This window comes from Telluria sp. ZB4P36 (assembly GCF_059685865.1).
The window spans coordinates 1-110,550 of sequence record NZ_JCASIE010000014.1 but is presented as its reverse complement, the minus strand read 5'-3'; the positions used below and the strand labels follow the sequence as shown (position 1 = coordinate 110,550).

Annotated in this window: 116 protein-coding genes and 1 other RNA gene (1 of these 117 only partly in view); 67 read left to right on the top strand and 50 right to left on the bottom strand. The window is 66.2% G+C overall.

The window, feature by feature from the left end; genetic code table 11:
• From AC56LK_RS17975 to AC56LK_RS17945, 7 genes are all read left to right on the top strand, one after another.
• Positions 1–1,419, top strand: partial view of a flagellinolysin gene (locus tag AC56LK_RS17975; protein WP_497185848.1) — the 3' portion only. Its footprint begins 252 nt before the window's first position; 1,419 of the gene's 1,671 nt are visible here — the last part of the coding sequence; the start codon falls outside the window, past its left edge; its stop codon occupies positions 1,417–1,419.
• A gap of 99 nt (positions 1,420–1,518) precedes the next feature.
• Entirely contained in the window at positions 1,519–4,128 is a 2,610-nt protein-coding gene (alaS, locus tag AC56LK_RS17970; RefSeq protein ID WP_497185847.1) for an alanine--tRNA ligase, read from the top strand.
• Between the two features lie 285 nt (positions 4,129–4,413).
• The gene (locus tag AC56LK_RS17965; protein WP_497185894.1) at positions 4,414–4,641 is read left to right on the top strand and encodes a sulfurtransferase TusA family protein; all 228 of its coding nucleotides are present in this window, start codon (positions 4,414–4,416) and stop codon (positions 4,639–4,641) included.
• A 90-nt stretch (positions 4,642–4,731) separates the two neighbouring features.
• On the top strand, positions 4,732–6,492 hold the full coding sequence (locus AC56LK_RS17960; RefSeq protein WP_497185846.1) for a hypothetical protein: 1,761 nt from the start codon (positions 4,732–4,734) through the stop codon (positions 6,490–6,492).
• 136 nt (positions 6,493–6,628) lie between these two features.
• The gene (locus AC56LK_RS17955; RefSeq protein ID WP_497185845.1) at positions 6,629–7,378 is read left to right on the top strand and encodes an electron transfer flavoprotein subunit beta/FixA family protein; all 750 of its coding nucleotides are present in this window, start codon (positions 6,629–6,631) and stop codon (positions 7,376–7,378) included.
• Positions 7,379–7,397: 19 nt separating this feature from the next.
• The gene (locus tag AC56LK_RS17950) at positions 7,398–8,327 is read left to right on the top strand and encodes an electron transfer flavoprotein subunit alpha/FixB family protein (protein ID WP_497185844.1); all 930 of its coding nucleotides are present in this window, start codon (positions 7,398–7,400) and stop codon (positions 8,325–8,327) included.
• 80 nt (positions 8,328–8,407) lie between these two features.
• Positions 8,408–10,198 carry an acyl-CoA dehydrogenase gene (locus tag AC56LK_RS17945; RefSeq protein ID WP_497185843.1) on the top strand — a complete coding sequence of 597 codons (1,791 nt, stop codon included), beginning with the start codon at positions 8,408–8,410 and terminating at the stop codon, positions 10,196–10,198.
• Positions 10,199–10,268: 70 nt separating this feature from the next.
• Here AC56LK_RS17945 and AC56LK_RS17940 read toward each other — a convergent pair whose 3' ends face one another.
• The gene (locus AC56LK_RS17940) at positions 10,269–10,682 is read right to left on the bottom strand and encodes an NINE protein (RefSeq protein WP_497185842.1); all 414 of its coding nucleotides are present in this window, start codon (positions 10,680–10,682) and stop codon (positions 10,269–10,271) included.
• Between the two features lie 87 nt (positions 10,683–10,769).
• Between AC56LK_RS17940 and AC56LK_RS17935 the strand changes: the two genes are divergently transcribed.
• The 11 genes from AC56LK_RS17935 to AC56LK_RS17885 all read left to right on the top strand — a co-directional run bounded on the left by AC56LK_RS17935 (position 10,770) and on the right by AC56LK_RS17885 (position 20,341).
• A complete protein-coding gene (locus AC56LK_RS17935; protein ID WP_497185841.1) occupies positions 10,770–11,522 on the top strand; it encodes an AAA family ATPase in 753 nt (250 codons plus the stop codon).
• A 158-nt stretch (positions 11,523–11,680) separates the two neighbouring features.
• Positions 11,681–11,929 (top strand): 30S ribosomal protein S16, encoded by a 249-nt coding sequence (gene rpsP / locus AC56LK_RS17930; RefSeq protein WP_036216003.1) that lies wholly within the window; start codon positions 11,681–11,683, stop codon positions 11,927–11,929.
• A 41-nt stretch (positions 11,930–11,970) separates the two neighbouring features.
• Positions 11,971–12,510, top strand: coding sequence for a ribosome maturation factor RimM (rimM, locus tag AC56LK_RS17925; RefSeq protein WP_497185893.1), 540 nt, complete (start codon positions 11,971–11,973; stop codon positions 12,508–12,510).
• A gap of 26 nt (positions 12,511–12,536) precedes the next feature.
• Positions 12,537–13,298 (top strand): tRNA (guanosine(37)-N1)-methyltransferase TrmD, encoded by a 762-nt coding sequence (gene trmD / locus AC56LK_RS17920; protein WP_497185840.1) that lies wholly within the window; start codon positions 12,537–12,539, stop codon positions 13,296–13,298.
• 110 nt (positions 13,299–13,408) lie between these two features.
• A complete protein-coding gene (rplS, locus tag AC56LK_RS17915) occupies positions 13,409–13,795 on the top strand; it encodes a 50S ribosomal protein L19 (protein ID WP_497185839.1) in 387 nt (128 codons plus the stop codon).
• Between the two features lie 81 nt (positions 13,796–13,876).
• Positions 13,877–14,545: a CoA pyrophosphatase gene (locus tag AC56LK_RS17910; protein WP_497185838.1), complete on the top strand. Its 669-nt coding sequence runs from the start codon at positions 13,877–13,879 to the stop codon at positions 14,543–14,545.
• A gap of 120 nt (positions 14,546–14,665) precedes the next feature.
• A complete protein-coding gene (locus AC56LK_RS17905; RefSeq protein ID WP_497185837.1) occupies positions 14,666–15,625 on the top strand; it encodes a CobD/CbiB family protein in 960 nt (319 codons plus the stop codon).
• A 115-nt stretch (positions 15,626–15,740) separates the two neighbouring features.
• Complete coding sequence (locus AC56LK_RS17900) at positions 15,741–16,091, top strand: DUF3579 domain-containing protein (RefSeq protein WP_497185836.1); 351 nt, start codon at positions 15,741–15,743, stop codon at positions 16,089–16,091.
• Positions 16,092–16,176: 85 nt separating this feature from the next.
• On the top strand, positions 16,177–16,626 hold the full coding sequence (locus AC56LK_RS17895; RefSeq protein ID WP_497185835.1) for a CBS domain-containing protein: 450 nt from the start codon (positions 16,177–16,179) through the stop codon (positions 16,624–16,626).
• 74 nt (positions 16,627–16,700) lie between these two features.
• A complete protein-coding gene (locus tag AC56LK_RS17890) occupies positions 16,701–19,454 on the top strand; it encodes a M16 family metallopeptidase (protein ID WP_497185834.1) in 2,754 nt (917 codons plus the stop codon).
• 95 nt (positions 19,455–19,549) lie between these two features.
• Complete coding sequence (locus AC56LK_RS17885) at positions 19,550–20,341, top strand: SDR family oxidoreductase (RefSeq protein ID WP_497185833.1); 792 nt, start codon at positions 19,550–19,552, stop codon at positions 20,339–20,341.
• Here the strand turns inward: AC56LK_RS17885 and AC56LK_RS17880 are convergent, their stop codons facing one another.
• The 7 genes from AC56LK_RS17880 to AC56LK_RS17850 all read right to left on the bottom strand — a co-directional run bounded on the left by AC56LK_RS17880 (position 20,342) and on the right by AC56LK_RS17850 (position 28,720).
• Positions 20,342–21,082 carry a GntR family transcriptional regulator gene (locus AC56LK_RS17880; protein ID WP_497185832.1) on the bottom strand — a complete coding sequence of 247 codons (741 nt, stop codon included), beginning with the start codon at positions 21,080–21,082 and terminating at the stop codon, positions 20,342–20,344.
• Positions 21,083–21,225: 143 nt separating this feature from the next.
• Positions 21,226–22,539 (bottom strand): tetratricopeptide repeat protein, encoded by a 1,314-nt coding sequence (locus AC56LK_RS17875; protein WP_497185831.1) that lies wholly within the window; start codon positions 22,537–22,539, stop codon positions 21,226–21,228.
• 152 nt (positions 22,540–22,691) lie between these two features.
• Positions 22,692–24,203, bottom strand: a complete 1,512-nt coding sequence (gene nagZ / locus AC56LK_RS17870; protein WP_497185830.1) for a beta-N-acetylhexosaminidase — start codon at positions 24,201–24,203, stop codon at positions 22,692–22,694.
• Positions 24,204–24,223: 20 nt separating this feature from the next.
• A complete protein-coding gene (locus tag AC56LK_RS17865; RefSeq protein ID WP_497185892.1) occupies positions 24,224–25,234 on the bottom strand; it encodes an SIS domain-containing protein in 1,011 nt (336 codons plus the stop codon).
• A 20-nt stretch (positions 25,235–25,254) separates the two neighbouring features.
• On the bottom strand, positions 25,255–26,340 hold the full coding sequence (gene nagA / locus AC56LK_RS17860) for an N-acetylglucosamine-6-phosphate deacetylase (RefSeq protein WP_497185829.1): 1,086 nt from the start codon (positions 26,338–26,340) through the stop codon (positions 25,255–25,257).
• Complete coding sequence (locus AC56LK_RS17855) at positions 26,337–27,215, bottom strand: glucosamine kinase nucleotide-binding domain-containing protein (RefSeq protein WP_497185828.1); 879 nt, start codon at positions 27,213–27,215, stop codon at positions 26,337–26,339. Before AC56LK_RS17855 ends, nagA begins: the two co-directional genes overlap by 4 nt.
• Positions 27,216–27,388: 173 nt before the next feature.
• Positions 27,389–28,720 (bottom strand): head GIN domain-containing protein, encoded by a 1,332-nt coding sequence (locus AC56LK_RS17850; RefSeq protein ID WP_497185827.1) that lies wholly within the window; start codon positions 28,718–28,720, stop codon positions 27,389–27,391.
• Between the two features lie 211 nt (positions 28,721–28,931).
• On the opposite strand from AC56LK_RS17850, the gene AC56LK_RS17845 reads away from it, so the two are divergent.
• The 9 genes from AC56LK_RS17845 to bufB all read left to right on the top strand — a co-directional run bounded on the left by AC56LK_RS17845 (position 28,932) and on the right by bufB (position 36,732).
• A complete protein-coding gene (locus tag AC56LK_RS17845; protein WP_497185826.1) occupies positions 28,932–30,935 on the top strand; it encodes a hybrid sensor histidine kinase/response regulator in 2,004 nt (667 codons plus the stop codon).
• A 100-nt stretch (positions 30,936–31,035) separates the two neighbouring features.
• Positions 31,036–31,221: a hypothetical protein gene (locus AC56LK_RS17840; protein WP_436107067.1), complete on the top strand. Its 186-nt coding sequence runs from the start codon at positions 31,036–31,038 to the stop codon at positions 31,219–31,221.
• Positions 31,222–31,226: 5 nt separating this feature from the next.
• Positions 31,227–31,703, top strand: coding sequence for a hypothetical protein (locus AC56LK_RS17835; RefSeq protein WP_497185825.1), 477 nt, complete (start codon positions 31,227–31,229; stop codon positions 31,701–31,703).
• A 19-nt stretch (positions 31,704–31,722) separates the two neighbouring features.
• Positions 31,723–33,306, top strand: a complete 1,584-nt coding sequence (locus tag AC56LK_RS17830; RefSeq protein ID WP_497185824.1) for an AAA family ATPase — start codon at positions 31,723–31,725, stop codon at positions 33,304–33,306.
• Positions 33,307–33,309: 3 nt separating this feature from the next.
• Positions 33,310–33,969: a general secretion pathway protein GspB gene (locus tag AC56LK_RS17825; RefSeq protein ID WP_497185823.1), complete on the top strand. Its 660-nt coding sequence runs from the start codon at positions 33,310–33,312 to the stop codon at positions 33,967–33,969.
• Complete coding sequence (gene mobB, locus AC56LK_RS17820; RefSeq protein ID WP_497185822.1) at positions 33,941–34,480, top strand: molybdopterin-guanine dinucleotide biosynthesis protein B; 540 nt, start codon at positions 33,941–33,943, stop codon at positions 34,478–34,480. The genes AC56LK_RS17825 and mobB overlap by 29 nt, the downstream gene beginning before the upstream one ends.
• A gap of 53 nt (positions 34,481–34,533) precedes the next feature.
• Positions 34,534–34,731 (top strand): YjfB family protein, encoded by a 198-nt coding sequence (locus AC56LK_RS17815; protein ID WP_497185821.1) that lies wholly within the window; start codon positions 34,534–34,536, stop codon positions 34,729–34,731.
• A gap of 74 nt (positions 34,732–34,805) precedes the next feature.
• The gene (locus AC56LK_RS17810; protein WP_497185820.1) at positions 34,806–35,108 is read left to right on the top strand and encodes a BufA1 family periplasmic bufferin-type metallophore; all 303 of its coding nucleotides are present in this window, start codon (positions 34,806–34,808) and stop codon (positions 35,106–35,108) included.
• Between the two features lie 4 nt (positions 35,109–35,112).
• Positions 35,113–36,732 carry an MNIO family bufferin maturase gene (gene bufB, locus AC56LK_RS17805; RefSeq protein WP_497185819.1) on the top strand — a complete coding sequence of 540 codons (1,620 nt, stop codon included), beginning with the start codon at positions 35,113–35,115 and terminating at the stop codon, positions 36,730–36,732.
• Between the two features lie 4 nt (positions 36,733–36,736).
• On the opposite strand, the gene AC56LK_RS17800 is transcribed toward bufB, so the two are convergent.
• The 3 genes from AC56LK_RS17800 to fumC all read right to left on the bottom strand — a co-directional run bounded on the left by AC56LK_RS17800 (position 36,737) and on the right by fumC (position 38,771).
• Positions 36,737–37,018 (bottom strand): DUF883 family protein, encoded by a 282-nt coding sequence (locus AC56LK_RS17800; RefSeq protein ID WP_497185818.1) that lies wholly within the window; start codon positions 37,016–37,018, stop codon positions 36,737–36,739.
• A 124-nt stretch (positions 37,019–37,142) separates the two neighbouring features.
• Positions 37,143–37,355, bottom strand: a complete 213-nt coding sequence (locus AC56LK_RS17795; protein ID WP_497185817.1) for an RNA-binding S4 domain-containing protein — start codon at positions 37,353–37,355, stop codon at positions 37,143–37,145.
• An 18-nt stretch (positions 37,356–37,373) separates the two neighbouring features.
• On the bottom strand, positions 37,374–38,771 hold the full coding sequence (fumC, locus tag AC56LK_RS17790; RefSeq protein WP_497185816.1) for a class II fumarate hydratase: 1,398 nt from the start codon (positions 38,769–38,771) through the stop codon (positions 37,374–37,376).
• Positions 38,772–38,788: 17 nt separating this feature from the next.
• Here fumC and AC56LK_RS17785 point away from each other — a divergent pair, with 17 nt between their 5' ends.
• The gene (locus AC56LK_RS17785) at positions 38,789–39,850 is read left to right on the top strand and encodes a type IV pilus assembly protein FimV (RefSeq protein ID WP_497185815.1); all 1,062 of its coding nucleotides are present in this window, start codon (positions 38,789–38,791) and stop codon (positions 39,848–39,850) included.
• Between the two features lie 303 nt (positions 39,851–40,153).
• Positions 40,154–41,119: an HDOD domain-containing protein gene (locus AC56LK_RS17780; protein ID WP_497185814.1), complete on the top strand. Its 966-nt coding sequence runs from the start codon at positions 40,154–40,156 to the stop codon at positions 41,117–41,119.
• 58 nt (positions 41,120–41,177) lie between these two features.
• On the opposite strand, the gene AC56LK_RS17775 is transcribed toward AC56LK_RS17780, so the two are convergent.
• Positions 41,178–41,459, bottom strand: a complete 282-nt coding sequence (locus tag AC56LK_RS17775; protein ID WP_497185813.1) for a flagellar protein FliT — start codon at positions 41,457–41,459, stop codon at positions 41,178–41,180.
• Positions 41,460–41,786: 327 nt separating this feature from the next.
• On the opposite strand from AC56LK_RS17775, the gene AC56LK_RS17770 reads away from it, so the two are divergent.
• The 4 genes from AC56LK_RS17770 to AC56LK_RS17755 all read left to right on the top strand — a co-directional run bounded on the left by AC56LK_RS17770 (position 41,787) and on the right by AC56LK_RS17755 (position 47,452).
• Positions 41,787–44,423 (top strand): M1 family metallopeptidase, encoded by a 2,637-nt coding sequence (locus tag AC56LK_RS17770; protein ID WP_497185812.1) that lies wholly within the window; start codon positions 41,787–41,789, stop codon positions 44,421–44,423.
• A 35-nt stretch (positions 44,424–44,458) separates the two neighbouring features.
• The gene (locus tag AC56LK_RS17765) at positions 44,459–46,519 is read left to right on the top strand and encodes a M13 family metallopeptidase (RefSeq protein WP_497185811.1); all 2,061 of its coding nucleotides are present in this window, start codon (positions 44,459–44,461) and stop codon (positions 46,517–46,519) included.
• Positions 46,520–46,585: 66 nt separating this feature from the next.
• Positions 46,586–47,203, top strand: coding sequence for a class I SAM-dependent methyltransferase (locus tag AC56LK_RS17760; protein WP_497185810.1), 618 nt, complete (start codon positions 46,586–46,588; stop codon positions 47,201–47,203).
• Between the two features lie 72 nt (positions 47,204–47,275).
• Positions 47,276–47,452, top strand: coding sequence for a CsbD family protein (locus tag AC56LK_RS17755; RefSeq protein ID WP_497185809.1), 177 nt, complete (start codon positions 47,276–47,278; stop codon positions 47,450–47,452).
• Between the two features lie 50 nt (positions 47,453–47,502).
• On the opposite strand, the gene AC56LK_RS17750 is transcribed toward AC56LK_RS17755, so the two are convergent.
• Positions 47,503–48,585 (bottom strand): AI-2E family transporter, encoded by a 1,083-nt coding sequence (locus tag AC56LK_RS17750; RefSeq protein WP_497185808.1) that lies wholly within the window; start codon positions 48,583–48,585, stop codon positions 47,503–47,505.
• Between the two features lie 180 nt (positions 48,586–48,765).
• Between AC56LK_RS17750 and AC56LK_RS17745 the strand changes: the two genes are divergently transcribed.
• Positions 48,766–48,969: a CsbD family protein gene (locus AC56LK_RS17745; RefSeq protein ID WP_497185807.1), complete on the top strand. Its 204-nt coding sequence runs from the start codon at positions 48,766–48,768 to the stop codon at positions 48,967–48,969.
• Between the two features lie 63 nt (positions 48,970–49,032).
• Here AC56LK_RS17745 and AC56LK_RS17740 read toward each other — a convergent pair whose 3' ends face one another.
• Positions 49,033–51,252, bottom strand: a complete 2,220-nt coding sequence (locus tag AC56LK_RS17740; RefSeq protein WP_497185806.1) for a S9 family peptidase — start codon at positions 51,250–51,252, stop codon at positions 49,033–49,035.
• A gap of 72 nt (positions 51,253–51,324) precedes the next feature.
• Positions 51,325–52,728, bottom strand: coding sequence for an MATE family efflux transporter (locus AC56LK_RS17735; protein WP_497185805.1), 1,404 nt, complete (start codon positions 52,726–52,728; stop codon positions 51,325–51,327).
• A gap of 130 nt (positions 52,729–52,858) precedes the next feature.
• Here AC56LK_RS17735 and tssF point away from each other — a divergent pair, with 130 nt between their 5' ends.
• From tssF to AC56LK_RS17720, 3 genes are read left to right on the top strand one after another with little or no spacing between them, the layout of a single operon-like run.
• Entirely contained in the window at positions 52,859–54,694 is a 1,836-nt protein-coding gene (tssF, locus tag AC56LK_RS17730; RefSeq protein ID WP_497185804.1) for a type VI secretion system baseplate subunit TssF, read from the top strand.
• A 4-nt stretch (positions 54,695–54,698) separates the two neighbouring features.
• Entirely contained in the window at positions 54,699–55,679 is a 981-nt protein-coding gene (gene tssG / locus AC56LK_RS17725; RefSeq protein WP_497185803.1) for a type VI secretion system baseplate subunit TssG, read from the top strand.
• Between the two features lie 58 nt (positions 55,680–55,737).
• Entirely contained in the window at positions 55,738–56,364 is a 627-nt protein-coding gene (locus AC56LK_RS17720) for a type 1 glutamine amidotransferase domain-containing protein (RefSeq protein WP_497185802.1), read from the top strand.
• On the opposite strand, the gene AC56LK_RS17715 is transcribed toward AC56LK_RS17720, so the two are convergent.
• From AC56LK_RS17715 to AC56LK_RS17695, 5 genes are read right to left on the bottom strand one after another with little or no spacing between them, the layout of a single operon-like run.
• The gene (locus AC56LK_RS17715; RefSeq protein ID WP_497185801.1) at positions 56,361–57,362 is read right to left on the bottom strand and encodes a DUF4438 domain-containing protein; all 1,002 of its coding nucleotides are present in this window, start codon (positions 57,360–57,362) and stop codon (positions 56,361–56,363) included. The genes AC56LK_RS17720 and AC56LK_RS17715 overlap by 4 nt on opposite strands.
• Positions 57,363–57,366: 4 nt before the next feature.
• Positions 57,367–58,458, bottom strand: a complete 1,092-nt coding sequence (locus AC56LK_RS17710) for a hypothetical protein (RefSeq protein WP_497185800.1) — start codon at positions 58,456–58,458, stop codon at positions 57,367–57,369.
• An 18-nt stretch (positions 58,459–58,476) separates the two neighbouring features.
• Positions 58,477–60,471 (bottom strand): hypothetical protein, encoded by a 1,995-nt coding sequence (locus tag AC56LK_RS17705; protein ID WP_497185799.1) that lies wholly within the window; start codon positions 60,469–60,471, stop codon positions 58,477–58,479.
• Positions 60,472–60,505: 34 nt separating this feature from the next.
• Complete coding sequence (locus AC56LK_RS17700; protein WP_497185798.1) at positions 60,506–61,795, bottom strand: hypothetical protein; 1,290 nt, start codon at positions 61,793–61,795, stop codon at positions 60,506–60,508.
• A 15-nt stretch (positions 61,796–61,810) separates the two neighbouring features.
• Positions 61,811–62,791, bottom strand: coding sequence for a hypothetical protein (locus tag AC56LK_RS17695; protein ID WP_497185797.1), 981 nt, complete (start codon positions 62,789–62,791; stop codon positions 61,811–61,813).
• Between the two features lie 190 nt (positions 62,792–62,981).
• Between AC56LK_RS17695 and AC56LK_RS17690 the strand changes: the two genes are divergently transcribed.
• Entirely contained in the window at positions 62,982–63,551 is a 570-nt protein-coding gene (locus tag AC56LK_RS17690) for a polymorphic toxin type 4 domain-containing protein (RefSeq protein WP_497185796.1), read from the top strand.
• Between the two features lie 128 nt (positions 63,552–63,679).
• Here the strand turns inward: AC56LK_RS17690 and AC56LK_RS17685 are convergent, their stop codons facing one another.
• From AC56LK_RS17685 to AC56LK_RS17635, 11 genes are all read right to left on the bottom strand, one after another.
• Entirely contained in the window at positions 63,680–63,970 is a 291-nt protein-coding gene (locus tag AC56LK_RS17685) for a hypothetical protein (protein WP_497185795.1), read from the bottom strand.
• Between the two features lie 160 nt (positions 63,971–64,130).
• On the bottom strand, positions 64,131–64,547 hold the full coding sequence (locus AC56LK_RS17680; RefSeq protein WP_497185794.1) for a DUF1353 domain-containing protein: 417 nt from the start codon (positions 64,545–64,547) through the stop codon (positions 64,131–64,133).
• Positions 64,547–64,789: a hypothetical protein gene (locus AC56LK_RS17675; protein ID WP_497185793.1), complete on the bottom strand. Its 243-nt coding sequence runs from the start codon at positions 64,787–64,789 to the stop codon at positions 64,547–64,549. Before AC56LK_RS17675 ends, AC56LK_RS17680 begins: the two co-directional genes overlap by 1 nt.
• On the bottom strand, positions 64,786–65,286 hold the full coding sequence (locus AC56LK_RS17670) for a hypothetical protein (protein ID WP_497185792.1): 501 nt from the start codon (positions 65,284–65,286) through the stop codon (positions 64,786–64,788). The genes AC56LK_RS17675 and AC56LK_RS17670 overlap by 4 nt, the downstream gene beginning before the upstream one ends.
• Entirely contained in the window at positions 65,283–65,516 is a 234-nt protein-coding gene (locus AC56LK_RS17665) for a phage holin family protein (RefSeq protein ID WP_497185791.1), read from the bottom strand. The genes AC56LK_RS17670 and AC56LK_RS17665 overlap by 4 nt, the downstream gene beginning before the upstream one ends.
• A gap of 56 nt (positions 65,517–65,572) precedes the next feature.
• A complete protein-coding gene (locus AC56LK_RS17660) occupies positions 65,573–67,447 on the bottom strand; it encodes a hypothetical protein (RefSeq protein ID WP_497185790.1) in 1,875 nt (624 codons plus the stop codon).
• Positions 67,448–67,459: 12 nt separating this feature from the next.
• A complete protein-coding gene (locus AC56LK_RS17655; protein ID WP_497185789.1) occupies positions 67,460–69,457 on the bottom strand; it encodes a hypothetical protein in 1,998 nt (665 codons plus the stop codon).
• Positions 69,457–70,032, bottom strand: a complete 576-nt coding sequence (locus AC56LK_RS17650; protein WP_497185788.1) for a hypothetical protein — start codon at positions 70,030–70,032, stop codon at positions 69,457–69,459. Before AC56LK_RS17650 ends, AC56LK_RS17655 begins: the two co-directional genes overlap by 1 nt.
• The gene (locus AC56LK_RS17645) at positions 69,987–70,388 is read right to left on the bottom strand and encodes a hypothetical protein (RefSeq protein ID WP_497185787.1); all 402 of its coding nucleotides are present in this window, start codon (positions 70,386–70,388) and stop codon (positions 69,987–69,989) included. Before AC56LK_RS17645 ends, AC56LK_RS17650 begins: the two co-directional genes overlap by 46 nt.
• Positions 70,389–70,481: 93 nt before the next feature.
• Positions 70,482–70,958 (bottom strand): Ntn hydrolase family protein, encoded by a 477-nt coding sequence (locus tag AC56LK_RS17640; RefSeq protein WP_497185786.1) that lies wholly within the window; start codon positions 70,956–70,958, stop codon positions 70,482–70,484.
• Complete coding sequence (locus tag AC56LK_RS17635) at positions 70,955–73,048, bottom strand: portal protein (RefSeq protein WP_497185785.1); 2,094 nt, start codon at positions 73,046–73,048, stop codon at positions 70,955–70,957. Before AC56LK_RS17635 ends, AC56LK_RS17640 begins: the two co-directional genes overlap by 4 nt.
• Positions 73,049–73,188: 140 nt before the next feature.
• Here AC56LK_RS17635 and AC56LK_RS17630 point away from each other — a divergent pair, with 140 nt between their 5' ends.
• Positions 73,189–73,419 carry a hypothetical protein gene (locus tag AC56LK_RS17630; RefSeq protein ID WP_497185784.1) on the top strand — a complete coding sequence of 77 codons (231 nt, stop codon included), beginning with the start codon at positions 73,189–73,191 and terminating at the stop codon, positions 73,417–73,419.
• A 14-nt stretch (positions 73,420–73,433) separates the two neighbouring features.
• Here AC56LK_RS17630 and terL read toward each other — a convergent pair whose 3' ends face one another.
• The 13 genes from terL to AC56LK_RS17565 form a co-directional block, all read right to left on the bottom strand.
• Positions 73,434–74,894: a phage terminase large subunit gene (gene terL, locus AC56LK_RS17625; RefSeq protein ID WP_497185783.1), complete on the bottom strand. Its 1,461-nt coding sequence runs from the start codon at positions 74,892–74,894 to the stop codon at positions 73,434–73,436.
• Positions 74,875–75,318, bottom strand: coding sequence for a terminase small subunit-like protein (locus AC56LK_RS17620; RefSeq protein WP_497185782.1), 444 nt, complete (start codon positions 75,316–75,318; stop codon positions 74,875–74,877). Before AC56LK_RS17620 ends, terL begins: the two co-directional genes overlap by 20 nt.
• Entirely contained in the window at positions 75,315–75,698 is a 384-nt protein-coding gene (locus AC56LK_RS17615; RefSeq protein WP_497185781.1) for a hypothetical protein, read from the bottom strand. Before AC56LK_RS17615 ends, AC56LK_RS17620 begins: the two co-directional genes overlap by 4 nt.
• Positions 75,695–76,180 (bottom strand): hypothetical protein, encoded by a 486-nt coding sequence (locus tag AC56LK_RS17610; RefSeq protein ID WP_497185780.1) that lies wholly within the window; start codon positions 76,178–76,180, stop codon positions 75,695–75,697. The genes AC56LK_RS17615 and AC56LK_RS17610 overlap by 4 nt, the downstream gene beginning before the upstream one ends.
• Positions 76,181–76,240: 60 nt before the next feature.
• A complete protein-coding gene (locus tag AC56LK_RS17605; RefSeq protein ID WP_497185779.1) occupies positions 76,241–76,759 on the bottom strand; it encodes a DUF2829 domain-containing protein in 519 nt (172 codons plus the stop codon).
• Positions 76,760–76,818: 59 nt separating this feature from the next.
• Positions 76,819–77,136: a hypothetical protein gene (locus AC56LK_RS17600; protein WP_497185778.1), complete on the bottom strand. Its 318-nt coding sequence runs from the start codon at positions 77,134–77,136 to the stop codon at positions 76,819–76,821.
• Positions 77,137–77,138: 2 nt separating this feature from the next.
• Positions 77,139–77,885: a replication protein P gene (locus AC56LK_RS17595; RefSeq protein WP_497185777.1), complete on the bottom strand. Its 747-nt coding sequence runs from the start codon at positions 77,883–77,885 to the stop codon at positions 77,139–77,141.
• On the bottom strand, positions 77,882–78,763 hold the full coding sequence (locus AC56LK_RS17590) for a YdaU family protein (RefSeq protein ID WP_497185776.1): 882 nt from the start codon (positions 78,761–78,763) through the stop codon (positions 77,882–77,884). The genes AC56LK_RS17595 and AC56LK_RS17590 overlap by 4 nt, the downstream gene beginning before the upstream one ends.
• Positions 78,760–79,359: a hypothetical protein gene (locus AC56LK_RS17585; RefSeq protein ID WP_497185775.1), complete on the bottom strand. Its 600-nt coding sequence runs from the start codon at positions 79,357–79,359 to the stop codon at positions 78,760–78,762. Before AC56LK_RS17585 ends, AC56LK_RS17590 begins: the two co-directional genes overlap by 4 nt.
• Positions 79,356–79,550, bottom strand: coding sequence for a hypothetical protein (locus tag AC56LK_RS17580; RefSeq protein ID WP_497185774.1), 195 nt, complete (start codon positions 79,548–79,550; stop codon positions 79,356–79,358). The genes AC56LK_RS17585 and AC56LK_RS17580 overlap by 4 nt, the downstream gene beginning before the upstream one ends.
• Positions 79,547–79,753: a hypothetical protein gene (locus AC56LK_RS17575; RefSeq protein ID WP_497185773.1), complete on the bottom strand. Its 207-nt coding sequence runs from the start codon at positions 79,751–79,753 to the stop codon at positions 79,547–79,549. Before AC56LK_RS17575 ends, AC56LK_RS17580 begins: the two co-directional genes overlap by 4 nt.
• Before the next feature lie 77 nt (positions 79,754–79,830).
• A complete protein-coding gene (locus AC56LK_RS17570; RefSeq protein ID WP_497185772.1) occupies positions 79,831–80,082 on the bottom strand; it encodes a hypothetical protein in 252 nt (83 codons plus the stop codon).
• Positions 80,083–80,133: 51 nt separating this feature from the next.
• Positions 80,134–80,391: a transcriptional regulator gene (locus AC56LK_RS17565; protein ID WP_497185771.1), complete on the bottom strand. Its 258-nt coding sequence runs from the start codon at positions 80,389–80,391 to the stop codon at positions 80,134–80,136.
• A gap of 82 nt (positions 80,392–80,473) precedes the next feature.
• Here AC56LK_RS17565 and AC56LK_RS17560 point away from each other — a divergent pair, with 82 nt between their 5' ends.
• The 14 genes from AC56LK_RS17560 (at position 80,474) to AC56LK_RS17495 (ending at position 89,731) form a co-directional block, all read left to right on the top strand.
• A complete protein-coding gene (locus AC56LK_RS17560; protein ID WP_497185770.1) occupies positions 80,474–81,193 on the top strand; it encodes a S24 family peptidase in 720 nt (239 codons plus the stop codon).
• Positions 81,193–81,459 (top strand): hypothetical protein, encoded by a 267-nt coding sequence (locus tag AC56LK_RS17555; protein ID WP_497185769.1) that lies wholly within the window; start codon positions 81,193–81,195, stop codon positions 81,457–81,459. Before AC56LK_RS17560 ends, AC56LK_RS17555 begins: the two co-directional genes overlap by 1 nt.
• Before the next feature lie 36 nt (positions 81,460–81,495).
• Positions 81,496–81,663 (top strand): hypothetical protein, encoded by a 168-nt coding sequence (locus tag AC56LK_RS17550; RefSeq protein WP_497185768.1) that lies wholly within the window; start codon positions 81,496–81,498, stop codon positions 81,661–81,663.
• Between the two features lie 715 nt (positions 81,664–82,378).
• Complete coding sequence (locus tag AC56LK_RS17545) at positions 82,379–82,675, top strand: hypothetical protein (RefSeq protein WP_497185767.1); 297 nt, start codon at positions 82,379–82,381, stop codon at positions 82,673–82,675.
• Between the two features lie 2 nt (positions 82,676–82,677).
• Entirely contained in the window at positions 82,678–82,977 is a 300-nt protein-coding gene (locus AC56LK_RS17540) for a hypothetical protein (RefSeq protein WP_497185766.1), read from the top strand.
• A gap of 150 nt (positions 82,978–83,127) precedes the next feature.
• Positions 83,128–83,418 carry a hypothetical protein gene (locus AC56LK_RS17535; RefSeq protein WP_497185765.1) on the top strand — a complete coding sequence of 97 codons (291 nt, stop codon included), beginning with the start codon at positions 83,128–83,130 and terminating at the stop codon, positions 83,416–83,418.
• Positions 83,415–83,630, top strand: coding sequence for a hypothetical protein (locus AC56LK_RS17530; RefSeq protein ID WP_497185764.1), 216 nt, complete (start codon positions 83,415–83,417; stop codon positions 83,628–83,630). The genes AC56LK_RS17535 and AC56LK_RS17530 overlap by 4 nt, the downstream gene beginning before the upstream one ends.
• Positions 83,627–83,812: a hypothetical protein gene (locus tag AC56LK_RS17525; RefSeq protein WP_497185763.1), complete on the top strand. Its 186-nt coding sequence runs from the start codon at positions 83,627–83,629 to the stop codon at positions 83,810–83,812. The genes AC56LK_RS17530 and AC56LK_RS17525 overlap by 4 nt, the downstream gene beginning before the upstream one ends.
• A gap of 12 nt (positions 83,813–83,824) precedes the next feature.
• Positions 83,825–84,808, top strand: coding sequence for a recombinase RecT (locus tag AC56LK_RS17520; protein ID WP_497185762.1), 984 nt, complete (start codon positions 83,825–83,827; stop codon positions 84,806–84,808).
• Between the two features lie 56 nt (positions 84,809–84,864).
• A complete protein-coding gene (locus AC56LK_RS17515; protein ID WP_497185761.1) occupies positions 84,865–86,589 on the top strand; it encodes a YqaJ viral recombinase family protein in 1,725 nt (574 codons plus the stop codon).
• A gap of 1 nt (position 86,590) precedes the next feature.
• On the top strand, positions 86,591–86,833 hold the full coding sequence (locus tag AC56LK_RS17510) for a hypothetical protein (RefSeq protein ID WP_497185760.1): 243 nt from the start codon (positions 86,591–86,593) through the stop codon (positions 86,831–86,833).
• Between the two features lie 3 nt (positions 86,834–86,836).
• Positions 86,837–87,571: a hypothetical protein gene (locus tag AC56LK_RS17505; RefSeq protein ID WP_497185759.1), complete on the top strand. Its 735-nt coding sequence runs from the start codon at positions 86,837–86,839 to the stop codon at positions 87,569–87,571.
• Between the two features lie 2 nt (positions 87,572–87,573).
• Complete coding sequence (locus AC56LK_RS17500; RefSeq protein ID WP_497185758.1) at positions 87,574–87,810, top strand: hypothetical protein; 237 nt, start codon at positions 87,574–87,576, stop codon at positions 87,808–87,810.
• Positions 87,800–89,731 (top strand): DNA cytosine methyltransferase, encoded by a 1,932-nt coding sequence (locus AC56LK_RS17495; protein WP_497185757.1) that lies wholly within the window; start codon positions 87,800–87,802, stop codon positions 89,729–89,731. Before AC56LK_RS17500 ends, AC56LK_RS17495 begins: the two co-directional genes overlap by 11 nt.
• A 50-nt stretch (positions 89,732–89,781) precedes the next feature.
• On the opposite strand, the gene AC56LK_RS17490 is transcribed toward AC56LK_RS17495, so the two are convergent.
• Entirely contained in the window at positions 89,782–90,399 is a 618-nt protein-coding gene (locus tag AC56LK_RS17490; RefSeq protein WP_497185756.1) for a hypothetical protein, read from the bottom strand.
• Positions 90,400–90,435: 36 nt separating this feature from the next.
• On the opposite strand from AC56LK_RS17490, the gene AC56LK_RS17485 reads away from it, so the two are divergent.
• The 3 genes from AC56LK_RS17485 (at position 90,436) to AC56LK_RS17475 (ending at position 93,132) form a co-directional block, all read left to right on the top strand.
• Complete coding sequence (locus tag AC56LK_RS17485; protein ID WP_497185755.1) at positions 90,436–91,134, top strand: hypothetical protein; 699 nt, start codon at positions 90,436–90,438, stop codon at positions 91,132–91,134.
• On the top strand, positions 91,131–91,781 hold the full coding sequence (locus AC56LK_RS17480; RefSeq protein WP_497185754.1) for a J domain-containing protein: 651 nt from the start codon (positions 91,131–91,133) through the stop codon (positions 91,779–91,781). The genes AC56LK_RS17485 and AC56LK_RS17480 overlap by 4 nt, the downstream gene beginning before the upstream one ends.
• A gap of 160 nt (positions 91,782–91,941) precedes the next feature.
• Positions 91,942–93,132 carry an Arm DNA-binding domain-containing protein gene (locus AC56LK_RS17475; RefSeq protein ID WP_497185753.1) on the top strand — a complete coding sequence of 397 codons (1,191 nt, stop codon included), beginning with the start codon at positions 91,942–91,944 and terminating at the stop codon, positions 93,130–93,132.
• A gap of 102 nt (positions 93,133–93,234) precedes the next feature.
• Here AC56LK_RS17475 and ssrA read toward each other — a convergent pair.
• Positions 93,235–93,591: a transfer-messenger RNA gene (gene ssrA, locus AC56LK_RS17470) on the bottom strand.
• A gap of 255 nt (positions 93,592–93,846) precedes the next feature.
• On the opposite strand from ssrA, the gene AC56LK_RS17465 reads away from it, so the two are divergent.
• Positions 93,847–94,614: a class I SAM-dependent methyltransferase gene (locus AC56LK_RS17465; RefSeq protein ID WP_497185752.1), complete on the top strand. Its 768-nt coding sequence runs from the start codon at positions 93,847–93,849 to the stop codon at positions 94,612–94,614.
• 33 nt (positions 94,615–94,647) lie between these two features.
• Here AC56LK_RS17465 and AC56LK_RS17460 read toward each other — a convergent pair whose 3' ends face one another.
• The 4 genes from AC56LK_RS17460 to ompA all read right to left on the bottom strand — a co-directional run bounded on the left by AC56LK_RS17460 (position 94,648) and on the right by ompA (position 97,736).
• Positions 94,648–95,310: a glycine zipper 2TM domain-containing protein gene (locus tag AC56LK_RS17460; protein ID WP_497185751.1), complete on the bottom strand. Its 663-nt coding sequence runs from the start codon at positions 95,308–95,310 to the stop codon at positions 94,648–94,650.
• A 136-nt stretch (positions 95,311–95,446) separates the two neighbouring features.
• A complete protein-coding gene (locus tag AC56LK_RS17455; protein WP_497185750.1) occupies positions 95,447–96,154 on the bottom strand; it encodes an HAD family hydrolase in 708 nt (235 codons plus the stop codon).
• 19 nt (positions 96,155–96,173) lie between these two features.
• Complete coding sequence (ubiG, locus tag AC56LK_RS17450; protein WP_497185749.1) at positions 96,174–96,875, bottom strand: bifunctional 2-polyprenyl-6-hydroxyphenol methylase/3-demethylubiquinol 3-O-methyltransferase UbiG; 702 nt, start codon at positions 96,873–96,875, stop codon at positions 96,174–96,176.
• 147 nt (positions 96,876–97,022) lie between these two features.
• Positions 97,023–97,736, bottom strand: coding sequence for an outer membrane protein OmpA (ompA, locus tag AC56LK_RS17445; protein WP_497185748.1), 714 nt, complete (start codon positions 97,734–97,736; stop codon positions 97,023–97,025).
• Between the two features lie 344 nt (positions 97,737–98,080).
• Here ompA and gyrA point away from each other — a divergent pair, with 344 nt between their 5' ends.
• The 10 genes from gyrA (at position 98,081) to AC56LK_RS17395 (ending at position 109,944) form a co-directional block, all read left to right on the top strand.
• A complete protein-coding gene (gene gyrA / locus AC56LK_RS17440; protein ID WP_497185747.1) occupies positions 98,081–100,696 on the top strand; it encodes a DNA gyrase subunit A in 2,616 nt (871 codons plus the stop codon).
• Positions 100,697–100,777: 81 nt separating this feature from the next.
• Positions 100,778–101,326 (top strand): DUF2059 domain-containing protein, encoded by a 549-nt coding sequence (locus AC56LK_RS17435; RefSeq protein ID WP_497185746.1) that lies wholly within the window; start codon positions 100,778–100,780, stop codon positions 101,324–101,326.
• A 15-nt stretch (positions 101,327–101,341) separates the two neighbouring features.
• Entirely contained in the window at positions 101,342–102,433 is a 1,092-nt protein-coding gene (gene serC, locus AC56LK_RS17430) for a 3-phosphoserine/phosphohydroxythreonine transaminase (protein ID WP_497185745.1), read from the top strand.
• A gap of 60 nt (positions 102,434–102,493) precedes the next feature.
• A complete protein-coding gene (gene pheA, locus AC56LK_RS17425) occupies positions 102,494–103,564 on the top strand; it encodes a prephenate dehydratase (RefSeq protein WP_497185744.1) in 1,071 nt (356 codons plus the stop codon).
• 27 nt (positions 103,565–103,591) lie between these two features.
• Positions 103,592–104,695 (top strand): histidinol-phosphate transaminase, encoded by a 1,104-nt coding sequence (hisC, locus tag AC56LK_RS17420; RefSeq protein ID WP_497185743.1) that lies wholly within the window; start codon positions 103,592–103,594, stop codon positions 104,693–104,695.
• Entirely contained in the window at positions 104,696–105,613 is a 918-nt protein-coding gene (locus AC56LK_RS17415; protein ID WP_497185742.1) for a prephenate dehydrogenase, read from the top strand.
• Entirely contained in the window at positions 105,610–106,941 is a 1,332-nt protein-coding gene (gene aroA / locus AC56LK_RS17410; protein WP_497185741.1) for a 3-phosphoshikimate 1-carboxyvinyltransferase, read from the top strand. Before AC56LK_RS17415 ends, aroA begins: the two co-directional genes overlap by 4 nt.
• A 12-nt stretch (positions 106,942–106,953) precedes the next feature.
• On the top strand, positions 106,954–107,616 hold the full coding sequence (cmk, locus tag AC56LK_RS17405) for a (d)CMP kinase (RefSeq protein ID WP_497185740.1): 663 nt from the start codon (positions 106,954–106,956) through the stop codon (positions 107,614–107,616).
• Positions 107,617–107,900: 284 nt separating this feature from the next.
• Positions 107,901–109,607 (top strand): 30S ribosomal protein S1, encoded by a 1,707-nt coding sequence (gene rpsA, locus AC56LK_RS17400; RefSeq protein ID WP_497185739.1) that lies wholly within the window; start codon positions 107,901–107,903, stop codon positions 109,605–109,607.
• A 31-nt stretch (positions 109,608–109,638) separates the two neighbouring features.
• On the top strand, positions 109,639–109,944 hold the full coding sequence (locus AC56LK_RS17395; protein ID WP_027864826.1) for an integration host factor subunit beta: 306 nt from the start codon (positions 109,639–109,641) through the stop codon (positions 109,942–109,944).
• Positions 109,945–110,550 lie beyond the last annotated feature (606 nt).

The following is a 110,550-nucleotide window of genomic DNA, read 5'->3' as shown; positions in this document are numbered from 1 at the left end:
GTGGCCGACAGCCTGCAGCGCCTGCGCGAACTGGCGGTCACGGCCGGTAACGGCAGCTACGGCGCCGCCGACCGCGCCACGCTGCAGCGGGAGGCGAACGAGATCCTGAACCACATCAACCAGGTCGGCGCGCAGACCGAATTCAATGGCGAGGCGATCTTCTCGCAGGACCGCGTCAGCATTGGCGGCGACGACAGGAAGCGGGCGGTGATCGACGGCCTCAAGACCGGCTGGCTGAGCGCATCCGAAAAGATGATGAAGGACCTGTTCGGGATCGAGGCCGACGGGGTCACGCTCACGGTCGACCTCGACCAGGACGCGTGGGACCCCGGCGTGCTGGCCTCGGTCAGCGGGGTTGTGGGAGGCGACGGCAAGACCAACGATATGCACCTGAACATCAACATGGCCTACTTCGGCACCGCGGCCACGCCGGACGGCGGCAGCGCCCCGATGTACAGCGACCGCATCATCGCGCACGAGATGGCGCACGCCATCATGGGACGCTCCATGAACTTCGCGGCCTTGCCGCACTGGCTGAAGGAAGGCGCGGCCGAGCTGATTCACGGCGCCGACGAGCGGGTGCGCAGCGCCATGGCGGGCGGCGCCCTGGCCGCCGACATCGTCGGCGGCATCTCGGGCGGCACCTACGAATACGAGGGCGCCTATGTCGCCGCCCGCTACCTGCACCAGCGCATGAAGGATTTCGGCGTGGAGGGCGGCATCAAGGGGGTGATGCAATACCTGAACCGGAACCAGGCGGCCGACCTCGATGACGCGCTGAATGCGCTGACTGGTGGCGACATTGTGGACGAGGCGGACTTCCGCGCCGAATTCGCTGCCCAGGGCGCCGCTTTCATCAGCGGTAAACTGAACCTGACCAATGCGGATACGGGCGCCATTGGCGGCTTCGACGCGGACGGCAAGGCCGTCATGACCGCGCGTAGCGTGGTGGCCGACAGCGGCGACAACAATGCCAGCGACGGCCTGGGCCGCTTCGTGGTGGAGTATCCCGAATTGGGCGGGTACACCGGCATGCGCCGGGTGCAGGTGCAGGCCGGCGACAGCGCGGGCGACTTGATCGACCTGCAGTTCAGCGCCATCAATACACATGCCCTCGGGCTGGCCGACCTCGACATGCAGCGCGGCGCGGTGGCGCTGCTGCACGTGGACCAGGCGCTGGAATTCGTGAACCAGCAGCGCGTGGTGGCCGGTGCCTCCGGCAACCGGCTCGACCTGGCGGCCGGCGCGCTGCAGACCAGTTCCGCCACCATGGCGGCGGCCAAGGAGCGGATCGAAGGCGTCGACTACGCCGGCGCCGCGGCTGGGCTGACGCGCGCACAGATCCTGCAGCAGGCGGCGTCGGCGATGCTGGCGCAGGCGAACAGCCAGCCGCGGGCGGTTCTGTCGCTGCTGCGTTGAGGCCTGGCCCGTAAATATCCGGCGGGCCAATAAGCGTCCGCCCAGCTAGGCTATAATCGATTTTTTATAGCGCATGCTCCCTCATTCCGCCCCTACGACATGAAATCCTCCGAAATCCGCGAAAAGTTCCTCAAGTTCTTCGAGTCCAAAGGCCACGCCATCGTCCGTTCCAGCCCCCTCGTGCCGGGCAACGATCCCACCATGTTGTTGACCAACAGCGGAATGGTGCAGTTCAAGGATGTGTTCCTCGGCCTGGATACGCGCCCGTACTCGCGCGCCACCACCGTGCAGCGCTGCGTGCGCGCCGGCGGCAAGCACAACGACCTGGAAAACGTCGGCTATACCGCGCGCCACCACACCTTCTTCGAAATGCTGGGTAACTTCAGCTTCGGCGACTACTTCAAGCGCGATGCCATCCACTACTGCTGGGAGCTGCTGACCAAGGTCTACATGCTGCCGGCCGAGAAGCTGACCGTCACCGTCTACTTCGAAGACGACGAAGCCTACGACATCTGGGCCAGTGAGGTCGGTGTACCGACCGAACGCATCATCCGCATCGGCGACAACAAGGGCGCGCGCTACGCCTCCGACAACTTCTGGCAGATGGCCGACACCGGCCCCTGCGGTCCGTGCACCGAGGTGTTCTACGACCACGGCGCCGACATCTGGGGCGGTCCTCCGGGCTCGCCTGAAGAAGACGGCGACCGCTTCATCGAGATCTGGAACCTGGTGTTCATGCAGTTCAACCGCGACGAGTCGGGCACCTTGACCCCGCTGCCGAAGCCGTCGATCGACACCGGCATGGGCATGGAGCGCCTGGCCGCCGTGCTGCAGCACGTGCACAGCAACTACGAGATCGACCTGTTCCAGGCATTGATCCGCGCCGCCGCGCGCGAAACCGGCGCGACCGACCTCGAGAACAACTCGCTCAAGGTCATCGCCGACCACATCCGCGCTGCCTCGTTCATGATCGTCGACGGCATCATCCCGAGCAGCGAAGGCCACGGCTACGTCCTGCGCCGCATCATCCGCCGCGCACTGCGCCACGGCCACAAGCTGGGCCAAACGAAACCGTTCTTCCACAAGCTGGTGGCCGACCTCGACATCGAGATGGGCACCGCCTATCCGGAACTGCACGAAGCGGCAGCGCGCGTGGCGCAAGTGCTGAAGACCGAGGAAGAACGCTTCGGCGAGACCCTGGAAAACGGCATGAAGATCCTGGAAGCGCAGCTGGCCAAGGATGCGAAGAACCTGGACGGCGCCACCGCCTTCACCCTGTACGACACCTACGGCTTCCCGCTCGACCTCACCGCCGACATCTGCCGCGAGCGTGGCATCACGCTCGACGAAGAAGGCTTCACGGCCGCGATGGAGCAGCAGAAGAAGACCGCGCGCGCCGCCGGCAAGTTCAAGATGGCCGCCAAGGTCGAGTACGCGGGCGAAAAGACCAAGTTCGTCGGTTATGAATCGCTCACCCACAACACCCACGTGCTGGCCCTGTACGCCGACGGCGTGTCGGTCCAGGAGCTGAAGGCCGGCCAGGAAGGCATCGTGGTGCTCGACACCACCCCGTTCTACGCGGAGTCGGGCGGCCAGGTGGGCGACCAGGGCGTCATCAAGGCGGGCGCCAGCCAGTTCGAAGTCGAGGACACCCTGAAGATCCAGGCGGAAGTCTTCGGCCACCACGGCGTGCTGCGCGCAGGTTCGCTGAAGGTCGGCGACACCGTCGATGCCCAGGTCGACACCGTCAAGCGTGCACGCACCATCCGCAACCACTCGGCGACCCACCTGATGCACAAGGCGCTGCGCGAAGTGCTGGGCAGCCACGTGCAGCAGAAAGGCTCGCTGGTCGACGCCGAGAAGACCCGCTTCGACTTCAGCCACGGCGCGCCGCTGACCGCCGAAGAAATCGCGAAGGTCGAGGCCATCGTCAACCGCGAGATCCTCGAGAACCACGCCACCCAGGCGCAGCACATGTCCTTCGACGACGCCGTCAAGCATGGCGCGATGGCCCTGTTCGGCGAGAAGTACGGCGACAGCGTGCGCGTGCTGGACATCGGTTCCTCGAAAGAGCTGTGCGGCGGCGTGCACGTCACCCGCACCGGCGACATCGGCCTGTTCAAGATCGTCTCGGAAGGCGGCGTCGCCGCCGGCATCCGCCGTGTCGAAGCCGTGACCGGCGAGGGCGCGCTGGCGCTGGTGCAGTCGATCAACCGCAAGCTGCAGGAAGCCGCCGGCGCCCTGAAGACCAGTCCGGACGAGCTGCCGTCGCGCATCGCCCAGGTGCAGGACCAGGTCAAGTCGCTGGAGAAGGAAGTGGCTGCGCTCAAGTCGAAGCTGGCCGCAGGGCAGGGCGACGAGCTGCTGACCAAGGCGATCGACGTGAACGGCATCAAGGTGCTGGCCGCGACCATGGAAGGCGCCGACGTCACCGCGCTGCGCGAGACCATGGACAAGCTGAAGGACAAGCTTGGCACCGCCGCCATCGTGCTGGCCAGCGTGCTCGAAGGCAAGGTCAGCCTGATCGCGGGCGTGACCAAGGATGCCACCGGCAAGGTCAAGGCCGGCGAACTGGTGAACTTCGTCGCCCAGCAGGTGGGCGGCAAGGGCGGCGGCCGTCCGGACATGGCGCAGGCCGGCGGTACCGATCCGGCGAACCTGCCGCAGGCGCTGGCCGGCGTGGCCGGCTGGGTGGGCGAGCGCGCGTAAGCGCTGCGCATCGTTCGCATGAAGACGCCGCCTGCGGGCGGCGTTTTTACGCGTTCGTCGCATCGCACAAGCACCTCTTGCACCACCCCGGCCCACCCCCACATGGAAAGTGTCACACGACAGTGCGCAAGCATGTTCTATTTCACAATTGGTTGCAACCCTGCAACAATGTGTGACTATTTTGGTGCGCTGCGTCATACTGCCGGAAAAGGAGTAGTATTTGATTTCCGAGCACCACCACTGAGCAGGCTAGCGATGAGCGTCACGACTATCGACATTGACACCATGGAATTCCAGAGAGACCTGGACGCGCGCGGACTGAATTGTCCGCTGCCGATCCTCAAAGCCAAGAAGGCACTCGCCGAGATGGAGAGTGGGCAGGTGTTGCGCATCGTTGCGACCGACACCGGCTCGGTGCGCGACTTCCAGGCTTTCGCCAAGCAGACCGGCAACGCCCTGCTGGCCCACACCGTCGAGAACGGTGAATTCACCTTCCTGATGCAGCGCAAATAAATTGCGTATTCTCGGGTCGCAGGCTGCCCGGCCTGCGCGCCCCGAGAATCCGGCCGCACCTCCGATAAAGCTGTTGACGGCAGCGGCCCTGTGGCAGAATCGACCATTCTCGATGCCACGGGCTTCCTCATGCGTCCCTCCTTCCGTTCTGCCCACCTGCGCCGCTTCGGCACGCTCACGCTATCCCTGGCCCTGGTCGGCGCCTGCACGGTGGCGCCGCCGGCGCCGGTCGAGCGCGGGGCCAAGGCGCCGCAGCTGGACGGGTATGGCGGCGCCAGCCTCGAACCCTCCCATGCCAACGGGGCCGCGCGGCGCCTGTTCGCGCAGGGGATGGAGCAGGCCTATGCCTTCAACCGGCCCGAAGCCATCCGCGCCTTCAAGGCGGCGCTGGCGCAAGACCCGGGCTGCGCGATGTGCTCCTGGGCGGTCGCCTGGCAGCTCGGACCCAACATCAACAACCCCAAACGCGGCGACCTGGCCGAGGCGATCCGCCACGTCGACCACGCCCTCAAGCAAGCGCATGGCGTCTCGGCGCGCGACCGCGCCCTGATCGAGTCGCTGGCCCTGCGCTACGGCCATGCCAGCACGCGCGGCGCCGTGCTGCCGCCCGCGGAGATTTGCCGCGCGCCCGGCGCGAATGCGCGCAGCGAACCGGCCGACCCGCGCGACATCGCCTACGCGGCGCGCCTGCGCGAGATTCTCGCGGCCCATCCGCACGATCCCGACGTGCTGGCCCTGTATGCCGAGGCCGAACTGGTGGCGACCGACCAGGAATGGTGGGCGGAAGCCGGCGGCAAACCCTCCGGCAGGGTGGGCGAGGTGGCCGACCTGCTCGAGGCGGCGCTGGCGCGCACGCCCGAGCACGTGGGGCTGAACCATTACATGATCCACGCCGTCGACGCGGTGCAGGTGGCGGCGCGCGCGGTCCCCAGCGCGGACCGGCTGGGCCGGCTGGCGCCGAAGTCGCCGCACCTGCTGCACATGCCCTCGCACACCTATGCCCACGTCGGGCGCTATGCCGACGCCACCCGCGTCAACCAGCTGGCGGTGGCGGCCGATGAAGCCCTGATGGCCGACCTGGCGCGCCAGGGCTTTTCGGTCGCCTTCGACTGGCGCGGCCACAACACGCATTTCCATTGGTTCGGCGCCCTGATGGAAGGCCGGGCCGAATTGGCGCTCGACACCGCGCGCGCCGCCGCCGGCCGCGCCAAGGGCACCCACGCCTATGCCGAATACACACGCAGCCTGCCGCTCCTGACCCTGCTGCACCTGCAGCGCTGGGACGCCCTGCTGCGCGAGCCGGTGCCGGCCGGCGACCAGGGCCTGGCGCCGGTGCTGGCCGGTGCGGCGCGCGGCATCGCCATGGTACGCAGCGGCGACCTGGCCGGTGCGCGGGCGGCGCTGGCGCGCGTCCAGCCGCAGGCCAAGGCCCTGGTGGCGAAGCATCCGGGCAAGGACTACCTGCCGCGCATGCTGCGCAGCCTGGCCGGCAGCGCCGCCAGGGAACTGGCGGCCGAACTGGCCTTTGCCGACGGCAAGGTGGATGCGGCGCTGGCCCTGCAGCGTGAAGCCGTCGAGGCCGCGCAGGACGCCGACCGCGCCGAGCCGCCGATGCTGGCCAGCGGTCCGCGCCTGCGCCTGGGCGCCATGCAGCTGCGCGCGCGCCGCTTCGCCGAGGCCGAGCACAGCTTCCGCGCCGACCTGGCGCGCCATCCCGGCGGCGGCTGGGCCTTGCAGGGCCTGTCGCGCGCCTTGGCGGGGCAGGGCAAGGAAGCGGAACTGCGCGCGGTCGAGCGGCAACTGGCGGGAAGCTGGGCCGGCGCCGACGCCGAGGTGCGCGGCGCGCCCTAGTTTGCGCATGCGCAAATTAGGAGAAAACCTCTAGCATGGAATCGCACGATCGTGCTTTAATTTCGACCTGAAGCCGAATTTCTCATATAATCTAGGCCATTTCGTCTGTCCCCATTCCATTTTCTAAAGGCACCCTATGAAAGTCCTGGTACCCGTCAAACGCGTGGTCGACTACAACGTCAAGGTCCGCGTCAAATCCGACGGCAGCGGCGTGGATATCGCCAACGTCAAAATGTCGATGAACCCGTTCGACGAGATCGCGCTGGAAGAAGCCACGCGCCTGAAGGAAGCCGGCAAGGTCACCGAAGTGGTGGCGGTGTCGGTGGGTGTGGCCCAGTGCCAGGAAACCCTGCGTACCGGTATGGCGATCGGCGCCGACCGCGGCATCCTGGTCGAGACCAGTGTCGAGACCGAGCCGCTGGCCGTGGCCAAGATCATGAAGGCGCTGGCCGACAAGGAACAGCCGCAGCTGATTATCCTGGGCAAGCAGGCGATCGACGACGATTCGAACCAGACCGGCCAGATGCTGGCTGCGCTGCTGGGCTGGCCGCAAGCCACCTTCGCATCGAAAGTGGTGCTGGAAGACGGTAAAGTGACCGTGACCCGCGAAGTGGACGGCGGCCTGGAAACCGTGGCCCTGACCCTGCCGGCCATCATCACCACCGACCTGCGCCTGAACGAGCCGCGCTACGTGACGCTGCCGAACATCATGAAGGCCAAGAAAAAGCCGCTGGAAACCGTCAAGCCGGAAGACCTGGGCGTCGATGTGAGCCCGCGCCTGAAGACCCTGAAAGTGGTCGAGCCGGCCAAGCGTTCGGCCGGCATCAAGGTGCCGGACGTGGCGACCCTGGTGCAGAAGCTGCGCCTTGAGGCCAAAGTCATCTAAATATACTTAGGAAAAGAACATGGTCGCACTCGTTATCGCTGAACACGACAATGGCTCCCTCAAGGGCGCTACCCACCACACCGTGACCGCTGCCGCCCAGTGTGGCGGCGAGGTCCACATCCTGGTCGCCGGCTCCGGCTGCGGCGCTGCCGCCGAAGCCGCCGCGCAGATCGCCGGCGTGAGCAAAGTGCTGGTCGCCGATGCGCCGCACTTCGCCGACGGCCTGGCCGAGAACGTCGCCGAGCAGATCCTGGCGATCGCAGGCGGCTACTCGCACATCCTGGCGCCGGCAACCGCCTACGGCAAGAACATCCTGCCGCGCGTGGCCGCCAAGCTGGACGTGGCCCAGATCTCGGAAATCACCAAGGTCGAATCGCCGGACACCTTCGAGCGCCCGATCTACGCCGGTAACGCCATCGCCACCGTCCAGTCGTCGGATTCGGTGAAGGTCATCACCGTGCGCGGCACTGCCTTCGACTCCGCAGCGAGCGGCGGTTCGGCAGCCGTCGAGCAGATCGCGACTGTCGGCGACGTCGGCAAGTCGGCCTTCGTCGGCCGCGAGCTGGCCAAGTCGGATCGTCCGGAACTGACCGCCGCCAAGATCATCGTGTCGGGCGGCCGCGGCATCGGCTCGGCCGAGAACTTCAAGCTGCTCGAGCCGCTGGCCGACAAGCTGGGCGCCGCCATGGGCGCTTCGCGCGCCGCGGTGGACGCGGGCTTCGTGCCGAACGACTGGCAGGTCGGCCAGACCGGCAAGATCGTCGCCCCGACCCTGTATATCGCGGTCGGCATCTCGGGCGCGATCCAGCACCTGGCCGGCATGAAGGACTCGAAGACCATCGTCGCCATCAACAAGGACCCGGAAGCGCCGATCTTCTCGGTGGCCGACTACGGCCTGGTGGGCGACCTGTTCGACGTCGTGCCGGCGCTGGTCAAGGAACTGGGCTGATCCACTCATAGCCGATTTACCGTCGCTCCCGTGTGGCCCAGGGCCACGCCGGGGCGACGTTTTCACATCAGGAGACAAAGGTGAGCTATCAAGCCCCGCTGAAAGACATGGAGTTCGTCCTGAACGAACTGGCCAACCTGGCCGAGATCAACCAGCTGCCCGGCTGCGAGGATGCGACCGCCGACACCGTCAGCGCCGTGCTCGAAGAAAGCGCGAAGTTCTGCGGCGAAGTCGTCGCCCCGCTGAACCATGCCGGCGACAAGGAGCCGAGCTTCTGGAAAGACGGCAACGTCACTACCTCGAAGGGCTTCAAGGAAGCCTTCCGCGCCTTCGCCGAAGGCGGCTGGCAGGGCATCCAGCATCCGAGCGAATTCGGCGGCCAGGGCCTGCCGAAGCTGGTCGCGACGCCATGCATCGAGATGCTGCACGCGGCCAACCTGTCCTTCGCACTGGCCCCGCTGCTGACCGACGGCGCCATCGAAGCGCTGCTCACCGCCGGATCAAGCGAGCAGAAGAAGCTGTTCCTCGAGCCGCTCATCAGCGGCAAGTGGACCGGCACCATGAACCTGACCGAGCCGCAGGCCGGTTCCGACCTGGCCGCCGTGCGCACCCGCGCCGAGCCGCAGGGCGACGGGACCTTCAAGGTCTTCGGCACCAAGATCTTCATCACCTACGGTGAGCACGACATGGCGGAGAACATCATCCACCTCGTGCTGGCGCGCACCCCGGACGCACCGGCGGGCGTGAAGGGCATCTCGCTGTTCATCGTGCCGAAATTCCTGGTCAATGCCGACGGCTCGCTGGGCGCGCGCAACGATGCGCACTGCGTCTCGATCGAACACAAGCTGGGCATCAAGGCCTCGCCGACCGCCGTGCTGCAGTTCGGCGACCACGGCGGCGCCATCGGCACCCTGGTGGGCGAAGAGAACCGCGGCCTCGAGTACATGTTCATCATGATGAACGCGGCCCGCTTCGGCGTCGGCATGCAGGGCGTCGGCCTGGCCGAACGCGCCTACCAGCAGGCGGTCGCCTTCGCCAAGGACCGCGTGCAGTCGCGCGAAGTGGCCGGCTCGCCGGGCCCGGTGGCCATCATCAACCACCCGGACGTGCGCCGCATGCTGATGTCGATGCGTTCCCAGACCGAGGCGGCGCGCGCGCTGGCCTACGTCGGAGCCAGCCTGTCGGACATCGCGCACAGCCATGCCGACGAGGCGACCCGCAGGGCCAACCTCGCCGTCTACGAATACCTGGTCCCGGTGATCAAGGGCTGGTCGACCGAGATGAGCGAGAACGTGGCGCGCGACGGCGTGCAGGTGCATGGCGGCATGGGCTTCATCGAAGAGACCGGCGCGGCCCAGCACTACCGCGACGCCAAGATCCTGACCATCTACGAAGGCACCACCGCGATCCAGGCCAACGACCTGGTCGGCCGCAAGACCGTGCGTGACGGCGGCGCCGTGGCCAAGGGCCTGGTCGCCCAGGTCTGCGCGACCGAGGCGCAACTGGGCGAGCTGCAGGGCGAAGAGTTCGCGGCCATCCGCCGCCAGCTGGCGCTGGGTTCCGCCGCGCTGGAACAGGTGGTGGACTTCGTCGTGGCCAATGCCAAGTCGGACGTGCGCGCCGTGTTCGCGGGCAGCGTGCTGTACCTGAAGCTGGCCGGCGTCGTGCTGGGCGGCTGGCAGATGGCGCGTGCCGCGATCGCGGCCCAGAAGAAGCTGGCGGCGGGCGAGGGCGATGCCTCCTTCCTGCGCGCCAAGATCGCCACCGCGCGCTTCTTCGCCGACCACGTGCTGTCGACGGCGCCGGGCCTGTGCACCGCGATTGTCGAAGGCGCGCCGGGCGTGCTGGCGCTGGAGGTGGATCAGTTCTGACGCTTCCGCCGTCGGTGAAAAAAAGGCAGCCTTCGCAAGGCTGCCTTTTTTCATTGCGCCGCGTTGGATGTCAGCCGTACGACCCACCCGTATACAGCAGGTCGAACACCCGCGCGATCGTCCCGATCAGCACGATCGCACCCACCCCCAGGATCAGCACCAGCAGCAGCGCCAGCATCCAGTTCGAGCGCGAGCTCTTGCCGCTGCCCTTGTTGTGCTGCGCATCCCAGGCCTCGTCCGCCGTGAGGCCGATGACCAGCCCCTCCACGAAGCCCGCGATATACGACACCAGCAGCGGCAGCAGCACGTAGAAGGGATGCGGCTGCACCGCGCCCCACAGGATGCCTGTCACCGGCAGGCTGCACAGGTGCAGCAGCCCGAGGCGGTCGGCGGCGCCTTTCAGGTAGAAACGGTGGACGCCGAAGCCGCCCAGCAGCAGGGCGAGCAGGGTGGCGAGGGTCTTGTTCTTGTGCCGGACAGCCATGAGCATTGCCAATAGTTCAGGAAAAAACAGGAGTATGGTGCAAAATGACAAGGAAGGCACGCCTTAAACCCATCCAGTACCCAGACGATGTTCAAGACCCGGTCCTACCTCGCCGAAATCCAGCTCAAGCCGACAGCGCCGCTGGAACCGCCGGTGTTCCCGTTTACCCTGCCGGCGATCCGTTCCCTCGCGCGCCTGCCGCTGCATCCGAACGTCACCTTCCTGGTCGGCGAGAACGGCTCGGGCAAGTCGACCCTGCTGGAAGCCATCGCGGTCGGCATGGGCTTCAATGCCGAAGGCGGCAGCCGCAACTTCAACTTCGCCACCTTCGCCTCGCATTCGGACCTGCACGAGCACCTGCGCTTCGTGCGCGGCTACGAGCGGCCGCGCGACGGCTTCTTCCTGCGCGCGGAGAGCTTCTACAACCTCAGCAGCGAGATCGAACGCCTGGACGAGGGGCCCGGCGGCCCGCCGATCATCGACTCCTTCGGCGGCAAGTCCCTGCACCAGCAGTCGCATGGGGAATCCTTCCTGACCCTGTTCATGGAACGTTTCGGCGGCCAGAGCTTCTACATGCTGGACGAGCCCGAGGCGGCCCTGTCGCCGCAGCGCCAGCTCGCATTGTTGAGCCGCCTGCACGACCTGGTCGGCCAGCGTTGCCAGTTCGTGATCGCCACCCACTCGCCCATCCTGATGGCCTACCCGAACGCGATCATCTACGAATGCGGCGCACACGGCATCCGCGAGATCGCCTACGAAGATACGGAACACTACCGCGTCACGCGCGACTTTCTTGCGAATCCGTCAAGGATGTTGCGCGTGCTGATGGGGGAGGAGTAGCCCGACGGTGGCCTTGCAGCGAAAAATCGGAGATAATGCGCAATTCGCCGAACTGCACGTTGCGTGTCCGCCGTGTTGCTATTAACGCTTGCCCCTATCTAGGCTTGCGCGCTATAATCGTCGGCTTTCTCCGTCCAATACAACTTTTTGGAATTATTATGGTCGTTATCCGTTTGGCTCGTGGCGGCGCAAAAAAGCGCCCGTTCTACAACATCGTTGCAACCGATTCGCGTAACCGTCGCGACGGCCGTTTCATCGAGCGCATCGGTTTCTACAACCCGATGGCATCGGGCGCTGAAGTCGGCCTGCGTATCGCAGCTGACCGTCTGGCTCACTGGCAAGGCGTTGGCGCACAACTGTCGCCGACCGTTGCTCGCCTGGTCGCTAACCAGCAGCCTGCAGCCTAAGTAAGGCAGGTCGGGGCTTGACCGATTCCGCAGCATCCGGGGTGCAAGTCCCCGACGACCTGGTTCAGGTCGGCTATGTGTCCGGCGCGTTCGGGATTGTGGGCGGCCTGCGTGTCACCCCGTTCTCGGTGGACGCGGACGCGCTGCTGAGCGTCAAGACCTGGTGGCTCGACAAGCCGGCCCTGCGTTCCGTCTCGGTACGCACGGCAAAGATGCATGGCGGCGACGTGGTCGCCACCCTGGTCGGCATGCGCGACCGCAACGACGCCGAAGCGCTCAAGGGCGCAGGGGTGCACGTGTCGCGCAGCGAGTTCCCGAAGCTCGAAGAAGACGAATACTACTGGTCCGATCTGATCGGGCTGGATGTGGTCAACCTGCAGGGCGAAGCCCTGGGCAAGGTGACCGACATGATGCACAACGGCGCGCAGTCGATCCTCCGGATCGCTCCCGTCGCATCCGAGAATACTGGTGCTCCCGACGCGAAAGTGTCGGAGCGCCTCGTGCCGTTTGTCGAGCAGTTCGTCAAGAACGTCGACCTGGGCGCGAAACTGATTACCCTGGACTGGGGTCTGGATTATTGACCTGTCCAATGTGAAGCGAGGTCCCGATGCAGTTTGACGTCGTGAGCTTGTTTCCGGAGATGTTTGCAGCCTTGACGCAGTCGGGCGTGACCCGGCGCGGCATCGAACAGGGGCGCTGGGGCCTGACGATCTGGAACCCGCGCGATTTCACGCAAGACCGCCACCGCACCGTGGATGACCGCCCCTACGGCGGCGGCCCCGGGATGGTGATGCTGGCCAGGCCGCTCGAAGCCGCGATCGCCGCTGCGAAGCAGCGCCAGGTCGACCTGGGTTTGCCGGCGCCGCGCGTGGTGTTCATGTCGCCGCAGGGCAAGCCGCTGACGCATGAACGCGTGGTGGCGCTGAAGGACGAGCCGGGCCTGGTCGTGCTGTGCGGCCGCTACGAAGGCGTGGACCAGCGTTTGCTGGATCGCTGCATCGACGAGGAAATCTCGCTCGGCGACTTCGTGCTCTCGGGCGGCGAACTGCCGGCGATGGCCCTGATGGATGCGGTGGTGCGTTTGCTGCCGGGTGTGCTGGGCGACGAAGCCTCGGCGGTCGAAGACAGTTTCGTCAACGGCCTGCTCGATTCGCCGCACTATACGCGTCCGGAAGTCTATGAAGGCGAAGCGGTGCCGCCGGTCCTGATGGGCGGCAACCACGCCGAGATCATGAAGTGGCGCCGCCAGCGCATGCTGGAGGCGACCGCGAAGAAACGGCCGGACCAGCTGGAGCGTGCGCGTGCCGCCGGCCAGCTGACGAAGCTTGACGAAAAGTTTCTGGCAGAGCTGAACAAGCCTGCCGAGTAAGAATGCATCTTGTGTGCATGTAACGGCGGGCATGTTGTCCGCATGTTCAACCCCATCCTCTACTGGGCATCCTGTACAGCGCCAGCAAGATGGTTTTTGGAGTAATAAAAATGGATCTGATCCAACAACTCGAGCAAGAAGAAATTGCGCGCCTCGGCCGCAAGATCCCTGATTTCGCACCGGGCGACACCGTTGTCGTCAGCGTCAACGTCGTCGAAGGCAACCGCAAGCGCGCCCAGGCATACGAAGGCGTCGTCATCTCGCGTCGTAACCGCGGCCTGAACTCGAACTTCATCGTTCGCAAGATCTCGTCGGGCGAAGGCGTCGAGCGTACGTTCCAGCTGTACTCGCCGCTGATCGCTTCGATCGAAGTGAAGCGCCGTGGTGACGTGCGTCGTGCGAAGCTGTACTACCTGCGTGAGCGTTCGGGCAAGTCGGCACGTATCAAAGAAAAGCTGCCACAGCGTAAAGTTGCGGCCGCTGCTGCTGCTGAGTAATAGCGTCTGTGCTCTGAAAAAGGCATCCGCAAGGATGCCTTTTTCTTTATGCGCGCCAGTTTTTTCCTTTAGGAATGTGATTTGACCAAGCTCGTGTTCGATCCCACTGCAATGCCCGTCGAAGGCCTGGCCGGCGAAGCGCCGCTCGCGCCAGCGCTGCTGAGCGCCGAAGCGGTCCGTGCCCGCTTTGCGCGCACGTTGCCGTGGGAACCGGAAGCCTCGGACGAGGCGCTGGCCGCCCCCGCGCTGCGCCTGCGCCGCGCCGCCGTGCTGGTGCCGCTGGTGGAGCGTCCCGACGGCCTGACCGTGCTGCTGACCAAGCGCACCGACCACCTGTCCAGCCATGCCGGCCAGGTCAGCTTTCCCGGCGGCCGCGCCGAAGAGCTGGACTCCTCGCCGATCGAGACCGCCCTGCGCGAGACCGAAGAGGAGATCGGCCTGCACCGCCGCCACGTCGAGATCATCGGCGTGCTGCCCGAACACGTGACCATCAGCGCCTACCGCGTCACGCCGGTAGTGGCGATCGTGACGCCGCCCTTCGCATTGAATGCCGACCCGGGCGAGGTGGCCGAAATCTTCGAGGTGCCGCTGAGTTTCTTGATGTCCGGCGCCAACCACGAGCGCCGTTCGGTAGCGCTGCCGGAGGGGATGGGCAAGCGCCGCTTCTATGCGATGCCCTACCAGGATTACTTCATCTGGGGGGCGACGGCGGCCATGCTGCGCAATCTCTACCACTTCCTGCGGGCCTGAACCCGACCCGTGATTTTGTCCAGTGGACCAGATCACTCGATTTCCCGATTTGATTCCGGCCCGCTTCTCCGCTATCGTAGCGGGCAGCATGGTATTGCCAGAACAAAAAAGGATTCCTGAATGACATTTTTCTCCATCCTCGTCGCGCTGATCATCGAGCAGCTCAAGCCGCTGCGCGCCGACAACCAGGTCTACGGTGGCATCAAGGGTCTGGCGATGCGCATCGAAGGCTGGTTCAATGCGGGCGAGCAGAAGAATGGCCGCATGGGCTGGATCCTGATGATGCTGGCCCTGATGCTGCCGACCTGGCTGGTGTACTGGGTCTTCATGCGCTACAACCTGGTGCTGCTGGCCTTTGCCTGGAACGTGCTGATCGTCTACCTGACGCTCGGCTTCCGCCACTACAGCCATTACTTCAGCTCGATCCAGCTGGCCCTGAACCAGGGCGACGAAGCGGGTGCGCGCCAGTTGCTGGCCGAGTGGACCCGCCTCGATACGGTCGGGATGGACGGCACCGAGATCGCCCGCGTGGCCGTGGAAAAATCCCTGATCACCACCCACCGCAACGTATTCGGCGTATTCTTCTGGTTCCTGATGCCGCTCGGACCGGCCGGCGCGGTGATGTACCGCGTGTCGGAATACCTGGCGCGGGCCTGGAACGAACCCGATCACATGCGCAACGAGGCCTTCGGCCAGTTCGCAGCGAAAGCCTTCTACTGGATCGACTGGATCCCGGTGCGCCTGACGGCGGTGGCCTTTGCCGTGGTCGGTAATTTCGAGGACGCGATCTATGCCTGGCGTAATTTTGCACGCCGCTGGGCCGACGAGTCGAAGGGCATCATCCTGGCCGCGGGCGGCGGGGCGATGGGTGTCAAACTGGGCACGCCGAACGAGAACGCGCCCGAGCCGCTGCCCCTCGATGCCGCCACGGTCGACCTGAGCGACCGCGATACCGAGGTGCTGCCGGGCGAGGAACCGAATTTGCGTGCACTGCAGAGCACGGTCGGGCTGGTGTGGCGGGCACTGATCCTGTGGATGATCCTGCTGCTCCTGCTGTCGAGCGTGGTGTGGCTCGGCTGACCGCGAATTGTCCCAATCCGCACGGCAGGCCTCGTCCCTCAGTCTTCTATAAGATATAATACTGCGCTGAGGTTGTTCTCATCCACGCAGTATTCTTGTTTCAGCAAGCAGCACTATGGCCGAGTTACCGCACACCACGGAAAAAAAACTCAAGGACGAGTTTTTTATCCTGGGCATCACGAGCAAAGGCAGGCAGTTCCGTCCCAGCGACTGGGCCGAGCGCCTGTGCGGGGTCATGTCCTGCTTCGCTCCCGGCGCCGCCGGCCGCAACGCCCACCTGCAATTTTCTCCCTGGGTCCATCCGACCATGGTCAACGGCGTGAAGGCCGTGGTCGTCAGCCGCGAGCTGCAGCAGGTCGAGCCGCTGGCCTACCACTTTGTGCTGAACTTCGCCAAGGACAATGATTTGCAGCTTGCGGATGCCTGCTTCGTGCCGCCGCCGGATGAGAAGAAACCCGCGGCATAAGGCCTTTCGGATTCGGGAACTGGCGCTATGATGAAAGTCATAGCGCCAGTTTTCATTTGGTCCCGGAAAAGAGGAGGGACGCACCATGCACATCCGCGACATCTGCACCAGCGAAGCCGCCCACTGCACCCGTGACGAAACCGTGCAGGGCGTGGCCCTCATGATGCGCCGCCTGCACGTGGGCGACATCATCGTCGTCGACCAGTTCGACGGCGCCAGCGTTCCGGTCGGGATCCTGACCGACCGCGACATCGTGGTCTCCGTCATCGCCCCCGGCCTCGATCCGGCCAGCCTGCTGGTGGGCGACATCATGACCGACGACCTGCTCACCGCGCGCGAAACCGACGACGTCTACGAGACCATCGAGCACATGCGCCTGCGCGGCATCCGCCGCGTGCCCGTCATCGACGCCGGCGGCAGCCTGGCCGGCATCGTCAGTGCCGACGACCTGCTCGAATTCCTGGCCGAAGAGATGGGAGAATTGTCCCGTATTAGCCCATATCAACAAGCGCACGAGCGCCGGGCCCGCCAGTAGCACCCTCTCTGCTACCATCCTGCATTGTTCAAGAACATGCAGGATGGAAAGTCCTGCCAACATGACAGGACACCATGAACTGGATCAATTGCAAGCGCGGCCTGGCCGCGCCGTTGGTGGCGGGTAGCCTCAGCTTCCTTCTGGCCGGCGCCGCCTGGAGCGCGCCGGCACCGCAGAAGAGCGCGCCCCTGCCGCCGGGCGTGAGCCTGGGCCCCTCGGCCGAGGGCATCACCGAGTACCGCCTGGCCAACGGCCTCAAGGTGCTGCTGTTCCCCGATGCCTCGCGCCCGACCGTGACGGTGAACGTCACTTACCTGGTCGGCTCGCGCCACGAGAACTACGGCGAAACCGGCATGGCCCACCTGCTCGAACACCTGCTGTTCAAGGGAACGAAAAAGAATCCCGACATCACCGGCCAGTTCGCGCGGCGCGGCATGGACTTCAACGGCACCACCTCGCTCGACCGCACCAATTACTATGAAGTGTTCCAGGCGTCGCAGGACAACCTGGACTGGGCGCTGCAGATGGAAGCCGACCGCATGGTCAACTCGCCGGTGGCCCAGAAGGACCTGGCCTCCGAGATGACGGTCGTGCGCAACGAATTCGAGAGCGGCGAGAACTCGCCGGCCCAGGTGCTGTTCAAGCGCATGCAGAGCGTGGCCTACGACTGGCACAGCTACGGCCGCTCGACCATCGGCAACCGCAGCGACATCGAGAACGTCAGGATCGCCAACCTGCAGGCCTTCTACCGCACGTATTACCAGCCGGACAATGCGGTGCTGCTGGTGGCCGGCAAGTTCGAGCCGAATGCGACCCTGGCGACCATCAAGCGCCTGTTCGGCGCCATCCCGAAACCGCAGCGCTCCCTGCCGCAGTTCTGGACCGTCGAACCGACCCAGGACGGCGAACGCAGCTTCGCCGTGCGGCGCCAGGGCGACGTCCAGATCGTCGCGGTCGGCTACAAGATCCCGTCCGACCTGCAGGAAGAGTCCGAAGCCCTCGGCTTCGCTTCCGAGATCCTGGGCGATGCCCCGAACGGCCGCCTGCACAAGCTGCTGGTCGAGACCGGCAAGGCGAGCCAGGTCTTCAGCTTCGGCCAGACCGGCTACGCGCCCGGCCTGCAGTTCTACGGCGCCGTGGTCAAGAAGGGCGAGCCGATCGAGCCGGTGCGCGAAGTCCTGCTCGATGCCGTGGAAGGTTTCGCCAAGCGTCCGCCCACTGCGGAAGAGATGGAGCGGGTGCGCCGCTCCTGGCTCAATTCGATCGAACGCAGCCTGAACGACGCGCAGGGCTTCGGCGTGGCGCTGTCCGAGGCGATCGCGCTGGGCGACTGGCGCCTGTACTTCCTCGGCCGCGAACGCATCAAGGAGCTCAAGGGCGAGGAGGTGGCAGCCAGCGCGGGCCGCTACTTCTTGCGCAGCAACCGCGTGACCGGCACCTTCATCCCCGAGGAGGCGCCGGTGCGCGCCACGATCCCGGCGGCCCCAAACGTCGAGACCGTCATGAAGGACTACAAGCCGGCCGCATCCAGCCTGGTGTCGGAGGACTTCGACCCGAGCCAGGCCAACATCATGAAGCGCACCACGCTCACCACGGCGGGCGGGGTGAAGCTGGCCCTGCTGCCGAAGAAGAACCGCGGCGAGACCGTGACCGTCCACCTGCGCCAGCACATGGGCGACGAGAAGAACCTGTTCGGCAAGGGCATGGTATCGGCGCTGTCTTCCGCCATGCTGACGCGCGGCACCGCGAAGTACAGCCGCGCCGAACTGGCCGACGCCTTCGACAAGCTGAAGATGGCGGGCGGTCCGACCAGCTTCCAGACCACGCGCGAACACCTGCCCGAGGCGCTCAGGCTGGCGGCCCACGTGCTGAAGGTGCCGGCCTTCCCGGCGAGCGAGTTCGAGCAGCTGCGCAAGCAGATCATGGTCGGCCTGGAATCCAGCCGCGCCGAACCGCAGAGCGTGGCGGCGCGCGCGCTCTCTACCCACTTCAACCTGTATCCGCGCGGCGACGTGCGCCATGCGACCACCCTCGAGGAAGACATCGAGGACCTCAAGGCCGTGCGCCTGGAAGACGTCGCCGCCTTCCACCGCGAGTTCTACAACACCAACCCGGCCGAGATGGCAATTGTCGGCGACTTCGATCCGAAGGAAATCCTGCCCCTGGTCGACGGCCTGTTCGGCAAGTGGAAGGCGCCGGCCAATGTGGCGCCGGTGCTGCGCCGCCATGCCGAGGTGGCGCCGCTCAGCAAGACCCTGGATACGCCGGACAAGGAAAACGGCTTCTACCTGGCGCGCATGAACCTCGACCTGAACCTCGAGGACCCGGATTATCCGGCCCTGATGCTGGCCAACTACGCCTTCGGCGAGGGCGGCCTGAAGTCGCGCCTGATGGACCGCATCCGCCAGAAGGAGGGCCTGTCCTATGGCGGCGGTTCGGACCTGTCGGCGGGAGATCTCGACCGCGCCGGCAGCTTCTCGATCAGCGCCATCGCCGCCCCGCAGAACCTGCGCAAGCTGGATGCCGCCGTGCGCGACGAACTGGCGCGCGCGCTGAAGGGCGGCTTCACGGCGGCAGAACTGGCCGACGCCAAGTCGGGCCTGATGCAGCAGCGCCTGCAGAACCGCACCAACGACGGCGTGCTGGCCTCGGGCTGGACCGCCTTCCTGTACCGCGGCCGCACCTACGAATGGTCGGCCGAGCTGGAGCGCAAGCTGATGGCGGTCACGCTGCCGCAGCTGAATGCGGCTTTCCGCAAGGCGATCGACCCTGCGAAACTGTCGGTGGTGATGGCGGGCGACCAGAACAAGGCCGCCGGCTCGCCCTAGAAGCAACAGACTAGGTCCCGTTTGTGACAAGGCACCCAATGCTGCGTTAAAATGTTGCCCTTGAGAAGCATTATTTGCGGAATATCAGGAGCATCATGAAAGGGATATTAAAAGCGCACGTGCCGAACGAACTGCCGTTCGCCGGCAAGGTGGCGCTCGTGACCGGCGCGTCCAGCGGAATCGGGCGCGCCACGGCATTGGCCTTCGGCCGCGCCGGCGCCCAGGTGGTGGTGGCCGACACGGCGGTCGACGGCGGCCACGCGACCGCCGCCATGATCGTGGAATCGGGCGGCAAGGCGCTGTTCGTGCGCTGCGACATCAGCAAGGCGGTCGAGGTCGAGGCCATGGTCGAGAAGGCCATCAATTACTACGGCCGTCTCGACATCGCCATCAACAACGCCGCCATCGATGAAGAGTGCGCGACGCTGGCCGAGGGCAACGAAGAGCAGTTCGACCGCATCATGGGTGCCAACGTCAAGGGCGTGTGGCTGTGCATGAAATACCAGCTGCGCCGCATGCTCGTCCAGGGCGGCGGCGCCATCGTCAACGTGTCCTCGGTGTCGGGCCTGGTGGGCGCGCCGAACCGCGCGATCTACGCGGCCAGCAAGCATGCCGTGGTCGGCCTGACCAAGAGCGCGGCCGCCGAATACGCGCGCGAAGGCATCCGCATCAATGCCCTGTGCCCGGCGGCGGTGAAGACCCCGATGCTGGCGCGTTTCGTCGAGCGCGATCCGGCCAGCGAGAAGAAGCTCAAGGCCTCGCACCCGATGGGCCGTTTCGCGGAGACGGTCGAGATCGCGAATGCGGCGCTGTGGCTGGCGTCGGAGCAGGCTTCCTACGTCAATGGGCATGAACTGGTGGTGGATGGCGGGTTTACGGTTGTTTGATCAGCCGGCATTCAGCTCCGCCACGAAGTCATACATGTCGCCCCTGAAGTAAGAGCGGCAGAACTCCACCGCCCGTCCATCGCGGGTAAACCCCAGCCTTTCCACGCACAGTCCCGCCTCGCCTTCGCGGGTCTGCAGCAGGCGCGCCTGCTCGGCATTGAGCAGCAGCGCCGACAGCCGCTGCAGCGCCCGCACCGGGCGGTTGCCGGTGGCCTGCAGGGCCTCGTACATCGAATCGTCCACCGCATCCAGCGCGGGCAGGGCGAAGGCGGCGATGGTCGCGTATTCGAGGCACATCGGCAGCTCGTCGGCGTAGCGGATGCGGTTGAAGCGGTACACCGGCGTGCCCGGCGAGAGCCGCAGGCGCAGCGCTTCCTCGGGCGTCACCAGGCCTTCCGAGCGCTTGAGCCACTCGTTGCGCGGCACCCGTCCGCGCGCCCGCATGTCTTCGGAAAACGAGCTGAGCTTGGCGAAGTTCTTTTCGATGCGGGTGTTGATGAAGTTGCCCGCGCCCGCGCGCCGCACCAGCAGGCCTTCCTCGACCAGCGCGTCGATCGCCTTTCTCACCGTGATGCGCGAGATGCCGAGTTCCTGCGCCAGCTGGCGCTCGGCCGGCAGGGCGGAGGCCGAGCCCCAGGCGCCTTCGTCGATGGCGCGGCGCAGCGCCTGCTGCAGCTGCTGGTACAGGGGAAGCTTGCCGCCGCCCGCGGCCGATTGCATCAATTCTGCGAGTACGTTCATCCCCGCATTCTATCTTTACTTCGGGCGCGGACTCTTCAGGTCATGGCCGACGACCGCGACACGCCCGGCGCGGATCTCCGCACCTCCACTCGACCGGCAAATCGCCGGACACGCGGTCCGGCTTTCTCTACGGCTTGCGCTGCTTACTGCGCAGCGACCGCAGCACCACCCTGCTGTTGCAGCAGGATGACCCAGTACTTGGCGATGTCGGCAGCGCCGCCCTTGCCGTTGATGCCCTGGAAGGTCTGGATCGCTTCGGCCTTCTTGCCGGCGCGGGCCTGTGCCATGCCGAGGCGCAGCTTGGCTTCGTCCGGCGCCTTCAGGCCGCCCTTGGCGATACCCTGCTGGATGAAACCGATGCCCTTGTCGGCCTGGCCCATCGTGGCGTAAGCCCAGCCCAGGTTGACGAGGCCGGCGCCGGTCTTGGCCTTGGCGGCGTTCGCTTCACCCGCGGCGATGGTCTTGACGTCGTCGGCGGCCTGCTTGGTTGCCTTGCTGCGCAGCGCGGTATGGGTCTTGGCATCGCTGCCCTTGCCCAGCACGCCGGAGGCGAAGCCGGCGTCCAGCACTTCCTTGGCTTCCGCTGGGAAACCGTCGCGCAGGGCGACTTCGGCCAGGTAGGTATAGTGCTCCGGCGGCATGGCCTTCACGGCAGCCATCTCCAGGCGCAGCATGTCGGCGCCATAGGTCGGCTCATCGAAGCCGGCCTTGCGGGTGATGCCACGGCTCAGCAGGTCCATCCAGAAGTCGTCGTTCGGATAGTACTGCACCAGGTTTTCGAGCGCGAACAGGTAGCTCGCGGTGTCCTTGGCCTTGTTGGCTTCCTGGCCCAGCAGGCGCAGGTCGTTCTCGGCCGGCTTCTGGCCCGCTTTCTTGGCGTCGTTGATGTTCGCCATCAGCATTTCCTTGGCGCCGCCAAAGTTGCCGCTGTTGACCTGGGCGCGCGACAGCGCGGTGCGGACCTTGGCCGGGTCGCCGCCTTCTTTCTGGAAGCGGGTGTACCACTCGACCGCCTTGGCGTAGTTCTTGGCATTGAAGTTGGCGTCGCCCAGTGCCTGGTAATAGTTCAGCTGCTCGGCCGGGGTCAGGCGGCCCGAGTTCAGGATCGCTTCCATGGTCGGCAGCGCGACGGCGTTGTTTTCCGAACCCAGGGCCCAGGACAGCTTCATGCGGTTGATGACGTACTCCTCGTAAGGGGTACGGTTCGGCATGGCTTCGGCCTGGGCGATGCGGTTCTGCACTTCGGTGAAGTTCTTGGCGTCCATCAGCGCCTTGATGGCAGCCGGGTCGAGCAACTTGAACATGTCGGGACGGACGGTGTCCTTCGCGGCTGCCTGCGCGGCGGCAGCCGGCGCGTCGCTCTTCTGCTGCGCGTGGGCGCTGGACACCAGTGCCGGGGCGGAGACGCCGATCGCGGCGAGCATCAGGCAGAGGCGGGCAAGACGGAATTGGGCCATGAATAATCCTTCAATCAAGTCGATAATGGTGAGACATGCATACTCGGCAATATGGCGAGATTGCTATCCCGGCAAAGTGCGCATTGTCCCATAAAACTGCCCTTTTCAGGCTCGGCAATTGTGCCCTAGCGTGCGCGGGAATGCGCGTGCGGTTACATCGCGTTACCGACTTTCGTGCTGGCATCTTCAAAGCCCGGCACCGGACAATGTCCCACCGCCTCGATGTCGCCCGCCAGCCAGTCGATCACGGCATCCAGCGCAGGCGCCGCGAAGCCATAGGTCATCAGGGCGGGGGCGTCGAAGTCGAGCGCCTGGTAGGGATTCCACAGCGCCACGTGCAGGTCGGGGCGCCAGCTGGCGCGGGCTTGCGGGCCGTAGCGGCGGCGCGAGGTCGAGGCCAGGATCGTGAAGCGGCCGTCCTGCGGCAGCGCGCGCCAGTCGAAGGCCTCGGCGTCGGCGAAGGTGACCAGCTCGACCTCATACAGGCGTTCCAGCGCGGCGGCAATCGCCGCTGCCGGCACGCCGGCTTCGGACACGCCGTCGCTGACCACGTCGGCGCGCGCCACCAGGCGCACGCGGCTAGCCCGTGCGGGACGCTGCGGCTGGCCGAGCGCGCTCAGGCCGGCGCGCCAGGCGCGCGCCATCAGGGCGCGGTCGTCGTGCTCGGACAGGTAAGCCACCGGGCCGGCCGGATGCGCGTCCGCCAGTTTCTGCAGGCGTGCCAGGCGCGCCTCGACGTCCGCCAGCGGCAGCACGCCGTCGCGGATCGCCGCCGCGATCGCGTGCACGGTCTCTTCCTGGGTCTCGCGCGACCCGATCGCCATCACCATGTCGGCGCCCGCCGCCAGCGCGTTGACGGCCGCCTGGCCGGCGCTGTAGCGGTGGGCGATCGCATGCATGTCCATGCCGTCGGTGATGATCACGCCTTCATAGCCGAAGCGCTCGCGCAGGATGCCGGTCAGGATGGCGCGCGACATGGTGGCCGGATAGACCGGATCCAGCGCGGGGTAGACGATGTGGGCGGTCATGACTGCAGACGCCTTTGGCGCCGCGATGCGGAAGGGCGCGAATTCGAAGCGCTCCAGTTCCGCCAGCGGCTTGTCCACGGTCGGCAGGTCGCGGTGCGAATCGACGTGGGTGTCGCCGTGGCCGGGGAAGTGCTTGACGCAGCAGGCCACGCCTTCGCTTTCGCTGCCTTCCATCCAGGCCATCGCGATCCGCGCGGCGGTCTCGGGATCGGCGCCGAAGGAGCGCTCGGCGATCACCGGGTTGTGCGGATTGTTGTTCAGGTCCAGCACCGGCGCGAAGTTCCAGTTGAAGCCGAGCGCACGCACCGCGCGCGCCACCGCGGCGCCGACTTCGCGCGCCAGCTGCGCATCGTTGGCCGCACCCAGCGCCATCGCGCTCGGCGGCGCCGGCACCCAGGTCGAGCGCACCACGGCGCCGCCTTCCTGGTCGAGGGCGATCAGGGCCTGCGGCCCCAGCGCGTCGCGCAAGGCGCGGTTGAAGCGCGTCAGCTGGGCCGCGTCCGTCATGTTCTGGCGGAACAGGCAGGCGCCACGCACCTTGTACTGGCGCAGGAAGGCGTCGGTATCGGCATCGAGTTCGGTGCCGAACAGGCGCACCATCATCAGCTGGCCGGCGAGGTCGAGGTAGTTGGTCATCGCTTTGGGCGCTCGGTTGTTCAGTTCGTTTTCGTGACTTTGCTCAGGTGGCGCGGCTTGTCCGGATCGAGGCCGCGCGCCTCCGACAACTGCGCCGCCATCATGTAGAAGGCCTGGATCGCGGCGATCGGGTCGAGGTCGGGGATCGCGGCCGTCGGCAGGCTCAGGTCGCGGCTGGCGATGTCCTGCGGGGCGGCGAGCAGCACGCGCGCGCCGCGGCCGCGCATTTCGTCGGCCAGCGCCACCAGGCCGCTTTGTGCCGGGCCGCGGGTGGCGAAGATCAAGAGCGGATAGCCTTCCTCGATCAGGGCCATCGGGCCGTGCTTGATCTCGGCGCCCGAGAAGGCCTCGGCCTGCAGCGCCGAGGTTTCCTTGAATTTCAGGGCCGACTCCAGCGCCACCGGGAAGCTGATGCCGCGGCCGACCACCATGATGTTGCGGGCCGGGGCCAGCACCTCGATCGCCGGCGACCAGTCGGCCTGGCTGGCGGCGCGCAGCGCATCCGGCAGGGCGGCAATGCCGTCCTTCAGTTCCGGGTCGTTCTGCCATTCGCTCACCAGGCGCGCGCCGGCGACCATGCTGGCGATGAAGCTCTTGGTGGCGGCCACGCTCTGTTCCTTACCCGCGTGCAGGGGCATGGTCCATTCGGCGGCTTGCGCCAGTGGAGAGCTCGCGTCGTTCACCAGGGCCACGGTGGTGGCGCCGCCGTCGCGGAAGTAACGGATCGGCTCGACCACGTCCGGGCTCTGGCCCGACTGCGAGATCGACACCGCCAGGGTGTCGCGCGTGACCAGGGGAGACTTGTACAGGGTGATCAGCGACATCGGCAGCGAGGTCACCAGGCGGCCCATGCGCGCCATGATCAGGTAGGCCAGGTAGCTCGAGGCGTGGTCGGAGCTGCCGCGCGCGACCGTCACCGCGCTGTGGAAGTTGGTGGAGCGTAGCGCGCGGCCTAGTTCCGCATAACGCTCGGCATCCTGCGCCAGCTGTTGCGCGACGCAGTCGCCGGCGGACAGGGCTTCCTGGTACATGAGGGACGTGGGGACGGCGTTCACTGGGCTTCTCCTTCGATATAGACGGCTTTGATGTTCAGGTCGCGGTCGAGGACCACGAAGTCGGCATGGCAGCCGGGCGCCAGGCGGCCGCGCTGGGTTTCGCCGAGGTAGTCGGCGGCATTGGTGGACACGCGCAGGCTGGCTTCTCTCAGCGGCAGGCCGATCTTGACCAGGTTGCGCAGCGCCTGGTCCATGGTGAGGGTGCTGCCGGCCAGGGTGCCGTCGGCCAGGCGTACGCCGCCCATGCACTTGTGGACGACCTGGCGGCCCAGCATGTATTCGCCGTCCGGCATGCCGGCGGCGGCTGTGGAGTCGGTCACGCAGAACAGCTTCGGGATGCAGCGCAGCGCGGTCTTGATCGCGCCCGGGTGCACGTGCAGCAGGTCGGGGATGATCTCGGCGTATTCGGCATGCGCCAGCGCGGCGCCGACCATGCCGGGGTCGCGGTGGTGCAGGCCGGGCATGGCGTTGAACAGGTGGGTGAAGCCGGCCGCGCCATGCTCGAGCGCCTCCACGCCGGTTTCATACGAACCGTTGGTATGGCCGATCTGGACCCGGATGCCGGCGTCGGCGATGGCGCGCAGCAGATCCATGTGGCCGTCGATCTCGGGCGCCACCGTGATCAGGCGCATCGGGGCCTGGTCGTTGAAGCGATTGACTTCGTCGAGCGTGGCTTCGCGCGCATACGGCGGCTGGGCGCCCAGCTTGCCCGAGTTGATGTAGGGGCCTTCCAGGTGCACGCCGAGGATGCGCGCCTCGCCCTTGCCGCGTGCCTTGATCGCGGCGCCGATCGAGGCGAGCGCACGCTCGATGTCCTCGACCGGGGCGGTCATGGTGGTGGCCAGCAGGGCGGTGGTGCCGTGCTTCGCATGCAGGGCCGCGATCACGTGCGGCGCATCGCCGCCTTCCATCATGTCGCGGCCCGCGCCGCCGTGCACGTGAACGTCGATGAAGCCGGGCAGGACGTAGTCGTCGCCGTTCGCGGACGGATCGACTTCGTGGCCGTCGACGGCTTCGATGCGGGCGCCGTGGCTCAGTTCGCCGTGGATCCAGCCGCCGGGGGTGAGGATGTTGCCTTTCATTGTGCTGCTCCTTGTAGGTGGCGCTGGATCATGCGCAGTGCGCCGGCGGCCGAGTCGCCTTGCGCCGGCACGCAGCGCGCCAGCGTGTCGGCCGGCAGCCAGGCGCGCAGGGCCTCGCCCAGGCCGCCGCACAGGGCCAGCGGCAGGGTGTGGCTGCGGTCGAGCGCATCGGCGATGCTGGCCACTTCGCGTCCTGCGTGTTCGAGGATGGCGCGGGCGACCGGGTCGGTCGCGCCGTGGGCGACGACGAAACGCGCCAGGCCGGCATAGGCGGTCTGGTTGGCGCGGCCGAGCCAGACTTGCACCGCGTCGCGCGAGCCGCCACAGAAGGCGATGACGTCGCGCGCGAAGGCGCGGCCTTCGACGCGGCCGTCGAGTACCTGTTCGATGTGGTTCAGTGCGCGCAGCCCCATCCAGGCGCCGCTCGCTTCATCCCCAGCCGGGAAACCCCAGCCGCCGACTTCGACTTTGCTGCCGTCCGCCAGCATGGCTTCGCCGACGCTGCCGGTGCCGATCGCGACGATCGCGCCGGGGCGGCCGCCGTGGGCGCCCATCAGGGTGGTGAAACCGTCGGTGTCGAGGGCCAGGGCCGCGTAGCCCGGATTGGCGGCGACGAACTGGGCCGCCCATTCCTTGTTGTGCACACCGGCCAGGCCGAGGCCGATGGCGCAGGCATGCGTGGGCACGCGGTCGATGCCGAGTGTGGAGAAGGCTTCGGCGACGACGCCCTGGATGGTGGTCCAGGCATTGTCGATGCCGCGCGACAGGGCCGAGGGGCCGCCGGTCGCCTGGGCGATTTCAGTACCGTCGGGACGGGCCAGGCGCACGCGGGTGCCGGTACCGCCGCCATCGACGCCGATGAGATAGTCGGTCATGGTGTAAGTGTTCTGCCGGGGAGGTCAGCGCACTATAGGCAGGCGGTACAGCGATGTCAACAGGTATTTAACTGGTATGCAAACATCCTATGCAGGAATAGCTCAATGGCCGCGACTTATTTGCATAAGCCATTGATTTTGCAAATCCTTTATTGGTATGTGAATTGGTATGGTCACTCGGCGTGGCGGCTGCCGCTGCGGTCCACCACAAGCAGCTGGCCGTCGCCGCGGGATGCCCGAGCGGTGACGTTCACTGTCGCATTCGCCGGCCCGGTTACCGCGATGTCGGCGCGCGCGGCGTTCAGTCGCCGGCCGTCGAGGCCGCCCGAACCGCTGAGCCGGGCCTTGACCAGGTCGACCTTGCCCCCGACCCTGGCGGCGCCCGGTCCGGTGATCTTGAGCAGCAGGCGCTTGCCTTCGATATTCGCGTCCAGGCCGCCCGAGCCGTGCAGCTCGGCGTCCAGGGTGTCCGACACGGTGGCCAGTTCGATGCCGCCCGGGCCGCGCGCCTTGACGGTGGCGCGCTTCACCTCCAGGCCTCCGGCGTCCAGGTCGCCCGAGCCGCTCACTTCGGCGGTCAGCTCGCCGATGCTGCCGCTCAGGGTGGCGCTGCCGGGCCCGCCGAGGCGGACCATGGCGCTGGCTGCCTGCAGGCCGCTGGCCTGCAGCTCGCCCGAGCCCTGTACTTCGGCGTCGAATTTCCTGATGTTGCCGGCCACGCAGGCATTGCCCGGGCCGTGCTGGACCGTCGATGCCGCCTCGGCCGCGAGCGCGCAGGCTTCGAAGTCGCCCGAGCCGCTGATCTCGGCGCGCAATTCACGTGCGCTGCCCGACAGCTTCATGCCGCCGGGGCCGCTCATGCGCGCGTTCAGGCGCGCCAGGCGCAGCGCGTCGGCGTCGAGGTCGCCCGAGCCGCTCAGCGTGGCCGTCAGTTCGTTACCGACGCCGGACAGGCGCACATCGCCCGGCCCCGACATGGTCAGCTCGACATTGGCCGCCTTCAGGCGGTGCAGGTCGAGGTCGCCGCTGCCGCTGGCGCGCACCGCCAGTTCGCGCACCGCGCCGGCCGCCTGCAGGTCGCCCGGACCGTCGACGCTGAGGCTGAAGCGCTCGCCCGCCAGCTGGCTCAGGTCGACGTCGCCGCTGCCCGAGATCCTGAGGCTCTTGAGCTGGCTGGCGGTGATGGTGATGGTCGGGGTCTCGCGCTTGCCCCAGCTGAAGTGGAAGCCGTTGCGCTGCAGCGGACGCACCACCAGGGTGTCGCCGCGCACGAAGGTCTCGATCTCGTCGAGCTGCTTGCGCTCGCCCGACAGCGCGAGCGACTGGCGGCCCTGGGCGCGCACCACGACGTCGTAGGGACCCGCCAGTTCGATGGCGCTGAAGGGCTGGACGCTGCGCTGCTGCGAGACCGTGCCGGCCGGCGCTTCGGCATGGCTGGCCTGGGTGGCGAGGAAGCCGGCGGCGATGGTGGCGGCGAGGAGGGCGGGCTTGAGGACGGTGTTCATGTTCTTGTTGTCGGTAAAGGCATCGGGAGCCTGAACCATAAGCCAGGGCGCCGGACCGCGCTTGCGGAAACCGACGGAAGCACGAAAACGGGGGACGAAATGCACATCCGCAGGATGAAGCGCAGCGTCATTCCGGCCGGAACCATGTTGGCATGCGCGGCGGCTTTGGATTAGCCTGTTTGTCCCGCTATTGACACGTATAAACGGCCTGATGAGTTACAGGGAACAAGCGCAGGCATTGGCCGCCATCGGCGACCTGGTTGTGACACACGAGCTCGGCTTGCGGCCGGTCCGCACGCCCGAGCTCGCGGCTGAAAACCGGGAGCTGGCCGCGCTTGCCCTGGACCTGGCGCAGCAGCCGGACGGGGTGCCGGCACGCCTCGAGCAAGTACTGCGCACGCTGTGCCGCTGCGACGCTGCCGGCACCAGCCTGCCGGAGCCGCAGGACGGTGGCTTCGACTGGCGCGCGGCGAGCGGCAAGGCGCCCATGCTGCTGCGCGATGCGGCCCGCGCCTTTCCCTTCCTGCACAGCGATCGGCAGCAGCCGGCTGAAATGCTGCTGCTGCCCTGGAGCATCGAGGGCGAAGCCGACGGCGTGCTGTGGGTGGCCAGCCATGATCCGGCGCGCAGTTTCGACGCCGAGGATGCGCGCTTGCTGCGCAGCCTGGCCGGCTTCGCCGCCGCAGCGCAGCGCGCCGGCGCAGCCGAGGTGGCGCTGCGCGAAAGCGAGGGGCGCTTCCGGGTGCTGGCCGAAGCCTCGCCGGCGCTGACCTTCCAGCTCGACCAACAGGGCCAGGTCAGCTATGCCAACCGGCGCAGCGTCGAGAAGCTGAGACTGCAGGTGGGGACCGGGCCGGATCAGGGCTGGGGCGCGCTGCTGCATCCGGACGATGGGCCGCGCTACGTCGAACAGGTGCGGAGCGCGATCGCCAACCGCATGCCCGTCCGGCAGCGCGTGCGGGCCCGCGCCGCCGACAGCCGCTGGCACTGGTTCGAGAGCCATTTGGCGCCGCTGTTCGGCGCCGGCGGTGCCTATCGCGGCCACGTCGGCATCTCGATCGACGTCACCGGGGCGGTGCAGGCGGAGCAGGCGCTGCGCGAGGCCGACCGCCGCAAGGACGAGTTCCTGGCTACCCTGGCGCACGAGCTGCGCAACCCGCTGGCGCCGATCAGCAACGCCGTGCACCTGCTGCGCCGGCCGGACGGGCGCCGCACGGCCGACCGCATGGTCGAGATGGTGGGGCGCCAGGTGCGCCAGATGGTGCGCCTGGTGGACGACCTGATGGATGTCTCGCGCATCACCCAGGGCAAGCTGGAACTGCGCCGCGAACCCCTGTCCCTGGCCGAGGTCCTGTCGATGGCGGTCGAGACCAGCATGCCGGCGATCGAGGCCGGACGCCACGAACTGACCGTCTCGCTGCCGGAAGAAACCCTGGTGCTCGAGGCCGACAAGGTCAGGCTGACCCAGGTTTTCGGCAATATGCTCAACAACGCGGCCAGGTACACCGACCGCGGCGGCCGCATCTGGCTCGCGGCCTGGCGCGAGGGAGAGCAGGTGGTGGTGTCGGTGCGCGATTCCGGCATCGGCATCCCGGCCGCCAAGCTGCCCCACGTGTTCGAGATGTTCTCGCAAGCCCACCGCGACAGCGCGCGCGGACAGGCCGGCCTGGGCATCGGGCTGACCATGGTGCGCAGCCTGGTCGAGCTGCACGGGGGCAGCGTCGAGGCGCGCAGCGAAGGGTCGGGGCGCGGCAGCGAATTCATCGTCCGCCTGCCCCTGGCCGAGACGCCGCAGGCGCTGCCGCAACTGCCGGCCGGCGCCGCCGACGCGCCGCTGGAAGGGCGGCGCATCCTGGTGGTGGACGACAATGGCGACGCCGCCGAATCGCTGGCCCTGCTGCTGGAGTCGTCCGGCGCCGAGGTGCGTACCGCCAGGGACGGGCCCGCGGGGCTCGCGCTGGCGCGCGAATTCGTGCCGCATGCGGTCCTGCTCGACCTGGGCATGCCCGGCATGGACGGTTTCGACGTGGCGCGCCGCCTGCGCGCCGAGCCGCGCCACGCGGGGCTGGCGATCATCGCCCTGACCGGCTGGGGCCAGGAGGAAGACCGGCGCCGGACCCGGGACAGCGGCTTCGACCGGCACCTGACCAAGCCGGTGGATGTCGGGCAGCTGCTCGACATCCTGGTGCGGGTCAGGCCGCAGGCGGCCGCCTAGGCGGACCGGCTGTGGTTGAGCCGCAACAGCGGCGCTTGCCGGGCGCGTGGCCGCGCAGCGGCCTGCGGTGTCATAATGCGGGCATGGAAGGAGAACTCCCGTGATTCGCTATATGGGCACACGCAAGAACGAGGACGGCGCTGCCGTCTACGTCTTTCTCGTCAACGGCATGCAGAAGGAAGTGCGCGAGCATGCGCTCAAGCAGCATCCTGGCTGCTATGAAGCCCTGCCGGCCACGGTCAAGGCCCAGATCGCGGCCAACCGCGCCTGGCTGTCCAGGCTGTAGGCGCCGTGCGACGTTCCCGACTGGCGCCCGGCGCCGTGCTGGCTGCCGCGCTCGCGGCTCCTGGTCTGCCGGCCCAAGCCATGCCCTCGACCTTCAGCCAGGTCGTCGGCAACGCGCTGCTGTGCCGCAGCCACCTCGACAACCGTAGTTTCCACGATTACCTGAGCACGTCCTTCGGTCCGGCCTACAAGCGCGAGGGCGGGGCCTGGTGGTTCCGGGTCGAGGCCACGCTGTGGGGCGCGGAAGTGAAGGAAGTCATGGTCAGCGACGACAGCAGCGAGCTGGTCTTCATTGCCGCCGTGACCGACAGCACCCCGGAAGCGCTGGAAGGCGCGATCCGCAGCGGCGCCGGCACCGCCTTCCAGGCGGCCGACACCTCGCCCTTTCCCTTGCGCGTCTCGAAGCTGGGCAGCACGATCGCTTACGTGAATGACAAAAGCAAGATATATTGCGTAAAGTACAAATCGCAGCCGCCCCGCTAGCTCCCCGTTTTACTTGCTCATGTACAACCACTATTTCCACCTGAAGGGCGCCCCCTTCTCGATCGCGCCCGATCCGCGCTACCTGTTCATGAGCGAGCGCCACCGCGAGGCCTTGGCGCACCTGCTCTATGGTATCGGCAGCGGCGGCGGCTTCGTCCTGCTGACCGGCGAGATCGGGGCCGGCAAGACCACGGTCTGCCGCTGTTTCATCGAGCAGATTCCCGAGAATTGCCGGCTGGCCTATATCTTCAATCCGCGCCTGAGCGTCGAGGAACTGCTGCTGAGCGTGTGCGACGAGCTGCGTATCGAGTTGCCGCCGGCCGCCACCCACATCGGCCTGAAGGGCTACGTCGACGCCATCAACCGCTACCTGCTCGAATCGCACGCGCAGGGGCTGAACAACGTGCTGGTGATCGACGAGGCGCAAAACCTGTCGGCCGAGGTGCTCGAACAGCTGCGCCTGCTGACCAACCTCGAGACCAGCGAGCGCAAGCTGCTGCAGATCATCCTGATCGGCCAGCCCGAGCTGCGCGCCATGCTGGCGCGTCCGGAGCTGGAACAGCTGGCCCAGCGCGTGATCGCGCGCTACCACCTGGGACCGCTGTCGGAGGCCGAGACCGGCGCCTACGTCGCGCACCGGCTGGCGGTAGCGGGCGCCGGCGGCACACCGTTCCCGCCCGCGCTGACGCCGCTGATCCATGCGCTGACGCAGGGCGTCCCGCGCCGCATCAACCTGCTGTGCGACCGCGCGCTGCTCGGCGCCTACGTCGAGAACAGCCCGCAGGCGACGCGCGCCATCCTCAAGAAGGCGGCCGCCGAGGTCTTCGCCGGCGAGCCGTCCGCGCCGCGCCGCCTGCGCCTGCCGCTGGTGGCGGGCGGGGTGCTGGCGGCGGCCGCCGTCAGCGCGGCAGCCTGGCAGGCGCTGCCGGCGCGTTCGCCGGCGCCGCCGGTACCAGCCTCAGCACCTGCCAAGGCCGCGCCGGCCGCCGCGCTCGTCAGCCCGTCGAAGGTCCCGCCGGTGCGGGCCGATCAAGCCGATGCCTTGCGCGAACTGGCGGCCCTATGGGGACAGCCGCTGGCCGGGGAGCCTTGTGAAGCGGCGCTGCGCCTGGACCTGCGCTGCCACCAGGGCCGCGGCGGCCTGTACGAACTGCGCATGCTCGACCGTCCGGCCGTCGTCACCCTGCACGACGGCCCGCGCACCGGCTATGCCGTGCTGTCCGCGCTGGACGGCAACAGCGTCACCCTGAGCGCCGGCGCGCGCCGCGAGCAGATCGACCTGGCCAGCTTCGTGGCCCGCTTCGGCGGCGAGTTCACGACCTTCTGGCGCATGCCGCGTACTTTCCGCGACGAGCTGGCCGAGGGCGACCGCGGCCTCGATGTCGACTGGCTGGGCAGCCGCCTGGCCCAGCTGAACGGGACCGCGGCGCCGCAGGCCGGCAGCCCCTTCGACGCCCACACCCGTGAATGGCTGCGGCGTTTCCAGGCCGCGCAGAACCTGAAGGCGGACGGCCTGGCCGGTCCGCGCACCTATATGCGCCTGAACCAGCTTTCCGGCGTGCCCGAGCCGCGCCTGCTGGCGCGCGCCGCGACAGGAAAATAAGGCATGTCCTACATCCTCGAAGCCCTCAAGAAGGCACAGGCGGAGCGCCAGCTCGGCAACGCCCCGACCATCCACGCACCGGCGCCGGGCTATACGGCCGGCGTGACCCGCAGCACCCGCAATCCGCTGATGGTCGGCATCGTCGCCGGCAGCATCGTCGTGGCGCTCGGCGCGCTGTTCCTGCTGCGCCAGCCTGCACCCGCCCCCGCGCCGGCACTGCAGGTGGCGAGTGCGCCGGCGCCCGTGCCTGCACCTGCGCCGGTAGCCGCACCCGTTCCGCCGCCGGTGAAGCCGGAGCCGCCGCCGGCTCTTCCCAAACCCGCCGCCAAGCCAGCGGCGCCTGCCGTCAAGCCGGCGCCGGCGCCGCGCGCCGAACCGGTCGAGGCAGTGGCGGAGGCGCCCCTTCCCGTCGCAGCCGCGCCGGCGCCCGAGGACGGTATCGGCGCGCTGCAATCGCTGCCGGAAGCGGTGCAGCGCGAGGTTCCGAAGGTGGCCTTCGGCGGCTACATCTATTCGCCGAACCCGGCCGAGCGCCTGCTGCTGGTCGACAAGATGCTGCGCCGCGAAGGCGAGGAAGTCGCGCCGGGGCTGGTGCTGGAGCGCCTGCTGCCGAAGGCGGCGATCATGAATTTCCGTGGCTACCGCTACCGTGTCGCTTACTGAGCGCGGGCGGGTGCTGGGCGTGGTCGGCTGGTCCGGCAGCGGCAAGACTTCGCTGCTGGAAGAGCTGATCAAGCGGCTGGCGGAGCAGGGGCTGCGGGTCAACGTCGTCAAGCACAGCCACCACGACGTCGAGCTCGAACCGCCGCGCAAGGACAGCGCGCGCCTGCGCATGGCCGGCGCGGCCGAGGTGATGCTGGCCTCGCCCTACCGCGTCGCCATCCTGCGCGAACTGCGCGGGGCGGCCGAACCGTCGTTGGCGGAGCACCTGGCCCGCCTGGCGCCGGCCGACCTGACCCTGGTGGAAGGCTACAAGTGGGAGCGCATGCCCAAGCTGGAGGTGTTCCGCCCCAGCCTGGGCAAGCCGGCGCTGTATCCGGAGGATGCCGACATCCTCGCCGTGGTCTCGGACACGCTGCCGCCGGGCGGGGAGGGTGGTCCGGCATGGCTGGACCTGAATGATCCGGATCAGGTCATGGCATGGCTGGAGAAATGGATGCGCCTGGAGGCCTAAAGTTCTCGCGCGGGCTGCCGTAAAAAGGGGATACGCCTTAATGGGAGAACGACATGGATGTGTCCACCATCGCCAAGCTGTCCACCAGCATCGCCGAAACCGGTAACCGCCAGGATGTGAGCCTGGCCGTGTTCAAGAAGGCCCAGCAGATCCAGGAAGCGACCGCCACCCAGCTGCTCGAAGCCCTGCCGGCCGTGCAGTCGGCGAATTTGCCGGCGCATCTGGGGAACAAGATCAATACGACGGCCTGAGAGTCGGCCCGCGGCTTGCATCTTTCCCCCGCCTGATAAATACTGGCGCCTTCACCCAGCCAGGAGTAAGCCGCATGACCCACCGCCACGCCCTGATTGCCGCCGCCCTCGCCGGCGTCTGCGCCCACGCCGCCGCCCAGGACCAGATGGGCGTGCCGAAGGCCGACCAGGAGGCCTGCTACGGCGTGGCCAAGGCCGGCCAGAACGATTGCGGCACCGCCACCCACGGCTGCGCCGGCGTCGCCAAGGCCGACAATGACCCGAACGAGTGGAAGTTCGTCGCCAAGGGCACTTGCACCAAGCTGGGCGGTTCGCTGGAGGCCGGTAAGCCCGCCCAGGACAAGGCCGAGCCGGCCAAGACCGAAGCCAAGAAGTAAGACCATGACTGCCCCAGGCGTGGGGCTGCGCGCGCCGCACTACCGCGCCTTCCTGGAACAGCGCCCGGCGATCGGCTTCATCGAGGTCCACAGCGAAAACTACCTTGCCCGCGCCGGCTGGGACTGGCATGTCCTCGGCGAACTGCGCCGTGACTACCCGGTCAGCCTGCATGGCGTCGGGCTCGGCCTCGGCTCGGCCCGCGGCTTTTCCGATGCCCACCTGGAACGCGTGCGCGCCCTGGCCGAGGCGGTCGATCCCTTCCTCGTTTCCGAACACCTGAGCTGGGGTGCGCTGGCCGACCGCCAGCTCAACGACCTGCTGCCGCTGACCCTCGATGAAGCCGCCCTGGCGCTGCTGTGCGAACGGGTCGACCGGGTGCAGAACCTGCTGGGGCGCCGCCTGCTGGTCGAGAACGTCTCGACCTATGTGCGTTTCCGCGCCGACAGCATGAGCGAGGCCGCCTTCCTGGCCGAACTGGCGCGCCATACCGGCTGCGGCATCCTGCTCGACGTCAACAATCTCTACGTCAACCAGCACAACCACGGCGAAGACGCGCAGGCCGCGATCGCCGCGCTGCCCGTGGGCAGCGTCGGTGAGATCCATCTTGCCGGCCACCTGCACACGCCGCTGGCCCTGGTCGACCACCACGGCGCCGCGGTGGCCGAGCCGGTCTGGGCCTTGTACCGCGCCGCGCTGCAGCGCTTCGGCCGGCTGCCTTCCCTGGTCGAATGGGACGCCGACCTGCCGCCGCTCGCGGTCCTGGTGGCGGAGGCGGCGAAGGCCGGGGCGATCGCGCAGGACTATCCCGTGCCTGGCGGTGTACCGGCCATCCGGACTCCCTTGCCGCCGGCGGGATCGAGCGAGGCCCTCGCCACGCTCCAGCAGCAATTCGGCGCCGCCCTGTTCGACCGCCGGCAGGAAGCCGCCTTGCAGCCCCTGCTCGGCGCGGGTGGGGTGGAGCGGCTGGCGCTGTACCGCGGCAACCTGGCGGCCGGCTGGGAGCGCGCCCTCGGCGAAGCCTGTCCGGTCCTGCGCCAGCTGGTGGGAGAAGAGTTTTTCGCAGGCCTGGCGCGCGCCTACGGCAAGGCATCGCCCTCGCAGGACCCCGACCTGGCCGGCTTCGGCGCGCGCTTCGCCGGTTTCCTGGCCGGATTCGCACCAAGCGCGGCCTATCCCTACCTGCCCGATATGGCGCGCCTCGAGTGGGCCGTCCACCGCGCTTATCTGGCGCCGGACCAGGCGCCGCTCGGGATCGATGCGCTGGCGGGGATGGCGCCGGAAGCCCTCGATACCGCCCGTTTCACCCTGCATCCCACGGCGAGCCTGCTGCACAGCCGCTGGGCCGTGGCCGCCCTGTGGCAGGCGCACCAGCCGGGCGGCCCGGCCCTGCCGGCGAAGGTGGATGCGCCGTGCACGCTACTTGTCGTGCGGCGCGGCTGGCGGGTGGAGGTGGTGGAACTGGAAGCGCCTGAAGCGGCGGCCCTTGCGCAGCTGGTGGCGGGCGCCAGCTTTGGCGAGGCCATCGATGCCGCGCTGGAACTCGAGGCGGCGCCCGACATCGGCACCATGCTGCAGGGCTGGTTCAGGCTCGGCCTTGTCGCCGCGATTGCGGCGGACGAATAGGTTCTTAGTGGAAAGCGCGCAGGATGCGCTGTTCACCGGTCCGGTCGCAGAAACGTTCGTTGGCGGCGCGGGTAGCGGCCATCATGCGCTCGAGCTGGGCGTCTTCGAAACGCGCCAGCTCCTCGTTCGCCGCTTCCAGCGCCAGCGCCAGCTTGGCGCGGGCGTTCTGGTACAGCACACTGGTGTAATGATCGGTGTTTTTCAGCAGCTCTTCCGCGTTCTCGATGACGAGACGCAGGTCTCCGATGAGCTGCTCCTGGGATTGGGCGCGGTTCGGGGTTTCCATCGCTTCACCTTTGGCCGGTTGATTTAAGTCGACTCTGACGACTTAAAATATAAACAAGGAAGCCCCGCTCTGTTTGTTAGCGCGCAAACATAAGCCCGCTGTTTTAGCCCACCCTTTACGCCTTTTATTGCACCCGGATCTGCAGGTCGCCGAGGCTGACCGTCTGGCCGCTGCGGATTTTCGCGGTCTTGCGCAGTTCCTGCTTGCCGTCGACCGACACCACGCCGCTGGCGACCATGTTCTTGCCGGCGCCGCCGCTGTCGACCAGGCCGACCAGCTTCAGCAGCTGGTTGAGCTCGACGAATTCCGATGTCAAATCGAACACTATTTTTTGCATTTTTTCCTCTGGGTGATATTAGTCGACCGGATCCGGGCGGGTCATGTCGATCGGCACGATCCACTGGTCGAACTGCTGCTCGGTGACGAAACCGGACTGCAGCGCAGCCTGGCGCAGGGTCAGGCCCTCGTGCGACGCCGTCTTGGCGATTTGCGCGGCGCGATCATACCCGATGTGCGGGGCCAGTGCGGTCACCAGCATCAGGGATTTTTCCATCAGCTCGGCGATGCGGGCATGGTTCGGCTCGATGCCCTGGGCGCAATGCTCGTCGAAGGAGCGCATGCCGTCGGCCAGCAGGCGGGCGCTCTGCAGGAAGTTGTGGGCGATCATGGGCTTGAACACGTTCAGCTCGAAATTGCCCTGGGAGCCGCCGACCGTGATCGCGACGTCGTTGCCGAACACCTGGCAGCACAGCATCGTCAGCGCCTCGCACTGGGTCGGATTGACCTTGCCCGGCATGATCGAGCTGCCCGGTTCGTTCTCGGGAATCGTGATTTCACCCAGGCCCGAGCGCGGCCCGGACGCCATCCAGCGCACGTCGTTGGCGATCTTCATCAGGGCCGTGGCCAGGGTCTTGAAGGCGCCATGGGCGGATACCATGGCGTCGTGTCCGGCCAGCGCCATGAACTTGTTCGGAGCGCTCTTGAAGCTCAGGCCGGTGCGCGAGCCGAGCTCGGCCGCAATGCGCGGCGCGAAATCCGGATGCGCGTTCAGCCCGGTACCCACCGCGGTGCCGCCGGCGGCCAGGGCCAGCAGGCCGGGCAGGGTGGAGCGGATCGCGCTTTCCGCGAACTCCAGCTGGGCGACGTAGCCCGAGAACTCCTGGCCCAGGGTCAGGGGCGTGGCGTCCTGCAGGTGGGTGCGGCCGATCTTGACGATGGATTCGAAGTCGCGCGACTTGCGCAGCAGGGTGCCGCGCAGCTGGGCGAGTGCCGGCAGCAGGTTCTGGGCCACGGCGATGGCGGCGGCCACGTGCATGGCGGTCGGGAAGATGTCGTTCGAGGACTGGCCCATGTTGACGTGGTCGTTCGGGTGCAGCAGGCGTTTTTCGCCGCGCTCGCCACCCATCAGCTCGGAGCCGCGGTTGGCCAGCACCTCGTTCATGTTCATGTTGCTCTGGGTGCCGGAACCGGTTTGCCAGACAGCCAGCGGGAATGCGTCCGGGTGACGGCCTTCGAGCACCTCGTCGGCGGCGCGGATGATGGCATCGGCCTTGTCCGCCGGGAGCTTGCCGAGCGAACGGTTGACCGCGGCGGCGGCGCGCTTGACCTGGGCCAGGGCCGCGACCAGTTCCGGCGCCATGCGCTCGCTCGAGATGTGGAAATGGTGGAGCGAACGCTGGGTCTGGGCGCCCCACAGCTGCTGTGCGGGGACCTCGATCGGGCCGAAACTGTCCTTTTCAATCCTGTTGTCCATGGCTGTCCTGTGAATGAATGCTGACTATGGCTAAAGAGTTTAGCCGATTGTCCGATATATACGCTCTGGCTTCATTTTCGGTTCCCGCTATGGCTTGCCGCCTTCCTCTGTTATTCACTTGCGCGCTGTTGGCCGGCGCTGTTTCGGCGGCCGAGCTCGGCGAGCCGCGCGTGAGCTCCTGGCTCGGCCAGCCGCTGGTGGCCGACATCGAGCTCACCATGCTGGAAGACGCCGCCACCCCGGTCGGGGTGCGCCTGGCGCACCCGAACGTCTACCGCGGCGCCAACATCGGCATGCCGGCGGTGCTGTCCACGCTCAGGATGTCGGTGATGCGGCGCGACGGGCGCCAGTTCTTGCACATCACCTCGCCCGGACCGGTGGAGTCGGAATACCTGCACCTCTACCTGGAATTGGCCGACGGTTCGCAGCGCAGCGTGCGGCTGGCGACCCTGTGGCTGACGCCGGATCCGAATCCTGCCCCGGCGCCGGCGCCGGCCCCGGTCCTGGCCAAGGCGGCCCAGCCCGAAGCGAAGCCGGCGCCGAAGCCGGAGCCTGCGCCAAAGCCGGTCCCGGCCAGGCCGAAGCCGGTTCCCGTGCTGCGCAAGGCCGCCGAACCCGTAGCGGTGAAACCCGTTCCGGCCCCGGCCGGCGCCGCCTGCGCGCCGCAGTCCCTGAAAGAGGTCGACGCCTGCGTCGCGCTGGGTGCGAAGAACGCCGCGCTGCACGAGCAGCTGGGCCAGATCGAGGACAAGCTGAAGGTACTGCAGGCAGCGGCGGGCACTGCGCCGGCCCCGGTCGTGCAGCCCGTGAAGGTGCACAAGCCGAAGAAGAAAAAGCCGGAACCGCCGCCGGAGCCGGGCACGCCCTGGCTGCTCGTGGGCGCCGGCGCCGGCGCGCTGGCGCTGCTCGCGGGACTGGTGCTCGTGCTGCGCCGCAGGAGGGCGGCGCAGCGCAAGGACAGTCCGCGCGTCGGCCTGGGAGCGCGCCTGAAAGCACGCCTGCAGCGTAAGCCGGCCCCGGCTGTGGCGGTCGAGCCGACCCTGGAGCGGGGCGCACACGAGTCGTCTACACAAGTCTGATTTTTCCGTTATACTGGTTTCGTGGTCGCGAGATCATGAACGGCACAGAGGCCTGGCGCAGCCACCACCGATAGCGTGGCGCGGAAAGCAGGCGGACGTTGAAGAAACGCCTGTGTCCGGAAGCAGTTCGCCTGCCAACTGCGGCAGCGGACGCCGGATGCAACCGGCAAGAGGCGACGCCAGGAGATACCTGGAGGTCGCTCTCCCCGATTCCGTGGCCGAGCCTTTCGCTCGGGCACATCGAAAAGCGCCTGCGGGCGCTTTTGTCATTTCAGGCGCCGGACAGGCTACAATCCACCTTGCATGAAAAACTGGATCAATCGCTTGTTGAGCACCCCGGAACCCCAGGCGACCACGCCCGAGGCCGACGTCGCACAGCCCGGTGCCGGCGATGGGGCCGATGCTGCGATCGACACCCTGTATTACCGCTGGCTGGCCGGACCGGCCCGCTTCGACGCGCCGCCGGACACCGAACGCCAGATCCTCGAGCAGGTGGGCATGCTGGCGCAGAATCCGGCCCTCGCGGCCGAGCTGGTGCCGCGCGTCCCGGAGCTGATCCCCAAGCTGCTGCGCAGCCTGCGCGACGACAGCGTCGGCACGGGCGAGCTGGCCGCGCAGGTGGCCGAAGACGTGGTGCTGGTGGCCGAAGTGCTGCGCGAGGCGAACAGCGCCTATTACCGGCCCGCCACCCCGATCAAGACCCTGGACGCGGCGATCATGCTGATCGGCCAGAATGGCCTGCGCATGCTGCTGGCGCGCGTCGCCTTCCGGCCACTGATCAAGCTGCACGAGGCGGGCTTCGCGCGCCGCGCCGCGCCGCTGGTGTGGAACCATTCCGAAAAATGCGCGGTGGCGGCCAGCCTGATGGCTTCCGCGCTGGCCGCCGACATCTTCGAATCCTGCCTGGCCGGGCTGATGCAGGACGTCGGGCTGGTGGTGGCCTTCCGGCTGGCCGACCGCGTCTGCCAGAACGGCAAGGTCCCGGGCTCCGAAGCCTTCGGGCTGGAACTGCTGGCGCGCAGCCGGCAGCTGTCGGCGGTGATCGCCAGGCACTGGGAGTTCCCGGACCAGGTCGCCGATGCGATCGCGCAGGCGGGCAGGGCGGACGGATCGAGCCTGGCGCAGGCGCTTGTCCAGGGCGACCGCATCGCCAAGCTGCGCCTGCTGATCGATGCCGGCCTGGTGGGCGAGGATGAGGCCCTCGTGACGGAAGGCTTGAACGGCTACCAGCGGCGCTGCCTGGGCAAGCTGAGCAAGCTGGACGAATGATCGTCCGCCAAGAAAACAGGCACCCGCAGGTGCCTTGATCTCGACAATTCTCGTTACATCAGTGTGCGCACAACGCGCGGTCCAGCTGGCCCATCCAGGGCTCGGTCACGTCGCGGATGGCGCGGTCATTGGCCATCAGCTGCTTGATCAGGTCGATCTTGCGCTGGCGCTTGGCGCCGTCCAGCGCCGGAACGCCGCCGATCGCGGCACCCGCGGCCACGCTGGCCTGCACGTTCAGCTTGTCGAAACCCGTCCAGTCGCCGGCTTCGGCGGCGCCCTTCATCTGGCCGGTGATGCCGGCGAGGTTTTCGTACATCGAGAGGACGTCGTTCGAGGTCATGTTAGCACCGAGACAAGTAACCTGGCCGGATTGCCGGGTATCTAAGGGCATTTACGGATGGGCTTTCGGGAACTTTAGGGTCTTTTGAAAAAAAATCTGAAATTTTTTCGATTGGATACAAATGTTGCCAGTCATGCATGTTCAAACTGGGTCGCATGACCCAGAATGCTTTCCGCCATTCCCCGGTTTCAGCAGTCTGGCCCCGATTTTTGCAGTCTGTCGCAATCCGGGAGCAGGCGGCGCCCGGCTTTCTTACAGTGCGTGCTGGGTTCCCACGCCGTGGTGCGCGGGAATCAACAAATAAAAACAGATTCGAGAGAGAGACTTATGAGAGACATGCCAGTCGCCCGGGCTGCCACGGCCGCAGCCGCGCTTGCGTTCGCGCTGAGCGCCGGGACCGCACAGGCCGAGGCGCCGTATTCTTTCGCGGCCACGCCGGGCAAGCTGCCAAAGGATGTGGTGCCGCTGCAGTACACGGCCCACGTCATGCCGGACGTCGCCGCGAACAGCTTCCGCGGCACCCAGACGGTCGAGATCGAAGTCTTGAAAGCGACCTCGACGATCATGCTGAACGCCGACAACCTGCAGATCGACGCCGTCAGCCTCAGCGGCAATGGACTCGCCGGCAAACTGAAACTCGAGCCCATCCTCGACAAGCAACAGCAAACCCTGCGCTTCAAGCTGGCCCAGCCGCTCGCGCCCGGTAAATACGAGCTGGCCATGGCTTTCCGCGGCCAGATCAACCGCGAAGGGCGCGGCCTGTTCTACGTGAACTACAAGGCCGGCGGCGCCGATAAAAAACTGATCGCCACCACGATGGCGCCGACCGACGCGCGCCGCATGCTCCCGACCTGGGACGAGCCGGCCTTCCGCGCCCGCTTCAAGCTGACCGTCGACGTGCCGGGCAACTTCAAGGCCTATTCCAACACCCCGGTCGAAAAGCGCGAAGAGCTCGGCGGCGGCATGCAGCGCCTCAGCTTCGGCACTACCCCGAAGATGCCGAGCTACCTGGTGGTGCTGGTGGCGGGCGAGCTCGAGCGCCTGTCCGCCAAACAGGACGGCGTGGACATCGGCATCGTCACCACCGAGGGCAAGCTCGGCTCGGCCACCTTCCCGCTGGCCGCCAGCCGCGACCTGCTGCGCTACTTCAATCACTACTTCGGCATCCGCTACCCGCTGCCCAAGCTGGACCAGATCGCGATCCCGGGCGGCTTCAACGGCGCCATGGAAAACTGGGGCGCGGTGGTCTACAACGAGCCGACCCTGCTGTACGACCCGAAGAAGAGCCCCGAACGGGTCAAGAAGTTCACCTTCAACATCAATGCCCACGAGATCGCCCACCAGTGGTTCGGCAACCTGGTGACCATGGCCTGGTGGGACAACCTGTGGCTGAACGAGGGCTTCGCCTCCTGGATGGCGGCCAAGGCCACCGACCACTTCCACCCGGAATGGCGCCCTTACCTGGAGGGCATGGCCGAGCGCGAATACGTGATGAACCTGGACGCGCGCAAGACCACCCACCCGATCCAGACCCCGATCGAGACCGAGGAACAGGCCGCCGCCGCCTTCGACGCCATCACCTACCTGAAGGGCCAGGCCTTCCTGCGCATGCTCGAGGCCTACCTGGGTGAAGACGCCTTCCGCAAGGGCATGCGCGCCTACATGGCCAGGCACCAGTATTCGAATACCACCTCGAGCGACCTGTGGGCGGCGCTGGAAAAGGCTTCCGGCAAGCCGGTCGAGAAGCTGGCGTCGGACTGGACCCTGCAGCCGGGCTTCCCCTTGATCAAGGTCGAGCAGGCCTGCGAGGACGGCAAGCGCAAGGTTACCTTGTCGCAGGAACAGTACCGCCTCGACGAGCCGCCCAAGCAGCAGCGCCTGTGGAATGTGCCGCTGCAGGTCGGCACCGTCAACGGCAGGGCCTGGTACACGCTGCTGTCCGGTCCGAGCGGCACGGTGACCCAGGCCAGCTGCGAGGGCACCCTGGTGGTCGATCCGCACAGCGTCGGCTACTTCCGTATTCAGTACGACCCGGCCAGCTTCCGTGCCCTCGCCGGGCAGGCGGCGCGCCTGCCGGACAGCACGCGCCTGAAGCTGCTGTCCGACACCTGGAGCTTCGCCTCGAACGGCCGCATGGGCCTGGACGGCTACCTGGACCTGGTGCGCAAGTACGGCGACGAGCCGCGCGTGGCGGTCTGGGATGCCATCCTGTCCAACCTGCGCACCCTCGACTCGCTGGCGCGCGGCGAACCGGAGCAAGCCCTGATCCGCCGCTTCCTGATCGGCTTCGTCCGCCCGAAGTTCGACAGGCTGGGCTGGGAAGAGAAGCCGGGCGAGACCGCCGAGGACACCCAGCTGCGCGGCATGCTGGCCACCGCGCTGGCGCGCGCCGGCGAACCGCAGGCGATCGCCGAGGGCAAGGCCCGGTTCGCGCGCTACCTCAAGGATCCGGAGTCGGTGAACCCGGGCATGATCGATTTCGTCATGAGCACCGCCGGCCGCTATGCCGACCAGGCGACCTACGACGCCCTGGCGGCGCGCACCGCGAACGCCCCGACCAGCGAGGAGCGCAACCGCTTCGGCCGCGCGCTCACCAGCGCCCAGGACCCGGCGCTGGCCGCGCGCACGCTGCAGGCGCTGCTGTCGCCCCAGACCCTGCCCGACCTGGTGCCCTACATCCTCGGCGGCGTCGCCGCCGAGCACCTCGACCAGACCTGGAACTTCGCCGTCGCCAACCGCGATGCCTTGCTCGCCAATATGGAAGCCCTGGGCCGCAACAGCATGTTCGCCGCCATCGTCGCCTCGTCCGCCAACCCGGCGCATGCGGACATGATGGAAGCCTATATGCGCAAGAACTTCGGCCCGGACGGCATTGTCGAAGCCGAACGCGTCGGGAATGGCGTGCGTATCCGCGCCGACCAGAAGGCACGCCTGTTACCGCAGGTCCGCGCCGCCCTGCAATGACAGACTCAGAATCTTTATCAAGAAGAAGGGAAGCTATGAAAACCAGCTGGACTCCGATCAAGACCGCGGTCACCCTGGCGCTGTGCGTCGCCGCATTCGGCTTTGCTCCCGCGTTTGCGGCCGGGCAGGGCGCCGGCGCCGGCGTGGCGGCAACGAAGCCCGCGGGCGCCGTCGTGCTGCCGGGCGACGATTTCTATGCCTACGCCAACGGCGAGTGGATGGCCAAGACCGAGATCCCGGCCGACCGCGGCTCCTGGGGTTCGATGTACGCGCTGGCCGAAGAGACCAATGCCCGCATCGTCAAGCTGATCGAAGAAGCGGCGTCGAACAAGTCCGCCAGCGCCGAAGCGCGCAAGGCGGCCGACTTCTACACCGCCTGGATGAACGAGGCGGCGATCGAGTCCGCCGGCCTGGCTTCGCTCAAGCCGCGCCTGGCGAAGATCGAAGCGATCAAGGACCGCGCCGCGCTCTCGCGCGTGCTGGGCGAATTCCTGCGCGCCGACGTCGACCCGCTGAACGCCACCAACTTCAACACCCCGAACCTGTTCGGCGTGTGGTTCAACCAGGGTTTGACCGATCCCTCGCGCAACGTCCCTTACCTGCTGCAGGGCGGCATCGGCCTGCCGGACCGCGCCTACTACCTCGACAACAGCCCGAAGATGGCTGAGCTGCGCAGCAAGTACCAGCAGTACATTGCCGCGATGCTCAAGCTGGCCGGCTATAACAACGTCGAGGCGCGCGCCACCAAAATCTTCGCGCTGGAATCGGAACTGGCCGAGAGCCACGCTTCGCGCGAAGAGTCGGCCGACATCCTGAAGGCCAACAATACCTGGACGATGAAGGACTTCGCCGCCAAGGCCCCGGGCATGGACTGGAAGGCCTTCATGCAGGGCGCGCGCCTCGGCGGCCAGGACCGCTTCATCGCCTACCATCCCGGTGCGCTCAAGGGCGCGGCCGAGCAGGTGGCGGCCACCGAGCTGGCGACCTGGAAGGATTACCTGGCCTTCCACAGCCTGAACCAGTTCGCCAGCACCCTGCCGAAGGCCTACGCGGACCTGCGCTTCGAGTTCTACGGCAAGGGCCTGACCGGCTCGCCGCAGCAGTCGCCGCGCTGGAAGCGGGCGCTGTCGGCCACCAATTCCGCGATGGACGATGCGGTCGGCAAGATGTACGTCGCCAAATACTTCCCGGCCGAGGACAAGGCGCGCATCCAGAAGATGGTCGCCGACATCAAGACCGCCTTCGAGCGCCGCATCGACAAGCTCGACTGGATGGCGCCGTCGACCCGCGCCCAGGCCAAGGAAAAAGTGCGCACCATGTACGTGGGCGTCGGCTATCCGGATGCCTGGAAGTCGTACGCGGGCCTGCAGGTCTCGCCGACGGACGCGCTCGGCAACGTGATGCGCGCCCAGGAATTCCACTACGCCCAGCAGCTCGCCAAGCTCAAGCAGAAGCCGTCGAAGACCGAATGGCATATGCCGCCGCAGCTGGTGAATGCCGTCAACCTGCCGCTGCAGAACGCCCTGAACTTCCCGGCCGCGATCCTGCAGCCGCCGTTCTATGACCCGAAGGCGTCGGATGCGCACAACTACGGCGCGATCGGCTCGGTGATCGGCCACGAGATCAGCCACAGCTTCGACGACATGGGCGCCCAGTTCGACGCCCAGGGCCGCCTGCGCGACTGGTGGACCAAGGAAGACCTGGCCCATTTCAAGAAGGCCTCGCAGAAGCTGGTGGAACAGTACAACGCCTACAAGCCTTTCGAGGACCTGGCCCTCAATGGCCAGCTGACGCTGAGCGAGAACCTGTCCGACCTGGCCGGCCTGGCCGCCGCCTACGACGCCTTCAAGGTCTCGCCGAAGGGCAAGGGCAGCGGCGTGGACGCCGACCGCGAGTTCTTCTCCGGCTTCGCGCAGAGCTGGCGCACCAAGATGCGCGAGGCCTCGATGCGCCGCGTGGTGCTGACCGACGGCCACTCGCCGGGCCAGTACCGCACCTACACCGTGCGCAACCTGGACGCCTGGTACAAGGCCTTCGACGTGCAGCCGGGGCAGAAGCTGTACCTGGCGCCGGAGGAGCGCGTGCGCGTCTGGTAACAGGACAGGGGGGAGCGGGCCGGCAGGGCTCGCTCCCCTCCGCCGCGCTTGCGCCATAATGGGAGCATGAACGCCGACGACATCTCCCACCGCACCCTGGCTCATTACGAGCACAACGCCGAGGCCTTCTTCGCCGGCACCATCGACCACGACGTCAGCCAGAACATCGACGCCTTGCTCGGCGCCATCGAGGCCGCGGCGCCCTGGACCATCCTCGACCTCGGCTGCGGCCCCGGCCGCGACCTCAAGACTTTCACCAAACTCGGCCACAAGGCCATCGGTCTCGACGGCGGCGCCCGCTTCGCCGAGATGGCGCGCGCCTACAGCGGCTGCGAAGTCTGGCAGCAAGACTTCTTGCACCTCGCGCTACCGCCGGCCATGTTCGACGGCATCTTTGCCAATGCCTCGCTGTTCCACGTACCCAGCGCCGAGCTTCCCGGCGTGCTGTCCCGGCTCTTCGATACCTTGAAGCCCGGCGGCGTCCTGTTCAGCTCCAATCCGCGCGGCGACAACCGCGAAGGCTGGAACGGCCCGCGCTACGGCAGCTACCACGATTACCCGGCCTGGGAGCGCTACCTGACGACGGCCGGCTTTGCTCCACTGCATCACTACTACCGTCCGCCCGGCATACCGCGCGAACAGCAGCCCTGGCTGGCCAGCGTCTGGCGCAAGCCCAAGGGTTAGTTGGCGAACAGAGCGACCCGTTAATCGCGCCTATGGTGGGACCTCGCTTCACAAACACAAGAGGTGACTGAAATGAACAAGGACCAAATCAAGGGCAAGGCCAAGAATGTCGGCGGCAAGATCCAGGAGAAAGTCGGCGAAGCCGTCGGCAACCGCCAGGCCCAGCGTGAGGGCGTTTCCAATCAAGCCGAAGGCAAGGTGCAGGAGAAGGTCGGCGACGTGAAGGACATCGTCAAGGGCAATCGCTAAGCTTTTTTTGCCATAAGGTCAAAGCCGCGCATTGCGCGGCTTTGTCGTATTCAGCTTCGCCCGTGTGCCGGCCGGTCGCCCAGCACATCTTCGACGTAGAGCATCTTGACCAGCACCGCCAGCCCGGCCGCCAGCGGCGTCGCCAGCGCCACGCCGGCAAAGCCGAACAGAGTGCCGAAAATCAATTGCATCACGACGACCAGCGCCGGCGGCAGGTCCACCGCCCGCGCTTCGATCAAGGGTTGCAGCACATAGCCTTCGACCAGCTGGATGCCGACGAACAGCAGCACGGTGTACAGGGCCAGGTCCGGACTGATCGACAGCGCCAGCAGCACCGCCGGCACGCCGGCCATGATCGGGCCAAGGTAGGGGATGAAGTCGAGCAGGCCGGCGATGATGCCCAGGATCAGCGCCAGCGGCACGCCCAGCATGCTCAGACCGATCGAGGTGGCGACGCCGACGATCAGCATCGACGCGGCCTTGCCCAGCAGCCAACTTGCCAGGGTATGCCCGAGTTCCTGCTGCACTTCGCGCGCGCGCGGGCGCTTGCTTTGCGGAACCAGGCGGATGGCACCATTGGTATAGAGCTGAGGCGAGGCGGCAAAGTAGATGCCGACAAAGATGATGATGATCACATTGCCGATGGCGCCCAGCACACCGCCGAAGAACAGCCCGGCGTTCGGCACCATATTGCCCATCTGCTTGACGATCTGCTCGGGTGGCGGCATTTCGGAAGCGATGCGCTTGAGCAAGGGGTGCTGTTGAACCTCGCCCTGCAGCCGCTCGACGGCGGCCGGGATTTCCTTGGCCAGCTTGCTGGACTGCTCGGCAATCTGCGGCGCCATGGCCCAGCCGCCGAGGCCGATGATGGCGGCCAGCAAGAGCACGACGATGCCCAGCGCGAGCTTGCGCTTCATGTGGAAGCGGCGCGCCAGGATCTCGCTCAGCTTGTAGAGCAGGATGGCGCACAGGATGCAGGCGAAGACCAGCAGCAGGGCGTCGGCGGCCAGGACGATGGCCGCCGCCAGCGCCACGAAGAGGATGGCGAGGCCGTTGATCAGGCTGACGCGCTTGGCGAGGCGGCGCTGGGCTTGTGGCGGGTCGGAAGCATGTTCTTGATCTTGTTCGGTCATGGCAATTCCCCGGTGGGCGGCGCGGCCGCGTTGACAAAAGATTAGCATTCACCGCGGCAAAACGTCGCGCGCCAGCTATTGTCGTGCTGTGTGCGTACCCGAACAGAGGTGGCGGAAGGGGAAGCGTAATCTGTGTTTCATGCATGGCCATCCGGACATGTTTTCTTAAAGGAGAAGACCATGAACAAGGACCAAGTCAAAGGCACGCTCAAGGACATCGGCGGCAAGATTCAGGAAGAATTTGGCGACGCGATCGACAGCCCGGAGCAGGAAGCCAAGGGCCTGAAGAACCAGGTAGAAGGCAAGACCCAGAAGAAGCTGGGTGACGTGCGCGAAGCACTGGATGATGCAACTGACGCGAACCTGAATCGTCGTCCGCACTGATCGCACAGCGTGCAAATGGAACAGCCGCCCGAGGGCGGCTGTTTGCTTTGGTGAAACCAGCGCTTACTTCGCCGCCGTCCCGCCCAGGTTCTTCTTGAAGAAGGCCTCGATCATCCCATACACGTGACGCTGGTTGACCTTGCCCGAAATGCCGTGCTTGGCGCCCGGATAGGTCATCAGTTCGAACTGCACGTTGCGCTTCACCAGCTCGTCGATCAGGCGGGTGGTGTTGGTGAACAGCACGTTGTCGTCAGCCATGCCGTGGATCAGCAGCAGCGGCGACTTCATGCCGTCCAGGTGGGCGAACACGCCGCTGCGCTTGTAGGCTTCCGGATCCGACTTCGGCGTGCCGCCGACGTAGCGCTCGGTGTAGTGGGTGTCGTACAGCGCCCAGTCGGTCACCGGCGCCACCGACACCCCCATCGCGATCTTGTCCGACGCTGCCGCCAGCAGGCGCAGGGTCATGTAGCCGCCATAGCTCCAGCCGAACACGCCGATGCGCTTCGGATCGACGAAGCTCTGCTGTGCCAGCCAGTCGACGCCGGCCACCTGGTCTTCCACTTCGACCTTGCCGAGGTTGTTGTAGAGGGCGTCGGTGAAGGCGCGCTCGCGGCGGCCCGAGCCGCGGTTATCCAGGCGGAACACCACGAAGCCCTGCTGCGCCATGTACTGGTCAAAATAATTGCCCCAGGCGCGGGTCACGCGCTGCGAGTGCGGGCCGCCGTAGGTGAACAGGAATACCGGATAGCGCTTCTTCGGATCGAAGTTGGCGGGCTTGATGATCGAGTAATGCAGGGTCTGGCCATCCTTGGCCTTCATCGTGCCGTACTCGGTCGGCAGGTGGTCGGCGATGTGCTTGGCGTAGGGGTGGTTCGCGTTCAGCTCGTTCTTCTCGAGCCATTCCACCATCGAACCGTCGGCGCGGCGGATCGACACCTGCGGCGGGGTGGTCGGGTTCGAGTAGGTGTCGACGAAGATCTTGCCGTTGTTTGCGAAGGCAGCCTCATGCCAGCCGTCGCCGGCGGTGATGCGGTCCGGCTTGCCGGCATTGCTGCCGTCCAGCTTCAGCGCATAGGTCTGCTTGTCGATCATGGCGTCCTTGCCCGACGAGATATAGACCTTGCCGCCGGCCTCGTCGACCGCCAGGATATTGTCCACGCCCCATTCGCCTTTCGACAGCGGGTACTGCAGCTTGCCGTCCAGGCCGTACACGTAGAGGTGCTTGCGGCCGCTGCGCTCGGAAGCCCAGATGAAGGCCTTCTTGCTCTTCAGGAAGCGCAGGTCGTTGTGGATCTCGACCCAGGTCTTCGAGGTTTCGCTGAGCACCGGGCGCTGGGCCAGGGTGTCGACGTCCACGGCCACCAGGTCGAGGCGCTTCTGGTCGCGCGTCTGGCGCTGGTAGACCAGGGTCTTGGCGTCGGCGCTGAAGTCGGCGCGCACCAGGTAAATGTCCTTCTCGGCACCGAGGTCGACCTTGCGCTGCTGGCCGGTGGCCGGGTTGACGATCATCAGCTCGATCAGCACGTTCGGATCGCCGGCGGCAGGGTAGTGCTGGTCGATCACTTCGGTGCGGTCGGCGAAGATCTCGAAGCGGCGCGCCACCGGCACCGGCTTTTCGTCATAGCGGCGGTAGGCGATCGCGGAGTCGTCCGGCGCCCAGTAGTAGCCGGTGTGCTGGTCCATCTCTTCCTGCGCGACGAATTCCGCCTCGCCGTTGTGGATGGTGCCCTTGCCGTCAGTGGTCAGCTGGCGCTCGGCGCCGGTCTGCAGGTCGATCACGACCAGGTTCTGGTCGCGTACGAAGGACACGTAGCGGCCCTTCGGCGAAATCTTCGGATCGGTGACATTGCCCGAGGCGACCTTGCGCGGTGCGTCAGGCTTGGCGGCGTCGACCAGGAACAGGTCGCCGCCGATCGGCACCAGCAGCTGCTTGCCGTCCGGCGACCAGTAATAAGTGATGATGCCCGACAGGCCGGCGGTACGGGCACGCTCGCGGCGCGCCTTTTCCTCGAGCGACAGCTCTTCGTTCGGCACCAGGCGCTTGGAATCGACCAGGCGCTGGGTGCTCTTGGTCTTCATGTTGTATTCCCACAGGTCCTGCTGGTACTGGTTGTCGGCACGGCCGCGCAGGAAGGTCACGCGTTCGCCGTCCGGCGATACGCGCAGGGTCTTCACGCTGGCGCCGGCCAGGGCCGGATCGCCGTAGATACGGTCCAGCGTCAGGCGTTCGGCCGAAGCGGGAGCGGCCGCGAGAGCGGCCATAAGGAGCAGGAGAGGGCGCATGTAATGTCTCTGGTGTAAGTTAATTTGCGACAACGGCGGAACGATACCAGAGTCGGCCCTGAAAAGCTGTAATTACGCGGCAGCGCGGATGCGCTGGCGTGCCAGCTTCTCGAAGGACCAGGTCAGCAGCACCGCCGCCACCGTCAGGGCCACGACCAGGCCGATCCAGAAGCCGGTGGTCGACATCGGCGCGGCTGGCGTCCACGGGAACCACTGCGGCGCCAGTCCCAGGATGCAGCCGAGCGGCAGCGAGACGCCCCAGAAGGCCACCAGCTGGATGATCATCGGCGGGCGCGTCACCTGGTAACCGCGGATCGCCGAGGCGGTCGCCACCTGGGTGGCATCGGACAGCTGGAACAGCGCCGCGAACAGCAGCAGGTGGGCGCAGGCGGCCTGCACCGCCGGATCGGAGGTGTAGGCGGCCGCGATCTCCCAGCGGAAGACGGCGATGAACAGCGCCGACAGCGCCCCGAACACGACCGACATGCCGACGCCGACCCAGCCGACGAAGCGGGCGCGTTCCGGGTTGCCTTCGCCCATGGCCTGGCCGACCCGGGTCATCATGCCGATCGAGAAGCTGAGCGGCACCATGAACACCAGCGAAGCGAAATTCAGCGCGACCTGGTGCGAGGAGACCGCCACCACGCCGAAGCGCGCCACCAGCAGGCTGATCAGGCCAAAGGCGCTGACCTCGGCGAAATATGTGACGCCGATCGGCAGGCCGAGGCGCAACATCGTGCCGATCTCTTTCCAGTCCGGCCCTTCCCAGCCGGTGAAGGGATAGGTCAGACGGTAGGCCGGCGAATACTTGATCCAGAAAATCATGGCGCCCAGCATCAGCCACATGCCGATCGCGGTCGACACCGCGCAGCCGACCGCGCCCAGCTGGGGGAAGCCCCAGTTGCCGTACACCAGCAACCAGTTCGACAGCACATTGAACAGCAGCCCGAGAATGGCGATCCACATGATCGGCTTGGTCTGGTTGATGCTGGTGGTATAGCCATACAGGGCGCGGTAGCAGGCGAAGGCCGGCATGCCGACGCTGATCACGTGCAGGAACAGCGCGGCGCGGTCGGCCACGTGCTGGTCCAGCCCGACGTGATCGAACAGCAGGGTGCACAGGTTGGCGAACAGCATGGCGACCAGGCCCACCAGCAGGCCCTTCCACAGCGACTGGCGCACCGAGTGCGGGATCTGGTCGTAGCGCGCGGCGCCGATCTCGTGGGCGACGACAGTATTGATCGCCATCATCGTGCCCATCACGGTGACCAGCACGATCGACCACACCGAGGTGCCGAGCGACACCGCGGCCAGTTCCTCGGCGCTGACGTGGCCGGTCATGGCGACGTCGGCCACGCCCATGCCCACGGTGGCCAGCTGGCCGACCAGCATCGGCCAGGACAGGCGCCACAACGTGGCGATCTCGGTGCGCACGGGCGAAGCGGTGCCGGAAGGGGCGGAAACGGTGGCGGTCATGGCGGGCTGTGGCAGTGCTCAAAAGCCCTCCATTTTACTGACGAAGCGGCAAGTCCGCCGCATATTGACTAGTCACAAAGTCACCTGAGCAAAACTGCACGACCTTTAATGCTTGCGAGAGGAGAGCGCGATGGAAGAGCTGTTGCCTTACTACGAGCGTGAACTGGTCTACCTCAACACGGTGGGGCGCGAGCTGGCGCACCAGTATCCGCGCCTGGCGAGCGAACTGGGCCTTGGCGCCGAAGGCCTCGAGGACCCGCACATCCGCCGCCTGATCCAGGCCTGCGCGCTGCTGAATGCGCGCACGGCGCGCAAGCTCGACGACGACTACCCGGAATTCACCGAAGCCCTGCTCGGCAGCCTCTATCCCTATTTTCTGGAGGGTATTCCCTCCTGCTCGATCGCCCGCATCGGCAGCGAAACCGGCGCGCAGGCGACGGGCAAGCTCGAGCGGGTAGAGACGGTGCCGCGCGGCACCGAGATGAGCGCGCTGCACGGCAAGGGCACGGTCTGCCGCTTCCGCACCGCCAGCCCCCTGGCCCTGGCGCCGGTCGGTGTCGCCCGCGCGCGCTACGAACCGGTGGTGCATGCGCCGGCGCACGTGCGCCTGCCGGCGCGCGCGACCGGGCAGATGGCGATCACGATCGACAGCGCAGCGCCGGTGCGCCTGCTGCGCCAGCTCGGGATGCCGTGCCTGCGCCTCTACGTCGATGCCGACCCGCTGCTGGCGGCGGCCCTGATCGACACCCTGTTCATGCGGATCGGCGCCAGCTACCTGGAGATCGGCGACGGCGGCCCGTGGCGCCAGCTCGAGCGCATGCCGCTGGCCCTGGGCGGCTTCGGCGACGAGGATGCGCTGGTGCCGCTGCGCCCGAGCGAGCATGGCGCCTACCGGCTGCTGAGCGAGTACTTCGCCTTCCCCGAAAAATTCCACTTCATCGACATCGATCTGGGCAAGCTGGCGCCGATGCTGCCGGCGGCGGCGCACCGCTTTACCCTGCACCTGATCGTGAACGGCCTGCACGGCGACAGCGGGGCCGCACGCCTGCTGGGCACCCTGGGCGCCTCGCACCTGCTGCCCGGCTGCGTGCCGGTGGTCAACCTGTTCCACCAGGCCGCCATGCCGGTGCGGATCACCCACCGCACCGCCATGTACGACGTGCTGCCGGGCCGGCATGAGGAAGACGTCGAGGTCTACAGCATCGACCGGGTCGATGTGCTGCGCACGGCCGAGGGCAGGGTGCAGTCGATCGCCTACCGGCCGTATTACGGACTGCGCCATGGCGAAGGCGGCGAGCTGCGCGAGCGCTACTGGTTCGCGCGCCGCGACGACCGCGGCGTGCACCGCCAGCGCATGAAGATCGGCTTCACGGATGCCGGTTTTTCGCTGGCGCCGGACGAGCAGTGCGTGGCCTCGATCGACCTGACCTGCACCAACGGCGCGCATGCGGCCAGCACCGGCTTCGGCGCACCGGGCGGCGACCTGAGCAGCGAAACCACCACCGGCGGCCTGCCGATCCACCTGCTGCGCCGGCCGACGCTGCCGCACCGCTTTCCTTCCTCCGGCGGCGCGCACTGGCGGCTGGTGGCCCAGCTCGCGCTCAACCATCGCTCGCTGGGCGACCTCGACGCCTTCCGCGAAGTCCTGACCCTGTACGACGTGTCGCGCTCGGCGGCGACCCAGCGCCAGATCGCCGGCATCACCGCGATGGAGACGCTGCCGTCCACGGCCTGGATGCGCAACGGGATCGGCGCCACGCTGGTGCACGGCCTTGAGCTGCGCATGACCGTGGACGAGGAGGCGTTCGCGGGGAGCAGCCTGGTCGTGTTCGCGGAAGTGGTGAACCGCTTCTTCGGCCTCTACGTGCACGTCAACAGCTTCACGCGGCTGGTGCTGCGCTCGGCGCAGACCGACCGGGAACTCCTGCGCTGCGAGCCGCGCAACGGCCAGCTGACGCTGGTGTGAAGGCGTGATCGACCACCTCCTGGCCGAGCCCTGGCGCTACGAGCTGTTCCAGGCCATCCGCCTGCTGTCGCGCTGGCTGCGCCGCTGCGGCCTGGAGCCGGAATCCGCGATCCGCTTCGAGAACAGCCTGTCGCTGGCCTTCCCGGCGAGCGACATCGATGCGCTGCAGCTGGAGCAGGACCCTGGAGGCGACGGCGGCATGCGCCTGCGGGTGCGCACGGCGGTGATGGGCCTGCTCGGCGTGAACGGCGCGCTGCCCCTGCATTACACGGAGCGCATCGCCGCCTGGGAACACGCGACGCGCGACGAAGGGCCGCGCGCCTTCTACGATGCCTTCTCCAGCCGCCAGCTGGCGCTGTTCTACCGGGCCTGGCGCAAGTACCGGGTGCGCGGCGGCCCGGATGAACACAAGCGCGACCGCTTCCTTGCCCAGCTCGCCGCGCTGGGCGGGGCGGGGTGGCAAACTCCGGCGCAGGGGCAGCTTGAGGCCGGCCTCGCTTTCGAGAGCCTGGCCTATTTTGCAGCCCAACTGCGCAGCCGGGTGGTGCCGGCCGGCCTGATCGCGGGCGTGCTCGGCGAATACCTGCAGGTGCCGGTGGCGGTCGAGCAGTTCGCCGGCCGCTGGGACGCGCTCGGCCACGGCGACCGCAGCCGGCTGGGCGAGAACAACTGCGACATCGGCCGCGGCGCGACCCTGGGCGAGCGCCTGCCGCGGCCGGAACTCGGCATCCGCATCCGCGTGGGGCCGGTATCGGCCCGGATATTCGAGCGCTTCCTGCCGGGAGCGCGCGGCGCGCGCGCGCTGGCGGCGCTGCTGGACCGCTTCGCGATCGAAGTGCCGCACCGCGAGCTGCAGGTGATCCTGCGTGGCGACGAGGTCGACGGGGCCAGCCTGGACGGCAGCATCCGGCTCGGGCTGGATGGTTTCCTGTGCACCCGCCCGGACCGGCGCGACCGGGACGACGTCTGCTACCTGCTCGCCTAGTCCTTCATCCGCGCGACGCCTGCAGGATGGGCGTCCTACAATCGTTCCCGAGAACCGGATGAACCAGACAGGAGGGCATATGGGCGAAGAAGCCAATCTCGTGAGCGAACAGGACGTGCAGGGCAAGCGCGTGGCGGTCTTGATGACCGATGGCGTCGAACAGGTCGAATACACCGGGCCGCGCAGTTTCCTGGAGGGGAAGGGCGTGCGCGTGACCCTCGTGTCCCCCAAGGGCGCGGGCGAGGAAGTGCAGGGCATGAACCACGACCAGCCCGGGGACAAGTTCAAGGTGGAACTGAGCCTGTCGCAGGCGAAGGAAGCCGACTTCGATGCGCTGCTGCTGCCGGGCGGCGAGGAAAATCCGAGAAAGCTGCGCCAGATTCCGGAAGCCATCGCCTTCATCAAGGCCTTCGATGATGCCGACAAGCCGATCGCGGCGATCTGCCACGGACCGTGGCCGCTGATCGAGGCGGGCATTGCCGAGTCGAAGCACCTGACCAGCTACCCGGCGATCCAGGACGACCTGAAGGCCGCGGGCGCGGAGTGGACCGATGACGAGGTGGTGGTGGACGGCAAGCTGATCACGAGCCGCAAGCCCGACGACATTCCGGCCTTCAACGACGCGCTGATGAAGGAGTTGATGGTGATCCAGCAGGCGGGGGCGGATCCGGGGCCGACCTCCTAAAACGGCAGCAGCATGGCCGGGCGGCGGCTGGCGCCGTGCGCCAGCGTCGGGTAGGTCCGGGCCGGCGGCAGCGCCCGCAGCCGGTACACGACCGCCAGGTTCGCCTGCGGCGCCAGCACCGGTACCAGGCGCGTGGCCGGACCGCTCATGAGCGCCGCCACCCCGGGCCCGTGCCCGGCCACCGTGCTGTCGCCATGCACGACGATGCCGATCGTGATCCAGCCGGGCTGGTAGCTGGGGCCGAAGCGCCCGTCGCCGTCCACGATGGCGACCAGGTCGCCGAAGCGCAGGCTTCCGAGGCGGAAGCGGCGCACGGTGTCCGGGTCGGACAGCTGGATGTCGCAGTCGCCGCGCCAGCCGGTGTTCTTGCCCAGTCCCGAGCCCATCAGCGTCGCCGGCACCAGGTGCGTGACCGGCACGCGCAGCGCGCCGCCCCGTTCGTCGAGGCCCCAGCGGCGCAGCAGTCCGGGCGCGCAGTTGAGCACCGTGATGTCCGGGTAATCCAGCAGGCGCAGGCCCAGCCCGATGCTGTAGATCTGGATGCGGTCGCCGATGCACAGGCGGCGCAGCACGCCGGGGACGAAGTCGACCAGCACGTCGTTGATGCCGCCGTGCTTGCCGGTGACGCGGCCGAGCTTGCCGATGCAGGGGCCGCTGATCACGCGCGCCACATTGCCGACGCAGGCGTATTGCACCATGGCCGCATTGGGGCCGTCGCGCGGGCCGACCACCTCGCGCCCGTTGTTGTGGAGCGAGACGCCGGGTTCGACGTGGTCGGCGGCCAGCCCCACGCAACGGTCGCCGATACGCTGGTTGAGGGCGATGCCGCCGGTGCCCGGCAGCACCCGTGGAATGCCGTCATAGCCGATGCGGTAGGGATTCTCCCGGCCGATCGGGTGCGACACCTGCCCGGACACGCTGACCATGACCAGGTCGGGCAGGTTGATGCGCGGTCCGCCCCGCCAGTCGGGGGCGGGCGCCGCCAGCGGCGATCTCATGCCGTCAGACCGCCATCGCCGGCACCCCGATCGTGCGCCGCAAGGTCGGGGTCACGCCCTGGAAGCCGCGTCCCTCGGGCGTGGTCCGGTAGGCGGCGATCCAGGCCTCGGCATGGGCGCCCATCGGCCGCACCACCGACTGGAACAGGATCGGATCGGTGGCCGTCTTGAAGTCGTTGTCGGCGATGAACTGCAGGATGCGGCGCCCGCTTTCCGCCATCTTGGCGCGCTGCGAGGGTTCCGCGATGCCGCCGAGATAGCGCTGCGACACCGCCTCGATCACGTCCCACTTGCTGTTGGCGTCGAAGGACTTCTTGATGTCCGGCGTATCCAGCACCGCCAGCACGGTGCGCAGGTAGTGCCCGGTTTCCATGGCGAGCGAAAAGATGTTGCCGTAGGTACTGCGGTCGAGCGCATAGCGCAGGTCGAGCCCGAGGCGCTGCACCGTGGCGACGCTGCCGAAGGGCCGCTGGTCGATCAGCTGGCCGCCCCGGATCACTTCGCCGATCATCAGGTCGCGGAAGTACTGGGCCAGGGCCACCATGAAGCCGACCAGCTGCCGGTGGAAGCCGCGGTTGACGACGGCACCCGCCGGGGCCGGATAGCTGCCGTAGTTGAAGGCGCGGCGGTAGGCCAGCATGCGGTCGCGCGCCTTGTAGCGCAGCGGCTGCCATTTCTCGAGCAGGTAGAGCCCGCGTGCTCCCGGCCCGCGCTGGATGCGCATTTTGCCCATATGGAACAGGCGCAGCAGCACGTCGACGACCTGGAACACCTTCATCCGTTCGTGCTGGTAAATGAAGTAGAGTCCGGCCGCGGCATGCAACTGGGCCGGCACGGAGGTGTCGTCGAAGTCGGCCTGGATATGGGGGTAGGCGACGCTGTCGAAGTCCAGCGGGCCCTTGCCGCCGAATCCGACCATGTCGAGGAAGGCGTCGCCCGAACCGCTGCCGTCGGCCGCTTTGCCGACCAGCTCGCCAAAGCGGTCTTCGAACTGCTGCTCGAATTGCTGGCGCTGTTCGGGCGGCAGCGATCCCAGCTGGTCCTGCAGGAAGGTGTCCCACAGGCGCTGGATGGTTTCGGTTGTCTTGAACGTCATGGCCTGCTCCTGTGCTGTTTATTCCTTCTTCGACCGGCCGGCTGCCGCTGGCGGTTTGGGAACCGGGCCCGCGTCTTCCGGCATGCCGCCCAGCTGGGGCGGCGTTTCGCCGCCGGGGGCCGGGGCCGGGGGAGGATGGTCGTCGCCGAGCCTGCTGAGGTAGCCCAGGTTGACTGCCCAGTGGTTCGGCATCCGCACTTCCTCGCTGGTGTGGGCGTCCGGGTCGATCCCCAGCACCATGTCCGCCACCCTCGAGACCAGGCGCACGAAGCTGCGCGATCCCACCAGCGCGTCCAGGTTGCGGCGCGTGCCGGCCCCCATCGCCATGGTCCTCACCACGTCGATCCACTTGGCATCGAAATCGCTCTGCGCGAACAGTTCGCCATGCAGCAGCATCCTGGTGTCGGGGTCGGACAGGTCGATCCGCGAGCCCGCTTCCCAACTGCCGGCAGGCGCGGGCTGGCCTGCTGCGGCGCCGTCTTCCGTCGGCCGCGGATAGAGCAGCTCGAGGGTCTGGTCGAAATAGCCGGTGCCGGCGTTGAAGTCGCCCAGGCACAATGCGAAATACGAGCGCGTTCCCTGGTCGTCCGGCACGTCGTCGGCGAACACGCTGCGGGTGGCCTGGGCCAGCTTGCCCAGCATGCTGCCGGCGGGGACGCCGTCCCGCGAGGCCAGGTAGGTCAGGATGCCCACCGGGAAGCCGTAGGCGGCCGCGCGGATCTCGGCATTGCCGAGGTCCCGGGTGCCCATCGCATACAGGTCGATGGCCCGGTCGATCGCGAAGATCAGGTAATCGATGGCGATCTTGGCCCGCGCCGCCTCGGGATGGTATTCGATGGGCAGGAAGGCATCGGCGTCGTCGGCGATCGCGCCGCGCAGTTCCGTCAGCCGCAGCAGGCGCCGGTCGGCGCTCGCCAGCCCGGTATTCCCGTACAGGCCGTACAGCAGGACCGGCGGCCGCGCAATGCCGAGCAGGCGGAAGCCGCCCGATCCTTCGAAGGCATCCGCGAACAGCAGCAGGGCTTCGAGGAAGGCGCCCAGCGCGGGCAGGGGCGGGTCGCCGTTCCCCATCCGGTTCGCCACGGTGACCAGGCGCCGGAAGCGCGACAGGTCCATGAAGGCGGTCGCCCCCAGCGAGCGCAGGCCGCGCACCGAGCCGTCGGCGCCGAGCTGGATCAGGCGGTCCATCACGCGCGCCAGCTCGCTCTCGACCAGCAGCGCGCGCAGGTCTTCGTGCTTGTCTTCCTCGAGCTTGCGGTACAGCTCATGGTAGGCCTTGAGGCCGTAGGCGTACTCGCTTTGGCCGTAGGATTCCTGGGCAGCCCCGCTCAGGTTGCGCAGCGCGTAGAGCACCGCGGCGCGCCGGCTTTGCAGTTCGCTGTAGGGCGCGCGCAGCAGGTAGCGGCCGCCGTTGAAGCCGACGTTGCCGAGGGCTTCGCCCATCAGCACCAGCAGCACGCTGGCTACCTCGTCCAGGCTCTGGGCGAGCTTGCGGTACAGCTGGCCGACCGAGGGCGTGAGGGTGCCGATCAGGCGCGCCAGGCGCGCGTATTCGCCGAGCTGGCGGCGCACCGCCAGGGCCTGGTCGCGCTGGTAGGGGTCGAGCGACAGGCCGGCCGCGGCGATCCCTTGCCCGATGTGGGCACGCAGGGCCTCGGCCCAGGCCTCCAGCTCCGGCGAGATGTCCTTCAGGAGGTTATTCGTCAGCAGCTCCTGGAAATCGCGCTCGACGTCCGCCGTGGCCTGCTGCAGTTCGATGCTGGACGAGGCGGAGCGTCCGTCCGGCGCCGGCTGCGGCGCCGCGGCGGGCAGGGAGGGCAGGCCGAGTGCTTCCTGGGCCATGGCGCGGGCCCGCGGATCGCTCTGGTAGCGGTTCATCAGCGCATCGGCGATCTGGCGCGGATCGTTGGGATCGCCGACCTTCAGTTCACGGCGGATCAGGTTGTCCAGCGCGATGCGCTGGGCGCCGCCGGGTAGGGCGCCGGCCTGCTGCGGTAAAGATGGATTGGTCATGGTTGCCTCGTGTGGGGTGGTCATCGGTTGCGGCTCATGCAGCCAATGCCAGCCGCGGACCGATGGTCCGCGGCGACGGTGGGGCGCCGGCGTTGAGCAGGCCGATGACCTGCTGCGACAGCTGGTTGGGCGGCATGCGCCCGTTGGCCAGCGCATAGGCGGCCGCGCTGACCAGGAAGCGCGGCGCCAGCTGCACCTGCGCCGGCCGCCCCTGCATCAGCAGGCGCGCGCCCTGCAGGATCGCCGCCTGCTCGTCGCGGCCGAAGCGGATGATGTCCACCAGCGCGCGCTGGGCCAGGTTGCGGCGGGTCTGGAAGGCGACCTCGTCGACCACCTGCGGGATCAGGGAGCCGGCGCTGTGCAGCAGGACCGCCGGCAGCCGCGGCGTGCGCGCCGGATCGTAGAGCGTGCGCCACACCTGCGTCATGCGCGCGGCGTCGCGGCCGAAGCCGAGCCGGCGCAGCATCTCGGCCAGGATCAGCACGCGCAGGTAGGCGGTCGGATGCGCGCCGCCCGGGCGATAGGTCAGCACCCGCGGTGCGGGATTGGCGAGGAATTCGGCCATGCCCCAGGCCGCGGCGGGGCCGCCCAGCAGCACCGCCGCCAGGTCGGCAAAGATCTCCTTGTGCCAGCGGCCGTAGATCGTGGCCAGCAGGCGCTGGCGCGACGCGCCGAGCACGCGGCGCAGCACGCCCTCGCGGTTTTCCTGCCAGACGCCGAGATCGGCCTGCAGGTTGTGCGCCACTTCGTGCAGGAAGACCGCCTGCCATGGGTGCTCGCGGTCCCAGGGAATCCGGATCAGGGGGAAGGGATTGGGCTCGCCGAGCAGCCGGTTGAGGGTGACGCCGCGCCGCATGGTGGCGGGGGAGAAGCCGTGTTCCATGTAGCACAGCGGCTTGAGTACCGGCGCGCCGAGTATCCGCGGGGCGGCCTGCCGGACGGCCGTATAGCAATCGATCGCGATCGCGTCATGGGCGGCCAGCGCCGGCGCGAAACTGGTGCCGCGCTGGGCGAAGACTTCGAAGAACAGCCCGTAGGCGCGCCGGGCACGGTCAAGCTCGCGCTCGACCAGCGCGGCGTCGACCAGGATCTGCGCCGCCGGCATGTCGCGCCAGCGTGCCGCCAGGTAGGCATAGCGCTGCCGCACCTGCCGGCCGATCTCGTCCAGGCGCCGGTTGGCCGCCGCAAAATGGCCGGGCGTGGGCGCATGGCGCATGTCCTGCGGGCGCAGGCCGATCGAGGCCGGCGTGATGCTGCCGAGCCGTTTCAGCCGGGCGCCCAGCCCCCGGACCTTGACCCGCAGGAAGGTATGCGCGCGTTGCATGGCGGCGTCGTGCGCTCAACGTACCCGGATCGTGATCGTCATCGGTCCCCGCAGGACCATGCGCCGGTTGCCCGCGTTGATATAGGCGGCGGACCCGCCGGCGATCGCCATGCCGCCGCGCGCCGGCGACGTGCCGCGCTGCTGCGGCCTTCCCGGGGTGAGGGGACGCGTCAGGGCCGGCAGGCTGCGCGGGTTCTGCACGGCACGCTGCGCGACGCGCCGCAGCGCCTGCGGCAGCGCCCGGGGAGACAGCCGGCGCTGGCGCACCGCGCGCTGCGCGCTTTGCACCAGGCGTGCGGCGGCGCGCGCGCCGGGAGCGCCCTGGCTGCGGACCATGGTGCGGGTGGCCTGCGCCGCATTGCGCAGCAGCTGGCGCCGCGCGTGCTGGGGCATGCGTGCCACCAGGGGCAAGGCGCGGCGCAGGCTCAGGCCCGCGATCACCGGCGCCGCCGCGTCGATGGCGTCGTCGTCGTAGGTGTCGACCAGTTCGTCGAGGGCCTCGAATTCATCCGCACCATCGGCCAGCAGGCGCCCGGCGACGTTCGCGATGCGTCCGATCGCCTGGGCCTGGGGCAGCGGGATCGCGCTGGCGATCGGCCCGATCAGGCGCCCGGCCGCGCCGACACCGCGCCCGACGGTCCGGACCACGCTGCGGGCGCGCCTGGCCAGGGCGCGCAGCCGGCGCGCGAAGGCATCGGCGTCCTCCTCCGCCAGGGCATCGGCCATGGCGTCTTCGAGCGAGTCGCCTTCGAACTCGTCGTAGCCCGCGGCTTCGAAGCCGTCGCCCTCCTCGAAATCCTCGAAGTCCATCTCGCCTGCCTCGTCCGCGCCGGAAGCCTGGGACCCGGTGTCGACGTCGCCGTAGTCGTCGCCCAAGTCCTGCCCGGCGTCCCAGTCACTGAAATCGTCGCCGGCTGCGGCCGGCGGGCCCGCCGGTCCTTCGGCGGCGTCGTACATCAGGTCGTCCATCAAATCGGCATCGAAACGGTCGCTCATGGGATTCTCCCGAAAATGGGGCTTGGTTGGGCCGGGAAGGGAATTCGTCGCAAGGACTGCAATCAAATTAACCGGGCTTAGACCAAAATCCATTAGGGACCTAGGTTCGTTTGAAGTACATCAAAGTCTGTGTGTGGTTTTGACGGCGAGTTGGCGCCGCTCTATGGAGCCAATTACATTGGAGACCGACATGAGTTTCGTACAACGAAGTTTTCGCGATGCCGAGGGCTGCATCGTCATCCGCAGCCGCCTGGGTCCCGGCCTGACGCGGCGCGGGGTCGAAAGGCTGATGTTCCCGGGGATCGAAGTCGGCCTGGCGGGATGGCAGCGGGCCCACAGCCAGGGCGCCGGCACCGGTTTCGAGAGTGCTCACGCGATTCGCTACGCGCCCGAAGAAGTGAACCAGCGCTACCAGCGGCTGGGTATCGAGCGCTACCTGCGCGACCTCCTGTTTCTCAAGCCGGGCAACGTGAACTTGTGGCTGACCACGGTGACCTGCACGCATCCGCGCACGCTGCGGCTGCGCGAGATCCAGTACCGGGTCGATGAACTGCCTGCCGGGCAGACGCAGCGTGCCCAGGCAAGGCGTTTGCTGGAGGCGAGCATCACGGTGTCGAACGACAGGGTCAATCCGCGTGTGGGCGGGGCGGTGACGCCTTATTTGCTGTATCAGTCGCGGGTGGCGAATCCGCCGGGAGGCATCGTGCGGCGCCCGGGTGGGCGGGGCGTGCTGCGCGGACTGGTGCAGGGGAGTGGGTAGGGCGTGGAAATGAAAAAGCCGCTGACGAATCAGCGGCTTTTTGAATGCGGTGGTGGAGGCGGAGGGAATCGAACCTGCGGAATTTCAGCAGGCATGCGGGTCTCCGTCTCCATGTTGGCATAAACCTGTCATTCCACCACCACCGCCCATTCCTGAACGACTGCCGGACCGGCATCGCCCTGCGGCCGCTCTTCGCCCTTGAACAGCATTTTCGTGCCGTGCATGGTGATGAGGCGGGCTTCGTAGAGCATTGGGAACAAGGACTCCCCGACCTGAGAATCGGGGTTGGTCACGGTCAGCACCAGGGTGTTGCCCAGGCCGGCCATCGTCACCTCGCCCTGAACGTGCTGAGACCGGGCGATGTCGAGATCCGAGAGGCGTTTGCCCGCGGCGCGCAGGCGTTTGACTTTTCCGTACATGGGCGGGGAGTGTAGCACCGTTGAGCTGGGTCAAGCTCAGGGCGGCCGGGCCTGCTATCCTGCCGCGATGCACAAACGAACTGATCGCGCGACGGCAACGCTGGTCGACCTGGCCGTGAATTTGACAAGATCGCATGGCGTCGCCGCCGGCGCCAACGCGCTATTCCACCATGGGCTCTCGCTCGAGCTCGCCCGGCGCGTCCTTCTTCAGCCTGGGCTGCGCCGCGGTGTACCGCGACCCACCGAAGGCGCGCACCGCCCAGTACATCGGCAGTCGGCGCCAGGCTGAGACGCCGCACGCTTCCATCGCCTCCAGGAAGATCTCGTCGGCAACCTCGCGGGGTACGATGCCGCCGCCGTACAGCCAGTCGTGCACCACGGCTGCCGGCTGGCCGATGCCGGCGAACAGCCAATAGGCCAGGGGCACGCGCGGCACGCTCGCGAAGTCGGTGATGGTGCCAGCCGGGACGATGGTCATGCTGTCGTATTTGGCTGAGGCAAACGCCAGCATCGCCAGGAGCTGCCACCGCTCGGCGTCCAGCTGCTCGACGCGCAGTTTCGTGTGGAAGATGCCCATCACGCCCCCGCCGGCGTCTCGACCGGGTTCGCGCACAGCTCGCGCCAGGCTTGCGCCCGCACGGGGTTCTCGCCGTACAGCCGGCGCCAGGTGCCGATCGGGATGTTCCGGCAGATGGTGCGCTCAGCGGACTGCACCACCGCGGTTGCAGCGGTCTGCTCGGCGACGTCGACGGCGGCCGGGAGCATCGAGCAGCCGGCGAGGGTGGCCAGCAGGGCCAGCACCAGGATGCGAATCTTCATGGGTTTTCCTTCACGGTAGCGGTTGCGGTGGCCCAGGCGCTGGCCCAGGTTGCGGGATGCGGTTTGCCGGGGCGCCATGCGTCGAGGTACTGCTCCCAGCCGTCGTCAGCGGTGGTCGGCAGCTTCGAGGGCAGGGTGTAAATCAGCAAGCGCGCGGCAACGGCAGCGAGGATGTCGTGGAAGCGCATGGCTTCCCACAGTCCGCCAGGCGTGGTGGCGACGTTGAATTCGACGCAGAGCTGACGCATTGTCGGGGCGACCAGGTAGTGCGTCAGCACGCCCTTGCAACCGCCGGCCGCTTCGAACTGCCAAAACGATGCTGCCGGTCCGTTCTCGAGCCCGCCCGTTACCACCTGACGGCGATGCGCCAGGCGGGATTCCTGCAGCGCGATCGCCAGCAGGAAGCGCCGCGCGTCGGGCGTGTCGGGAATGCCGCAGCGCGCCAGCTCAGCATGCGCAGGAATGATGGCGGTGCGAAGTAGACGAAGCGGAGTCATTTGGCGGCCTCCATCCGCGCCAGACGCACCTCGCGCTCGCGGCGCTCGAGGTCGGCCAGCATCTGCTCGCGCGCGTTCTTCCGGCGCGTGTACCACGCGTTCAACGCGAACGTCAGCAGGGCCGTGCCGATGCCGACGATGATGCCGATGTCGGTCAGTGTCAGGGAGGCCCCGATTGCGGTCACGCCGCCGGCGTAGCTGCCCAGTTCAGGGGCGCTAATTTTGCTCATGGATTTTTCTCTAAACGTAAAGTGCCCGCCGAAGCGGGCGCTGGTTGAGGAAGGCCCTACGCAGTGCCGTCGGCGAACGAGAACTCGACGATCGTCGTCGCAGCGGCATTCCCGCCAGAACTGGCGCCAACGTTGTAGCCGGTCCAGTCGGAAGTGATCGTGATCGTCGGGTTGTACGCGCCAACCTGCGCCGAGCTAACTTCGGTAACCGATAGGCTGCTCGGAACATGTGAGCCATCGGAAGCGAGGAATCCGGCGATGCGGTATTCCTTGATCGAGTAGCTGGTGTCGCTGACGTATGAGGTCACGCGTACGGTGCCGAAGATGTATCTCGGGCCGATCGGGACCACGCGCAACATGTTGAGCTTGACTGGCGTTGCCTGGAGGTCGCCGGCGCCGCCGATGACGGTACGGGCGCCGGGGCGCTTGAAGTGGATCGACGCGTTCCGGTAGTCGCCCGACATCATTGCCGGCAAGAAGTAGTCGGCATCGATGCCAATGCGCTCAACGTTGGCCCCCTGGGTATAGACCGCGACCAGGCCCGAGTCATACTTGAACAGCGAGCGCGCGCGGATATTTACGTTCTTGACGCTGTATGCGCTCGTAGCCACCCAGTTTCCCCCGGCATCCTGGACACCGACACGCACCATCGTGCCGCCAGTACCCGCGTTCGATCCAGCCGCCTTGGCGAAGACGTCCAGTTCGACGTTTTCGAACTGCGCAGGATTCGCGGTAGCAGCGAGACCGGAAACCAGCAGGCCACCGTTGATGGTGTCGAAGGTGGCTCGGACATTGATGTTGCGAGTTTTGCGCGTGCCGTTCCCAGAAATGAGGAGATTTGCAGAGGAAGGCTCGGTGTTTCTTGCATGGGCAACCAGGGTTACGTCCTCGACGTCGTACAGAAAGGCCAAGCGGTGACAATTCTCTACGGTGTAGTTGCCTTCGAAGTCATCACCGCTGTAAGCCAAGTTCACCCCGTAGTAGACTTGCCCGCCGCGACAGCTTCCGCTCAGCCGGAAGCCTTTCGCAACCGCCACCCCTGGGTTGGTCGAGAAAGCGGTAATCAGCGACTGGCCTTTGTGAACAATGAAATTCCGCAGTTCGTAGCCGTAGGTGACATTCGTACCGGTGTTGAGCGTTTGCACCGGTTGCACGCCGCGACTCGCATTCCCATAGGAGAACGTCGTATCCGTGAACTCGTAGTTTTCCATAAGAAAACCACCGGTATCCTTTACTTGGATGAGCGCAGACCCAGTGTTCGCGGAGCCCGGATTTGCCTCAGCTACGAACAGCTCGGCGCCGGCCCAGTCGATGTGCAATGGTCGCGTGACCGTTACCACTGCAGCATCACCAGCAACGTTCCCGAACCAATATTTCCCACCGGCCCCAATAACCTTCGGCGAGTCGGATCGAGCCTGCAGTGCCGCGATCAATGCCACCAGCTTGGGTCCGTTGTTCGTGCCGGTTACCCCATTCCAGTCAGCGACAAAGCCGAAGTCCTTGATATTCACCACGTCGCGCGACTTGTCCTGCATCGAGCGCTTCACCGCACCGACCCCAGCCTGAATGAAGCCGATCAGCGCCGCTCCAGCTGCTTCCGCGATGTCTCGTAAGAACGCGCTCACCACGTTGGCGACGCTGAATTCTTCAGACGTTCTTGCGTAGAACACCTGGCGGCCCTTGGAATCTCGCACCAGCTCGGAATAGGTATCGTCGTAGAACACGTTCGCCGGCGTACCGTCACGCACGATGTAGCCATTCAGGGTGCGCAGAGGCTGCGCGGCAGGGAGCGTACCGGCGGCATCCCAATACACGGTCACCGGGTGCGCGACCGAGTCCTGATCTGGTAGGCCGAAGTACACATAACCGTTGTCCAGCGGCTTGCCGTCGAGGCCGGTGTAGGTCTTGAAAGGGGTTTCGACTGGGAGCATGTGGTTCCTCGATCAGTGCAGCGTTTGGCCTGGCGGACGCGCCGGCGGTGGTGGGGTGAGTGGAGCGGAGCGGCCCTGCAGCGCTTGCTCGATGCGCTTCTGGATGCGGCGGTTCTTGACCTGGACCGCGACCAGCCGCAGCGCGGACAGCACTGGCACTGGCAGGCCAGTCATGGAACCGGTCACGCCGGCCTCGGTAAGGGCGGCCAGCAGCACGGATGCCGTGTTGGAGGTGTTCACGGCACCAGGCGGCGCGGTGTAAACGACCTTGGCCAGGTCGTTCAGTTCGCGCAGGTGCTGGGCGCTCTGCTTGCCGAGCATGAGTTCGAGGCGACCGTCGGCGTCGAGCTTCTTGATAGCCCGATCGAGCTTGGGCACCGACAGGATGACGTTGCCTCGCTGGTCGGTCGCGGTGTTCGCGAAGGCCTGCTCCTTGATCCAGTTGACAGTCTCGCCCTTGAGGTCGTTCCAGGCCTGAATGCCGGCTTGGCGAACCTCAGCCGGGGCGTCGCTGCCGTGGGCGGTGAGCACTCGGCGCACGTGGCTGACGTCCTCGCGACTGGCGTTCAAGATCGCGTGATCGAAGACGTCGGCTAAAGCCACCTTGCGATCGGCCATGCCCTTTTTGTTGTTCAGCAGGGAGGCCACGACGGCGCGGTCCTCGTACTGCTTGGCGTAGTTCTCGCGCAGGCGACGCGCCGCCTTGTAGGCCTGGCCGCCGGCGCCTTCGGTTCCGGTGTCGATCAGGCCCTTGATGATGGTCGACTGGCGGATGTTGGTCGGTTCGAAGTTGGTAGCGCGGCCGATGGCCTGGCGCATCGTCTCGGCGGTCTTGAGGGGCACCGGCGCCGCCACGAGCTGGCCATCCGGTCCTTCGGTGGCGAGCCCGAGCTGCAACGCGCGCTGGCGGGCGACGTTCAGCACTGGGGCGGTGGCGGCGTCCGGCGCCGACTCGTTCAGGTGCGCGACCAGGTCGTCCAGCTGCACCGGAGCCTCGAGCTCGCCCGCCTTCTCGGCGTTCTTGTAGGCGACGCGGATCTCGGCCTTGTCGCGCGCAGCCTTCTCGCGCAGGGCCTTGTCGACCGATCGGCCGGTACCCAGCAAGTCGGCGGTTTCCTTTCCAGTCATGTCCACCAGGTGATCGAAATGCTTGTGAACCTGCTCGTTCTGTTCGGACCAGCGATCACGGAACGCGGCGCCGTGTTCGCCCTTGCCGGTCTCGATCTCGAAACGCAACTGCTGCTGGTCTCGGGTCGCCTGTCCTGCCGTGAGCTTCATGCCCACCTGGTCGGCCACCTGGCGGCGCTGTATTGCCATGTCGGTACCGGCCGCACCCATGCTGCCCCGCGTGCCGGGCGTCGGCGTGGCCGGTTCAGGGTTGCGGGCGAGGGTGCGCTGCACGCGCTCGGCGATGGCCGGTACGGCGGCGCGGATGCGCTGAACGCTTCCAGCAGTCAGGTCGCGGGCACCCTGTGCGGCCGCGCCGGCCGCGCGACCGGCTGCGGCCAGCTCGGCGGTCAGGCCAGCAGCAGGCACAGCTGCGGCAGCGAACTCGCCGACGGCGGCGGCCTGTTGCTGGCCAGCCTGCGTGCGCGGCTGGTAGGTGAGGGCGGTCATGCCTTCGCCGGCGGCCTGCTCGACCTGGCGCACACCCTCCTGCGTGCCGTAGGTGCCGTCCATGACGGATTCGGCCAGGCCCTTGACGGTCCCGCCCAGCATGCCGACGGCGCCAGTTGTCGCGCCGGTCGCCAGCGTGAGCGCGGTTTCGCCCGCGCCAACGAGCTGGTCGACCAGGCCGGGATCGGCCTTCTTCGGTGCCGGGGCCGGCTGGCTCGCGCCGAAAGCGCGGTCCTCGTCGGTAATAGGGATTTGACCGGCGAGCGATGCCTGCGCAGTGCCGGCTGAAATCTGCGATTGCAGGATGGCGAATGCCTGCTCTTGCGTTGCGCCTTTCGGCCCGTTGACGGTATAGCTCTTACCGTCCGGAGCGGTGAATTTGAAGGTCGGCATCAGTTCACCTCGACGGACCAACCGGCGGGAAGCCCGGCGGCAGGCTTGGCTGATTCGTTCTTGGATGCTTGCTCCGAAACTCGCTTCGCAACATCCTCGAACTTCATACCCGGGGCGACGTCGATACCGCTAATCTGAGTCGCGCGTCGTGCGGGGGTCATGCCGCCATAAGCCGAGATCCACTCGCCCTTGGCTGAGGAGACGGCGGCATCCAGGCGAGCGAGCTTTGACGCGCCTCGCAAGAAGCTAGCAATTTGTGCTGAGTCGGCGCTCTCACCAGGAAGACCCTTCAAGGCCAGCTCGATGTCCTTGTCGGTCGCTACTCCCGGGGGGAGGGACTTGATCGCGATGCTATTGCGAATCCGGGTATATTCCTGCCGCAACTGGGTCATCTGGCCTTGGAACCCGGTCCCTTGTTTCAGCTTCTCCAGCGCCCATGAGAATGCGCCAAACCCGCCCCCAGCTTCTTCGAATTTGCCAGCTAGGTTATCGAAAGAGGTGGCAGCCTGGCTTTGGATGGCCGCGTTGGTCACCGTGTCATCGAGCGATTTCTTAGCCTGCGGATCGAGCCCCATTCGCGCTGACGCTTCTTGAGCTCGCGGTTCTCCCTACGCAGGTCCCTGACCCACTGCGGGGCCGGCTTGCCGTCGACTTCGTCGTCCTCGAATGTGGGCGGAGTCTCGTCGCCCAGGGTGATGACCAGTTCATCATCTTCGGCGGTTGCATCGGGATCGGGCGCGGCGGCCTGCTGGCCATCCTGCTGGTCGGCGTCGCCGCCTTGTTGCTCGCCGCCCTGGTCGGTGATTTCGACCTGATCAGGTGCCGCGGTGCCGCCGGCGCTCGCGCCGCCTTCGTCGCCCTGGAACTGCTCGCGGTACGAGCGTTGTTTCCACATCCAGCTTTTGTACATGCCGTTTTCCCCGTTGCTCATCGATAGATTTCGATGAATGCCAATGGGCAAAATGATAGGCGGAAACTATTGCTGCTGCAACAGAAAACGGCAGTATTTATTGCTGTGTTGCGCTTATTCGGCAGTAAAAGGTTCTCGCGTGAGTGCTGCGGCCGGGTTTGGGGCCAGGTCGAGGGCATCGACGCCATTCCCGCAACCGATATCGAACACACACGCGACCTCGACCGCGCGGCGAGCATCGCAGCCCAGGTGCATTGCGGCCATTGCGTAGTCGCGGCCGGCGCCGCGCGCGAAGAAGGGCGCTTCGATCAGTTCGGGGAAGGGACTCGCCGCCGCGAACATGAAGATCCGGCCGTCCTGGTCTATGTGGATGGTGCCTGCTCCGTCGTCGTCGCCCCGGCGCGGGTAGGTGGACGGATCGCGGTCGCCGTTGAACCACTGCAGCAGCTCGGCCGCATGCGCGCCTCCTCCCGAGAAGGCGATCAGCCCGTCGCGAACGCGGTGCAGCTTCGTGACGGCGTAGGCCATGCCAGCGACCGTGCCGCGCTTGTCGGCCGCCAGGGTGCGGCCATCCCATGCGATGACGGTCATAGCTCGATTCCCGGTTGGGCGGGAACTGCCGGCGCCGAAGGCTGGGCACCAGCGTCGAGGATCGGCCCGGGCGTGAGCGCGTCAGCCAGGGAGATGGCGCCGTCCTGGATCGTCGCGCCCGCTTTAGCGAGGATCGCGACGGTCTCTGCGTGGGCCTTGCCGGTCTTCGCGATGGATTGCGCTTCGTCGGCCCGCGCCTTCCCAGCGGCGGCGGCCAAGTATTCGGCGTTCGGATCCGGCTGCTGGCTCTGCGCCTCGGCGGCCAACTCCTCTTTTTCCTGCTCGGTCGGCTCGATGACGCCCATGCGCACCAGCTGGTTGCGATAGTACTTGCGCAGGTCGGCCATGCCTTCGCCTTCGAGGTTCATCATGATCTGGGCGGTGATGATCTTGCGGTCCTGCGGATCCTCGACCATCTGCAGCACATTGATCAGGCCGCGCACGGTGGCGGCGCGCCGGCTGCTCGAGCTCGGGCCGACGTCCGGCACCACGTCGAACTTCGCGCGGCTCAGGTCGTTTGCCAGGTACTCCTTGCCGGTTTCCTTGTCCACCATCGGTTTCTGTAGCTCGATCGTGCCGGTCTGGTCCGTCTGGTCGACCGTCTTCATCCGGCGGCCGGCCTCCACCAGCAAATCCTTCGCCATCGACTGCCAGACCTCGCCCATGCGCTTGACGGTCTTCTTAAAGTTGTCGATGTAGATGAAGACCTGCATGTCCAGGCGCTGCTGGATCAGCTCGACGGCCTTGCCGGACTGGTTCGGCTGCAGCACCTCACCGGCCTGCTGGTTGCCCAGCATGTCCTCGAGCGCGGTGGCGGCCAGCTGCGCGAGCGCGGCCATCGCCGGCGGCATGTTCGGTGCCTTGGTGTAGGCCAGCGGCACGTTCGAACCCGGAATCGGGTTGCCGTTCCCATCGAGCACGTTGTTGGCGAGCAGGTACGGATACTTGTCGACGCTATCGCGCGCCCACATTTCGGCGTGGCCGGCGATCTGCTCGGGGGAGAAAATTGGCTTCTCGATATCGAAGCGCGCGGCCATCTCGGCCAGCCAGCTCTTGATCATGTTGTCCAACACCTGGGCGTCGCGCGCAAGGCGCACGTGACCTTGGCAGCGCTCGATCCCGTCGACGTACCAGCGCTTGCCGTAGAACGGGATGACCGGGATGCAGCTGCCGGCGATGTAGCCCTCGTCCGAAAGGATCCGCGCGCCGTTCATGATGTACTTGTGGACCTTGCGGACGGTGCGGCGCTTCTCGCGCACCTTCTTGAAGCCCCGGGCCTCGAGCTCGGCCTGCTTGGCCGGGTCGTCCTTCAGTTCCTGGTCTTGCACTTCCATCTCATCGGGTTCGTCGTCGCCCAGGGCGAGGCCACGGAAGAAGTGCACCAGCTCGCTCTTCTCCTCGATCTCGTAGACCTCGGCGATCCAGACCACATCCGGCGCGCACCAGTCGAACTCTGACCTGGTGATCTCTTTCGGCCAGCTGGCCAGACTGTCGCCCCATTCCTCTTCGTACTCGGTAGGGCTCATCGACGACAGCACGTAGCAGCGCTTGGCGTCGGCCTTGTCGTATCGCTTGCCGTCCAGGCTGAAGAAGACGCTGGTATCGGCCTCGTATAGCGGCTCGATCGCGATGCGCTGGCGGTCGTCCTCGTCGTCTTCCTCGTTCTCGTACCGCGCGCGCAGGCGGATGGCGCCCATGCCGCCCGAGGTGCCTTCCTCGAAGCAGTTGTCGTAGGCTTCTTGGGCTCCGCTGTCCTGCTCATCGGCGCGGAACAGGCCGTCGCAGGTGTCGGCCAGCTCGTCGGCCTGGCTGCCGTCCTTCGGCACGAAGTCGACCGTGATGCGGTTGTTGCGGTACTCGTTCACCACGCGCAGCACGGCCAAGTGGGTCTTGTTGAATTCGAACCGCGGCTTATTCTCGAACTGCTCGCCAACCGGGCCTTCCCACTGAGCACCGGGGATAGAGTAAAAGCGGCGATCGCTCAGGCACTGGATGCGTACGTCGCGCACAGCAGACTGAATCTTGTCGAAGTCGCTACGGAAGAACTTGTGTTTGGCGGCGAGGCGCTGCTCGGTCGTGGGGCGGCTCATAGGGGCAGTCTTTCGGGAAAGAAATTTCCGATAGTCTACATCTATCGTCGCTCAAAAAGGTAGCAAGTTGCACGGCTATCTCAGCCAATCAGCAACGGTTTACGCTACTCTGCCGTTTCCAAAACAACATGGGAATCACGATGGATTACCAACGTCTTCTGTTCGCCGCCGAGGTGCGAAAGCTGGCTGCCGAATACCGTAACGCGCAGAAAGAAATGGACATGCGCCCGTATGCCCAAGCCGAAGAGGGCACCCGCAAGAATTTCAGCGAGGCCTGGGAGAACGAATTCCCACTGTCTGCTTTTATTCCTCGCGCTCACCGAGAACTTGCTGATGTCGCTCGACAGATTGGCGCGCTCGCTGGCCAATAACGATTTGAGGATGGTTAGCGCCGCCCCCATGGCGACGCCATCGGGATGGGCGCTGCCGGTGGTGGCTTCGGCGCCGGCGATGCCTGGGTGTTCGCGATCGCGTCGAACATCGGGTCCAGCTGGTCGTCGTGCGCGCCGCCCGGGAACGCCGCAGCCTCGCCCAGCAGACCCGATAGCCAGGGCGCATCCATCGGCAGCAGCACGTTCCCGCTCTCGATGAAGGGCGCGGCGTCGTAGCCACGCGACAGCTTGTCCTTGTTGCGCTGCACCGGGATGATCGGGATACTCTCGCGGCGCAGGGTCTGAATCAGGCCCGTGCCCGACACCTTGTCCTCCACCATCATGGCGCGCAGCGGCGCGCCGGCGGCGGCCTTGTGCTTGTGCCAGAACGCCCGGGCCTGCACTACCAGCTCGGGCGCCTCCCACTTCCCGCGGATCTGGTCGACAAGCACAGCCTGGCCAACGGTCGACCGTCCCCAGCACTGAAACACCGAGTAGTCGTTCTCCTCGCCGGTCTTCTGGGCCGTGTCAGCGTGGATGGTGCGGAACTCCAGGGCGGGCAGGGCGGTGTAGTAGCGGAACCAGGCCTCCTTCAGGATGCCGCCGCCGCGCGGCGCCGGGCGCTGCTGCAGCTGGCCGGCCGTGCCGTAGGAGCCTAGGGTCTGCTCGAGCTCGGCCACCTGGTCTTCGCCGAATCGCTGGGGGAACATCAGCTCGCCTTCCTTCGTGCGCGGGTCCGACCAGCCGATCGACGTCGTGCAGCGGCGCGCGGGCTCGAACCGCATCGGGATGCACAGGTGAACGTAGGGCAGGCCCATGTCCTTGATGACGCCCGACACGTCCTTCTCGTTCAGGCGCTGCATAACCACCACGATGGCCGACTTGTCGTTGTTGACACGGGTCGGCAGGGTCTCGGTGAAGGCTAGGCGCGCCTCCTCGAGCGCGGCCGGCGAGTTCGCATTGTCGGCGCTGATCGGGTCATCCAGGATGACGCGGTCTCCGCGGACGCCGGTCATCGAGGTGAACGCGCGCGCCTGGCGGAAACCCTTCTTCGTGTTGCCGAATTCGCGCTTGCCGTTGAGGTCGGCCGCCATCTCGATGGACCAGAGCCGCTGGTACCAGTCAGAGGTGATCAGGTCGCGGCACTTGCGGTTGTCGCGGATCGCCAGCGTCTCTTCGTGAGCGGTACCGACGAAGCGCATCTCTGGCATGCCGCGCGGGCCCCACTCCCAGGCCGGCCAGATCACGCCGGTGAGCAGCGACTTCATAGAGCCCGGGGGCACGTTCATGAGCAAGCGGAGGATGTCGCCCTTCGTCACGGCTTCCAGGTGCAGGCAGATCGCGTCCAGGGCCCAGCCCCACTTGAGCTCGGCGGCCGGCTCCAGCACGTGCCAGGCGCGCTGGGCGAAGTGGGCGAGGGAGCGTTTGCACAGCTCGCGCTCGACGTTCAGCAGGTCAGCGTCGTTCAGCTGCATCTTTTGCCTGCAGGATCTCGGCTAGGGCCGCGGTGGAGAGGTTGGCCACGTCGAGCGTCGCCTTCGACTGGATCGGGCCGCCGCCGTCGCCGGTGAGCTGCATCTTGGCGCCGTACTTCTTCGGCTTCATCTTCTGGGCCTGCTCGACGCGCGCGTGGATGCGGAGCTTCGCCTTGCGGATCGAGTCGGCGTCCGTCTTGCAGTTGTCGGCGATGTCCACGATCTCATCGATCATCACGTCAGTCCGCTCATCCGTTGCCGCTTCGTACATTTTCTGGAACTCGACGTGCTCTCCCAGCCAGCGGAAGACGGTGGCCTTGCTGGGCATGCCGGCCTTCTTGCAGACGGAGCGGAGCGTGCCGCCGTCCGCAATGGCGGCGCAGAACTTGGCGGCGAGCTCGGGGGTGTAGGTGGTGGCGGTCATGATGCGGCGGCGTCGGTGGATACCGACATGATGCCACCAGTCAACGTTCCTGCGGAAGAGTTCGTACGGTCGACGAGCGCTTCGATTGCCTGTTGAGCAACGCGGAAGGAGGCGATGAAGAGCAGCGCCGGCCGCTGGGCGATGCCGACCTGGCGGCACACCTCCTGTGGCGTGGCCTGGTCGACGTAGCACCACCACAACAGCAGACGGTCGAACCTGCGCAGCGCCGGCATGCACTGGTCGAGCAGGCGCGCGTCGCCCTCATCGATGCGTCGGCGCTCGCTGCCGCCGGCGGGGAGCTGATCTGGTTCGTCGGCGCGGGCCCAGCGCGCCCAGTTCTCCAGGCGAGCGCCGATGTCACAGCGTTCGGACTCGGTCAAGCTGCCTCCCGCTCCACCTGGTGCACGCCTTCCTGCAACTGGGCCAGCGACAGGATCGCCAGCGCGTCGGCCTCGTTGTTGTCCTTCGGCCGGAAGCCCTTGGCGCGCGCGGTCTCGACCATGGCGAGCTTGTCGGCGTTGCCCTTGCCGGTCCAGTGCTTCTTGACCTGGCCGACGCCGACCGGGCGCAACGGCACGTTGTTCGATGCGCACCACATCTCCAGGCACGCGAGGAAGCCGCCGTAGACGTGGGCGGCCAGGGTGCCGGCATGCTGCTTGACGTCCTCGAAGTAGACGGCGTGGATCTCGCCGCCAGCCTGCACGCGCTGCTCGTTCAGGAAGGCGCGAAACTTGAGCCAGCGGTGGCCGGGCTTCTCCATGCGACCAGGTGCAAACTTCTCGCTGCCGCTGGCGATGGTGCCGGCGCGCGAGCTGCGGGCCCAGCCGGTGGTGGTTCCGATGTCGATGGCCAGGATGATCATGGGGTGGTTCTCCTCGTTGTCGTTATGCGCCCGGCGCCAGGCCGGGCAGGTGGTGCTGGGTTAGTCGACGATCAGCCAGTCTTCGGCCAGCATGTCGGACTGCGAGGCCAGCCAGCCAGGCAGCATGGCGCGCCGGCCTTCGGCGTTCACGGTCCACATGTCGATGTGGGGCAGGATTTCGCAGGACGGCTCCTGCAGGGCTTTGGAGTAAGGCGTGCCTTCGCGCAGCTCGGCGCGCGGTGTGCCCGGCACCAGGATCAGCCACATGCCCTTGCCGTTCCAGCCAGCGCGCGCAACCTTGGCGCCGCGCTTCATGGCTTCGATGGCGAGGCCGAACGTCATCCCGGTGCACGGCCGGTATGCGTTGTCGAACTGCTCTTTCGGCGACCAGCTGATGTAGCCGGCGTGGCGCGGGTCATTTGGCGCGCCACCGTCGGTGTACTCGACCAGGTAGCCTGGGGCGGCCTGATCTTCTCCGGCCGGCGGGTTCCAGCCGCGGTAGGCGTTGTAATCGCCGCGGGTGAGGACGCGCGCCAAGATGGTCTTCGTGCCGATGAATCGTTGTGCGGTGGTGCTCATGCTGCTCCTTCAGGGTTGGTGCTGCGGTTGTGCGCTCGCGCGCGAAGTGGTCTCAGTGGTCAGGTGCGGCTGATCGGGGTCATCTGCCCACAGTGGGTGCATTTGGTCCGGCTACGCTCGGCCAGGCGCTTCAGCTCGTCCTGGTACCTGGCGTGCAGCTCGTGGTAGCGGTTCTCGGTTCCGCACAGCTGGAGCAGGGCGTAGATCGGGCTGATCTTCTCGCTGCAGTCGGCACACGTGACCTCGGCAAGCTTGTCGTCCACGATGAAGCGCTGGTGCCGGCAGTCGAAGCTGTGGACCCGGGTCAGCACGCGCTCGGTGCTGTTGTCCCGCGGCTTCACGGGCAGGACGGTGACGTTGTCGGGAGTCGCGTCCATGGTCAGGCGTCGGCCTCGACGCGCATCGCTTCTCGGGCAAACTGCACCTGGATCGGCAGCAGCTGCTCCCCGGCCTGTTCGCGTGCCAGGATGTCGCTGGCCCACTGGCGGCTCAGCGGGACCTTGCCCAGGGTGGCGACCATCTTCTCGATGGCACGCACCGCGGCCTCGCGGGACGTCCGGCCCTTGCCGGGCGCCGTCAGCTGCAGCATCGGTATCGGGATCTCGTCCCATGTGGCCTTGGCGAGCTGGTGCGCCAGCGCGGTTTCCCATCGGGCCCGCACCTGGCTGTAGCTCTGCTCGCGCAGCTCGGTGGCCATGGGCATGGCGGCCCAGTAGATCGCAGGGTGCGACCAGGTGCCGTGTTCGCCGGCGAAGCGGGCTTGCACACCTGCGACGGCCTCGTAGTACGCGCGCAGCGGATCCACGCCGGGCCGGCAGGCCTGCACGAACTCGGCGCAGCTGGGCGGCCATGCGAAGCGCCGGCGGCATTCACGCAGCCCGATCTTCACGTCGTCGGGGGTGATGCCTTCTTCCTCGAAGGCTTCGACCCAGCTTTCGGCCCAGTTGTCGATCGCTTGCTGGTTCGTGAAGTTCGAGCGCCACTTGTGCGGATAGGCGCCGTCCAGGCGGTTGAACAGGTGGTCCATGAGCGAGATGCCAAGGCCAGGTGCCGGATCGAACCAGCGGGAGTAGGGGCGCGTGGTCGGCGCCGAGGGCAGGTCTGGGTAATCGGCGAGGTTGGTCACGATGCGGTCCTCCGGTTTCGGTTGACGTGGGCGACGGGGTCGAACTTCACGGGTTGGCCGGCGCTGCCTGGTGCTGGCGGCGCGGCGCCGGTGGCGTTCAGCGTCGAAGCTTCCTTGGCCCAGCGCTCGAGGATGGCGAAGACGTAGCCGGGCTTGATCGCCTCATCCGGTTTCGACACCCGAGCTTCGCTGCAGGCGGACAGTACGGTCTCGACCGAGACGCCCTGTGCAGCCAGGGCCAGCAGGCGCGGATCTCCGGACTGCGCAGCGATGCCTGCGCGGATCATCGCGCCGCTCAGCTGTGCAGCAGTGGCCACCCCTTCCACCGCGCCCAACTCAGGTTGAGTAGACGCGGTGTTTCCTACTACTGGTGTCTGGTGACTGGTGCCTGGTGACTGGGTAGCCGTTGCGTCACGCGTGACAGGTTGCGTGACATCGCGTGACATAACGCGTTCCAGCATCGTGACAAGGTCTTCCGTTGACGTGTCAAACGGTGGAACCTCACCGTGTTCGCGTAACGCATCGAACAGTTCCTTGCGACGTTGGCGGTGGCGGCGCTGGCGTTCCTTCTCGGCCTCACGCTTCGCATCCTTGCCTTCGGCCTTGTCCATGTAGCGCGCGATCTCGGCGTCGCAGCGGCCGTTGTGCCAGCCGTCGACGTCAAGCGTGAAGAACTCGTTCAGCACGGTATCGACGGCCTCGCGCTCTTCCTTCGAGCGAGCGCCGACCAGGCGCTGCACAGCCTTTATGTCGGCGGGCAGGGGGCGCTCCTGGGCGTAGTACTTGCGAATCAGGCGGCTGTATGCCGCGTCCTCGATGAAGGTCAGGTGGGCGGTGGCCTCGGCATAGTCGCCGATGTGGTGCTCGTAGTAGTTCATGCCGCCACCTTCGATCGCTCGGCTTCGAGCGCCTGGTAGGTGTTCCACATGCGCAGGCTGGCGAGGCGGGCCAGGTCGACCGCATCGGCGGGCTCGATGGCCTTGGCCTCACGGTTCGGTGTGGCCCGGCGCTCGATGCTGGCGTAGATCTGACCCTCGACCTGGCGCAGTAGGATCAGGCCCGACGACTTCGACGGTAAGCTGTCGAGCAGTTCGGGCTTCCAGATCTCGCGGGGGAGGGCGTAGTAATGCTTCCAGACTTTCGGCGGGTGCTGGCGCGCGGTGGTGTTGTAGATCGGATTCTGCCGGCGTGCGACGAGGCGGCCGTTCTTGAATTCGTCTTCCCACGGGCCGCAGCCAAGGAACTCGCGGTGCCACCACTTGTCCTTCTTGGCGTCCGCCTTCAGGTCGGCGCGGCTGATCTTGACCTCGATGTCGACGATTCGCAGGTCGGGCGTCACCGCCAGCAGGTCGCATTCGTACCCGGTCCAGTTGCAGTTCGGGACCATGACCAGGTAGCGGCGGGCGAACACCTGCAGCGCGAGGGCGCGGGCGATGTTCGCTTCGGTCCAGGGGATGAGGGTGGGCGACGTCATGGCGGCGAAACCTCCGCCAGCACGACTAGGGCCTGGCGCTTCTGCTTCTCGCACCAGTCCCATTCGTCCTGGTAGTCGTCCAGGGCGGCCGATGGATTCAGGTTGTGGGCGTCACGCGGCAGACCCTTGGCATGGTCTTCCCGAGCCTTGCGGCGGACGTTCTCGCGGACTTGGATGGCGAGGTCCGTCATGGCTGGCCTGCCTTTCCGGCGCCGGCCTTGCGCAGCTTCTCGGCGGTTTCCTCGAGATCCTGGATGCTCTTGTTGAGCCGCCCATACTCGCGAGGTTCTTCACTGGTGCGGCGGGCGCGCTTGTAGACCTGATTGCGAATCACGACGTGGTCGGTCATCGCGAGCAGCTTGGAGGCGTCTGGCGCCTGAGCTGGTGTTTCCATTTCTTCGCTTCCTTTCAGGCGCTGGGGTTGGGCCAGGCCGTCACTTCGCTGGTTGCTGGTGGCGCAATCGGAACCCATTAAAGGTGCCTCCGGGCGGTGCTAACACCGCGGGCCCGGCCGGCTGCTCGACCAGGACCCGGACAACGTCGGGATTCCTTACCGTGCGGCGCCGCCGTACCATGCGTCCGCACGGCGTTATTGCTCAGGCCCCGCAGGAACGTGCTGCGGGCGATGCCGAATGCTTTACAGACGATGTCCAGTCCGGAAAGCTCGGCAGGGCTCAGCAGCACCTCGACGGTCTCGGTGCGGGTGTTGGGGTTGAGGCTCATGTGTTTCTCCTTGGTGGTGCGGGTTGCGTGGGGACTTCGGGTGTTGCTGGGTTAGGGGGTAGCGGACGTGGTGCGGCGCCGGGTGGGCGGAGGATTCGCACGGATGAAGGCCCAGTCGGCTTCCGGGCACAGCTCTTCGCATACCAGGATGCGATTGCTCTCGCGCTCAAGATTGATCGCAAGCTTTTCCGGACATGGGCGGTTTCCGTAGCCGACCTGACGCAGGTAATTAAACGAGGTACCGCACCGGGCCGCGAAGGAATCCCGGGCTTCCACCGGGATCGCATTGAGGTAGTCGATGAGCTTCATGCGCCCGACTTTATCAATTGATATAGATTAAGTCAAGCGATTGATAATTTATCAGATGCTAAAAGTACGCGACAATATCCGAATGAACATGTATCAACATCGTCGCGATCGTCTCCTGGCCTTGATCGAAGCCGAGTACGGCGGGCAGCGAGTTCGCTTTGCCGATAAGACGGGCATGAGTGAGTCGCGTCTCGCCCAGCTGCTGTCGACCACGTATCGAGACGGCACGGCCTTCACTGAAAAGACGGCTCGCAAGCTGGAGGAGCTGGCTGGCCTACCGGTGCTGTATTTCGATCAGGGCGCCCTGCTGACTATCGATCCAGAAGTCGGCCTGCCAGAAGGTACTTTCAAGCGCGTGCGCGCCGTCGAAGATGACGATCCGTCGCTTGTGCATATCCCAAAGGTGCGGTTGCGCCTGTCGGCCGGCATCATCGGCTTTTCGGTTGAGCCGGAGCGATATGACGGGTCGACCACCACGGTACCGGCGGATTGGATCAAGCGGCACGGCTTCAACCGCGACAACCTCATCTCGATTCGAGTGAGCGGTGAGAGCATGGAACCGACTCTTTACGAAGATGACCTAGTAGTTATCAACACGGCCGATAAGAAGATGGTCGATGGCCAGGTGTACGCCTTCAACTACGAGGGGGAACCGGTCGTGAAGCGGCTGGAGCGTGACGGCGGCCAGTGGTGGCTCAAATCAGATAATCAGGATCAGCGAAAATTTGGCCGCAAGATGTGCCGTGGTGAAGCTTGCATCATTATTGGGCGAGTTGTTCGGAAGGAAAGTGAAAGGCTGTAATGCATTACTCGGTTTTGAATCTGCGCGGTGTGCGGATGGCGGTGGTTTTGGTTGAGATGGGGCAGTTGAGCGATGACCTGATCGCGACGCTGCAGGCGCAGCTGGCCCTGCCAGTGATGCTGGTAGCGCGGCATGAGGGAGACTGGAAGGGGGCGAAGGCGCGCGCGCAGTTTGATACCGTTCTTTATCTAGGAGCGCTGCTCGCCCTCGATGATCTGGAGTGGTCCGAATTGCCAGCGCCGGTCGAGCCTGATTTACCTTTTTAGATTACACGGCACATAGAAGCCGGAAAAGGACAAGGGATGTTCACTTTTGGAATACTGATCGGATTTGCTGGGCTGCTGATTGCAGTTTATCGACTTTTCGACATGGTCAATGCACTGTCAGCGCGTGTTGCATTCTTAGAAGACCGATCTCCTCAGGCAGAATATATTCGCTCGATGGAGAATAAAGAAAAGGGATGGGAATGAAAAACGGCGCGCATGGGATGAAGAAAATAAGAGGATTTTTAGCTCATGGCGTGCTGAAAGCTGCATTACTCATGACGGTATGCGTTTCCGCATCTGCAGCAGATTTCTCCAGTTGCTCTAATGAACTTGACCGACTACGAAAGGCGGCTCGAGACGCGAGCGACAAAGCCAGTGACGCACACAGCAAGCGAGAGGATCTAGAGTCCTGCAAACGAGACCAGCAATACAATCGCCGCGACTGTTCGTCAGCAAACTCGTATCTACAAAGTGCTGTGAGCGACCTTTCGTCGGAACTCGACACAGTCTCGCGGCGGATTAAGAGCGTTGCCGCTGAATGCACCATGGGCAATGGGAGTGGCGGCGGAAGCCAGACTGGCGATGCATCATGCGATCTGTACCGATCATACCTCGGGCGCCTGCCGTTCAAAACTATCATGGAGTACTGTACCCCAACGCGAGGTGAAGCCACGTGCCAGGCCTGCCTATCGTTTAAACCTACTGTTCAAGGGAAGTAAAGAAGACCTCGGCTGTAGACATCAAGGCCCGCTTCGAGCGGGCTTTTTTTCGTCCCGACTGTAGCAAATTTCATCCTTTCCCGCCCTCGCTCGAATCTTTTTCGCAATTTCTTTATCAAGTGCTTGACGAGTTAGTTTAGCGTTTGATAAAGTAGCTCCATCAACACCGCTCAACCGCGAGCCAACGACTGGAGACGAACATGGCCCTGCACGACCCCGACACCGACCTGCAACGTGAAGCCGAGCTTGACCGCGCCACTCGCGAGCAGGCGCACCTGATCCTGTCCGGAATCAAGGCCGGCAGCCGCCTGAACACCGCGGCCATGATCGAAGCCTTGGCCGAATACCTGGGCGACGAACAGGCGCTGGCCAGCCTGATCCAGCGCACCGCGCGCGGCGAGAACGCCTTCGGCGAGCTGCTGCAGAAGCTGGCCCTGGAAGCGGGCGAACAACAGGCCCGCGCCGAGCTGGCGCGCCGGAACGCACGGGCCGCCTGAGCATGAACACCACCGCCAACCACGATCAACCGAAGCTCAAGGGCGAACTGCTGACCTCGTACGTGCACCACGGCTTGAAGCTCGACCTCTACGGCGAGCTGGATGAAGAGGGTTACTTCGTCTACGGAGTTGCCCTGTCTGGCAGCAATGTGAACCTGTTCGACCTGGTTTCGGAATCGGAGATCGAGAGCATGCAGAAGTGGTGCGACGACAACTTGCCGACGGCCGAGGAATTGTATCGGGAAGGGTTGGCAGAGCAGCGCGCCGAGAACGCGATCTGGCACCGGGAGTTTGCAGCCTGAGTTTCACGGTGCGCCGCGCCCCGTAAAGCGCGGATTGCCTTGCCCGGGTCAGGAAAACGGGACAGTGGGAACTGAGCATGCCCTGACAGCCGGAAAGACGGCACAGACAACCGAGCCGGCCGCACCGGCGCCAACGACAGGAGAGCAGGGATGCAGCACACGAAAACACCTTGGCGGGTCGGCAAGCCGACGCAGATGGGCGCCGTCGTCGCAGATGAACCGGTGCCGGAAATCGGCGGAAGCGACTGTGTCGACTACTACGGTGGCCACCTGGTCGCCGAGTCGATCGCGCCGCGCAATGCCGAGTTCATCGTCCGCGCCTGTAACGCGCACCAACAGCTGGTGGCGGCGCTGGATCGCTTGGTGAACGCTCCCGGCGATCCGAGTCTTGAAGACTGGGCGGCAGCTCGTGACGCACTGGCCGTAGCAGGTGCCGCATGACCGCTGCCGTCCGCATCCTGCGCCGCTTGGTGCGCCGCGCCACGAAGCCGCTGCGCCTGTGGATCACCGAGCGCCAGATGGAGAAGTCGCGCGAGAACGTCAGCTACTTCGAATCGGTGCGCGCTTACCTGGCGCAGAAGGAGCGCGAAGAGGTCGAGCGCCAGACCCAGCTGGCCGCGCGCCGCATGTCGATCGAGAGAGGCCTGGCATGAGCCGCCGCTGCTGCAATAACGCCTGCCGGCAGGGCCGCACCTGTCCGGTGAGCACCGTGCGCTTCCCGACCCGCCGCAATCTGCTGAGCCGTGCGCTGTCCGCGCTGGGCGACGCCTGCGATACCTATCCATGGCTGCCGATGGCGATCGCGCTGGCAGCACTTTTTGTCGTCAACTCCTGAAGGATCCACCACATGAATCAAGTAGTCGCCAGCCCGGCCAAGAGCCTGAGCAACTTCCTGACCCAGTACAAGGGCCAGATCGCCAACGCGCTGCCGAAGCACATCAGCCCGGACCGCATGGTCCGCCTGACCATGACCGCGTTCAGCCAGAACTCCGCCCTCCAGAAGTGCGACCTGCATACGATCTTCGGCTCGGTGATCGTCGCCTCGCAGCTGGGCCTGGAGATCGGCGTGGGCGGGCAGGGCTATCTGGTCCCTTACGGCAAGAACTGCACCTTCGTCCCGGGCTGGCAAGGCCTGGTCGACCTGGTCTCGCGCGCCGGCCGCGCCACCGTGTGGACCGGGGCCGTGTACGTGGGCGACGAGTTCGATTGGGCGCTGGGCGACATGCCCTATGTGAAGCACCGCCCGGCGGGCGGCGGCGACAGCTGGCGCGACATCACCCACGTTTATGCGGTCGGCCGGGTCAACGGCAGCCAGTACCCGGTGCTGGAGGTCTGGACCATGGACCGCGTGCAGAAGCACCTCAAGAAATACAACAAGGTCGGCGGCCAGCATTACGCGCTGAAGGGCGACGGCCAGAACATGGAGATGTACGCTCGCAAGGTGGTGCTGCTCCAGGTGCTCAAGTACATGCCGAAGTCGATCGAAGTGCAGCGCGCCATGGACGTGGCCAATGCGGTCGACGCCGGCAAGCCGTTCACGATCGACGGCGACATGGTCGTCATCGATGACCGCGGCGACGACCAGGGCGACACCGGTGCTGGCGGCGACAGTACCGGCAGTCAGGCCGGTAACGGTGGCGCCGCCCGTGCCGGCGCCGAGAAGCCGGTGTGCACGCCGGAAGAGTTCGAAGCCAAGAAGGCCGAGTGGCGCGGCCTGGTCACCTCCGGCAAGAAGACTGTGGCGCAGTTGGTGGCCATGATCCAGACCCGCCAGATCCTCACCGAAGAGCAGAAGCTGACGATCGACAGCTGGGCCCACGAAAACGACTAAACCCGCAACGTTCCCGCGCAAGTGGGAACCACCTCCACCTGACCAAGGAAATAGACATGCAGATCCACGATCTCGCCCAGGGTAGCCCCGAGTGGCAGCAGTACAGGCTTGAAAAGTTCGGCGCCAGCGAGGCGGCCGCGATGCTCGGTATCTCGTCGCGCGTCTCGCGCACCGAGCTGCTGCGCATGAAGGCGACCGGCACCGCGCAGGAGTTCAGCGACTGGGTCCAGAAGAACATCCTCGACTATGGCCACGAAGTGGAAGCGCTGGCGCGCCCGCTGGTCGAAAACCTGATCGGTACCGAGCTGTACCCGGTGACCTGTTCGGACGGCCTGCTGTCGGCGTCCTGCGACGGACTCACGATGGCCGAAGACGTCGCCTTCGAACACAAGCAGTGGAATCAGGCCCTGGCCGACGCGATCGCCGCCGGCGAGCTGCCGGAAGAGTACATGCCCCAGCCGCAGCAGATCATGATGGTCACCGGTTGCAGCAAGGTGGTGTTCGTCTGCTCCGATGGCACGCTCGACAACTTCGTGTATCTGGATGTGCTGCCGGACCCGGCCTGGCAGGAGCGCATCGAGGCGGGCTGGGAGCAGTTCGCGAAGGACCTGATCGACTTCGTGCAGGTCGATTACCCGACGAAGCCCGAAGCCGAGCCGATCATGCAGCTGCCAGCCCTGGTGATCCAGATCCGCGGCGAGGTGGCCACCAGCAATCTGCCGGCATTCCAGGCGAAGGCCGAGCGCTTCATCGCCAGCATCAAGACCGACCTGGTAACCGACCAGGACTTCGCCGACGCTGAAGCCACCGTGAAATTCTGCGAGAAGGCCGAAGGCGACCTCGAGCAGGCGAAGCGAGCCGCGCTCGAGCAGACCGCCGACATCGCCGACCTGATGCGCACGATCGACCACATCAGCGAGCAGCTGCGCGCCAAGCGCCTGACCCTGCAGCGCACCGTGAAGGACAAAAAGGAGCTGATCAAGGCCGGGATCCTGGCCGAGGTGAAGCAGGCCTTCGAAGACCACGTGGCCGCGCTCAACCGCGAGATCGCGCCGCTGCGCCTGGTGTACCAGACCCGCGACTTCGCCGGCGCCATGAAGAACAAGCGCACGCTGGCCACGCTGCAGGACGCCGTCGACACCGAGCTGGCGAACGGGAAGATCGCCGTGGACGCAATCGCCGCCGCGGTGCGCGGCCGGCTGACCTGGTTCCGCGAGCACGCCGTCGGCCACGAGTTCCTGTTCGCCGACCTGCAGACCGTCATCCAGAAGGGCGACGAAGACTTCCAGCTGGTGGTGCGCACGCGGATCGAGAACCACAAGCGCCAGGAAGCCGAGAAGGCGGAGCGCGCGCGCCAGGAGCAGGAAGCAGCGCGCGAACGTGCGGAAGCTGAAAGCCGGCGCCGAGCAGAAGCCGAGGCGCGTGCACGCGAGGAGGCCGTCGCACGTGCCCAGGCCAGGCCGGCCGAGGTGGCCCAGGTGCAAACCGAACCGCAAAATATTCCGGAAATTATTCCTGAGCCAGCGCCTGCCAGCGCAGAGGTCACCCCGATCGCCGCTGCGCGCCCGGCTGCCGCCGGCACGCCGCCGACCCTGCGCCTCGGCCAGATCGCCGAGCGCCTGGGCTTCTCGCTCACCGCCGACTTCCTCGCGTCGCTGGGCTTCGCCGCCGCCGGCCGCGATCGCGCCGCGGTGCTGTACCACGAAGCCGACTGGCCCTCGATGTGCGCAGCGCTGATCCGTCACATCACCACCGCCGCGCAGGCGCAGCAGGCTGCCTGATATGACCGGCCAGCGTGCTTGCCTCTGGACCGTCCTGCGCTGCCGTGAGCAGGCCTTCCAGCAGTTCCTCGGAGTCGACGGCGAAGAGGCGGCCGCGCGCCGGGTGAAAGAAGTGTGCGAAGTCAGCTCGCGCGCCGAACTGGACCGCGACGCGGCGGCTCAGGCGCGCTGGAACGAACGGATCCGGCGCGCCTACCAGAAGCACCTTGAAAACGAAAACACCCTACCCACCCAGGAGAACTGAAAGATGAAAGCCAATGTGAAAAACGACCATACCACCCTGAAGCGCGATGCAAACGGCTACGGCGCCCTGCCGGGCTTCGAAAATTTTCCTCTGCCGGAGCAGGATCTGGCGCAGCTCGCTGTCATTAACGGCTATGAGGTTCATGTCGTCAAGATGATGGATGACATGACCGCCGACACGTCGATCCTTTCTGGCTGGGTCAACGGAGAGAACAACATCAGCGCATGGCAGCCGCCGGCGCCGGAGGGTGACAACTGGCGCCTGGTGATCGTCGCCGAACACGAGGAAGGTCCGTTCGCGGTCTTCGCTCGCCCGGGCGTTCACGGCGTTGCCGACGGCAAGGCTTATGCGCAGGAGTTCCTGTTGGGCGCGATGATCAAGGCGGCCACTAAGCACCTGAAGACCCTGTCGAAGCCCTGGATCGACATGAAGGAGGGTGAGCAGAAGCGCGTGCTGGCCACCGTGCAGCAAGACTGCCGCAACGCCGTGCGCGACGCGATCGACATCATCGCCAGCAATGCGCGCATGACGTTCCCCGCAGCCGTCGACCAGGTCGTGTTCAAGGATGGCGTGAAATGCGTGCTGACGCTGGCCAAGGGGGACTGGGCGCACAGCCTGGCCGACGCCGAGGGCGGATTCGTCACCATCGTGATCGAGGAGCGTTCGAAGCTGCTGGACGAGGGTGATTCGCTGGCCGTCGAGCCAGACCAGAAGTCCCTGCTCGGCGAGGCGGCCTGACCATGGCAGCGCTGACGCTCGAATGGAAAGACGCAGCGGCGGCGCTGCCCGACGACGACACCCTAGTGCTGATCGCACTGGACAACGGCGAGGTCTGGCCCGCCGAGCGCGACTGCGGCCGCTGGATCTACATCAGCGGCTGCGAGATCCGCAAGCAGGTCACTCACTGGATGCACCTGCCGCCGGCGCCAGCCGCGGCCCACAACGATAACAACGAGGAAACGAAGCATGCCGCGTGACGCAACCCTGACCCGCGAGGTCACCCACTTCCACTTCTGCTGCGGCATCGGTGGCGCCGCCAAAGGCTTCAACAAGGCGAACCCGCGCGTTGGCGCGGTCGCCGCGCGCTTCCGCTGCCTTGGCGGCGTCGACGTGTCGCCTTCGGCCATCCGCGACTTCCACCGCCTGGCGGGCGTGCCGGGAACGGTGATGGACCTGTTCACCCGCGAGCAGTACATCGCCTTTCATGGCAAGGAACCGCCGGCGGATTGGCGCGAGATGGGCCCGGCCGACATCCGGCGCGCCGCCGGCAACGAACGCCCGAACATCGTGTTCATCAGCAGTCCGTGCAAGGGCGCGTCCGGGCTACTGTCCGAGACCATGAGCCAGACGCCGAAGTACCAGGCGCTCAACGCGCTCACGCTGCGCTGCATCTGGCTGATGGCCGAGGCCTGGGCTGACGACCCGGTCGACCTGATCGTGTTCGAGAACGTGCCGCGGCTGGCCACGCGCGGAAGGCACCTGCTGGACCAGATCAACCAGGTGCTGCAGAGCTACGGCTATGCGGTGGCCGAGACCACGCACGACTGCGGCGAGCTGGGCGGCTTGGCCCAGTCGCGCAAGCGCTTCCTGCTGGTGGCGCGTCACGCCGAGAAAGTGCCGCCGTTCCTGTACGAGCCGGACAAGAAGCGCCTGCGTGCCGTGGGCGATGTGCTGGGCCGCATGCCGTTCCCCGGCGACCAGGCCGGCGGCCCGATGCATCGCATTCCGCGCCTGCAGTGGAAGACCTGGGTGCGCCTGGCGTTCGTGGAGGCCGGCAGCGATTGGCGCAGCCTGAACCGCTTAGCGGTCGACAACGGCCACCTGCGTGACTACCTGATCGTGCCGGAGATGCACCGCGGCGCCCTGGGCGTGAACGACTGGAGCCAGCCGACCGGCACCATCACCAGCCGCGGCTTCCCCATGAATGGAAACTTCTCGGTCGCAGACCCCCGCCACATGGGCCCGGACAAGCATAGCAACGAGCTGCGCGTCGGCGAATGGGACGATGCAGCCCGCGTGGTCTCCAGCGCGCACGGCACGGGCCAATGCATCGCCGACCCGCGCTACACGAACAGCGGTGACTACGGCCAGCTCGGCGTGCGCAGCTGGGAGGAGCCGACTGGCACGATTACCGCCCAGCGCTCGCCTATCCAGGGCGGTTTCTCGGTTGCCGACCCGCGCGCCGGCGGCGCCGACACGCACAAGAACGTGTATCGCATCGTCCCGTGGAGCGGCGCGGCCGGCACGGTCACCAGCGGCCACGGCCCGAGCAGCGGTGGTGGCTGCGTTGCCGACCCACGGTCGACCAGCGCGTTCGACGGCGCGGGCAAGTACATGGTGACGCCATTCGATGAACCGGCCGGCACCGTGATCGGCGCTAGCACCACGGGGCAGGGCGCCTTCGCGGTCGCAGACCCGCGCACCAGCATGAACGGAACCCGCGGAAAAGGCGACGCCTACCTGACCGGCGGCCACTACGGCGTGGTGCCCTGGGATTCGCCGAGCGGCGCCGTGAGCGCTGCCGCGCGCCAGGACAATGGCCGCTGGTCGGTCGCGGATCCGCGCGTGCTGCCGGCGCTGGACCAGAAGACCGTCGCCATCATCCGGTCGCTCGACGGCACCTGGCACCGCCCGTTCACTACGCTCGAGCTGGCCGCGCTGCAGAGCCTGATCGAGCCCGAAGAGTTCCTGCTGCTGGACGGCGCGAGCGACAGCGTATGGCGCGAGCACATCGGCAACCTGGTGCCGCCGGATGCGGCGACGGCAATCGCGGAAGTCATGGGCACCACGCTGCTGCTGGCCTGGGGCGGTGAAACCTTTGTGCTGAGCGCGACCCCGATCTGGGTGCGCAATGTGGCGCTCGCCCTGACGATGCCAGGGCAGGGAGCAGCAGCGTGAATCAGGCCGACATCTACGGTGCCTGCGCGCACCGGCGGCCGACGAAGTCTTTACCGCCCTCGATGGTGGAGGGCTCCCGATTCATCGTTGCATACGTTCACGACCTCATGAATGTAGTCGAGAGTGGTGCGAAGCATGGCATAAACGTGTTCCGTAAAGTTATGCAGTTCCTCTGCGCTCAACCCGCCGTAATGCGCAATCGTTCCGGTGAAGAGCTTCTTTGCGGAGTCAAGCTGGTCGGAAACGTGTGCGAGCTTAACGGCTGTGTTATTGCGAAGAGCAACCAATGGAACCAGCTCGCCCATTTCCCACGGCGCGATAGAGGACAGCCTGAATTGCATGTCCTTCAGATTATCGACGGACAGCTGAATGGGTGTTTCCAACGACGTCGACAGCGTCTGACATGTGCTGGAAACCATCGCCTCTGCATGCACGAGTCGCAGAACCATGCGGGCCGCGTGCAGGCGCGCCAACGTCAGGTCGTCGTTGGCCTTTTGTCGAGACTGCGAAGTTGCAAGGTAGATCGTCCCGATCAAGGTTCCCACCGTGCCAATCGCGCCTACCCAAGCGGCCCAGTCGCCGTTTTTGAAACCAACCGATGTACCAGTGTGAGTTAGCCCGACCACAACGGCACCCAACAGACCCCAGAGAAGATAGCGCTTGATCATCGATTCGCAAGAATATTTACGTGAAGGAATATTAACATGAGCCGGACCCCACCCGAACTGCTCGCCCCGTATAAGTCCGCCCTGGTGGCCGCTGGCCGCGACGCGATGCGCGTCATCCACGAGACCGGCGCCGCCGGCGCGCGCTATGAGATCCCCGGCACCGTGCCGCAGTGCCTGATCGTGATCGGCGAGGAAGCTGAGGTCGCGAAGCTGCTGCGCGCGCCGTCTCGCGAGCCGATGCTGGGCGGCCGCCGCGCTGGCGATCCGCCGCCCGATCTGCTGCAGTGGGAAGAGCCCACGCCCGGCGCGGCGCGCAAGTGGACGATCCTAATGACCAGCGAGGGCCACGGCCTGGCCGGTGTCTTGGGCAGCAAGTTCGAGCACGCGCCGGACAAGTACGAGCGCATCGACGTGGTGGAGCTGGAGCCGTTCGTGGACCAGCTGGCATCGGCGCTCGAGCAGAACGCCCAGCACCTCGAGACGGTGCAGCAGCTGCGCGCGCAGATGGCGGAGCTGCAGCGCCAGGTCGTGGCCCGCGACGCCGTGCTGGAAGAGGCGGCGCTGGCTGCTGAGCAGGTGGAGGATCAGTACCACAGGCACCAGAGCACGCGTTACCCCGAAATGCGCGACGACGCCGAGAGCGGCGCCGCCGCGTGCGTCTTCGCGATCCGCGCGCTCAAGGGCCAGCTTGCTGCTGCCCCAGCGGCAGTCGCCCAGGAAGGCGGTGCTGCGTGATCCCAGCGTACCCGCTCCAGTGGCCGGCCGGCTGGCCGCGCACGCCCGCCGCCGAGACCAGGCCGGGCCGGTTCGGTGTGAAGAGATCCGACAAGGCCTACACCACCTTCGGCGAGATCACCATTGCCGAGGCGACAAAGCGGGTGCTTGCCGAGTTGGCGCGCATGGGCGTCGACCGCCAGGACGTGGTGATCTCGACCAACCTGGCCCTGCGCTTGGATGGCCTGCCGCGCTCCGGCCAGGCCGCACCGCGCGACACCGGCGCGGCCGTGTACTGGCAGACCCGGAAGGGCGAGCGCCGGGTGATGGCCATCGACCAGTATTACCGCGTCGAGGAGAACCTGGCAGCCATCGCGGCGACGCTGGACGCCATGCGCGCGATCGAGCGGCACGGCGGCGCGCAGATCCTCGACCGGGCCTTTACCGGGTTCACGGCGCTGCCGGCGCCGACCGCGCGCCGCTCCTGGCGCGAGGTGATGGATTTCGGCGCGGCCACGCCCACCAGCGACCAGCTGCGCCGTCGATATCGCGAGCTGGCCAGCACCAGGCACCCGGACCGCGCTGGCGGCAGCGATGCGGCGATGTCGGAGCTGAACGTGGCCCTGGCCGAGGCCGAAAAGGAGATCAGGATGAAAAAGGAGGATTGACGATGCTGCGATACGTGACGATCCCGAAGTTCGCCGAACAGTCGGGCTACACCGAGGACGCCATCCGAACCAAGATCCGGGACGGGATATGGCTGGAAGGCAAAATATGGACGAAGGCGCCCGATAACCGGGTGCTCATTGACGTGGAAGGATATAGGGAATGGGTAGAGACGGGCGGGGAGTTAAAGCTGCGTCGGAAAGCAGCATCGAAATCAGTTTCATGTATAAGGGCGCCAGGTGCCGGGAAAGGGTCCCTCTCAAGCCCACGGCCGCTAACCTGAAAAGGGCGGAGCAGCACCGCGCGGCGATCCTACACGCGATCGCCAGCGGCAGCTTCGACTACAAGGCGACGTTCCCGGAGTCGAAGATCGCAGCCAGATTCGAAGAAGCGGAGGCGACGCCGGGGGAGCTGACCACGGTCGCCGACTTCCTCGATAAGTGGCTGGACGCGCAGAAGCTCGAGCTCAAGGCCAGCACCTACGACACCTATAGGAAGATCGTAATCGGCAAGCTTGATCCATGGTTCGGCAAGCTGAAGCTGCCCGAGCTGAGGCGCAAGCACGTACGCGACCGACTGGCGAGCTACCCGGCCGGGAACAAGACCCTGGGCAACATTCAGAGTGTGCTGCGCGCGGCGCTCGACGCTGCCCTCGATGACGAGCTGATCGAGATCAACCCGCTGGCGGGCTACACCTACAAGAAGAAGAAGGCGCTGACGAAGCCCGAGGACGAGATCGACATCTTCGACCGGGCCGAGCAGGCAGCGATCCTGGCCGCGCTGGAAGGGCAGGGCCGCAACCTGGTGCAGTTCGCGTTCTGGACCGGGCTGCGCACGTCGGAGCTGGTTGCACTGGACTGGGGCGACATCGACTTTCTCCGCGGCGTGGTGCGGGTGTCGCGCGCGCAGACGCAGCACGCCGATGAGCCAGAAGCCCCCAAGACGGACGCGGGCCGGCGCGAGGTGAAGCTGCTGGAGATGGCGGCCGAGGCGTTGGCAGCGCAGAGGGCGCACACCTACCTGAAGGGCAAGGAAGTCTTCCAGAACCCACAGACCCTTGAACGCTGGGCCGGGGATCAGCCGATCCGCAAGACCATGTGGCAATGGGCGTTGAAGCGCGCCGGGGTGCGCTATCGCTACCCGTACCAGACCCGTCACACCTACGCCAGCATGATGCTGTCGGCCGGAGAGCATCCGATGTGGGTGGCGCAGCAGATGGGGCACAGCGACTGGTCGATGATCATCCGCCGCTACGGCAAGTGGATGCCGGAGGCCGACAGTGGCGCGGGCAGCAGGGCAGAGGAAATCTTCGGAAAGAAAAAGGACGCCGCGAAGGTCTCCGGGGCGTCCTGATCGGGCTGTCATTATGTTGGCATTACCAGCCCCATTCGGCCCGGTTCTACCCCATTTAATGGCAGCATGCAGAATCTAAGTCATTGATTCTACAGAATGTACTGGTGGAGGCGGAGGGAATCGAACCCTCGTCCGCAAGCACTCTACAGACAGTTCTACATACTTAGCACTATCGATTAATTTAACCTGGACAACGGGGATGTGCACCCTTTGTACAAGCGAGTCACCTATTTTTTAACAGTCGACCAAGTGACCCGGCCTACTGCGAGCCCCTGTAAATGACTCTACTGCCTTGCGGCCACCCCAGGGGCGAGGTGTTGTAGAGCTAGCAGCAATTAAGCTGCGAGTGCGTACGAGTTATCGTTTGCAGTTATTGATTTCTGGATGTATTTACGAGGTAACCAGTCCTCGGTATGCCCTGCGCTGCTTTGCAACCCACGTCGAAACCAGGTCGCCCCCAACGAAAGAACGTTCATTGTACTCCAATTCGGCGGCCCGTGCAGCCGGACTGCTTAGAACCCGCTTAATGTCAAGTAGGTCGAATAGATATGCTCACAGCATGACGAAACTGCAATATCATGGCCCGGCTACGCGCTCTGCGTCACACTCCGACTAGGGATGGCAATGGTCTGTATCGTCTGCGGTAATACCCAAACTGCGGGGCTCGCATCGTGGCATGCGACCTGTCCGGCATGCCAGTACGAAAGCGCGGCCTTGTCCGTCGCGATCAACCAGCATACCGGGCCCGAGGTCAACGAGGCCGAGCGCGAAGCCGGCCTGAAGGCCCTGCGGCTCGAGAATTTCCGTGCCATCGTCCAGTACGCCAAACGCCATGTGCGGCCCGGTGCGCGCAGCCTGCTCGATGTGGGCAGCGCCCACGGCTGGTTCCTCGAGACGGCGCGCGAGGATTTCGACGTGCTCGGCGTCGAACCCGACGCGGTCGTCGGCGCCCGCGCCGCCGCACGCGGCCTGCCGGTGCGCGCGGGCTTCTTTCCCGACGTGCTGGACGAGGACGAGCGCTTCGACGTGATCGTCTTCAACGACGTCATCGAGCATATCCCGGACATCCGCAGCGCCCTCGACGCCTGCCGGCAGCGCCTGAATCCGGACGGCATCCTGATCCTCAACCTGCCGAACAGCCGCGGCTTCTTCTACCGCCTGTCCAAGACGATCGCGCGCCTGGGCTGGCGTACGCCCTTCGAGCGGCTGTGGCAGAAAGACCTGCCGTCGCCGCACGTGCATTACTTCAGCACCGGCAACCTGGCGCAGCTGGTGGCGGGACGGGGCTTCGACCTGGTCGACAGCGCCGAGCTGCCGGCCCTGCGCGCCAAGGGATTGCGCGAACGGCTGAGTTGCGCCGGCAATGTCCCGCTGGTCTCGCTATGGGTGCAGTACATCGCCATCCTATGCGCGATTCCGGTTCTGCGCATCTTCCCGAGCGACATCATCGTCTGCATTTTCCGAAAAAAAGCCGCAGGCTGAGTGCCTGCGGCTTTTGGACGGTGAACCTGCTGCTTAACGGTTGCGGTTGGCGATCTCGTTGCCGAGCATGCCACCGCCGATGATGCCGGCCACGGTGGCGAGCTTCTTGCCGTTGCCGCCGCCGATCTGGTTACCGATCAGGCCGCCGATCACGGCGCCGGTTCCGATGCCGACATAGTTCGGCTGGGCCGGGGCCGGGGCCGGGGCCGGCTGCGGATAGTAGCGCGGCTCGCTCCTCGGCTTCGCGTGCACCACACGGGTCTTCTCGACCACCCTCACCACCGGCTTCTCACGAATCACTTCCTTGATCACGACCGGTGCTGGTGCGGGCTGGGCCGCAGGCTGCATGTAGGCGACCGGCATGGCCATCTGCGGCGCCGGACCGGCTGCCAGCTGGGTGGCCAGCTGCGGCGTCACCGGGGTGGCCGACAGCGGCTGGCCCTGGACCGCGGCAGCCGGCACCATCACGACCTGGCCTTGCGCCGTCGTCACCGGCACGAACTGCGGCTGTTGCACCGGCTGCTGCGCCGCGTAGGGCGAAGCGGCTGCCAGCTGGGCTGCCGGGACGTCGGGTGCGCTGTTCGAGTTCGGCAGCAGGCCGGTGATGGCGGCGGCGCCGGTCAGGCTGACAATCACGACCGACGCGGCGGCAGCGGCCATCAGGGGATGAATGCGGTTGAGGCGGGTGGTTTCCATGTTCTTCTCCGTAAATGACGTTGTTGTCGTATGGGAGTAGATTACCGGTGAGCCCGCCGTAGAACTAGACCAAAGCCTGTATCAATCGTAAAGACTTGTAAGCGGCCGGCGCTCCGGTGGCCGGCACTCCGGCAGGCTAGGCGGCCGACCTGGCCGCGCCTGCGCTTTCCACCACGGTGCGCAGGGTCTGCAGCAGGTCGGTCGGGGTGTCGAGCAGGTAGTCGGCGCCCCAGGTCGAGGGTTCGATGGCGCCGCAGTAGCCCCAGTTGCAGGCCACCGTGACCATGCCGGCGGCGTGGCCGGCTTCGACGTCGCGCTTGTCGTCGCCCACGTACCAGCAGTGCGACGGGTCGACGCCGAGGCGGCGCGCGCCTTCCAGCAGCGGGGCAGGGTGGGGCTTGGGGAAGCCGGTGGTGTCGCCCGATACCACGCAGCCCGCGTGCGACAGGCCGATCTGCGGGATCAGCGGGTCGGTGAAGCGCGCCGGCTTGTTGGTGACGATGCCCCAGGCCATGCCGGCCTGTTCGATCCCGTGCAGCAGTTCGGTGATGCCGCCGAACAGCGAGCTGTGCACCGCCATGGTTTCCTGGTAGCGGTCGAACCACTGCATGCGCAGCTCTTCATAGCCCTCGTCTCCCGGCGCCAGGCCGAAGGCGGCGCCGATCATCCCGCGCGCACCGGCGGACGCGGTGGGGCGCAGTACCGAATACGGGGTCGGCGGCAGGCCGCGCTCGGTACGCAGCCAGTTGACGGCGGCCGCGAGGTCGGGCGCGGTGTCGGCCAGCGTACCATCGAGGTCGAACAGGATGGCACGCGGTGCCGGCAGGACGGTCAGGAGAGTCATGGAAAGTTCGGGCTGAAGTTCAGAGCGGCTTGGTGCACGCCACCATGTAGTTCACATCGGTGTCGTTGTTGAGCGAGTAGATCTTGGTGAGCGGGTTGTAGGTCAGGCCCTTCAGGCCGTCGACCTGCAAACCCGCCAGCCGTGCGAACTGCGAGAGTTCGGCCGGCGTGATGAATTTGGCGTAATCATGGGTGCCGCGCGGCAGCATGCGCAGGACGTATTCCGCGCCGATGACGGCGAACAGATAGGACTTCGGGTTGCGGTTGAGCGTCGAGAAGAACACGTGGCCGCCCGGCTTGACCAGGGTGGCCGCGGCCTGCACGATCGAGGCCGGATCCGGCACGTGCTCGAGCATTTCCATGCAGGTGACCACGTCGAACTGGCCGGCTTCCTCGGCAGCCATCTCTTCGGCCGCGATGTGCTTGTAGCGCACTTCGACGCCGGATTCCAGGCTGTGCAGGTCGGCGACCTTCAGCGCCTTTTTCGACAGGTCGATGCCGGTGACCTTGGCGCCCTTGCGCGCCATGGCTTCGGACAGCACGCCGCCGCCGCAGCCGATGTCGATCACTTTCCTGCCCAGCAGCGGGGCGCGCGCGTTGATCCACTCGAGACGCAGCGGGTTGATTTCGTGCAGCGGGCGGAATTCAGACGTCGGGTCCCACCAGCGGTGCGCCAACTCGCTGAATTTCTGGATTTCTAATGGGTCTGCGTTCGTAGTCATACTCGGATCATACTGGAAATGGGGCTTGTCACGGAGTGCCGCACAGAAAATTTGTAATCGGCTGTAGACGGACTCTTGGGCTTACTTCTTGCCATAAACGAAAAAAAACCCCGCCTGAGCGGGGTTTCGTTGCGCAAAGCGCAAGGATTACTTGTTGACGGTACGGGTACCGACGACTTCGATTTCCACGCGGCGGTTCTTGGCGCGGCCGCTTGACGTCTTGTTGTCGGCTTCCGGCTGCTTCTCGCCCTTGCCTTCGGTGTAGATGCGGTTCTCTTCCACGCCCTTGCCCTTCAGGTAGGCCTTGACGGCTTCGGCGCGGCGGATCGACAGTTTCTGGTTGTAGGCATCGGTGCCGATCGAGTCGGTGTGGCCGACGGCAATGATGACTTCCAGGTTCATGTCGCCCAGCTTCGAAACCAGGTCGTCGAGCGATGCCTTGCCGGCCGGCTTCAGCACGGCCTTGTCGAAATCGAAGAAGGCGTCAGCCGAGTAGGACACTTTTTCCGAGGTCGGGACCGGGGCAGGCGCCGGGGCAGGTGCCGGTTCAGCGACCGGGGCTGGCGGCGGCGGTGGCGGCGGCGGCGCGACGCACTTGCCGTTTTCGAGCTTCTCCGGCGGCACGCACAGCGGCGCGTCGCAACCCGGGACCGCGTCTGCCGGGGTCCAGTAGCCGGTACGCCAGCACAGGCCGAAAGGATTGCGGGCGATCACGCCGCGGCTGTCCTGCACGTAGGCGCTGTAGGGGGTACGCGCCTTGATGTCGGTGGTCAGCGGGGCATACGGCGCATCGCTTTGGGCGAATGCGTTGCCCGCGAGCGCAGCCGAAGCAGCGAGCAGGAGGGTGGCCAGTTTATTCATGTTTTTTTTCCTTTCGGTAAATTCCGTGCGAAAGCAGCGTAGCGTGTACTCAAAACATTAACACAGTGTCCACGTTGCATGTTTCGCATTGTGAAACAAGCAATTAATTTCCTGTCCATTTTGCCACATGCACCAAAATCGCACGACTGCACCTAAATCAAACGCAATGCATATTCTTGTTGACGTTGTTTTGTTGCAACATTCAGTCAAGCGGACCAGGCCGACATCGACAATGCTGGAACTGTCCGCCTCCGAAACTGGAATTGTGCTGGTGCTAAGTGGGCCATGGTAGAATCGTCCGTTGCAACTCATAACCATTAGCCTGAAAGCAGTCGACCCGCCCAATGGATCAATTCGCAAAAGAAACAGTTCCCATTTCCCTAGAAGAAGAAATGCGCAAGAGCTACCTCGATTACGCGATGAGCGTGATCGTGGGCCGTGCATTGCCGGATGCACGCGACGGCCTCAAGCCGGTGCACCGCCGCGTGCTGTTCGCGATGCAAGAGATGAACAACGTGTGGAACCGCCCGTACCTGAAGTGCGCGCGTGTGGTCGGCGAGACCATGGGTAAGTTCCACCCGCACGGCGACGCGTCCATCTACGACACCCTGGTCCGCATGGCCCAGGACTTCTCGCTGCGCTACACCCTCGTGGACGGGCAGGGCAACTTCGGCTCGATCGATGGCGACAGCGCCGCGGCGATGCGCTACACGGAGTGCCGCCTCGACAAGATTGCCCAGGAACTGCTGGCGGACATCGACAAGGACACCGTCGATTTCCAGCCGAACTATGACGGCAAGGAAAAAGAACCGACGGTCCTGCCGACCAAGATCCCGAATCTGCTCATCAACGGTTCCTCGGGCATCGCGGTGGGCATGGCCACCAATATCCCGCCGCACAACCTGTCGGAAGTCATCAACGGCGCCCAGCACCTGCTGAAGAACCCGGACTGCACCATCGACGAGCTGATCGAGCTGATCCCGGCGCCTGACTTCCCGACCGCCGGCATCATCTACGGCGTCTCGGGCGTGCGCGACGGTTACCGCACCGGCCGCGGCCGCGTGGTGATGCGCGCCAAGACCCATTTCGAGGAATACGGCAAGGACGGCGGCCGCGTCGCGATCATCATCGACGAGCTGCCGTATCAGGTAAATAAAAAATCGCTGCTCGAGCGTATCGCCGAGAACGTGCGCGACAAGAAGCTGGAAGGCATCAGCGACATCCGCGACGAATCCGACAAGTCGGGCATGCGCGTGGTCATTGAACTGAAGCGCGGCGAAGTGCCGGAAGTGGTGCTGAACAACCTGTACAAGCAGACCCAGCTGCAGGACACCTTCGGCATGAACATGGTGGCGCTGGTCAACGGCCAGCCGAAGCTGCTGAACCTCAAGCAGATGCTCGAGTGCTTCCTGTCGCACCGCCGCGAAGTGGTCACCCGCCGCACCGTGTTCGAGCTGCGCAAGGCGCGCGAGCGCGGCCACATGCTGGAAGGCCTGGCGGTGGCGCTGGCCAACATCGACGACTTCATCGCGATCATCAAGGCCGCGCCGACGCCGCCGATCGCGAAGGTCGAGCTGATGCAGCGCGGCTGGGATTCGTCCCTGGTGCGCGAAATGCTGAGCCGTACCGAACTGGGCGCTTCGGGCGGCATCGAAGCCTTCCGTCCGGAGCACCTGCCGAAGCACTACGGCATGCAGCACGACGGCATGTACAAGCTGTCCGACGAGCAGGCCCAGGAAATCCTGCAGATGCGCCTGCAGCGCCTGACCGGCCTGGAACAGGACAAGATCGTCAACGAGTACAAGGAAGTGATGGATCACATCGCCGACCTGCTCGACATCCTGGCCCGCCCGGAGCGCGTCACCACCATCATCAGCGACGAGATGGTGCAGATCAAGAGCGACTATGCCGACAACGGCAAGGATACCCGCCGCTCGGTGATCGAACACAATGCCAGCGACCTCGAGACCGAAGACCTGATCACCCCGCAGGACATGGTGGTCACCTTGTCGCACACCGGCTACATGAAGTCGCAGCCGATCGCCGAATACCGTGCCCAGAAGCGCGGCGGCCGCGGCAAGCAGGCGATGGCGACCAAGGACGAAGACTGGATCGACCAGCTGTTCATCGCCAACACCCACGACTACATGCTGTGCTTCTCGAACCGCGGCCGGATGTACTGGCTGAAGGTGTGGGAAGTGCCGCAGGGCTCGCGCAACTCGCGCGGCAAGCCGATCGTCAACATGTTCCCGCTGCAGGACGGCGAGAAGATCACCGTGATCCTGCCGCTGTCGGGCGAGAACCGGACCTTCCCGGAAGACCACTACGTGTTCATGGCGACCTCGCTCGGCACCGTCAAGAAGACTCCGCTGAAGGACTTCAGCAACCCGCGCAAGGCCGGCATCATCGCAGTCGACCTCGACGAGGGCGACGTGCTGGTGGGCGCCGCGCTGACCGACGGCCAGCACGACGTGATGCTGTTCTCGGACGGCGGCAAGGCAGTGCGCTTCGACGAGAACGACGTGCGTCCGATGGGCCGTACCGCGCGCGGCGTGCGCGGCATGAACCTGGAAGAAGGGCAGCAGGTCATCGCCCTGCTGGTGGCCGAGAACGAGCAGCAGTCGGTGCTCACGGCCACCGAGAACGGCTTCGGCAAGCGTACCCCGATCACGGAGTACACCCGCCACGGCCGCGGCACCAAGGGCATGATCGCGATCCAGACCTCCGAGCGTAACGGCAAGGTGGTGGCCGCGACCCTGGTCGATACCACCGACGAGATCATGCTGATCACGACCGGCGGCGTCCTGATCCGCACCCGCGTCGCCGAGATCCGCGAGATGGGCCGCGCGACCCAGGGCGTGACCCTGATCGCGGTGGAGGACGGCACCAAGCTGTCCGGCCTGCAGCGCATCGTCGAGACCGACCTGGAAGAGGTCGAGATCGAACAGGCACCGCAGTAAAGCACCAGACGGGCCGCGTTGATGCGGCCCGTTTTTTTCGCCGGGCAGGAGCGCCCGCGTTTTATCACCATCACGACAACAATGAAAAAAATCGTTCTCGCCCTGACCGCTGCCCTTAGCTTCGCAGCCTTCCCTTCGTTCGCCCTGGCCGCGCCCGGCGCCGATCCGCAAGCCACCGCCGCCGTGAAAGCCATGTTCGAGGCGATGGAAATGCGCAAGAACATGAGCGCGATGGTCGCCCAGATGCAGCAGGCCATGCCGGCCATGATGCGCCAGCAGCTGGCCGGCATGATCCAGGCCGACCCCAAGCTGGATGCGGCGCAGAAGAAGGAAGCCCTGGCGAAGGTCGAGCAGACGCTGCCGCGCGTGTCCCAGTCGATCGGCAAGATCTTCAGCGATCCGACCCTGATGGATGCCATGATCGACGAGATGGTGCCGCTGTACGCCAACAACTACACGGTCGCCGAGATCAAGGAGCTGGCGGCGTTCTACCAGAGCCCGGTCGGCCGCAAGATGATGAGCCTGTCGCCGAAGCTGGCGGCCGAAGGCATGGCGGCGTCCCAGCGCGTGATGATGCCGCGCGTGGCCAAGCTGATGCAGGAAGTAGCGCAGGACGTGCAGAAACCGTAACAGAGAAAGGACCGCATGACGAACCAGATCTTCAACTTTTCGGCCGGTCCGGCCGTCCTCCCGAAGGAAGTGCTGCAGCAGGCCGCCAGCGAAATGCTCGACTGGCACGGCAGCGGCATGTCGGTGATGGAGATGAGCCACCGCGGTCCGGAATTCATCTCCATCTACAAGCAGGCGGAAGCCGACCTGCGCGAGCTGCTGGCCGTGCCCAGCAACTACAAGATCCTGTTCATGCAGGGCGGGGGACTGGGCCAGAACGCCATCATCCCGATGAACCTGGCGGGTTGCTGCGCGCAGCCGGCCACGATCGACTTCATCCACACCGGTTCGTGGTCGGGCAAGTCGATCAAGGAAGCCAAGCGCTACGCCCATGTCAACGTGGCGGCGAGCAGCGAGGCGACCGGCTTCACCGGCGTGCCGCCGCAGTCCTCGTGGAACCTGAGCCCGGGCGCGGCCTACCTGCACATCTGCACCAACGAGACCATCGACGGCGTCGAGTACAACTTCGTCCCCGAGATCGAGCCGCGCGTGCCGATCGTGGCCGACATGTCCTCGCACATCCTGTCGCGCAAAATCGACGTGTCGAAGTATGGCGTGATCTTCGCCGGCGCCCAGAAGAACATCGGCCCGGCCGGTCTCACGATCGTGATCGTGCGCGACAACCTGCTGGAAGACGCGCTGCCGATCTGCCCCTCGGCCTTCCACTGGAAGACCGTGGCCGAACACGAATCCATGTTCAACACGCCGCCGACCTACGCGATCTACATCGCCGGACTGGTGTTCGCCCACCTCAAGAAGCAGGGCGGGGTGGCGGCGATGGAACAGACGAACATCGACAAAGCGCGCCTGCTGTACCAGGCGCTGGATGCGGACGACTTCTACCAGAATCGCGTCTCGCACGAATTCCGTTCGCGCATGAACATACCGTTCTACCTGCGCGACGAATCCCTGAACGACAAATTCCTGGCCGGCGCGAAGGCGCGCGGGCTGCTGCAACTGAAGGGCCACAAGTCCGTCGGCGGCATGCGGGCGTCGATCTACAATGCGATGCCGCTCGAGGGTGTGCAGGCCCTCGTCGATTATTTGAACGAATTCGCGGGACGTTGATCCGCGATCGTCGGGCGGGCGGCTCTGCCGTCCACCCGACGGAAATAATACGAGCTTACGATGAATGACAAACTTCTCCCCCTGCGCGAGCAGATCGATGCAATCGATGCGCAAATCCTCGACCTCCTGAGCCGGCGCGGCCAGATCGCCCAGCAGGTCGGCCACGTCAAGGCCGAGACCAATGCCCCGGTGTTCCGTCCCGAACGCGAAGCCCAGGTGCTGCGCGGCGTGGCCGAGCGCAATCCCGGCCCGCTGAAGGACCGCGACGTCCAGACCATCTTCCGCGAGATCATGTCGTCCTGCCGCGCGCTGGAAAAGCGCGTGACGGTGGCCTATCTCGGCCCGTCCGGCACCTTCAGCGAGCAGGCGGTGTACCAGCAGTTCGGCACCGCCATCGAGACGCTGCCCTGCGTCTCGATCGACGAGGTGTTCCGCGCCACCGAGGCCGGCACCGCCGACTTCGGCGTGGTCCCGGTCGAGAACTCGTCCGAGGGCGCGATCAACCGCACCCTCGACCTGATGCTGGCCACGACCACCGTGATCAGCGGCGAGATCTCGATCCCGGTCCATCACAGCCTGATGACCAAGACCGGCAGCATGGACGGTGTACGCGTGGTGTGCGCCCACTCGCAGGCACTGGCCCAGTGCCAGGTCTGGCTCAACCTGCACCATCCGGGCATCGAGCGCCGCGCGGTGGCGTCGAATGCCGAAGCCGCGATCCTGGCCAGCCAGGACCCAAGCGTGGCGGCCATCGCCAGCGAGATGGCGGGCGAGCAGTACCAGCTCGGCGTGGTGCAGGCCCACATCCAGGACGACCCGCACAACCGTACCCGCTTCGCCGTGATCGGCAGCCTGGAAACGGGGCCCTCGGGCCGCGACCACACCTCGATCGTGCTGGCCGTGCCGAACAAGGCCGGCGCCGTCTACAACCTGCTGGCGCCGCTGGCCAGGCACGGCGTATCGATGACCCGCTTCGAGTCGCGCCCGGCGCGCATCGGCACCTGGGAGTATTACTTCTACGTCGACATCGAGGGCCACGTGCGCGATGCCGCTGTCGCCCGCGCCCTCGGCGAGCTCAAAGACAACGCCGCCTTCTTCAAGGTCCTGGGTTCCTACCCGCAGAGCCTCTGATTTCACTTACTTATTTCGAGAATCCCCATGTCGCAACTCGGTCCAGATTACGTCCGCGCCATCGCCCCTTACCAGGCCGGCAAACCCATCGCTGAAGTCGCCCGCGAGTTCGGCCTCGACGAAGCCAAGATCGTCAAGCTCGCCTCGAACGAAAACCCGTTCGGCGTGCCGGAATCGAGCCGCGCCGCGATGGCCCAGGCAGCCGCCGATCTCGGCCGCTACCCGGACGCCAACGGCTTCGAACTGAAGTCCGCCCTGTCCGCGCGCTACGACGTGCCGGCCGATTGGATCACCCTGGGCAACGGCAGCAACGACATCCTGGAAATCGCCGCGCACGCCTTCGTGCAAAAGGGCGAGGCCGTGGTGTATTCGCAGTACTCGTTCGCGGTGTACGCGCTGGCCACGCAGGGCGTGGGCGGCCGCGCCATCGTGGTCCCGGCCAAGGACTACGGCCACGACCTGGATGCGATGGCCGCCGCCATCGACGCCGACACCCGCCTGGTCTACGTCGCCAACCCGAACAACCCGACCGGCACCTTCATCCCGGCCGCGCAGATCGAAGCCTTCCTGCAGAAAGTCCCGAGCAATGTGGTCGTGGTGCTGGACGAGGCCTATAACGAATACCTGGCGCCGGAACACCAGTTCGAGTCGAGCCAGTGGGTGCGCAAGTACCCGAACCTGGTCGTCTCGCGCACCTTCTCCAAGGCCTACGGCCTGGCGGGCCTGCGCGTGGGCTTCGCCATCGCCCAGCCGGCGGTGACCGACCTGATGAACCGCATCCGCCAGCCCTTCAACGTCAATTCGCTGGCCCAGGCCGCCGCGATCGCCGCGCTCAACGACAAGGCTTTCCTGGAGAAGGGCGCGCAGAACAACGCCGCGGGCTACCGGCAGCTGACCGCCGCTTTCGACGAGCTGGGCCTGCAGTACGTGCCGTCCTTCGGCAACTTCGTGCTGGTGAAGGTCGGCGACGACGACCAGGCCGGCGCGCGCGTCAACCTGGCCCTGTTGAAGCAGGGCGTGATCGTGCGCCCGGTCGGCAACTACGGCCTGCACCAGTGGCTGCGCATCTCGATCGGCCTGCCGGAAGAGAATGCGGCCTTCATCTCAGCATTGAAGAAGGTGCTCGGCTGAATGATTGACCGCCTCGTCATCGTCGGCGCCGGCCTGATCGGCGGTTCCTTCGCGCTGGCCCTGAAGGCGGCCGGCGCGGTGCGTACCGTGGCGGGGCTGGGCCGTTCGCCGGAAGCGATGGCGCGCGCGCTGGAGCTGGGCATCATCGACGAGATCTGCGCCTCGCCGCAGGAAGCCATGCGCGGCGCCGACCTGGTGCTGCTGGCCGCGCCGGTAGGGCAGACCGCAGCGATCCTGGCATCGCTGCTGCCGCACCTCGAGCCGCAGACCACCATCACCGACGCCGGCAGCACCAAGTGCGACGTCGTGGCCGCGGCCCGCGCGGCGCTGGGCGGGCGCATTGGGCAGTTCGTGCCGGGCCATCCGATCGCCGGCAGCGAATCGAACGGCCCGGATGCCGCCATGGCCGGCCTGTACCGCGGCAAGAAGACCGTGCTGACGCCGCTGCCGGAAAATGATCCGCTGGATGTCGAACGCGTGGCCGCCGCCTGGCGCCATTGCGGTTCGCTCATCCATCGCTTGAGCCCCGCCGACCACGACCGCGTGTTCGCCGCCGTCAGCCACCTGCCGCACCTGCTGGCCTATGCGCTGGTGGACGACATCGCCGCCAAGCCGCACGCCGATCTGCTGTTCCAGTACGCCGCCAGCGGCTTCCGCGATTTCACCCGCATCGCCGGCTCTTCGCCGGAAATGTGGCGCGACATCAGCCTGGCCAACCGCGAGGCCTTGCTCACCGAGCTGGATGCATATCTGGCACAATTGACTACATTGCGGGCGAGGCTCGCCGCCGCCGACGGTCCCGGCCTCGAAACCGTGTTTGCCAACGCCCAGCGCGCACGGCAGGCATGGATCGAGGCGATCGAGGGTAGCTCGCCGCCGCCCCAGGATTACCGCAATACGCACCAGGGAATAGAATGACGCAGTCCAAACATTATCCGCAGCACATCGACCTCGAACCCGTGATCCACGTGGAGGGATCGGTGCGCCTGCCGGGCTCCAAGAGCATCTCGAACCGCACCCTGCTGCTGGCGGCGCTGTCCGAGGGCACGACCACCATCCACGACCTGCTGGCCTCGGACGACACCATGGTGATGCTGGGCGCGCTGCGCTCGCTCGGCATCCAATGGGATGAAATCGACGAGCGCACCGTGGTCGTCCACGGCAAGGGCGGCACCCTGCCGGTCCACGAGGCCGACCTGTTCATGGGCAATGCCGGCACCGCGATCCGTCCGCTCACCGCGGCACTGGCGGTGATCGGCGGCGACTACACCATGCACGGCGTGTCGCGCATGCATGAGCGTCCGATCGGCGACCTGGTCGATGCGCTGAACGAAGTCGGCGCCCAGATCGAGTACACGGGCGAGCCGGGCTTCCCGCCGCTGCGTATCCGCCGCGGCCACATCCACGCCAACCGCATGGCGGTGCGCGGCAACGTGTCGAGCCAGTTCCTGACCGCGCTCCTGATGGCCGCGCCCCTGATGGCGACCACCCATGCGGTGTCGATCGACGTGGTCGGCGAGCTGATTTCCAAGCCCTATATCGAGATCACCCTGAACCTGATGCGCCGCTTCGGCGTGACGGTCGAGCAGAACGGCTGGTCCTCGTTCACCGTGCACCCGGGCCAGCGCTACCGCTCGCCGGGCAGCATCCACGTCGAGGGCGACGCTTCCTCGGCCTCCTACTTCCTGGCGGCCGGCGCGATCGCCGGCGGTCCGGTGCGCGTGGAAGGCGTGGGCGAGAACAGCATCCAAGGCGACGTGCGCTTCGCCGACGCGCTCGAGCGCATGGGCGCCATCATCACGCGCGGCGAGAACTGGATCGAGGCGCGTTCGAACGGCGTGCTGAAGGCGATCGACGCCGACTTCAACCATATTCCGGACGCCGCGATGACCATCGCCGTCGCCGCGCTGTACGCCGACGGCACCAGCACGCTGCGCAACATCGCCAGCTGGCGCGTGAAGGAAACCGACCGCCTGGCGGCCATGGCGACCGAGCTGCGCAAGGTCGGCGCCGAGGTGGAGGAGGGGCCGGACTACATCCGCATCACCCCGCCCGAGCAGCTGAAGCCCGCCGCCATCGACACCTACGACGACCACCGGATGGCCATGTGCTTCTCGCTGGCCTCGCTCGACGGCAAGGCGCGCCGCGGCAACGCGATGCGCATCAACGACCCGAAATGCGTGGCCAAGACCTTCCCGGAGTATTTCGAGGCCTTCGCGGGTATTGCCAAGAACGACCTGTTTTAATGATTGGATCCTATGCCGAATAATCCCATCCCCGTCATCGCCATCGACGGCCCGACCGCTTCCGGCAAGGGCACCGTCGCCGCCAGAGTCGCCGAGCGCCTGGGCTTCCACCTCCTCGATTCGGGCGCGCTGTACCGCCTGACGGCCTTGCAGGCGATGCGCCGCGGCATCGAGCTGCGCGACGAGCACGGCATCGCCAAGCTGGCCGAGCACCTGCCGGCCCGCTTCGTGGGCGGGGACATCTTCCTGAACAACGAGAACGTCAGCGGGGCGATCCGGGCCGAAGAAGTCGGCAACATGGCCTCCAGGATCGCCGCGCTGCCGACCGTGCGCCAGGCCCTCTACGCCCTGCAACTGGGCTTCCGCGAGACCCCCGGCCTGGTGGCCGACGGGCGCGACATGGGCACGGTGATCTTTCCCGGCGCGAAATTAAAAGTTTTCTTGACCGCAAGCGTGGAGGCAAGGGCGCAACGCCGGTATAAGCAATTGATTGACAAAGGGTTTTCTGCTAATATGGACGATCTCCTGAAGGATTTGAAGGAGCGAGACGAGCGCGACACCAAGCGCGCGATCGCTCCCCTAATCCCGGCGGAGGATGCGCACCTGCTCGATACCTCGAACATGACGGCTGCGGAAGCGGTCGAACAGGTGTTGGCGTGGTATGCGCATGCATAGGTTTTAATAGTTTCGCGAATCGTCGTCACTGCCGCCGGCAGTGACGACTTCCGGCGCAGGCCGGAATCCAAGGTCGTTGCGTCCCGTTGGCTCGAGTCATCGCCGTGGGTATGCAAAGAAAACTTGGGTCCCGGCCTTCGCCGGGACGACGTGCTGCAGCAAAAGCACATCGTCCTTGTAGGGTGCCTGCGACAGCATCCCGCCATCGCAGGCGTGTTTCAACCTAACCCCAGTTCAGTCCGCACTAACGCCGGCCTGCTGGGCTAACCTGAGTAATATCCTTTATGTCTACTGCAACCACCCAAGATACCGGTATGGAAAGCTTTGCCGCCCTGTTTGAAGAATCGCTGTCGCGTCAAGACATGCGTTCGGGCGAAGTCATCTCCGCCGAAGTCGTGCGTCTGGATCACAACTTCGTGATCGTCAACGCCGGCCTGAAGTCGGAAGCTTTCATCCCGGTCGAAGAATTCAAGAATGACCAGGGCGAACTGGAAGTCCAGATCGGTGACTTCGTCTCCGTGGCCATCGAATCGCTGGAAAACGGTTTCGGCGATACCATCCTGTCGCGCGACAAGGCCAAGCGCCTGGCATCGTGGCTGGCCCTGGAAAAAGCAATGGAATCGGGCGAGATCGTCACCGGTACCGTCAACGGTAAAGTCAAAGGCGGCCTGACCGTCCTGACCAACGGCATCCGCGCATTCCTGCCGGGTTCGCTGGTCGACACCCGTCCGGTCAAGGACACCACCCCGTTCGAAGGCAAGACCCTGGAATTCAAGGTCATCAAGCTGGACCGCAAGCGTAACAACGTCGTCCTGTCGCGTCGCGCCGTCATCGAAGCATCGATGGGCGAAGAGCGCGCCAAGCTGATGGAAACCCTGAAAGAAGGCACCGTGGTCACCGGCGTCGTCAAGAACATCACCGACTACGGTGCGTTCGTCGACCTGGGCGGCATCGACGGCCTGCTGCACATCACCGACCTGGCATGGCGTCGCGTGCGTCACCCGTCGGAAGTGCTGTCGGTTGGCCAGGAAATCACCGCCAAGGTCCTCAAGTACGACCAGGAAAAGAACCGCGTCTCGCTGGGCGTCAAGCAGCTGGGCGACGATCCGTGGACCGGTCTGTCGCGTCGCTACCCGCAGGGCACCCGTCTGTTCGGCAAGGTCACCAACCTGACCGACTACGGCGCGTTCGTGGAAGTCGAGCAGGGCATCGAAGGCCTGGTGCACGTCTCCGAAATGGACTGGACCAACAAGAACGTGGCTCCGAACAAGGTTGTCCAGCTGGGCGACGAAGTCGAAGTCATGGTCCTGGAAATCGACGAAGAGCGTCGCCGTATCTCGCTGGGCATGAAGCAGTGCAAGGCGAACCCATGGGACGACTTCGGCATGACCCACAAGAAGGGCGACAAGGTCAAGGGTTCGATCAAGTCGATCACCGACTTCGGCGTGTTCATCGGCCTGCCGGGCAACATCGACGGCCTGGTGCACCTGTCGGACCTGTCCTGGACCGAAGCCGGCGAAGAAGCCGTGCGTCGCTTCAAGAAGGGCGACGAGCTGGAAGCCGTGGTTCTGGCCATCGACGTCGAGCGCGAGCGTGTCTCGCTGGGCGTGAAGCAGCTGGAAGGCGACCCGTTCAACAACTTCGCTTCGCTGAACGACAAGGGCACCCTGGTCACCGGCACCGTGAAGTCGGTTGAGCCGAAAGGCGCCGTGATCGCCCTGAACGACGAAGTCGAAGGCTACCTGCGCGCTTCGGAAATCTCGCGTGACCGCGTGGAAGACGCCGGCACCCACCTGAAAGTGGGCGACAAGGTCGAAGCACTGGTCATCAACATCGATCGCAAGGCTCGCAGCATCCAGCTGTCGATCAAGGCGAAAGACAATGTCGAGACCCAGGAAGCAATGAGCAAGCTGGCCAACGACAACAGCGCTGCTTCGGGCACCACCAGCCTGGGCGCACTGCTGAAGGCCAAGTTCGATAACAAGAACTAAGCAAGGGTTAATTCCTTACTGGAGCTAGCAGATGACCAAGTCCGAGCTGATCAACCGCCTGGCTGAGCGTTATTCCCAGCTGGTGGCGAAAGACGCGGAGTTCGCTGTCAAGACCATCCTCGACGCGATGACCAACGCCCTGGCGACCGGTCAGCGCATCGAGATCCGCGGTTTCGGCAGCTTCGCGTTGAACAGCCGGCCACCGCGCATCGGCCGCAACCCGAAGTCCGGCGACAAGGTGATGGTGCCCGAAAAACGGGTGCCTCACTTCAAGCCTGGCAAGCAGTTGCGCGAGCGGGTGGACGCGATGGTCGGGCAACCGATCATCGAAGACTGAAGTCGTCTGCTGGCGAGCAGACAAGAACGGCGTCCCCCTTGGGGATGCCGTTTTTTTGTGCGCCCAGCATGGGCGCACTCTTGCGGGTGCAAGTCCCGCCGCGAGCTGACCACAGTGAGCGAAGTGAAGCGCAACTGCGTGAGGGCGACCGAGCGTGGGGAGGAAGCGTGGAGCGAAACTGCGAGCCGATGGACAAGAATCGGATACAAGGCGCTGCCGAGTAGGGCGAGCGGGCAAAAAGCCGCGAAGCTCTTGTGGTCAAGGCGAAGTGGCGTAAATCCGGCGGTTGTGCAGGGAAGGAGTGCGTTCTTACCTGGGGAGATCTCGCCTTGTGCCTGAAAGGGTAACGAAAAAAAAAATCGGAGCGAGAAGTCAGCAGAGGCCGTAGTAGCTGAGTTTTTTTTAGCGAAGGGCCGAACGAGTAGGAGTGTCCGACAACTTGTCGATGAATCGTGTACGGCATCAGATGCCCGCATCAGCGGGGCGGGTCGCGGCAAGGCGGGGTGAAGCCTCGTCCCAAGCGATCAGCGATGAAACAAGATTCCCGCGACAAGACTTGGGAGGCACAGGGCGAGACTTGCTTGCGCAAGCGCTCGCGAGGGAGAA

Bases quoted from the DNA above. Each gene is read 5' to 3' on its own strand.
- alaS (WP_497185847.1), top strand. From the start codon at position 1,519: ATGAAATCCTCCGAAATCCGCGAAAAGTTCCTCAAGTTCTTCGAGTCC.
- AC56LK_RS17965 (WP_497185894.1), top strand. From the start codon at position 4,414: ATGGAATTCCAGAGAGACCTGGACGCGCGCGGACTGAATTGTCCGCTG.
- AC56LK_RS17955 (WP_497185845.1), top strand. From the start codon at position 6,629: ATGAAAGTCCTGGTACCCGTCAAACGCGTGGTCGACTACAACGTCAAG.
- AC56LK_RS17950 (WP_497185844.1), top strand. From the start codon at position 7,398: ATGGTCGCACTCGTTATCGCTGAACACGACAATGGCTCCCTCAAGGGC.
- AC56LK_RS17940 (WP_497185842.1), bottom strand. From the start codon at position 10,682: ATGGCTGTCCGGCACAAGAACAAGACCCTCGCCACCCTGCTCGCCCTG.
- AC56LK_RS17935 (WP_497185841.1), top strand. From the start codon at position 10,770: ATGTTCAAGACCCGGTCCTACCTCGCCGAAATCCAGCTCAAGCCGACA.
- rpsP (WP_036216003.1), top strand. From the start codon at position 11,681: ATGGTCGTTATCCGTTTGGCTCGTGGCGGCGCAAAAAAGCGCCCGTTC.
- trmD (WP_497185840.1), top strand. From the start codon at position 12,537: ATGCAGTTTGACGTCGTGAGCTTGTTTCCGGAGATGTTTGCAGCCTTG.
- rplS (WP_497185839.1), top strand. From the start codon at position 13,409: ATGGATCTGATCCAACAACTCGAGCAAGAAGAAATTGCGCGCCTCGGC.
- AC56LK_RS17905 (WP_497185837.1), top strand. From the start codon at position 14,666: ATGACATTTTTCTCCATCCTCGTCGCGCTGATCATCGAGCAGCTCAAG.
- AC56LK_RS17900 (WP_497185836.1), top strand. From the start codon at position 15,741: ATGGCCGAGTTACCGCACACCACGGAAAAAAAACTCAAGGACGAGTTT.
- AC56LK_RS17895 (WP_497185835.1), top strand. From the start codon at position 16,177: ATGCACATCCGCGACATCTGCACCAGCGAAGCCGCCCACTGCACCCGT.
- AC56LK_RS17890 (WP_497185834.1), top strand. From the start codon at position 16,701: ATGAACTGGATCAATTGCAAGCGCGGCCTGGCCGCGCCGTTGGTGGCG.
- AC56LK_RS17885 (WP_497185833.1), top strand. From the start codon at position 19,550: ATGAAAGGGATATTAAAAGCGCACGTGCCGAACGAACTGCCGTTCGCC.
- AC56LK_RS17880 (WP_497185832.1), bottom strand. From the start codon at position 21,082: ATGAACGTACTCGCAGAATTGATGCAATCGGCCGCGGGCGGCGGCAAG.
- AC56LK_RS17875 (WP_497185831.1), bottom strand. From the start codon at position 22,539: ATGGCCCAATTCCGTCTTGCCCGCCTCTGCCTGATGCTCGCCGCGATC.
- nagZ (WP_497185830.1), bottom strand. From the start codon at position 24,203: ATGACCAACTACCTCGACCTCGCCGGCCAGCTGATGATGGTGCGCCTG.
- AC56LK_RS17865 (WP_497185892.1), bottom strand. From the start codon at position 25,234: ATGTACCAGGAAGCCCTGTCCGCCGGCGACTGCGTCGCGCAACAGCTG.
- nagA (WP_497185829.1), bottom strand. From the start codon at position 26,340: ATGAAAGGCAACATCCTCACCCCCGGCGGCTGGATCCACGGCGAACTG.
- AC56LK_RS17855 (WP_497185828.1), bottom strand. From the start codon at position 27,215: ATGACCGACTATCTCATCGGCGTCGATGGCGGCGGTACCGGCACCCGC.
- AC56LK_RS17850 (WP_497185827.1), bottom strand. From the start codon at position 28,720: ATGAACACCGTCCTCAAGCCCGCCCTCCTCGCCGCCACCATCGCCGCC.
- AC56LK_RS17845 (WP_497185826.1), top strand. From the start codon at position 28,932: ATGAGTTACAGGGAACAAGCGCAGGCATTGGCCGCCATCGGCGACCTG.
- AC56LK_RS17830 (WP_497185824.1), top strand. From the start codon at position 31,723: ATGTACAACCACTATTTCCACCTGAAGGGCGCCCCCTTCTCGATCGCG.
- AC56LK_RS17825 (WP_497185823.1), top strand. From the start codon at position 33,310: ATGTCCTACATCCTCGAAGCCCTCAAGAAGGCACAGGCGGAGCGCCAG.
- AC56LK_RS17815 (WP_497185821.1), top strand. From the start codon at position 34,534: ATGGATGTGTCCACCATCGCCAAGCTGTCCACCAGCATCGCCGAAACC.
- AC56LK_RS17810 (WP_497185820.1), top strand. From the start codon at position 34,806: ATGACCCACCGCCACGCCCTGATTGCCGCCGCCCTCGCCGGCGTCTGC.
- bufB (WP_497185819.1), top strand. From the start codon at position 35,113: ATGACTGCCCCAGGCGTGGGGCTGCGCGCGCCGCACTACCGCGCCTTC.
- AC56LK_RS17800 (WP_497185818.1), bottom strand. From the start codon at position 37,018: ATGGAAACCCCGAACCGCGCCCAATCCCAGGAGCAGCTCATCGGAGAC.
- AC56LK_RS17795 (WP_497185817.1), bottom strand. From the start codon at position 37,355: ATGCAAAAAATAGTGTTCGATTTGACATCGGAATTCGTCGAGCTCAAC.
- fumC (WP_497185816.1), bottom strand. From the start codon at position 38,771: ATGGACAACAGGATTGAAAAGGACAGTTTCGGCCCGATCGAGGTCCCC.
- AC56LK_RS17785 (WP_497185815.1), top strand. From the start codon at position 38,789: ATGCTGACTATGGCTAAAGAGTTTAGCCGATTGTCCGATATATACGCT.
- AC56LK_RS17780 (WP_497185814.1), top strand. From the start codon at position 40,154: ATGAAAAACTGGATCAATCGCTTGTTGAGCACCCCGGAACCCCAGGCG.
- AC56LK_RS17775 (WP_497185813.1), bottom strand. From the start codon at position 41,459: ATGACCTCGAACGACGTCCTCTCGATGTACGAAAACCTCGCCGGCATC.
- AC56LK_RS17770 (WP_497185812.1), top strand. From the start codon at position 41,787: ATGAGAGACATGCCAGTCGCCCGGGCTGCCACGGCCGCAGCCGCGCTT.
- AC56LK_RS17765 (WP_497185811.1), top strand. From the start codon at position 44,459: ATGAAAACCAGCTGGACTCCGATCAAGACCGCGGTCACCCTGGCGCTG.
- AC56LK_RS17760 (WP_497185810.1), top strand. From the start codon at position 46,586: ATGAACGCCGACGACATCTCCCACCGCACCCTGGCTCATTACGAGCAC.
- AC56LK_RS17755 (WP_497185809.1), top strand. From the start codon at position 47,276: ATGAACAAGGACCAAATCAAGGGCAAGGCCAAGAATGTCGGCGGCAAG.
- AC56LK_RS17750 (WP_497185808.1), bottom strand. From the start codon at position 48,585: ATGACCGAACAAGATCAAGAACATGCTTCCGACCCGCCACAAGCCCAG.
- AC56LK_RS17745 (WP_497185807.1), top strand. From the start codon at position 48,766: ATGAACAAGGACCAAGTCAAAGGCACGCTCAAGGACATCGGCGGCAAG.
- AC56LK_RS17740 (WP_497185806.1), bottom strand. From the start codon at position 51,252: ATGCGCCCTCTCCTGCTCCTTATGGCCGCTCTCGCGGCCGCTCCCGCT.
- AC56LK_RS17735 (WP_497185805.1), bottom strand. From the start codon at position 52,728: ATGACCGCCACCGTTTCCGCCCCTTCCGGCACCGCTTCGCCCGTGCGC.
- tssF (WP_497185804.1), top strand. From the start codon at position 52,859: ATGGAAGAGCTGTTGCCTTACTACGAGCGTGAACTGGTCTACCTCAAC.
- AC56LK_RS17720 (WP_497185802.1), top strand. From the start codon at position 55,738: ATGAACCAGACAGGAGGGCATATGGGCGAAGAAGCCAATCTCGTGAGC.
- AC56LK_RS17715 (WP_497185801.1), bottom strand. From the start codon at position 57,362: ATGAGATCGCCGCTGGCGGCGCCCGCCCCCGACTGGCGGGGCGGACCG.
- AC56LK_RS17710 (WP_497185800.1), bottom strand. From the start codon at position 58,458: ATGACGTTCAAGACAACCGAAACCATCCAGCGCCTGTGGGACACCTTC.
- AC56LK_RS17705 (WP_497185799.1), bottom strand. From the start codon at position 60,471: ATGACCAATCCATCTTTACCGCAGCAGGCCGGCGCCCTACCCGGCGGC.
- AC56LK_RS17700 (WP_497185798.1), bottom strand. From the start codon at position 61,795: ATGCAACGCGCGCATACCTTCCTGCGGGTCAAGGTCCGGGGGCTGGGC.
- AC56LK_RS17695 (WP_497185797.1), bottom strand. From the start codon at position 62,791: ATGAGCGACCGTTTCGATGCCGATTTGATGGACGACCTGATGTACGAC.
- AC56LK_RS17690 (WP_497185796.1), top strand. From the start codon at position 62,982: ATGAGTTTCGTACAACGAAGTTTTCGCGATGCCGAGGGCTGCATCGTC.
- AC56LK_RS17685 (WP_497185795.1), bottom strand. From the start codon at position 63,970: ATGTACGGAAAAGTCAAACGCCTGCGCGCCGCGGGCAAACGCCTCTCG.
- AC56LK_RS17680 (WP_497185794.1), bottom strand. From the start codon at position 64,547: ATGGGCATCTTCCACACGAAACTGCGCGTCGAGCAGCTGGACGCCGAG.
- AC56LK_RS17675 (WP_497185793.1), bottom strand. From the start codon at position 64,789: ATGAAGATTCGCATCCTGGTGCTGGCCCTGCTGGCCACCCTCGCCGGC.
- AC56LK_RS17670 (WP_497185792.1), bottom strand. From the start codon at position 65,286: ATGACTCCGCTTCGTCTACTTCGCACCGCCATCATTCCTGCGCATGCT.
- AC56LK_RS17665 (WP_497185791.1), bottom strand. From the start codon at position 65,516: ATGAGCAAAATTAGCGCCCCTGAACTGGGCAGCTACGCCGGCGGCGTG.
- AC56LK_RS17660 (WP_497185790.1), bottom strand. From the start codon at position 67,447: ATGCTCCCAGTCGAAACCCCTTTCAAGACCTACACCGGCCTCGACGGC.
- AC56LK_RS17655 (WP_497185789.1), bottom strand. From the start codon at position 69,457: ATGCCGACCTTCAAATTCACCGCTCCGGACGGTAAGAGCTATACCGTC.
- AC56LK_RS17650 (WP_497185788.1), bottom strand. From the start codon at position 70,032: ATGGGGCTCGATCCGCAGGCTAAGAAATCGCTCGATGACACGGTGACC.
- AC56LK_RS17645 (WP_497185787.1), bottom strand. From the start codon at position 70,388: ATGAGCAACGGGGAAAACGGCATGTACAAAAGCTGGATGTGGAAACAA.
- AC56LK_RS17640 (WP_497185786.1), bottom strand. From the start codon at position 70,958: ATGACCGTCATCGCATGGGATGGCCGCACCCTGGCGGCCGACAAGCGC.
- AC56LK_RS17635 (WP_497185785.1), bottom strand. From the start codon at position 73,048: ATGAGCCGCCCCACGACCGAGCAGCGCCTCGCCGCCAAACACAAGTTC.
- AC56LK_RS17630 (WP_497185784.1), top strand. From the start codon at position 73,189: ATGGATTACCAACGTCTTCTGTTCGCCGCCGAGGTGCGAAAGCTGGCT.
- terL (WP_497185783.1), bottom strand. From the start codon at position 74,894: ATGCAGCTGAACGACGCTGACCTGCTGAACGTCGAGCGCGAGCTGTGC.
- AC56LK_RS17620 (WP_497185782.1), bottom strand. From the start codon at position 75,318: ATGACCGCCACCACCTACACCCCCGAGCTCGCCGCCAAGTTCTGCGCC.
- AC56LK_RS17610 (WP_497185780.1), bottom strand. From the start codon at position 76,180: ATGATCATCCTGGCCATCGACATCGGAACCACCACCGGCTGGGCCCGC.
- AC56LK_RS17605 (WP_497185779.1), bottom strand. From the start codon at position 76,759: ATGAGCACCACCGCACAACGATTCATCGGCACGAAGACCATCTTGGCG.
- AC56LK_RS17600 (WP_497185778.1), bottom strand. From the start codon at position 77,136: ATGGACGCGACTCCCGACAACGTCACCGTCCTGCCCGTGAAGCCGCGG.
- AC56LK_RS17590 (WP_497185776.1), bottom strand. From the start codon at position 78,763: ATGAACTACTACGAGCACCACATCGGCGACTATGCCGAGGCCACCGCC.
- AC56LK_RS17585 (WP_497185775.1), bottom strand. From the start codon at position 79,359: ATGACGTCGCCCACCCTCATCCCCTGGACCGAAGCGAACATCGCCCGC.
- AC56LK_RS17580 (WP_497185774.1), bottom strand. From the start codon at position 79,550: ATGACGGACCTCGCCATCCAAGTCCGCGAGAACGTCCGCCGCAAGGCT.
- AC56LK_RS17575 (WP_497185773.1), bottom strand. From the start codon at position 79,753: ATGGAAACACCAGCTCAGGCGCCAGACGCCTCCAAGCTGCTCGCGATG.
- AC56LK_RS17570 (WP_497185772.1), bottom strand. From the start codon at position 80,082: ATGAGCCTCAACCCCAACACCCGCACCGAGACCGTCGAGGTGCTGCTG.
- AC56LK_RS17565 (WP_497185771.1), bottom strand. From the start codon at position 80,391: ATGAAGCTCATCGACTACCTCAATGCGATCCCGGTGGAAGCCCGGGAT.
- AC56LK_RS17560 (WP_497185770.1), top strand. From the start codon at position 80,474: ATGAACATGTATCAACATCGTCGCGATCGTCTCCTGGCCTTGATCGAA.
- AC56LK_RS17555 (WP_497185769.1), top strand. From the start codon at position 81,193: ATGCATTACTCGGTTTTGAATCTGCGCGGTGTGCGGATGGCGGTGGTT.
- AC56LK_RS17550 (WP_497185768.1), top strand. From the start codon at position 81,496: ATGTTCACTTTTGGAATACTGATCGGATTTGCTGGGCTGCTGATTGCA.
- AC56LK_RS17545 (WP_497185767.1), top strand. From the start codon at position 82,379: ATGGCCCTGCACGACCCCGACACCGACCTGCAACGTGAAGCCGAGCTT.
- AC56LK_RS17540 (WP_497185766.1), top strand. From the start codon at position 82,678: ATGAACACCACCGCCAACCACGATCAACCGAAGCTCAAGGGCGAACTG.
- AC56LK_RS17535 (WP_497185765.1), top strand. From the start codon at position 83,128: ATGCAGCACACGAAAACACCTTGGCGGGTCGGCAAGCCGACGCAGATG.
- AC56LK_RS17530 (WP_497185764.1), top strand. From the start codon at position 83,415: ATGACCGCTGCCGTCCGCATCCTGCGCCGCTTGGTGCGCCGCGCCACG.
- AC56LK_RS17525 (WP_497185763.1), top strand. From the start codon at position 83,627: ATGAGCCGCCGCTGCTGCAATAACGCCTGCCGGCAGGGCCGCACCTGT.
- AC56LK_RS17520 (WP_497185762.1), top strand. From the start codon at position 83,825: ATGAATCAAGTAGTCGCCAGCCCGGCCAAGAGCCTGAGCAACTTCCTG.
- AC56LK_RS17515 (WP_497185761.1), top strand. From the start codon at position 84,865: ATGCAGATCCACGATCTCGCCCAGGGTAGCCCCGAGTGGCAGCAGTAC.
- AC56LK_RS17510 (WP_497185760.1), top strand. From the start codon at position 86,591: ATGACCGGCCAGCGTGCTTGCCTCTGGACCGTCCTGCGCTGCCGTGAG.
- AC56LK_RS17505 (WP_497185759.1), top strand. From the start codon at position 86,837: ATGAAAGCCAATGTGAAAAACGACCATACCACCCTGAAGCGCGATGCA.
- AC56LK_RS17500 (WP_497185758.1), top strand. From the start codon at position 87,574: ATGGCAGCGCTGACGCTCGAATGGAAAGACGCAGCGGCGGCGCTGCCC.
- AC56LK_RS17495 (WP_497185757.1), top strand. From the start codon at position 87,800: ATGCCGCGTGACGCAACCCTGACCCGCGAGGTCACCCACTTCCACTTC.
- AC56LK_RS17490 (WP_497185756.1), bottom strand. From the start codon at position 90,399: ATGATCAAGCGCTATCTTCTCTGGGGTCTGTTGGGTGCCGTTGTGGTC.
- AC56LK_RS17485 (WP_497185755.1), top strand. From the start codon at position 90,436: ATGAGCCGGACCCCACCCGAACTGCTCGCCCCGTATAAGTCCGCCCTG.
- AC56LK_RS17475 (WP_497185753.1), top strand. From the start codon at position 91,942: ATGGGTAGAGACGGGCGGGGAGTTAAAGCTGCGTCGGAAAGCAGCATC.
- AC56LK_RS17460 (WP_497185751.1), bottom strand. From the start codon at position 95,310: ATGGAAACCACCCGCCTCAACCGCATTCATCCCCTGATGGCCGCTGCC.
- AC56LK_RS17455 (WP_497185750.1), bottom strand. From the start codon at position 96,154: ATGACTCTCCTGACCGTCCTGCCGGCACCGCGTGCCATCCTGTTCGAC.
- ubiG (WP_497185749.1), bottom strand. From the start codon at position 96,875: ATGACTACGAACGCAGACCCATTAGAAATCCAGAAATTCAGCGAGTTG.
- ompA (WP_497185748.1), bottom strand. From the start codon at position 97,736: ATGAATAAACTGGCCACCCTCCTGCTCGCTGCTTCGGCTGCGCTCGCG.
- gyrA (WP_497185747.1), top strand. From the start codon at position 98,081: ATGGATCAATTCGCAAAAGAAACAGTTCCCATTTCCCTAGAAGAAGAA.
- AC56LK_RS17435 (WP_497185746.1), top strand. From the start codon at position 100,778: ATGAAAAAAATCGTTCTCGCCCTGACCGCTGCCCTTAGCTTCGCAGCC.
- serC (WP_497185745.1), top strand. From the start codon at position 101,342: ATGACGAACCAGATCTTCAACTTTTCGGCCGGTCCGGCCGTCCTCCCG.
- pheA (WP_497185744.1), top strand. From the start codon at position 102,494: ATGAATGACAAACTTCTCCCCCTGCGCGAGCAGATCGATGCAATCGAT.
- hisC (WP_497185743.1), top strand. From the start codon at position 103,592: ATGTCGCAACTCGGTCCAGATTACGTCCGCGCCATCGCCCCTTACCAG.
- AC56LK_RS17415 (WP_497185742.1), top strand. From the start codon at position 104,696: ATGATTGACCGCCTCGTCATCGTCGGCGCCGGCCTGATCGGCGGTTCC.
- aroA (WP_497185741.1), top strand. From the start codon at position 105,610: ATGACGCAGTCCAAACATTATCCGCAGCACATCGACCTCGAACCCGTG.
- cmk (WP_497185740.1), top strand. From the start codon at position 106,954: ATGCCGAATAATCCCATCCCCGTCATCGCCATCGACGGCCCGACCGCT.
- rpsA (WP_497185739.1), top strand. From the start codon at position 107,901: ATGTCTACTGCAACCACCCAAGATACCGGTATGGAAAGCTTTGCCGCC.
- AC56LK_RS17395 (WP_027864826.1), top strand. From the start codon at position 109,639: ATGACCAAGTCCGAGCTGATCAACCGCCTGGCTGAGCGTTATTCCCAG.